Annotated in this window: 94 protein-coding genes, 2 tRNA genes and 3 pseudogenes (2 of these 99 cut by a window edge); 36 read left to right on the top strand and 63 right to left on the bottom strand. The window is 61.3% G+C overall.

What is annotated here, in order from left to right; all coding sequences use genetic code 11:
• The 8 genes from urtD to ureC form a co-directional block, all read left to right on the top strand.
• Positions 1-222, top strand: partial view of an urea ABC transporter ATP-binding protein UrtD gene (gene urtD, locus R1A29_RS02495; RefSeq protein ID WP_438300556.1) — the 3' portion only. Its footprint begins 651 nt before the window's first position; only the last 222 of its 873 coding nucleotides appear in the window; its start codon lies off the left edge, out of view; it ends in the stop codon at positions 220-222.
• Positions 223-339: 117 nt separating this feature from the next.
• Complete coding sequence (gene urtE / locus R1A29_RS02490) at positions 340-1,038, top strand: urea ABC transporter ATP-binding subunit UrtE (RefSeq protein ID WP_282474337.1); 699 nt, start codon at positions 340-342, stop codon at positions 1,036-1,038.
• A gap of 30 nt (positions 1,039-1,068) precedes the next feature.
• On the top strand, positions 1,069-1,908 hold the full coding sequence (locus R1A29_RS02485) for an urease accessory protein UreD (RefSeq protein ID WP_438300555.1): 840 nt from the start codon (positions 1,069-1,071) through the stop codon (positions 1,906-1,908).
• A gap of 225 nt (positions 1,909-2,133) precedes the next feature.
• Entirely contained in the window at positions 2,134-2,436 is a 303-nt protein-coding gene (gene ureA, locus R1A29_RS02480) for an urease subunit gamma (protein ID WP_039766748.1), read from the top strand.
• 9 nt (positions 2,437-2,445) lie between these two features.
• Positions 2,446-2,979: an N-acetyltransferase family protein gene (locus R1A29_RS02475; protein ID WP_438300554.1), complete on the top strand. Its 534-nt coding sequence runs from the start codon at positions 2,446-2,448 to the stop codon at positions 2,977-2,979.
• Between the two features lie 5 nt (positions 2,980-2,984).
• The gene (locus tag R1A29_RS02470; RefSeq protein ID WP_438300553.1) at positions 2,985-3,518 is read left to right on the top strand and encodes a GNAT family N-acetyltransferase; all 534 of its coding nucleotides are present in this window, start codon (positions 2,985-2,987) and stop codon (positions 3,516-3,518) included.
• Entirely contained in the window at positions 3,518-3,823 is a 306-nt protein-coding gene (locus R1A29_RS02465) for an urease subunit beta (protein WP_438300552.1), read from the top strand. Before R1A29_RS02470 ends, R1A29_RS02465 begins: the two co-directional genes overlap by 1 nt.
• Before the next feature lie 116 nt (positions 3,824-3,939).
• Positions 3,940-5,640, top strand: a complete 1,701-nt coding sequence (gene ureC / locus R1A29_RS02460; protein WP_438300551.1) for an urease subunit alpha — start codon at positions 3,940-3,942, stop codon at positions 5,638-5,640.
• 47 nt (positions 5,641-5,687) lie between these two features.
• Here the strand turns inward: ureC and R1A29_RS02455 are convergent, their stop codons facing one another.
• The gene (locus R1A29_RS02455) at positions 5,688-12,722 is read right to left on the bottom strand and encodes an NEL-type E3 ubiquitin ligase domain-containing protein (RefSeq protein WP_438300550.1); all 7,035 of its coding nucleotides are present in this window, start codon (positions 12,720-12,722) and stop codon (positions 5,688-5,690) included.
• A 178-nt stretch (positions 12,723-12,900) separates the two neighbouring features.
• Between R1A29_RS02455 and R1A29_RS02450 the strand changes: the two genes are divergently transcribed.
• Complete coding sequence (locus R1A29_RS02450) at positions 12,901-14,028, top strand: sensor histidine kinase (RefSeq protein WP_438300549.1); 1,128 nt, start codon at positions 12,901-12,903, stop codon at positions 14,026-14,028.
• A gap of 5 nt (positions 14,029-14,033) precedes the next feature.
• Here R1A29_RS02450 and R1A29_RS02445 read toward each other — a convergent pair whose 3' ends face one another.
• Entirely contained in the window at positions 14,034-14,339 is a 306-nt protein-coding gene (locus R1A29_RS02445) for a chaperone modulator CbpM (protein WP_085711194.1), read from the bottom strand.
• A 23-nt stretch (positions 14,340-14,362) separates the two neighbouring features.
• Positions 14,363-15,313 (bottom strand): DnaJ C-terminal domain-containing protein, encoded by a 951-nt coding sequence (locus tag R1A29_RS02440; protein WP_248738498.1) that lies wholly within the window; start codon positions 15,311-15,313, stop codon positions 14,363-14,365.
• A gap of 292 nt (positions 15,314-15,605) precedes the next feature.
• Between R1A29_RS02440 and R1A29_RS02435 the strand changes: the two genes are divergently transcribed.
• Positions 15,606-16,874 (top strand): Hsp70 family protein, encoded by a 1,269-nt coding sequence (locus tag R1A29_RS02435; protein WP_438300548.1) that lies wholly within the window; start codon positions 15,606-15,608, stop codon positions 16,872-16,874.
• Positions 16,875-16,982: 108 nt separating this feature from the next.
• Here the strand turns inward: R1A29_RS02435 and R1A29_RS02430 are convergent, their stop codons facing one another.
• The 3 genes from R1A29_RS02430 to R1A29_RS02420 all read right to left on the bottom strand — a co-directional run bounded on the left by R1A29_RS02430 (position 16,983) and on the right by R1A29_RS02420 (position 19,480).
• A complete protein-coding gene (locus tag R1A29_RS02430; protein ID WP_085711192.1) occupies positions 16,983-17,996 on the bottom strand; it encodes an AI-2E family transporter in 1,014 nt (337 codons plus the stop codon).
• A gap of 320 nt (positions 17,997-18,316) precedes the next feature.
• A complete protein-coding gene (locus R1A29_RS02425; protein ID WP_065258819.1) occupies positions 18,317-18,622 on the bottom strand; it encodes a PsiF family protein in 306 nt (101 codons plus the stop codon).
• Between the two features lie 63 nt (positions 18,623-18,685).
• A complete protein-coding gene (locus R1A29_RS02420; RefSeq protein ID WP_085711295.1) occupies positions 18,686-19,480 on the bottom strand; it encodes an AraC family transcriptional regulator in 795 nt (264 codons plus the stop codon).
• Between the two features lie 98 nt (positions 19,481-19,578).
• Between R1A29_RS02420 and R1A29_RS02415 the strand changes: the two genes are divergently transcribed.
• A complete protein-coding gene (locus tag R1A29_RS02415) occupies positions 19,579-20,472 on the top strand; it encodes a DMT family transporter (protein ID WP_438300547.1) in 894 nt (297 codons plus the stop codon).
• On the opposite strand, the gene R1A29_RS02410 is transcribed toward R1A29_RS02415, so the two are convergent.
• The 3 genes from R1A29_RS02410 to R1A29_RS02400 all read right to left on the bottom strand — a co-directional run bounded on the left by R1A29_RS02410 (position 20,469) and on the right by R1A29_RS02400 (position 22,395).
• Entirely contained in the window at positions 20,469-21,359 is an 891-nt protein-coding gene (locus R1A29_RS02410) for an esterase/lipase family protein (protein WP_438300546.1), read from the bottom strand. The two genes, R1A29_RS02415 and R1A29_RS02410, sit on opposite strands and share 4 nt — an antisense overlap.
• Before the next feature lie 91 nt (positions 21,360-21,450).
• A complete protein-coding gene (locus R1A29_RS02405; RefSeq protein ID WP_438300545.1) occupies positions 21,451-21,756 on the bottom strand; it encodes a DMT family transporter in 306 nt (101 codons plus the stop codon).
• Positions 21,757-22,395, bottom strand: coding sequence for an FMN-dependent NADH-azoreductase (locus R1A29_RS02400; RefSeq protein ID WP_438300544.1), 639 nt, complete (start codon positions 22,393-22,395; stop codon positions 21,757-21,759).
• 119 nt (positions 22,396-22,514) lie between these two features.
• Between R1A29_RS02400 and R1A29_RS02395 the strand changes: the two genes are divergently transcribed.
• Both R1A29_RS02395 and R1A29_RS02390 read left to right on the top strand, forming a co-directional pair.
• Positions 22,515-23,432 (top strand): LysR substrate-binding domain-containing protein, encoded by a 918-nt coding sequence (locus R1A29_RS02395; RefSeq protein ID WP_438300543.1) that lies wholly within the window; start codon positions 22,515-22,517, stop codon positions 23,430-23,432.
• A gap of 91 nt (positions 23,433-23,523) precedes the next feature.
• Entirely contained in the window at positions 23,524-24,054 is a 531-nt protein-coding gene (locus R1A29_RS02390) for a ferritin-like domain-containing protein (RefSeq protein ID WP_085711185.1), read from the top strand.
• 101 nt (positions 24,055-24,155) lie between these two features.
• On the opposite strand, the gene R1A29_RS02385 is transcribed toward R1A29_RS02390, so the two are convergent.
• Positions 24,156-26,231 (bottom strand): AsmA family protein, encoded by a 2,076-nt coding sequence (locus tag R1A29_RS02385; RefSeq protein WP_085711184.1) that lies wholly within the window; start codon positions 26,229-26,231, stop codon positions 24,156-24,158.
• Between the two features lie 375 nt (positions 26,232-26,606).
• Here R1A29_RS02385 and R1A29_RS02380 point away from each other — a divergent pair, with 375 nt between their 5' ends.
• The 7 genes from R1A29_RS02380 to R1A29_RS02350 all read left to right on the top strand — a co-directional run bounded on the left by R1A29_RS02380 (position 26,607) and on the right by R1A29_RS02350 (position 31,769).
• A complete protein-coding gene (locus tag R1A29_RS02380; protein WP_438300542.1) occupies positions 26,607-27,113 on the top strand; it encodes a hypothetical protein in 507 nt (168 codons plus the stop codon).
• A 176-nt stretch (positions 27,114-27,289) separates the two neighbouring features.
• A complete protein-coding gene (locus R1A29_RS02375; protein WP_007950628.1) occupies positions 27,290-27,922 on the top strand; it encodes a TetR family transcriptional regulator in 633 nt (210 codons plus the stop codon).
• 203 nt (positions 27,923-28,125) lie between these two features.
• Positions 28,126-28,626 carry an urease accessory protein UreE gene (gene ureE, locus R1A29_RS02370; RefSeq protein WP_085711182.1) on the top strand — a complete coding sequence of 167 codons (501 nt, stop codon included), beginning with the start codon at positions 28,126-28,128 and terminating at the stop codon, positions 28,624-28,626.
• The gene (locus tag R1A29_RS02365; protein ID WP_438300541.1) at positions 28,623-29,297 is read left to right on the top strand and encodes an urease accessory protein UreF; all 675 of its coding nucleotides are present in this window, start codon (positions 28,623-28,625) and stop codon (positions 29,295-29,297) included. Before ureE ends, R1A29_RS02365 begins: the two co-directional genes overlap by 4 nt.
• A 23-nt stretch (positions 29,298-29,320) precedes the next feature.
• On the top strand, positions 29,321-29,935 hold the full coding sequence (gene ureG / locus R1A29_RS02360) for an urease accessory protein UreG (protein ID WP_007950645.1): 615 nt from the start codon (positions 29,321-29,323) through the stop codon (positions 29,933-29,935).
• A 27-nt stretch (positions 29,936-29,962) separates the two neighbouring features.
• Complete coding sequence (locus tag R1A29_RS02355; protein WP_085732686.1) at positions 29,963-30,535, top strand: HupE/UreJ family protein; 573 nt, start codon at positions 29,963-29,965, stop codon at positions 30,533-30,535.
• Between the two features lie 100 nt (positions 30,536-30,635).
• Entirely contained in the window at positions 30,636-31,769 is a 1,134-nt protein-coding gene (locus tag R1A29_RS02350) for an AGE family epimerase/isomerase (RefSeq protein WP_438300540.1), read from the top strand.
• A gap of 39 nt (positions 31,770-31,808) precedes the next feature.
• Here R1A29_RS02350 and R1A29_RS02345 read toward each other — a convergent pair whose 3' ends face one another.
• The 10 genes from R1A29_RS02345 to R1A29_RS02300 form a co-directional block, all read right to left on the bottom strand.
• Positions 31,809-32,714 (bottom strand): cation diffusion facilitator family transporter, encoded by a 906-nt coding sequence (locus tag R1A29_RS02345; RefSeq protein WP_438300539.1) that lies wholly within the window; start codon positions 32,712-32,714, stop codon positions 31,809-31,811.
• Between the two features lie 130 nt (positions 32,715-32,844).
• On the bottom strand, positions 32,845-33,609 hold the full coding sequence (locus R1A29_RS02340; RefSeq protein ID WP_007950653.1) for an SDR family oxidoreductase: 765 nt from the start codon (positions 33,607-33,609) through the stop codon (positions 32,845-32,847).
• A gap of 746 nt (positions 33,610-34,355) precedes the next feature.
• A complete protein-coding gene (locus tag R1A29_RS02335) occupies positions 34,356-35,072 on the bottom strand; it encodes an ABC transporter ATP-binding protein (RefSeq protein ID WP_262193753.1) in 717 nt (238 codons plus the stop codon).
• On the bottom strand, positions 35,069-35,941 hold the full coding sequence (locus tag R1A29_RS02330; RefSeq protein WP_114881231.1) for an ATP-binding cassette domain-containing protein: 873 nt from the start codon (positions 35,939-35,941) through the stop codon (positions 35,069-35,071). Before R1A29_RS02330 ends, R1A29_RS02335 begins: the two co-directional genes overlap by 4 nt.
• Positions 35,938-37,239 carry a high-affinity branched-chain amino acid ABC transporter permease LivM gene (gene livM / locus R1A29_RS02325; protein ID WP_085711177.1) on the bottom strand — a complete coding sequence of 434 codons (1,302 nt, stop codon included), beginning with the start codon at positions 37,237-37,239 and terminating at the stop codon, positions 35,938-35,940. The genes R1A29_RS02330 and livM overlap by 4 nt, the downstream gene beginning before the upstream one ends.
• A 3-nt stretch (positions 37,240-37,242) precedes the next feature.
• Complete coding sequence (locus tag R1A29_RS02320) at positions 37,243-38,157, bottom strand: ABC transporter permease subunit (protein WP_007950661.1); 915 nt, start codon at positions 38,155-38,157, stop codon at positions 37,243-37,245.
• Positions 38,158-38,302: 145 nt separating this feature from the next.
• On the bottom strand, positions 38,303-39,436 hold the full coding sequence (locus R1A29_RS02315; RefSeq protein WP_438300538.1) for a branched-chain amino acid ABC transporter substrate-binding protein: 1,134 nt from the start codon (positions 39,434-39,436) through the stop codon (positions 38,303-38,305).
• A 364-nt stretch (positions 39,437-39,800) separates the two neighbouring features.
• Positions 39,801-41,084: an L-pipecolate oxidase gene (gene amaA, locus R1A29_RS02310; RefSeq protein ID WP_438300537.1), complete on the bottom strand. Its 1,284-nt coding sequence runs from the start codon at positions 41,082-41,084 to the stop codon at positions 39,801-39,803.
• A 90-nt stretch (positions 41,085-41,174) separates the two neighbouring features.
• Entirely contained in the window at positions 41,175-42,665 is a 1,491-nt protein-coding gene (gene amaB / locus R1A29_RS02305; protein WP_438300536.1) for an L-piperidine-6-carboxylate dehydrogenase, read from the bottom strand.
• A 10-nt stretch (positions 42,666-42,675) separates the two neighbouring features.
• Entirely contained in the window at positions 42,676-42,828 is a 153-nt protein-coding gene (locus R1A29_RS02300) for a hypothetical protein (protein ID WP_170931610.1), read from the bottom strand.
• On the opposite strand from R1A29_RS02300, the gene R1A29_RS02295 reads away from it, so the two are divergent.
• The 3 genes from R1A29_RS02295 to nadE all read left to right on the top strand — a co-directional run bounded on the left by R1A29_RS02295 (position 42,827) and on the right by nadE (position 45,895).
• Positions 42,827-43,732, top strand: coding sequence for a LysR family transcriptional regulator (locus tag R1A29_RS02295; RefSeq protein ID WP_011332203.1), 906 nt, complete (start codon positions 42,827-42,829; stop codon positions 43,730-43,732). The genes R1A29_RS02300 and R1A29_RS02295 overlap by 2 nt on opposite strands.
• 107 nt (positions 43,733-43,839) lie before the next feature.
• Entirely contained in the window at positions 43,840-45,063 is a 1,224-nt protein-coding gene (pncB, locus tag R1A29_RS02290) for a nicotinate phosphoribosyltransferase (protein WP_085685119.1), read from the top strand.
• 4 nt (positions 45,064-45,067) lie between these two features.
• Positions 45,068-45,895 carry an ammonia-dependent NAD(+) synthetase gene (nadE, locus tag R1A29_RS02285; RefSeq protein ID WP_007950678.1) on the top strand — a complete coding sequence of 276 codons (828 nt, stop codon included), beginning with the start codon at positions 45,068-45,070 and terminating at the stop codon, positions 45,893-45,895.
• Positions 45,896-45,950: 55 nt separating this feature from the next.
• On the opposite strand, the gene azu is transcribed toward nadE, so the two are convergent.
• Positions 45,951-46,397, bottom strand: coding sequence for an azurin (azu, locus tag R1A29_RS02280; protein ID WP_065258792.1), 447 nt, complete (start codon positions 46,395-46,397; stop codon positions 45,951-45,953).
• A gap of 339 nt (positions 46,398-46,736) precedes the next feature.
• Between azu and R1A29_RS02275 the strand changes: the two genes are divergently transcribed.
• Both R1A29_RS02275 and R1A29_RS02270 read left to right on the top strand, forming a co-directional pair.
• Positions 46,737-47,324: a TIGR00730 family Rossman fold protein gene (locus R1A29_RS02275; protein ID WP_085711171.1), complete on the top strand. Its 588-nt coding sequence runs from the start codon at positions 46,737-46,739 to the stop codon at positions 47,322-47,324.
• A 68-nt stretch (positions 47,325-47,392) separates the two neighbouring features.
• Positions 47,393-47,572, top strand: a complete 180-nt coding sequence (locus R1A29_RS02270; protein WP_085701299.1) for a hypothetical protein — start codon at positions 47,393-47,395, stop codon at positions 47,570-47,572.
• 69 nt (positions 47,573-47,641) lie between these two features.
• Here the strand turns inward: R1A29_RS02270 and R1A29_RS02265 are convergent.
• The 11 genes and pseudogenes from R1A29_RS02265 to rnr all read right to left on the bottom strand — a co-directional run bounded on the left by R1A29_RS02265 (position 47,642) and on the right by rnr (position 64,253).
• Positions 47,642-48,534: pseudogene (locus tag R1A29_RS02265) on the bottom strand (transglutaminase family protein).
• Positions 48,534-51,020, bottom strand: a complete 2,487-nt coding sequence (locus R1A29_RS02260) for a circularly permuted type 2 ATP-grasp protein (protein ID WP_438300535.1) — start codon at positions 51,018-51,020, stop codon at positions 48,534-48,536. The pseudogene R1A29_RS02265 and the gene R1A29_RS02260 overlap by 1 nt, the downstream one beginning before the upstream one ends.
• 88 nt (positions 51,021-51,108) lie before the next feature.
• A complete protein-coding gene (locus R1A29_RS02255) occupies positions 51,109-54,384 on the bottom strand; it encodes a DUF2126 domain-containing protein (RefSeq protein WP_438300534.1) in 3,276 nt (1,091 codons plus the stop codon).
• A 210-nt stretch (positions 54,385-54,594) separates the two neighbouring features.
• Positions 54,595-56,907 carry a YgiQ family radical SAM protein gene (locus tag R1A29_RS02250; protein ID WP_085711167.1) on the bottom strand — a complete coding sequence of 771 codons (2,313 nt, stop codon included), beginning with the start codon at positions 56,905-56,907 and terminating at the stop codon, positions 54,595-54,597.
• Between the two features lie 112 nt (positions 56,908-57,019).
• Positions 57,020-58,417 (bottom strand): replicative DNA helicase, encoded by a 1,398-nt coding sequence (dnaB, locus tag R1A29_RS02245; protein WP_085711165.1) that lies wholly within the window; start codon positions 58,415-58,417, stop codon positions 57,020-57,022.
• Positions 58,418-58,537: 120 nt separating this feature from the next.
• Positions 58,538-58,984, bottom strand: coding sequence for a 50S ribosomal protein L9 (rplI, locus tag R1A29_RS02240; RefSeq protein ID WP_003186385.1), 447 nt, complete (start codon positions 58,982-58,984; stop codon positions 58,538-58,540).
• 19 nt (positions 58,985-59,003) lie between these two features.
• Positions 59,004-59,894 carry a hypothetical protein gene (locus tag R1A29_RS02235; RefSeq protein ID WP_085711164.1) on the bottom strand — a complete coding sequence of 297 codons (891 nt, stop codon included), beginning with the start codon at positions 59,892-59,894 and terminating at the stop codon, positions 59,004-59,006.
• A gap of 37 nt (positions 59,895-59,931) precedes the next feature.
• Positions 59,932-60,162 (bottom strand): 30S ribosomal protein S18, encoded by a 231-nt coding sequence (gene rpsR / locus R1A29_RS02230; RefSeq protein ID WP_002551829.1) that lies wholly within the window; start codon positions 60,160-60,162, stop codon positions 59,932-59,934.
• Between the two features lie 28 nt (positions 60,163-60,190).
• The gene (rpsF, locus tag R1A29_RS02225) at positions 60,191-60,619 is read right to left on the bottom strand and encodes a 30S ribosomal protein S6 (RefSeq protein WP_007950702.1); all 429 of its coding nucleotides are present in this window, start codon (positions 60,617-60,619) and stop codon (positions 60,191-60,193) included.
• A 240-nt stretch (positions 60,620-60,859) separates the two neighbouring features.
• On the bottom strand, positions 60,860-61,627 hold the full coding sequence (gene rlmB, locus R1A29_RS02220) for a 23S rRNA (guanosine(2251)-2'-O)-methyltransferase RlmB (protein WP_438300533.1): 768 nt from the start codon (positions 61,625-61,627) through the stop codon (positions 60,860-60,862).
• A complete protein-coding gene (gene rnr / locus R1A29_RS02215; RefSeq protein WP_438300532.1) occupies positions 61,563-64,253 on the bottom strand; it encodes a ribonuclease R in 2,691 nt (896 codons plus the stop codon). Before rnr ends, rlmB begins: the two co-directional genes overlap by 65 nt.
• Before the next feature lie 225 nt (positions 64,254-64,478).
• On the opposite strand from rnr, the gene R1A29_RS02210 reads away from it, so the two are divergent.
• The 4 genes from R1A29_RS02210 to R1A29_RS02195 all read left to right on the top strand — a co-directional run bounded on the left by R1A29_RS02210 (position 64,479) and on the right by R1A29_RS02195 (position 67,597).
• Positions 64,479-64,565, top strand: a tRNA-Leu gene (locus tag R1A29_RS02210).
• A gap of 182 nt (positions 64,566-64,747) precedes the next feature.
• Positions 64,748-64,834, top strand: a tRNA-Leu gene (locus R1A29_RS02205).
• A 187-nt stretch (positions 64,835-65,021) separates the two neighbouring features.
• Entirely contained in the window at positions 65,022-66,032 is a 1,011-nt protein-coding gene (locus tag R1A29_RS02200) for an extracellular solute-binding protein (RefSeq protein WP_114881215.1), read from the top strand.
• Positions 66,032-67,597: an ABC transporter permease gene (locus tag R1A29_RS02195; RefSeq protein ID WP_085711161.1), complete on the top strand. Its 1,566-nt coding sequence runs from the start codon at positions 66,032-66,034 to the stop codon at positions 67,595-67,597. The genes R1A29_RS02200 and R1A29_RS02195 overlap by 1 nt, the downstream gene beginning before the upstream one ends.
• 40 nt (positions 67,598-67,637) lie before the next feature.
• Here the strand turns inward: R1A29_RS02195 and R1A29_RS02190 are convergent, their stop codons facing one another.
• The 12 genes and pseudogenes from R1A29_RS02190 to R1A29_RS02135 all read right to left on the bottom strand — a co-directional run bounded on the left by R1A29_RS02190 (position 67,638) and on the right by R1A29_RS02135 (position 82,632).
• Positions 67,638-69,572, bottom strand: coding sequence for a methyl-accepting chemotaxis protein (locus R1A29_RS02190; RefSeq protein ID WP_438300531.1), 1,935 nt, complete (start codon positions 69,570-69,572; stop codon positions 67,638-67,640).
• Positions 69,573-69,712: 140 nt separating this feature from the next.
• Entirely contained in the window at positions 69,713-71,002 is a 1,290-nt protein-coding gene (locus tag R1A29_RS02185) for an adenylosuccinate synthase (protein WP_085711159.1), read from the bottom strand.
• A gap of 54 nt (positions 71,003-71,056) precedes the next feature.
• A complete protein-coding gene (locus R1A29_RS02180) occupies positions 71,057-72,244 on the bottom strand; it encodes an ATP phosphoribosyltransferase regulatory subunit (RefSeq protein WP_085711158.1) in 1,188 nt (395 codons plus the stop codon).
• 313 nt (positions 72,245-72,557) lie between these two features.
• Positions 72,558-73,427 carry a protease modulator HflC gene (gene hflC / locus R1A29_RS02175; protein ID WP_027611416.1) on the bottom strand — a complete coding sequence of 290 codons (870 nt, stop codon included), beginning with the start codon at positions 73,425-73,427 and terminating at the stop codon, positions 72,558-72,560.
• Positions 73,427-74,599: an FtsH protease activity modulator HflK gene (gene hflK, locus R1A29_RS02170; protein ID WP_085711157.1), complete on the bottom strand. Its 1,173-nt coding sequence runs from the start codon at positions 74,597-74,599 to the stop codon at positions 73,427-73,429. The genes hflC and hflK overlap by 1 nt, the downstream gene beginning before the upstream one ends.
• A 96-nt stretch (positions 74,600-74,695) precedes the next feature.
• Complete coding sequence (gene hflX / locus R1A29_RS02165; protein WP_438300530.1) at positions 74,696-75,997, bottom strand: ribosome rescue GTPase HflX; 1,302 nt, start codon at positions 75,995-75,997, stop codon at positions 74,696-74,698.
• A gap of 12 nt (positions 75,998-76,009) precedes the next feature.
• Positions 76,010-76,270 (bottom strand): RNA chaperone Hfq, encoded by a 261-nt coding sequence (hfq, locus tag R1A29_RS02160; protein WP_007902656.1) that lies wholly within the window; start codon positions 76,268-76,270, stop codon positions 76,010-76,012.
• Positions 76,271-76,363: 93 nt separating this feature from the next.
• A complete protein-coding gene (miaA, locus tag R1A29_RS02155) occupies positions 76,364-77,335 on the bottom strand; it encodes a tRNA (adenosine(37)-N6)-dimethylallyltransferase MiaA (RefSeq protein ID WP_438302003.1) in 972 nt (323 codons plus the stop codon).
• Positions 77,335-79,242, bottom strand: a complete 1,908-nt coding sequence (mutL, locus tag R1A29_RS02150; RefSeq protein ID WP_438300529.1) for a DNA mismatch repair endonuclease MutL — start codon at positions 79,240-79,242, stop codon at positions 77,335-77,337. Before mutL ends, miaA begins: the two co-directional genes overlap by 1 nt.
• Entirely contained in the window at positions 79,239-80,624 is a 1,386-nt protein-coding gene (locus R1A29_RS02145; protein ID WP_371320912.1) for an N-acetylmuramoyl-L-alanine amidase, read from the bottom strand. Before R1A29_RS02145 ends, mutL begins: the two co-directional genes overlap by 4 nt.
• Positions 80,625-80,675: 51 nt before the next feature.
• Positions 80,676-81,146 (bottom strand): tRNA (adenosine(37)-N6)-threonylcarbamoyltransferase complex ATPase subunit type 1 TsaE, encoded by a 471-nt coding sequence (gene tsaE / locus R1A29_RS02140; protein WP_119429449.1) that lies wholly within the window; start codon positions 81,144-81,146, stop codon positions 80,676-80,678.
• Positions 81,134-82,632 (bottom strand): annotated as a pseudogene (locus R1A29_RS02135) (NAD(P)H-hydrate dehydratase). The gene tsaE and the pseudogene R1A29_RS02135 overlap by 13 nt, the downstream one beginning before the upstream one ends.
• Positions 82,633-82,695: 63 nt before the next feature.
• On the opposite strand from R1A29_RS02135, the gene queG reads away from it, so the two are divergent.
• Positions 82,696-83,778, top strand: a complete 1,083-nt coding sequence (gene queG / locus R1A29_RS02130; protein ID WP_438300528.1) for a tRNA epoxyqueuosine(34) reductase QueG — start codon at positions 82,696-82,698, stop codon at positions 83,776-83,778.
• A gap of 22 nt (positions 83,779-83,800) precedes the next feature.
• On the opposite strand, the gene R1A29_RS02125 is transcribed toward queG, so the two are convergent.
• From R1A29_RS02125 to orn, 6 genes are all read right to left on the bottom strand, one after another.
• Positions 83,801-88,519, bottom strand: coding sequence for an RHS repeat-associated core domain-containing protein (locus R1A29_RS02125; RefSeq protein ID WP_438300527.1), 4,719 nt, complete (start codon positions 88,517-88,519; stop codon positions 83,801-83,803).
• A 263-nt stretch (positions 88,520-88,782) separates the two neighbouring features.
• Positions 88,783-89,583, bottom strand: coding sequence for a hypothetical protein (locus R1A29_RS02120; RefSeq protein ID WP_438300526.1), 801 nt, complete (start codon positions 89,581-89,583; stop codon positions 88,783-88,785).
• A gap of 289 nt (positions 89,584-89,872) precedes the next feature.
• A complete protein-coding gene (locus R1A29_RS02115) occupies positions 89,873-91,243 on the bottom strand; it encodes a leucine-rich repeat domain-containing protein (protein WP_438300525.1) in 1,371 nt (456 codons plus the stop codon).
• Positions 91,244-91,606: 363 nt separating this feature from the next.
• Positions 91,607-92,638, bottom strand: a complete 1,032-nt coding sequence (locus R1A29_RS02110) for a hypothetical protein (protein ID WP_438300524.1) — start codon at positions 92,636-92,638, stop codon at positions 91,607-91,609.
• 124 nt (positions 92,639-92,762) lie between these two features.
• Positions 92,763-93,374 carry a trimeric intracellular cation channel family protein gene (locus R1A29_RS02105; protein WP_064379088.1) on the bottom strand — a complete coding sequence of 204 codons (612 nt, stop codon included), beginning with the start codon at positions 93,372-93,374 and terminating at the stop codon, positions 92,763-92,765.
• Between the two features lie 145 nt (positions 93,375-93,519).
• The gene (gene orn / locus R1A29_RS02100; RefSeq protein WP_065258764.1) at positions 93,520-94,062 is read right to left on the bottom strand and encodes an oligoribonuclease; all 543 of its coding nucleotides are present in this window, start codon (positions 94,060-94,062) and stop codon (positions 93,520-93,522) included.
• Between the two features lie 107 nt (positions 94,063-94,169).
• Between orn and rsgA the strand changes: the two genes are divergently transcribed.
• Positions 94,170-95,201, top strand: a complete 1,032-nt coding sequence (gene rsgA, locus R1A29_RS02095) for a small ribosomal subunit biogenesis GTPase RsgA (protein WP_438300523.1) — start codon at positions 94,170-94,172, stop codon at positions 95,199-95,201.
• A gap of 48 nt (positions 95,202-95,249) precedes the next feature.
• Here the strand turns inward: rsgA and motB are convergent, their stop codons facing one another.
• Entirely contained in the window at positions 95,250-96,326 is a 1,077-nt protein-coding gene (motB, locus tag R1A29_RS02090; RefSeq protein ID WP_438300522.1) for a flagellar motor protein MotB, read from the bottom strand.
• 3 nt (positions 96,327-96,329) lie between these two features.
• Positions 96,330-97,181, bottom strand: coding sequence for a flagellar motor stator protein MotA (gene motA, locus R1A29_RS02085; protein WP_085711149.1), 852 nt, complete (start codon positions 97,179-97,181; stop codon positions 96,330-96,332).
• A 166-nt stretch (positions 97,182-97,347) separates the two neighbouring features.
• Between motA and R1A29_RS02080 the strand changes: the two genes are divergently transcribed.
• From R1A29_RS02080 to asd, 3 genes are read left to right on the top strand one after another with little or no spacing between them, the layout of a single operon-like run.
• On the top strand, positions 97,348-98,886 hold the full coding sequence (locus R1A29_RS02080; protein ID WP_438300521.1) for an HDOD domain-containing protein: 1,539 nt from the start codon (positions 97,348-97,350) through the stop codon (positions 98,884-98,886).
• A gap of 39 nt (positions 98,887-98,925) precedes the next feature.
• The gene (locus R1A29_RS02075) at positions 98,926-99,741 is read left to right on the top strand and encodes a rhodanese-like domain-containing protein (protein WP_438300520.1); all 816 of its coding nucleotides are present in this window, start codon (positions 98,926-98,928) and stop codon (positions 99,739-99,741) included.
• Between the two features lie 18 nt (positions 99,742-99,759).
• Positions 99,760-100,620: an archaetidylserine decarboxylase gene (gene asd, locus R1A29_RS02070; protein WP_169428593.1), complete on the top strand. Its 861-nt coding sequence runs from the start codon at positions 99,760-99,762 to the stop codon at positions 100,618-100,620.
• A gap of 60 nt (positions 100,621-100,680) precedes the next feature.
• Here asd and R1A29_RS02065 read toward each other — a convergent pair whose 3' ends face one another.
• Positions 100,681-101,082 (bottom strand): lectin OAA family protein, encoded by a 402-nt coding sequence (locus R1A29_RS02065; protein ID WP_085732653.1) that lies wholly within the window; start codon positions 101,080-101,082, stop codon positions 100,681-100,683.
• Positions 101,083-101,304: 222 nt separating this feature from the next.
• Here R1A29_RS02065 and R1A29_RS02060 point away from each other — a divergent pair.
• Positions 101,305-103,053 (top strand): annotated as a pseudogene (locus R1A29_RS02060) (molecular chaperone); the annotation flags it as partial.
• Between the two features lie 45 nt (positions 103,054-103,098).
• Here R1A29_RS02060 and serB read toward each other — a convergent pair.
• The gene (serB, locus tag R1A29_RS02055; RefSeq protein WP_007952163.1) at positions 103,099-104,313 is read right to left on the bottom strand and encodes a phosphoserine phosphatase SerB; all 1,215 of its coding nucleotides are present in this window, start codon (positions 104,311-104,313) and stop codon (positions 103,099-103,101) included.
• A gap of 134 nt (positions 104,314-104,447) precedes the next feature.
• Here serB and R1A29_RS02050 point away from each other — a divergent pair, with 134 nt between their 5' ends.
• Positions 104,448-105,959, top strand: coding sequence for an AhpA/YtjB family protein (locus R1A29_RS02050; RefSeq protein ID WP_085711144.1), 1,512 nt, complete (start codon positions 104,448-104,450; stop codon positions 105,957-105,959).
• A gap of 340 nt (positions 105,960-106,299) precedes the next feature.
• Here R1A29_RS02050 and R1A29_RS02045 read toward each other — a convergent pair whose 3' ends face one another.
• The 9 genes from R1A29_RS02045 to R1A29_RS02005 form a co-directional block, all read right to left on the bottom strand.
• The gene (locus tag R1A29_RS02045; RefSeq protein WP_438300519.1) at positions 106,300-107,010 is read right to left on the bottom strand and encodes a PqiC family protein; all 711 of its coding nucleotides are present in this window, start codon (positions 107,008-107,010) and stop codon (positions 106,300-106,302) included.
• Positions 107,011-107,241: 231 nt separating this feature from the next.
• Complete coding sequence (parC, locus tag R1A29_RS02040; RefSeq protein ID WP_085732649.1) at positions 107,242-109,506, bottom strand: DNA topoisomerase IV subunit A; 2,265 nt, start codon at positions 109,504-109,506, stop codon at positions 107,242-107,244.
• A 7-nt stretch (positions 109,507-109,513) separates the two neighbouring features.
• Positions 109,514-110,038: a retropepsin-like aspartic protease family protein gene (locus R1A29_RS02035; RefSeq protein ID WP_134825277.1), complete on the bottom strand. Its 525-nt coding sequence runs from the start codon at positions 110,036-110,038 to the stop codon at positions 109,514-109,516.
• On the bottom strand, positions 110,035-111,024 hold the full coding sequence (locus tag R1A29_RS02030; RefSeq protein WP_438300518.1) for an esterase-like activity of phytase family protein: 990 nt from the start codon (positions 111,022-111,024) through the stop codon (positions 110,035-110,037). Before R1A29_RS02030 ends, R1A29_RS02035 begins: the two co-directional genes overlap by 4 nt.
• Positions 111,024-112,931: a DNA topoisomerase IV subunit B gene (parE, locus tag R1A29_RS02025; RefSeq protein ID WP_114881197.1), complete on the bottom strand. Its 1,908-nt coding sequence runs from the start codon at positions 112,929-112,931 to the stop codon at positions 111,024-111,026. Before parE ends, R1A29_RS02030 begins: the two co-directional genes overlap by 1 nt.
• A gap of 51 nt (positions 112,932-112,982) precedes the next feature.
• Positions 112,983-113,591, bottom strand: coding sequence for a YqiA/YcfP family alpha/beta fold hydrolase (locus tag R1A29_RS02020; protein WP_085711138.1), 609 nt, complete (start codon positions 113,589-113,591; stop codon positions 112,983-112,985).
• Positions 113,592-113,687: 96 nt separating this feature from the next.
• The gene (gene cpdA / locus R1A29_RS02015) at positions 113,688-114,503 is read right to left on the bottom strand and encodes a 3',5'-cyclic-AMP phosphodiesterase (protein ID WP_438300517.1); all 816 of its coding nucleotides are present in this window, start codon (positions 114,501-114,503) and stop codon (positions 113,688-113,690) included.
• A gap of 116 nt (positions 114,504-114,619) precedes the next feature.
• On the bottom strand, positions 114,620-115,072 hold the full coding sequence (locus tag R1A29_RS02010) for a DUF1249 domain-containing protein (RefSeq protein WP_085711136.1): 453 nt from the start codon (positions 115,070-115,072) through the stop codon (positions 114,620-114,622).
• Positions 115,063-115,343 carry the 3' end of an NUDIX domain-containing protein gene (locus R1A29_RS02005; protein WP_134825273.1) on the bottom strand. Its footprint extends 337 nt past the window's final position, so the window shows 281 of its 618 coding nt (coding positions 338-618); its start codon lies beyond the right edge, outside the window; it ends in the stop codon at positions 115,063-115,065. Before R1A29_RS02005 ends, R1A29_RS02010 begins: the two co-directional genes overlap by 10 nt.

The raw sequence follows: 115,343 nt of genomic DNA, 5'->3' as shown, positions 1-115,343 counted from the left end.
CCGGTGGCCGGCATGACCGACGCCGAAACCGAGTTCACCGCCGAGCTGTTCAAGTCGCTCGCCGGCAAGCATTCGCTGATGGTGGTGGAACACGACATGGGCTTCGTCGGCTCGATTGCCGATCACGTCACGGTGTTGCATCAGGGCAGCGTGCTGGCCGAAGGCGCGCTGGAACAGGTGCAGGCCGATGAGCGAGTTATTGAAGTCTATTTAGGGAGGTGAATCGGCCAGCTTCAAGCCGCAAGTTTCAAGCGGCAAGCCAAAAACAAAGCCATACACCCTCCCGCTTTAACTTGCAGCTTGAAGCTTGTCGCTTGAAGCCCAACTAACGGAGTTCCAATGCTACAGGTCCAAAAACTTCATCAGTACTACGGCGGTAGCCACATCCTGCGCGGTCTGAGCTTTGACGTGAAGGTCGGTGAAGTGACCTGCCTGCTCGGTCGCAACGGCGTGGGCAAGACCACGCTGCTCAAATGCCTGATGGGTCTGTTGCCGGCCAAGGAAGGCGCGGTGAACTGGGAAGGTCAACCGATCACCACGTACAAGCCGCATCAACGGGTACACGCCGGGATCGCCTACGTGCCCCAGGGCCGGGAGATCTTCGGCCGGCTGACCGTGGAAGAAAACCTGCTGATGGGCCTGTCGCGCTTCCCCGGCAGTGAAGCCAAGGAGGTTCCCGCGTTCATCTACGAACTGTTCCCGGTGCTGCTGCAAATGAAACAGCGGCGCGGTGGTGACTTGTCCGGTGGCCAGCAACAACAACTCGCGATTGGCCGCGCCCTGGCCAGCCGTCCACGGTTGCTGATCCTCGACGAACCCACCGAAGGCATCCAGCCATCGGTGATCAAGGAAATCGGCGCGGTAATCAAGAAGCTCGCGGCCCGGGGCGACATGGCGATTCTGCTGGTGGAACAGTTCTACGATTTCGCCGCCGAGCTGGCCGATCAGTATCTGGTGATGTCCCGGGGCGAGATCGTGCAGCAGGGCCGTGGAGAAAATATGGAAAGCGAGGGTGTGCGCGGGCTGGTTACGATCTAACCTGTAGCGTCCTAACGATAATCAGAAAATATGAATCTACCTTTAGCGACTGCCCTGTTTACCCCGAGCTGGCACGCCGAGCTGGAGCTGGCCTATGCCCGCTTCGGCGATTGCACGCGTCCTGTCCGTCGCCGACACCTCGGACCGCTGCGGGTGCAAAAGCATCTGTACGCCGAAGGGCCCGAGGTCTGCCAGCACATCATCGTCCACCCGCCGGGCGGCATTGCCGGCGGTGACCGGCTGAACATCAGCGCCCGCGTCGAACAAGACGCCTGGGCACAGATCACCAGCCCCGGCGCTGCCAAGTGGTATCGCGCGGCGGGCCCCGCTTATCAGTCGCTGAACCTGCATGTCGCCGCCGGCGCGACACTGGAGTGGCTGCCCCAGGAAACCATCGTCTACAGCGCCGCCCAGGCTGAACTCGCGACCTCGATCGAGCTTGAAGACGATGCGCGGCTGTTCTACTGGGACGTGGTGGCCCTCGGGCGCCCGGCCAGTGGCGAGCGCTTCGACCTCGGGCATTTCCAGGCGCATCTGGATATTCGCCGCGATGGCCGGTTGCTCTGGCATGAGCGCCAGCGCATCGTCGGCAACGATGGTTTGCTTGATTCGCCGATCGGACTGGACGGCCATCCGGTGTTTGCGACGTTGCTGGTGACCGGCGAAATCGATGCCGAACTGCTGGAGCGCTGCCGCTCGCTGGGGCATGAAGTGCGCGGGGATCTGACGCAATTGCCAGGGCTTTTGGTTGCGCGTTGTCTGGCCAGTGAAGCGTTGCTGGCGCGAGCGTGGCTTATTGAATTGTGGCGCTTGTTGCGGCCGAAATTGATGGGACGCGAGGCAGTACCGCCAAGAATATGGAACACCTGAAAACCAGCCCTCACCCCCCGCCCTCTCCCGGAGGGAGAGGGAGCCTGACCGAGGTGCCTGAAAAGAATTTGTTAACTCAAAAATGGTGCTGACTGAACTGGCCATAACAAACAACTGAGATCAGTCCCCTCTCCCTCGGGAGAGGGCTAGGGTGAGGGGGCGGTTCCAACTGACACCCCACTCACCGAAAGAACCACACAAATCTGCCCAAATGGATTTAAAACGATGGACCTGACCCCACGCGAAAAAGACAAGCTGCTGATCTTCACCGCCGGCCTCGTGGCCGAGCGGCGACTGGCCCGTGGCGTGAAGCTCAACTACCCGGAAGCCATGGCCTACATCTCGGCAGCGCTGCTCGAAGGCGCCCGGGACGGCCAGACTGTGGCCGAACTGATGCACTACGGCACCACCCTGCTGACCCGCGATCAAGTGATGGAAGGCATCCCGGAAATGATCCCGGAGATCCAGGTCGAAGCGACGTTTCCCGACGGCACCAAACTGGTCACCGTCCACCAACCGATCGTCTGAGGCCGCGCCATGACTTACACCATCCGCGATGCCCTGCACGCCGACCTGCCGGCGATCCGCGACATCTACAACGACGCCGTGCTCAACACCACGGCGATCTGGAATGAATCGGCCGTCGATCTGGGCAACCGTCAGGCGTGGTTCAGCGCCCGCCAGGCTCAGGGTTATCCGATCCTGGTGATCGTCGACGCCGACAACACCACCCTCGGCTACGCTTCGTTCGGTGACTGGCGGCCGTTCGACGGTTTCCGTCACACGGTCGAGCACTCGGTCTACGTGCGCAGCGACCAGCGCGGCAACGGCCTCGGCCCGCAACTGATGACCGCGTTGATTGATCGCGCCAAAACCTGCGGCAAGCACGTCATGGTCGCCGCCATCGAAAGCGGCAACGCGGCGTCGATCCGCCTGCACGAGCGCGCCGGTTTCATCACCACCGGACAGATGCCGCAGGTCGGTACCAAGTTCGGCCGCTGGCTCGACCTGACCTTCATGCAACTGACCCTCAATCCTGGCGCGGAGCCGCCGCCCGCCAACAAGGAGTGACACCGATGAACCCCGCCCAACTGCGACGCGTCAATGCTGAAAGTTTTGCGCACTATCGTCAGGGCCTGATCGAGCTGCTGCTGGACGCTGTGGGTTATGGCGCCAGCGTCGGCTTCATGGCCGACCTCGATGCCGCGCAGGCCCGCGTCTATTTCGATGAAGTGCAGGACAACCTGAACAAGGGCAACGTCTTGCTGTGGGTGGTGGTCAAGGACGAACAGGTGCAGGCCAGCGTGCAACTGGGCCTGTGCCAGAAGGCCAACGGCCTGAACCGCGCCGAAGTGCAGAAACTGCTGGTGCGCGAACAGGCCCGACGTCGCGGCCTCGGCCAACAGTTGATGGAAGCACTGGAACTGACCGCTCGCCAGTACAAGCGCGGCATGCTCTACCTCGACACCGAGGCCGGCTCCCCCGCCGAAGATTTCTACAAGGCCCTGGGTTACACCCGCGCCGGGGAAATCCCCGACTACGCCTGCGACCCGAACGGCACATACCGCCCGACGGCCCTCTATTACAAAGTCCTGCAAGGAGCGAACTGATGATTCCCGGCGAATACCGGATCCAGCCCGGCGATATCGAACTCAACGTCGGTCGCCGTACGATCAGCCTTAAAGTGGCGAACAGCGGCGACCGACCGATCCAGGTCGGCTCGCACTACCATTTTTTCGAGACCAACGACGCCCTGACCTTCGACCGCGCCGCCAGCCGTGGCATGCGCCTGAACATCCCGGCAGGCACGGCGGTGCGTTTCGAGCCGGGCCAGAGCCGGGAAGTCGAGCTTGTCGAACTGGCGGGGTTGCGTCGGGTTTTTGGGTTCGCGGGAAGGGTCATGGGCGACTTATAGGTCGACTTCAGCTGCGAGTTACAAGCTGCAAGAAAGAGCCTCTTGCGGCGCTCCTATCTGCTTTTTCTTGAGGCTTGCAGCTTAAAGCTTGCAGCTCAATTACGAGGAACGAGTGATTGAAGATTTCCCGTCAAGCCTACGCCGACATGTTCGGCCCCACCGTCGGCGACAAGGTGCGCCTGGCCGACACCGAGCTGTGGATCGAGGTCGAACAGGACTTCACCACCTACGGCGAAGAAGTGAAATTCGGCGGCGGCAAAGTGATCCGTGATGGCCAGGGCCAGAGCCAGTTGCTGGCGGCCGAAGTGGTCGATACCGTCATCACCAACGCGCTGATCATCGACCACTGGGGCATCGTCAAGGCCGACGTCGGCCTCAAGGACGGGCGCATCGCCGCCATCGGCAAGGCCGGCAACCCGGACGTGCAGCCCGGCGTGACCATCGCCATTGGCGCCAGCAGCGAAGTGATTGCCGGCGAAGGCATGATCCTCACCGCCGGCGGCATCGACACCCACATTCACTTCATCTGCCCGCAGCAGATCGAAGAAGCACTGATGAGCGGCGTCACCACCATGATCGGCGGCGGCACGGGACCGGCCACCGGCACCAATGCAACGACCTGCACTTCCGGGCCGTGGCACCTGGCGAGGATGCTTCAGGCGGCGGATGCGTTCCCGATGAACATCGGCCTCACCGGCAAGGGCAACGCCAGCCTGCCGGAGCCGCTGATCGAGCAGGTCAAGGCCGGCGCCATCGGTCTCAAACTGCACGAGGACTGGGGCACCACCCCGGCGAGCATCGACAACTGCCTGAGCGTCGCCGACCAGTACGACGTGCAGGTGGCGATCCACACCGACACCCTCAACGAGTCCGGTTTCGTCGAAACCACCCTCGGCGCGTTCAAGGGCCGGACCATCCACACCTACCACACTGAAGGTGCCGGTGGCGGCCATGCGCCGGACATCATCAAGGCTTGCGGCTTCGCCAACGTGCTGCCGAGTTCGACCAACCCGACCCGGCCGTTCACCCGCAACACCATCGACGAACACCTCGACATGCTGATGGTCTGCCACCACCTCGACCCGAGCATCGCAGAGGACGTGGCGTTCGCCGAAAGCCGCATCCGCCGCGAGACGATTGCCGCCGAAGACATCCTGCACGACCTCGGCGCGTTCTCGATGATCAGCTCCGACAGCCAGGCCATGGGCCGCGTCGGCGAAGTCATCACGCGCACCTGGCAGACCGCCGACAAAATGAAAAAGCAGCGCGGCCCGCTGCCACAGGACGGCGAAGAAAACGACAACTTCCGCGCCAAACGCTACATCGCCAAGTACACGATCAACCCGGCGATCACCCACGGCATCAGCCATGAAGTGGGTTCGGTGGAGGTCGGCAAATGGGCGGATCTGGTGCTCTGGCGCCCGGCCTTCTTCGGCGTCAAACCGACGCTGATCCTCAAGGGCGGCGCCATTGCCGCGAGCCTGATGGGCGACGCCAACGCCTCGATCCCGACTCCGCAACCGGTGCACTACCGCCCGATGTTCGCCAGTTACGGTGGCTCGTTGCACGCCACCAGCCTGACCTTCATCAGCCAGGCGGCGCAGGAATCCGGGCTGCCCGAAGCGTTGGGCTTGAAGAAAAAAATCGCCGTGGTCAAAGGTTGTCGCGACGTGCAGAAAACCGACCTGATCCACAACGATTACCTGCCGCAGATCGACGTCGACCCGCAGACCTATCAGGTCAAGGCCGACGGCGTGCTGCTCTGGTGCGAACCGGCCGAGACCCTGCCGATGGCCCAGCGTTACTTTCTGTTCTGAGACAAAACCCCGGTCGTCGATGCGATCGATGCCCGGGGTTTTGGCAGTCAGCGGGTCGACGTGTCCATCAGGTCCCGGGAAGTACTGCCGGTTCCGCTGGGCATCGGCTCGCCGGTCTCCAGGTGCGAGAGCTCGATCAGTTTCAGATTGCGCCCAATGCTCCGCTCGACCTCAAGCATCTGCACGGCCTCCCGATAGGCTGCGCTGCTCACGTCCTCGTGTTCACTTTCGAGCCGCTCGAGTTGTTCATCGGCATCGCGACCGAGCGCAGCAAACGCCTGCGGATATTTCTCGTTCAGGTACTGCACCCAGTATTCGCGGCTGATCAGGTCCTCATAGAACCGCTCGCTTTTCTCTGCCTTCACCACCGCCGCACGCGCGGCTGCCAGCTCATCGCCCCTGATCGGCCGGGCGAACCGCATATGGCTGGGCTGCCCCGGCAGTTGCAAACCATCCTCCCAGCCTGAGGTCAGGCCGATCCGATATTGCAGACGCACTTCCGCCGGATCGGCATGACGGCCCATGCTGCGGGCGGCGAGTTTTTCCACCTCGCCCAGACGGAACAGTTGCCGTGACAGGTCGAGCAAGGCGCGCCCCTTGTCTGCAAGACCGGACTGCAAAGGGTGCAAAGCGTTGTACTCGAACACCTTGACCTCGATTTCACTGAGCGCCAGGGTTCGCCCGTCGACGCAAGTGGTGTGCGTGGTGGCCATGGAAAACAGCGTTTCGCGCAATTCATGACTGCCGTCGGCCGCCTTGATGATGTCCCAGACGCGTCGCGTCAGATCGGCACGAAACACCCGGAACTCTTCGGTATCCGGCATGCGTGACAGCAGATGAAAAAACGCCGCGTTGTCGGGTTCCGCTGCCAGCCGGTTCCACATCGCTCGATGGGAGACGACGTCCTCGTGGGCAATGTTTTCAATCCACGGGGTGACCTGTTGGTCGAGGGCGCTTTCAGTCAGCGGCGCAAGCACCTCATCCATTTCCGTCTCACTCTCCGGGCCCGCACCTTCGTCATCACTTTCGGTGGTGCTGTCCAGGTCATCGATCATCCGGTCGATGTCGGCATAGGTCATGCCCAGTGCGTCGTGACGGCCATGGGCATCGGCGTACGCACGCAGCCGGACAAGACTCTGCTGTGATATTTCGTAATTCTCCGAAAGATTGCTGCCAGCGATCAGTGCGGCATGAGTGCCGTCATACAACTCGGAAGGAATCGACGCGATTTCGTTGTTGCTCAGATCGACCGCTTGCAAAGTCGGGGATTGCAGCGCCCCGTCCGGCCAGGCAGTGAGGAGATTGTCTTGCAGATTCAGTCGCTCGAGCCGGCCGAGACGGGTGATGTCGAACGTGCGCAGGCTGTTATGGCTCAGATCCAGCCAACGCAGTTGCTCCAGTCCCTCAAGGAGCGGATACAGCGTCGCGGATTGCACAAGGCCGGTGAACGACAGCTCAAGCCGTTCCAGTTGACGCATCTGCGCGACGGGGTCCGGAATTGCCGACAACTGGTTGCCGCTGAGACTGAGCCGACGCAGTTGCGTAAAAGCCTTGAGAAAACCGCTGGAACCATTCGTGGTGAGCTTGACCCCGGACAGATTCAGACTGCTGACCGCAGGCATTGCCTCGGCCAGCTCAGGCAGGTTGCCCACTTGCAGACCGTCCAGGCTCAACTCGCGATCAGTCACGCCGTTCCAGTCAATCGCACCTTCGCGCCAGCATTGGATGATGCGCTGCGCGGCGAGCTGGCGGCTGCGCGACGATACGACCCAATCCATGCCACGGGTTTCATGGGTGAACAGCCAGTCGTTCAGGCGCCGGGTCAGCGACTCGAACGACTGCTCCCAGTGCACGATCCGGGCGCTGATCTGCGTCTCGGCCAGCCCGGCGTCCTGCATCCGTTCGATGGCCGTCTGCGCGCGGGCAGCGTCGTAATCCGGGCGCAACCTCTGCACGCGCGCACCCCACGTCAACGGCCCCTCGTCCACCGGCACCGGCGGGAGCGGCAGCAGACGTCGGGCAATCACCGAGCCGCTTTCCGTGGGCGGCGCACGATGACGCGGCTCTTCCAGAGCAAAGCGTTGCAACGAACCGGCGATCAGCCCCCTGCCGTCCTCGATCCGCCGCCGGGCGACGGCCAGCTCGGCCTTTGTCTGCGGGGTCAACGGAGTACCGGTCAGGCTGGTGTCGAGCAGCAACCGGTCGTCGGCCAGCAACGCATCGGGCAACGTCGTCAAGCGGCTGTCGCTGAGATCGAGCCAGGTCAGCTCGGGCAATGCCTCGGCTCCGACCGGCCATTGATCGATGGCGGTCTTGCTCAGGTCGAGCGCCTTCAATCGGTTCATCCCGCGCAAATCAATACGGTCGAGCGGGTTGTCATGCAGGTTCAGGGTTTCGAGCGCCGGCAGATCGCCCGGCTCCAGCGGCAATGCCGAGAGTTTGCAATGGCTCAGGTCCAGGGTATCGATGCCACGGAAAGTGCGGATGAAACCACGCATGTGTTCCAGCGGAGCCTCCAGCCCTGCCAGGTGCAAACTTCGGACATGGTTGAACCCCTCGGCGGGCAAGGTCGGCAGGCTGTCCATGGGCGAACCGAGAATATCCAGCACCGAGGCATCGTTGGGCAAACTGACATAGAGGTTGAAAAACACGCTTTCGGTACGTGCACCAAAACGCTGAAACAACCCGCCACGCCAGTTGTTCTTCAGTACCTCGACCACCGCCGAACGCGCGGCACCGCCATTGAACACGGTCGGTCCGGGGCCGACCCACTCCTGCAACCGGTTCAGTTCGCCGAACTGCTCCCCCAGGGTTTCGATGGCCGCAAGCCGGCTGGTCGAGTCGGTGAATTGCGCTTTGAACCCATTGCTCAAGACATCGAACAGACTGGGTTCCATGCCGACAAAACGCTTGAGTTCGCCGCGACAGTAATCAGCGACCATTTCATCCAGATCGACCAGATGACGCGGCTGACTGCGGATGAACTCGTAGATCGGCTTGAATACCCGACGCGGAAACTTCGACCAGTCCAGAGACAGGCCGGACAACAGTCGCTGATGGCCTTCATAGATTTCCACCGGCAGGCTGCTGATCGCCGTCGAGCGCAGGTTCAGGCGCTCGAGCCGGGGCAGGTCCAGCACGCCGAGCGGCCATTGGTGCATTGCCGGGCTGGCGACTTCGAGCCTGCGTAACTGCCGCATGCCACTCATATCAAGTGTCGTCGGCACCACTGGATGCATCCCGCCACCGGTACAGTGCAACTCAAGCTCTTCAAGCCGGATCAACTCCCGAAGCCGCGCCGCCACTTTCGCGGTAACCGGTGTCGACAGTTTCAGGCGAGTCATGTGCCGCAGCGACCTCAGTGTCGTGAGTACCTTGTCGAACTCTGCAATGCTCGCACTCAGCGCCAGCTTCTCGACATTGGGAAATGCGGCGAGCGTATCGGCGACCGCCGGGGCACGCAGCGTGAGTTCGCGCACATGGGAGAAATCCGCCGATATCGACGGCAACCGGGCGCCGCTGACGATCGTGAGGCTCGCCGCCTGAGGATCGTGTTCGGCCAAGGGCGCGTTGCGCCAACTGTCCTTGATACCTTGCACACATCGCCTGAATTCATCTTCGGCGATGTGAAAGCGCGTGTCCTGCCCGGCAAGCCATCGGTCGAGCGTCGCTTCAAGCTCCCGCCACTCGCTCATGCGGTTGTTGAGCAGATGAAAGATCTGTTGGTCGGTCTTGCCCAGCCGCCATTGTTCAAGAATGAAACCCCGGGCCTGCGCGTCGCTCAATCGCGGATAGACATTCTGGACGTGGCCGGTCAACACCGGGTCCGGCCCCGGTCCATCGCCACTGGCCGGATACCCCAACAACCCGGAAGCAATACGACGAGGCGGTCTGAACCGCCGGCCGGCGGAAGAGGCGGATTGAAACACCCGCGCGCAATCAATGCGATGAGCACATGCGTAATCAATGATCGCGCGTTGCAACTCCCCGCTTTGCCCCACCCGTGGCAATCCGATCGAGCGCCGCGCCTCATCGGGCAGGGCATGCATCAGCGAAGCGTAAAAGTTGTCCCCTCTGGCGGGCATACTGTTGAGTGTTTCGGCGCGGTCATTGAAGGCCTGCCAGGATGTGCCGTTCCTGACCACGAATTTGCGGTGCGACGCCGTCTCGTTGCCGATGCCATCGATCAGCGGCCCGCCGCCACGGCCTTCGCGCAGCTCCAGACGTACGTCGTCGGGCCAGCCCGGAAGTCTGCTCAATGTGTGCAGCGCCAGTCGGGCGCTGTCGGTCGACGCCATGGTATCGCTGTGCAGCCCGGCCATGGCCCGGGTCAGGCGCCCTTCACCGGCATACCAGCGGCCGATTTCCTGTAAATGCAGCGGAACCCGCGACGAACTGTCCAGCCGTGCAAGCTCTTCGGCATCCGCCTGTCGCAACACGGCTTGCGCAGCCCGCGCTGTAAGGCCCGGCTGGACTCGTTGCAGCTTTGCGACACGGGGAGCAACAGGATCGCCGGTGCCTAAAAGGCTCTGGAACAGCGCCGGTTTGCGGGTCTCGGCAAAGTCGCCAAACTGCCTGGCCAGTTCCTGCGGTCTCAGGGCCGCTATCCGTGCGGGCTCACCACCGAGCAATCGCACCACTTCGGTTTCATCCAGCGAAGCCAGAATACGCGCCGGCAACTCACCGTTAAGCACCTCGGCCCGGCTGACCCGGATCGGCGCCTTGCCACCGCGCCGTGTTCCGTAACGGCGCGCAGGCCCCGAAAACTCGGGGGAGTCGTAGACCTTCAACTGCCTCCCCCACGGCCAGCGCGGCATCTCGGGCAGCAAGGGCAACACCTGCAGATAACGACCGTCGATGGGCTGCCGGCCAGCGATTTGTTCGACGATCAGTCCGGCCTCCCTTTCAGCGCGGAACAAACCCATGGCGTCCGCCAGCTCCGGGGGTGGCAAGGCATTGTCCAGGTGCATCTTGCGCAGGGCGTCATCGCTGACACCGGCGACGTCGGCAACCGTCAGCAACTGCTCGTCGGCAAAAGCGTCCGTGCTGTGGCCGATGCGCCGCAGCAGTGTCAAGCGATCCCAGTCCTGCGGCCGCTCGAGCGTATGCCGCCAGGCACCGGCCCCGTTGTGCGTCAACGTTGGCCGATACGCCGCGGGATCACGTGGATGTTCGATGCGCCATGCCTTGAGCGATTCGTCGTAAGTCTGCCGGTAGGTCTTGCCCTCAAGCCGAATGTAGCGGTGTTGCCCGATTTCGTACTGCCCCAGCGCATTGGGCACCGAGCGCGAATCCAGCGCGACAGGACTCTCGTAAGCCTTCAGGTCGGGCTTCCACAAACGGAGCGTGCCATCGGGCATCTGCACTTGCTGCAGGTTCTCTATGACGGGCACCGACCTGGCAGCCGTCAGCCGGGCGAGACCTTTGCCGGCGCCTGCCATCAGGGCAATCAGTGCAAGGTTCTGCGCCACGTCGAGCAAATGCGCCTTCGCGGCCTTGCGGTCGCCTTCACTCCATTCGATCGCCCCCTCAAAGGTTTCCTCGAACAGTTGCCCGGCCATCACCACCATCATCACTTCGCCCAGCACCGGCACGAACATCGAGACGCCCATCAATACCAGCATGCCAATGTTCGACAATGCAGCGAGTTTTGCTGAGCGCACGCGGGCGTCGACATCCGCCGTCGGCACAGCGTGGCTGCGGGCATCAGCGATCAACCGGTCGCGATGCTCATCGAACTGGTAACGCCAGAGGTCGATATTGTCCGACCAGATCCCGCCTCCCCGGTGGGGCAGGGAGTGCGGATCCAGATACGGATCGGCATTCGGCACCTGCCCGACCGGGCGCGCAGGCGGTAATTCGCGAATGCCGGTCAGGGCCATGTTGATCGGGCTCAGCGCCTTGAAAACCTCATTGGCCAGCGGAGCATAGGGCGCCAGCCGTTGAGCGAAGGTCCGGTCGGGTGTGTCGTCAGTGAACTGGCTGAAATAATGCGGCCGGTCGGCATACGCAACGAACCGACTGAAAAACCGCTGGTAGGCATTCGGCTCTGCAGGGTGAGTCTGTGTGCCGTCACGCGCGGTGAAGCGCTGCTTGAACATCGCCGCGATTTCCCGGCGCTTGTAACGCTTGAGCGGGTGAAAGGGATCGCCGGGGATATACAGGATCGAATCGTCGCTGTAGCGGTATTTCTCGCAGATCGTGAACATCACGCAACCGGTCATGCGCCTGCCCATCAGGCTCAGATCGCGGAACCAGATCTGCCGGTGCCCCTGACGTGGTGCCAGCTCGCCATTGAGGACCGAGCGAATCGAGGCATAGTCTTCGCGCCCGATGTCGCCGTTGAGCAGCGCCAGTTCGGCAGCTGCACGCAATGCCGTCTTGTGGGCGTCGATAAACTTGTCGCGCAGCACATGCCCGGCCACCGCGTCCCCGGGATACAGGAACGCCTTGAGGTAATCCTGATAGTTCGCCCCGATGTCGAGTGATCGGCACAGCCCTGTGAATTGCTCGACCGTCAGACGGGTATTCAACGGTTCCAGGGTTCCCGCAGTCGAGGTTTCGATGCGCAATCCCGAAGTTCGATGAAAGGCCCCGCTTTCACATTCCCGGGCTTCGAAGTTATGCAGCGCCGCTTGCAGCAGAGGCAGTTTCAGGAATTCGAAGTAATCGATTTCGATGGAAAAAATCCCCATTTCCACCGGTTTGTTCAGCACCAGCCAGGTCTTGTTGACGTCGAGCGTCACGTTGAACTGGTCTTTGAGGGCCTTGCTCAGCAACGGCGCTGCAAACTGATCGATGTCCTGGAAACCCGACATGGCCTTGTCCAGGGTTGCCTGGGCGGCAAGGCTGGCGGTCATGGCGTCGCCGAGGATTTGGCGTTGATCGCGGGATGCGTGCCTGTACCAGTCCGGTGTGGCGGAATCGGCATGTTTCAAAGCCTCACGCTGAAGCGGCGCAGCGTTGATCAGCCACCCGGGACTGGACTGCTGCAGCAGGTCGGCGTGCAGACTTTGCGTCACAACCGGGCCCGGTGGCGCAACGGCGTCCAGAGAGGGTGAGGCGGCGGGGATGTCGGACATGGGTTCACTCCTTGAAATGGAGCGAAAGCAGACCATGGAGAACCGCCGTGGCCGAGGTACATATGTCTTGTCGCACGGCGTCTTGTCAGCGCAAATTTCAGGCCCCGGCGGCGCTTTCATTCCCGCACAAAGGGGCTAATATTCGAACGCCCCGCCTTGAATTTCCAGGAACCCGGACATGCGATTATCCGAATTCATCCGGCAACACGCGGATCACATCGTCGAGGAATGGGAACAGTTCGCCAGGACCATCACTCCGGCGGCCGACACCCTGGACCAGGCGGCGCTGCGCGACCATGCCCGGGCGATTCTGCTGGCCGCCGCTCGCGATATGGACACCGCCCAGACCGCAAGCGAGCAGATGGCCAAGGCCAAGGGCGAAGGCCCGGAGAAAACCCCGAGCCTGGACGAGGCCGGCGCCAGCCACGGTGAGCTGCGCCATACCGTAGGCTTCGACCTGGTGCAAATGACTTCGGAATTCCGCCACCTGCGCGCCTGCGTGATCCGCCTGTGGGTCGGCACGTTGCAGTCGCCGGACATGGCGTACTTCCAGGACATGATCCGTTTCAACGAAGCCATCGATGAAGCCCTGGCCGAATCCACGGCGGCCTACGCCGAACAGGTGAATCGTTCGCGCGACATCTTCCTCGCGATCCTCGGCCACGACCTGCGCGCACCGCTGCAAGCGGTCAGCATGTCGACCGAGCTGCTGATGGGTAAAACCACTCTGGAAGGCGATGCGCTGACCTGCGCATTGAATATCAAACACGGCGCGCGGCACATGGCGGCCATGGTCAGCGATCTGCTGGAACTGGTACGCAGCCGCTTGGGCAAGAGCCTGCCCATCGAACCGGCGCCGATGGATCTGGCCGACACGGTGCGGGCGGCCATCGCCGAAGCCTGCGCCGGCAATCCCGAATGCGATCCGACCCTGAAGATCGACGGCGATACCCGAGGTGTCTGGGATGCCGGACGGCTGGATCAGCTGCTGCAGAATCTGATCGGCAACGCCCTGCAACATGGTTCGAATCCGCGGGAATTGATCGTGACCCTGCGCGGCGAGAACGACGCAGTGCATTTGTCGGTGCACAACTATGGCGAGCCGATCCCGGATGAAGCCATCGGCACGATTTTCGATCCGCTGGTACGCAGCGCCGATGAAGAGCTTGGCCAACCATCGACCAGCCTCGGTCTGGGCCTGTTCATCGTCAAGGAAGTGGTGACCGCCCACGGCGGGACGATCGAAGTCAGCTCAAGCGAAACCGAAGGGACGCTGTTCAGCGTGATGCTGCCAAGAAAGACCTGAAGCGGTCACTCGACCACCAGCCGCCCCAACCGCTGACGCAACATGCGGTTCTCGGCCCGCAGCTCCTTCACCTCTTCCAGCAGGTCCAGCGCCAGGGCGACGCCTTCCCACTCCAGCTCCAGGTCGCGCCGCAGCTTGGCGGCGCGTTTGGCCAGGGCCAGTTCGTAGTCGGTGAAACGCCATTCCCGGGGCTGCGCGCCCTGAGGTTCGAGGATGCCGTGTTCGACGATTTCGATCACGTAGACGTCCGACAGATCGGCCGCCTCACAGAATTCTGCCATGTCCAGTTGAACGATCAGGGGGCTGCTCATGATGGGCTACTCCGTCGTCAGTATCAGAAGTTCTCTCGCGGATTGAAGGCGGCTTTCTTCGCCAGTTCCTGCCACAGCGCCTTGACGTCATCGCCGGCGGCCTTTGGCATCACGGCCTTGAGCTGGACGAACAGGTAACCGCGTTCGCCGGCCTTGTTCTGCAGACCGTGGCCCTTGGCGCGCATGCGTTGGCCGTTCTGGCTGCCGGCCGGCACCTTGAGGTTGATCTTGCCGGTCAGGGTCGGCACCGCCACTTCGGTGCCCAGCGCCAGTTCCCACGGTGCCAGCGGCAAGGTGATGATCAGGTTTTCGCCTTCGACGTCGAATTTCGGGTGCGGCGCGAAACGAATCGTCAGGTACAGATCGCCATTGGCACCGCCACCGATGCCCGGTGCGCCCTGGCCCTTGAGGCGGATGCGCTCGCCATCGGTCACGCCCGCCGGGATCTTCACGTTCAGGCTCTTGCTGGTGTTGCTGACGTGCTGGCCGCTGGCGTTGTATTGCGGCACCTGGAAGCTGATCTTTTTCGATTCGTTCGACAGGGTTTCTTCCAGGAAAATCGGCAGTTCCAGTTCCACGTCTTGCCCTCGGCGCCCGGCGCTGCGGGATTGCCGGCCAGCGCCGCCACCGAAACCGGGGCCGCGATTGCCAAAGATCGAACTGAAGAAGTCCGAGAAATCACCCGTTTCGCCACCACCGCCACCGAAGCCGCCACGGCTCTGCCAGCCCGGCGGGCCCTGGAACGGCTGACCGTGCTGGCCGTAGCGACGCAGGTCGTCGTATTCGGCGCGCTTGTCGGCGCTTTTCAGCGCTTCATAGGCTTCCGAGGCGTCCTTGAACTTGGCCTCGGCGTCTTTTTCCTTGCTGACATCGGGGTGGTATTTGCGCGCCAGCTTGCGATAGGCAGCCTTGATTGCCTTGTCGTCAGCCGTCGGCTCCACGCCGAGTATCTTGTAATAGTCTTTGAAGTCCATCGAAGGAATCACCATCCGTTATCGATTTCGCGCCGTTGCCAGCATGCGCCGATTCGCGCAAGGCCGGTTGACCGATCTCAAGGTTGTGACCGGGTGGCGCAGCAGAAGTTTATCGGCAGTGGACGGCGGTTCTTGCGACCGCCGGTGTGTCTGCCGGCCCATGCCAGCAAGTTTGGGGCAAAGCGCCGACTTTCAAGCAAGCTTAGACGCGAAATAGCGGATGACCGGCCTTCGAATCTGTCGCGCACTGACATACACTGCGCGGCCGTTTTTTTGACCGGAACCGAAAGACATGAAAGACGCCTCTCCAGCCCGTGCCTGCGGCATCGACTTTGGCACGTCCAACTCCACCGTCGGCTGGCTGCGCCCCGGCATGGAAACGATGATCGCGCTGGAAGACGACAAGATCACCCTGCCGTCGGTGGTCTTCTTCAACATCGAGGAGCGCCGCCCGGTTTACGGTCGCCTGGCGCTGCACGAGTACCTGGAAGGCTACGAAGGCCGACTGATGCGCTCGCTCAAGAGCCTGCTCGGTTCCAAGCTGATCAAGCACGACACCAGCGTCCTCGGCACCGCGATGCCGTTCAAGGACCTGCTGGGGCTGTTCATCGGCCAGCTCAAGAGCCGTGCCGAATCCGCCGCCGGCCGTGAGTTCGAGCAGGTGGTGCTGGGCCGTCCGGTGTTCTTCGTCGACGACGATCCGCTGGCCGACCAGGAAGCCGAAGACACCTTGGTGGAAGTGGCGCGCAAGCTCGGTTTCAAAGACGTGTCGTTCCAGTACGAGCCGATCGCTGCGGCCTTCGACTACGAGTCGACCATCGAAAAGGAAGAGCTGGTACTGATCGTCGACATCGGCGGTGGTACGTCGGACTTCTCGCTGGTGCGCCTGTCGCCCGAGCGTCGGGGCATGGATAACCGTCACGACGACATCCTCGCCACCGGCGGCGTGCACATCGGCGGGACCGACTTCGACAAACAGTTGAGCCTGCAAGGCCTGATGCCGCTGTTCGGCTACGGCAGCCGCATGAAGAGCGGCGCGCTCATGCCGACCAGCCACCACATGAACCTGGCGACCTGGCACACCATCAACTCGGTGTATTCGCAGAAATCCACCCTGGCCCTGGGCAGCATGCGTTACGACATCGAGGACACCGGCGGCATCGACCGTCTGTTCAAGCTGATCGAACAGCGCGCCGGGCACTGGCTGGCGATGGAAGTGGAAGAAACCAAGATCCACCTGACCCACAACGACAGCCGCCACGTGCCGCTGGACCGGATCGAATCCGGGCTGAACGTCGAGTTGACCCGCGCCCTGTTCGAATCGGCCATCGATGCGCAGCTTGAGCGGGTACGCGGCAGCGTCACGCAATTGCTGGCGGACGCCAATGTGGCGGTGGGTCAGGTCGATACGGTGTTCTTCACCGGCGGTTCCAGCGGCATCCCGGCGCTGCGCAACAGCGTCTCGGCCATGCTGCCGAATGCGCGGCATGTGGAAGGGAACATCTTTGGCAGCATTGGCAGCGGTCTGGCAATTGAAGCCATGAAACGCTACGGCGTTTAACGGCAGCCTCAAGTTGCAAGCTTCAAGCTACAAGTAAAAGCAAAGGCAAGAGCGGCCACCGCTCTTGCCTTTTTCTTGCAGCTCGCCGCTCGAAACTCGCAGCTGCTTTTAAACCATCCCGCCCAGCTTCAACTCACTCTTCAGATACGCGTAATAAATCGGTCCCGCCACCACCCCAGGCAGGCCGAACGCGGCCTCGAACACCAGCATCGCCAGCAGCAACTCCCAGGACTTGGCACTGATCTGCCCGCCGACGATGCGTGCGTTGAGGAAGTATTCGAGCTTGTGGATAAAGATCAGGTAGCCCAGCGCGGCAACCGCCACCCAGATCGACAGCGACAGGCCGACGATGGTGATCAGCGTGTTCGACATCAGATTGCCGATCACCGGCAACAGCCCGAGCAGGAACGTCAGCACGATCAGGGTCTTGGTCAGCGGCAGCTTGATCCCGAATAGCGGCAGGATCACCGCCAGGAAGATCCCGGTGAAGAAGGTGTTGAGCAGGGAAATCTTGATCTGCGCGAAGACAATGTTGCGGAACGCCTGAACCAGCAGGTGCAGACGGTCGAACAGTGCCGCCGCCAGCGGCTTGCGCTTGGTGACATCCGGCACGCGCTGCAGGGCGATGATTGCGCCGAGCACCATACCGATCAGCAGGGTCACGAACATGTGCGCCGCGTCCTTGCCCACCAGTTGCAGCTCGGACAGATGCTTGCTCGCCCATTCACCGATGGCCACACGGAATTCGGCGGCGCTGGCGGGCAGATAGCTGTCGAGGAACGGCGGCAGTTGCCCGCGCGCACGGTCAACCACACCCATGAATTTGTCGAGGGAAGCTCCGGGATTTTCCGCCTCGTGCAGCAGGAAACTGATGGCCCCGGCAAAGATCAGCGCCAGCACACTCACCACCAGCGTGCCCAGCAATGCCACCGCCAGCCAGCGCGCGCGGCGGCCTTCGATCAGCCGTTGCAGTTGCGGAGTGAGCATGTTGACCAGCTCGAACACCAACAACCCGGCCAACAGACTGGGCAACAAGCGCAGCGGCAGTACCAGCAGCAAACCGCCGAAAATGATGATGCAACTGACCCAGAACACAACATGACGCTCAGAAAACGTTGGCATACAGCCTCAAAACGAACGGCGTAAAAGGATTGGCAGTCTGCCAGCGATCCTTGGGGAGCACTAGGGATATGCGGTGTTTGTGGGTTTGGGGCTTGGCTTGATAACCAGCCCTCACCCTAGCCCTCTCCCGGAGGGAGAGGGAACCAATTGCGGGATGCTCGGAAAATCCGGCGACCTGAAAGTACTGTATCGAATCCATAATCGACCGGATGTTTCAGGTCGAAGAATGTCTGGAGACAACGCGGTCAGTCCCCTCTCCCCCTGGGAGAGGGTTAGGGTGAGGGCCGGTTCTCAAGTCGAACCCATCCCGCCGAACCGCCTCATTTTTTCTTCAGGCAATCACTCATGAACGCCTTGCGCGCATCACCGGTCAGGGCTTTGGTCTTGGCATCGGCATTGCAGGTCTTCATCTTTTCCTGCTGCGGGGTCAGGGTCTTGGCGTCATTGGCCGCCGGCGCTGCCTTCAGGCAAGTACTCATGAAGGCCTTGCGCTCGTCGCCCTTGAGGCTCTTGGCCGTGGCGTCGGCGTTGCAGGTGGTCATCTTGTTCTGTTGCGCCGTGGCGGCGAAACCCTGGGAACACAGCAGCAGACCGATCATCAACAAAGGGACACGCAGCATCTTCATGGAGTTTTCTCCTTGTCGCCGCATCGATGGATACGGCCTCCGGCTGAGTGTAGTCAAAGCTTGTTACACCTTCCTGCTCTCCAGGTGACTGCGTCGGTATTGCTCCGGCGTGCACCCGGCCTGACGGGCGAACATGGCGATGAACGCCGAGCCGCTGCTGTAGCCGAGATCGAAGGCGATTTCCTGCACGCTGCGCGAACTCTCCAGTGCTTCGATCGCCGCGAGATAGCGCAAACGCTGGCGCCACTCGCCGAAACTCATCCCCAACTCACGCACGAATTGCCGGGCCAGGGTGCGCTCGCTGACATGCACCTGCGCCGCCCAGTGTGCCAGCGGCTCGTTGTTGCCGGGCTCGGCCTGCAGGGTTTCGAGGATGGTCAGCAGCCCGGGGCTGCTGGCGTACGGCAGATAACACTGATGAACCGGCGCCTGGCGCAGTTGATCCACCAGCACCTGGGCCAGACGCTGGTCGGCGTCGAACGCGGGGATCTTCACATCCCGGGCGGCGAAGTCCTTGAGGATGGCCTTGAGAATGTCACTGATCGCCAGGGTGCAAGCCTGCGCCGGCAAGTCCGCGCAGACCTCGGGCGCCAGGCACACCGCCCGATAATTCACCGGCTGATGGCTGTAGAAACTGTGCTCGACCTGCGGCGGCACCCACACCGCGTATTGCGGCGGCGACATGAAGCGGCTGCCGTCGACATCCATGTGCAGCACGCCGTGGGCCGCGTACTCCAGAGTGCCCCACGGGTGACGGTGCGGCGCGGCGTATTCGTGGGCGTTGAAGTCGGCATAGCGGAAATACACCGCCGACGGCAATTCGCTGAAATCCAGCAGATCGATGTGTTTACTGTTCATGCTGTCCGGAATCAGGGGCGGGTTGTCCGGTTCGCAGTATAGGCCTGCATCCAGACAGGGGATAATCACCGTTCATCAACGTACTGGTTTCTCTTCCCATGCAATACGCGTTTCCCCTGCTGGCGATTTTCATCTGGGCCGGCAACACCGTGATCAACAAGCTGGCTGTCGGCGCGATCTTCCCTGCCGAGATCGGCTTCTACCGCTGGCTGCTCGCCGGCCTGCTGTTCACCCCGTTCATGCTCAAAAAGGTGATTGCACACTGGCCGCAAATCCGCCCGAACCTGGGCAAGATCTTCATCCTCGGCGTGCTGGGCATGGCGGTCTATCAGAGCCTGGCCTACTTCGCCGCGACCCTGACCAGTGCCACCAACATGGGCATCATCCTGTCGTTAATGCCGCTGATGTCGCTGGCCATGGCAATCATCAGCCTCGGCCAGCGCCTGACCGCCGGCGCGCTGGTCGGTGCGGTGCTGTCATTCGCCGGGGTGCTGGTGGTGGTGTCGTCCGGCAGCCTCGGCGCGCTGCTGCAACACGGGGTGAATCTGGGTGACGCGATGATGCTGATCGCCACCCTCGCCTACGCGATCTACAGCACCCTGCTGAAAAAATGGCAGCTGCGCCTGCCGCCGCTGGTGTTGCTGTACCTGCAGGTGCTGGTGGCGGTGGTGGTGCTTTTCCCGCTGTACGCCATGTCGCCGAAGACAGGCCTGACCCTGCAGAACATTCCGCTGGTGCTGTACGCGTGCCTGCTGGCCTCGATGCTCGCGCCGCTGGCGTGGATGCAGGCCGTGCAGCGTCTGGGGCCGAGCCGGACCACGCTGTTCTTCAACCTGCTGCCGCTGATCACCGCGCTGATTGCCGCGGTGGTGCTGAAGGAACAACTGGCGATGTATCACCTGGTCGGTGGCTTGCTGACGCTGGGCGGGGTGATTCTTTCCGAGCGCTGGACCACCGTCCTCGGCCGCTCCCGCACTCCGAGCGCGGCCTAAATTCCGGCGGCTTTCAACCGCGCCGCATGCTCGACGAACAGCCGCACCGGATCTGCCCCTTTGCCGACCAGTCCCAGTGACTGGTTGACGATGTCGAAGTGATCCATCGGGTAGTCATCGCCGATGACCGTACCGAGGTGCGAGCTGAAGCGTCCGACCATGCCGTCGCACTGCCCCGGCTCGCGCACGAAGGTTTTGGCGAACAACCGACAGCTGCGGTTGGTGCCGTCGAACAGGTTGCCGCCACGGTCGGTCTTGCCCGGCTGCAAGGTGCCGGACCACGAGTAATAACGCACCCCGTTGACCTCCTCCGGCCCCTGCCCACCCCACGTTTCCGGCAAGCCCTGTGGATAACGCTGGTTGAACAGCGCCACGCCTTCAGTGGTCAGGGAGTTGTGCGAGGCGTGGATATCCACCGGCAGTTTCGGTCCGTGGTAACCGGTTTCCAGCAGCGCCATCAACCAGCCGACAAACCGCAACAGCGCCTCGAGGATACGACCCCGGGCGCTGTCCGCCGGATAGTGTTTCGCCAGATAGTCGGCCAGTTCCGAACCGTGATTGGGCCCGGCCACCGACGTCACCGACGCCACCAGATCCGGGCGCTTGGCCGCCGCGTAACGCGCCGTCAGCGAGCCTTGGCTATGGCCGAAGAGATTGACCTTGGCCGCGCCGGTCTCACGCAGGATTTCATCGATGCGCGTCAGCAACTGCTCGCCGCGCACTTCGGTGGAGTTGAGCGGCGACACCTGCACCGCAATCACCGTCGCACCACCCCGGCGCAACGCTTTGATGATCCCGTACCAGTACGGGTACAGCACCAGACGGATGAAACCGAGCATTCCCGGCACCAGCACCAGTGGATAACGTGTGGCCGATTCCTGCGACATGGGCAGACATCCCTGTGGTCGGTGGGTGGATGCATGACGTGCAAAACGCCCGCCAAGCATCCTCCTCGATGATGACAAGTCCACGACCAGCCTACTTCAGCCCCACCACCCCCGCCACAATCAGCCCTACCGACAACAATTTCACCAGCGTCAGGCTCTCGCCCAGCAGCGCGAAACCAAGAAACACCGTGCCGAGCGAGCCGATGGCGGTCCAGATCGGGTAGGCAATACTCACCGGCAGCTCGCGCATGGCCAGGGTCAGGAAATAAATCCCGCCGACCGCCGCGATCACGGTAATCAGCGACGGCCACAGCCGGGTGAAACCTTCGGTGTATTTCATGCCCATGGCGAAGGTGACCTCGAACCCGGCGGCGATCAGCAGAAACAGCCAGGCCACCTAGAACTCCCGGGCCAGGTCGAGCAAACGCTGCTCGGCCTCGGCCACCGACACCGCAAAGGTGCGTTCGGCGGATTCTTCGCCCTCGGCCGCGACCACCGTGACGTCGTTGATGCCGATGAACCCCAGCGCCGTGCGCAACCACGGATCAGCGTGGTTCAGCGCCTCCAGCTCACCGCCCGGGCCGAAACCGAAACCGCCGCGCGTGGTGACGATCAGCGCCTTCTTGCCGCGCAACAGCGGCGTGTACTGGGCGACGCCGTTGTCCAGGGTGTGGTCGAAGGTCAGGCCCAGACGCACGATCTGATCGACCCAGGCCTTGAGGCCGCTGGGCACGTTGAAGTTGTACATCGGCGTGGAAATCAGCAGCAGGTCGTGATCGAACAACTCGCCCACCAGTTGATCGCTAAGGGCCAGATCGGCCTGCATCGACAGCGGCCGCGCTTCGGGCTCCGGGTAAAACGCTGCCGCGACAAACGCTTCATTCACGGCCGGAATCAACGCCCGTCCGACTTCACGACGAGTGACCTGAGCCTGTGGATGGCGGACTTGCCAGGCACTGAGAAAGCTTTCCGCCAGACGCCGTGAATGGGAACGTTCACCGCGAGGGCTGGCATGGATCGCAAGAATCTTGCTCATCTGAAACTCCTAGGGGCTAGACTTGAGTGACTGTGTGGCGCCAGATTGCAGGCATCACTTCTTCGCCTCAAATGAGCAAAAATCAGTCTGGATGAATTGATTTCATCCATGGAGTTTTCATGTTCGCTTCACTGCCGCTGACCGCCCTGCGCGCCTTTGAATCCGCCTCACGGCTATTGAGCTTCAAGGCGGCCGCCGAAGAACTGGCGGTGACGCCGACGGCGATTTCCCACCAGATCCGTTCGCTGGAAGACTGGCTCGGCGTGGCGCTGTTCGAACGCCTGCCACGTCAGGTGCGTCTGACCGAGGGCGGCGAGCGGCTGTTTCGCAGCCTGCACGGCGCATTGCTGGAAGTGGCACAAAGCGTCGACACCCTGCGCCCGCAACGCAGCGGCAGCAGCCTGACGCTGTCGACCACCGCCGCGTTCGCCGCGCTATGGCTGGTGCCGCGACTGGGGCGGTTTTATGCGAAACACCCGAACATCAATGTGCGGCTGGACACCCATTGCGAAGTGATCGACCTGCATCAGGACGCCAGCGTCGACCTGGTGTTGCGCTACAGCCTCGACGATTACCCGAACCTCTACGGACTGTGCCTGTTCGATGAATCGTTCGGCGTTTACGGCTCGCCGGAACAAGTGGCGCTGGCCTCTCGCCGCACGCCATCGCTGATCAGCGTGCACTGGCACAACTCGAAGCTGTACGCCCATGGCTGGGAAGCGTGGTGCGGCAAGTCCGGCGAGAACTGGATGAATCAGCATCCGGTGATCCGTGAATACGACGAAGAACACTACGCCCTGCAAGCCGCCATCGCCGGGCAAGGGCTGGTGCTGGCGAGCAATATTCTGGTGTCGGAGAGCGTCGCCAGCGGTTTGCTGGTGCCTTACAAGGCCGAGGTGCAGGTCGATGGCGCGGGCTACAGCGCACTGTGCGTGCCGGGGCGCGAGCGGCATCCGCCGGTGCGGGCGTTCTTCGCCTGGCTGCAGGAAGAGGCGCAACTGTCCGGACTGACGCCGAGATCCGCGAAAAATACATAAAACTTTTTGCAGCGCGCATCACTCACAACCTGGGTAGCGATCACGTCGGCAGAACGTGGCGCCAAATCGGATTAGCCTCCAGGAGACTGAAATGAGTGACCTGCATTTGTCTGATGTTCAAACCCTGCGCGAGCGCGCACGACAACACGTCGAAAACGGCGCGGTGACCGAAAGCTACAGCGCCAATCGAGAAGAAGTGCTGCGTCTGCTCAATGAATCGCTGGCCACGGAGCTGGTCTGCGTCTTGCGTTACAAGCGCCACTACTTCATGGCCAACGGCTTGAAGGCCAACGTCGCCGCCGATGAATTTCTCGAGCACGCCACTCAGGAAGCGGCTCACGCCGACCGCCTCGCCGAGCGCATCGTGCAACTAGGCGGCGAGCCCGAGTTCAACCCGGATCTGCTGTCGAAGATGTCCCACGCGCAATACGTGGCGGGCAAAACCCTGAAGGAAATGGTTTACGAAGACCTGGTGGCCGAACGGATCGCCATCGACAGCTATCGAGAAATCATCCAGTACATTGGCGAAAAGGATCCGACCACGCGCCGGATCTTCGAAGACATCCTGGCTCAGGAAGAAGAGCATGCCGATGACATGGCGGACATCCTGAAAGACCTCTGATTCTCCAGATCCAATCGCGGGCAAGCCCGCTCCCACAGGGCTTTCACTGAACCTGTGGGAGCGGGCTTGCCCGCGATAGCTTTCTGATAAACGCTAAAGCATCATTTGGTGGGTTTGACGGTTACTGGCGCCTTGCCCGCCTTCATCTGCTCCAGCAACGGCGCGCACTGGTTCGGCTCGCCACCACTCGGCGCCACCAGTGCCAGCAACCCCGCCGCCGGTGCGGCAATCACACCCAGCGCCACCATCCCGGCACCGCGCAGCATCAGCGGCACCGCTTTCACACCGGCATCCGGCTTGATGAACTTGCCACGCACATACAGCGGCGAGCGCAGGGAGATCAGACGCCAGCCCTTGGATTCCGGCGTCACGGTCAGGTCCAGTTGCTCGGTGGCCATGTTCGCGGTGCCGTCGATGTAGATGATCGCGTTCTCGGTATCGAACACGAACAGCCGCGTGGTCGCCAGGCCGGTCTTGATGTCGAAGTCCGCCGCCGCGCAGTTGATCTTCACTTCCTTGTCGCCAAAGACCTTGCCGACCACGTAGTTGCCGACGTTGAGCCCCGCCAGTTCCATCAACTCACGACTGATGGCGCCATCGTTGATCAACATCTTCAGGTTGCCGTTGGCGCCGCCCAGCAGCTTGGCCACCGAGTTGCCGCGACCGCTGATGTCGGCATCGCCGTTGAGCTCGCCGAAGCTGGTTTTCATCGGTTCGAAGGTCGGGAACAGCTGCTTGAGCTTGAACTTGCGCGCAGTCAGTTTCGCCCGGCCTTCCAGCGGTTCGGTGCGGCCATTGAGGCGGATCTGCGCATCGAGGTTGCCGCCGGCCACGCCGAAGCGCAGCGGTTCCAGGCTCAGTTCGCCGTCGTTGAGTTTGAGGTGGGTATAGAGGTCAGTGAACGGCAGCTTCTCACTGTGGACGATGCGTTTGCCGGTGAATTCGACGTCGGCGTCCATCGCCCGCCAACGATCGGTCTTGAACTCCTCCACCGGCAGAACCTTGTCCGCCGGTTGCTTGCTCTCGCCACCACGGGCCTTTTGCTTGTCGTTGGAATCCGCGCCAATCAGCGGCGCGAGGTCGGCAAACAGCAGTTGATTGGACAGCAACGCCCCGCTGAGTTTGGGCCGTGGCTGGCTGGCAACGTAGGCCAGGTCGCCGTGAATGTCGCTGCCGCCGATCTTGCCGTTGAACTGCTCGTAGCGGAACTGCGCGCCGTCCGGCTCATGCAGCTTGGCGATCAGATGACCGTCGGTGGAATACGGCGGTGTGTCCGGCAGGGTCACGCCGGTCAGCGGATAGAGATTGCCGAGGCTGGCGCCCGCCAGTTTCAGGCGCAGGTCGAGGGCGCCGAGGTTGAGCGGATCGGTCAGGGTGCCAGCGAGCTCGATGCTGGTGTCGCCGATTTTCGCCTGGGCCTGCAGCGGGAACGGTTTGGCCGCATCCTGCAGGGCCAGCAGGCCGCCGACCTTGCCTTGTCCGGTGAGTTTCTGACCGTGGTACTGGCCGGTGACTTTCAGTGCAAAAGCGTAATCCTGCGGCGCGCCGCCCTTTTCCAGCGCGGTTTTCGCCGCTTTGTCACCGACGATTTCGCTGAAGGGAATCGGTTTGCCCAGCGGATCGATCAGCAAATCGAGGTTGGTCTTTAGGGTCTGGTCATCCAGGGTGACGTGCCCCTTGTCGAAACCGATGGCGCCGATGTCCACCACCCAGTTCGACGGTTCCGCATTCGGGTCCTTGGGATCGAATTTGAACGTCCAGTTGGCGCGACCATCCGCCAGGCGCTGCAATTGGGCGTTGGGTTCGGTCAGGTCGATGCGCGGGATCGTCACCCGTTGCGCCAGCAAGGCCAGCGGCGAAATGCGCAACTCGACCTTTTTGAGGGTGACCATCTGCGGCTGCTTGGACCAGTCCGGGTTACCCAGGGTCAGGTCTTCGGCCACCACATGCGGCCAAGGCACCCAGGCGCGCCAGCCGCCCTCGTCCGGCTCGCGCTGCCAGACCACGGCGAGGTTGCCGTTGATGGCGAACGCTCGGTGCAATTCTTCCGAGACTTTGGCGTTGAGCGGCGGTTTGATCCGGTTCCAGTCGAAGAACACGATGATCAGGACCAGCACCGCCAGCAGCAGCACGAGGGTGGCGAAGGTCCAGGCGAAGATTTTACGGGTGCGCGTCATGCACAAAGCTCCTGAAAACGACTGCGGATCGACGCCGCTGATACAACGGGCCTTGCAAGGCCCTCATGAAGTCTACGACTGACAAACCGTCCGCAGGTTTAATCGAAAGCCCCATCGGGGCCAAAAAACGGTGGCCATTCTGACCGATCGGTCGAATCGGCGTTACCGGCCCCGCACTTTTGCGGGGCGCAAGTGGGTGGAAAATACCCACCGCAGTGCAAAACCGCCCGCCTGAAACGCCCGAGCTAGAGCCTCCCAAGCGAACAATCAATTCTGTTGATTATTACCATTGTGTTTATGAACTTTTATATCGACTTATCGAGAGTAGCATTGGCTTCGTACCCACTTTATCGCCCTCCCAAGGAGCAACCCATCATGAAACGCCAACTTCTGTTCAGTCTTACCCTCTCGATGCTGGCCAGCACCGCTTTCGCTCTGCCAGCTGCCGATCAGGCTACCCCGCAAGTGAAGTCCAGCCACTCGGTGTTCAGCCAGACTGTTGCCGCTGACGGTTCGGACCGCACTCCACAAGGCCAGACCCTGGCTGAAAACGGTCGTAACCGTCTGGAAGAAAAAGGTCTGGTTCAAGATGGCTATGACAAAACCCCTCAAGGTCAAACCTTAGCCGAAGGTGGCCGTGATCGTCTGGAAGAGAAAGGTCTGGTTCAGGACGGTTACGACAAGACTCCACAAGGTCAAACTCTGGCCTCCGATGGCTACGACAAGACCCCACAAGGTCAAACCCTCGCTTCCGACGGCTACGACAAGACCCCACAAGGTCAAACCCTGGCTGCCGATGGCTACGACAAAACCCCACAAGGTCAAACCCTGGCCGAAGGTGGTGGTGACCGCGTGATCGAACGCAACAGCGCTTTGAGCTAAGCCCGTGGCGGCCTGGAAAAAAAAGCCCAATCCCCGGATTGGGCTTTTGACTTTTCAGAGGCCGGCATAAAAAAAGTCGAGATTTCCCTGCTCCCTCTCCCCCGCTGCCGTTCGACGCCGACAAAGCCGATTTGCTAGAGTGCGGCGCTTGTCTTGCCTAAGAACACACCCTTGCGATGCTGCCCCGCGCCGAACAGAAACAACAGACCCGCAACGCCCTGATGGACGCTGCCCGCCACTTGATGGAAAGCGGCCGAGGATTCGGCAGCCTGAGCCTGCGTGAAGTGACGAAAACCGCCGGCATCGTGCCCACCGGTTTCTACCGGCATTTCGCCGACATGGACGAACTCGGTCTGGTACTGGTCAGCGAAGTCGGCCAGACATTCCGCGAAACCATCCGCCTGGTGCGTCACAACGAATTCGTCATGGGCGGCATCATCGATGCCTCGGTGCGGATTTTCCTCGACGTGGTCAGTGCCAACCGTTCGCAATTCCTGTTTCTGGCCCGCGAGCAGTACGGTGGATCGTTGCCGGTGCGTCAGGCCATCGGCCGTTTGCGGGAGGACATCAGTTCCGACCTGGCGGCGGATCTGGCCCTGATGCCCAAGCTCCAGCACCTCAATCGCGAGGGACTGAGCGTGATGGCCGACCTGATCGTCAAATCGGTGTTCGCCACCCTGCCGGACATCATCGACCCGCCCGCCGAAGCCCTGCCCGAGCATCTGACGCCCCAGGCGAAGATCACCCAGCAGTTGCGCTTCATCTTCATCGGGTTGAAGCACTGGCAAGGGCTCGGCAGTACCGAGTGAGTCAGCAAAAAATCGCAGCCAACGCTGCGATTTTTTTTGCGCCGCAAATTGGTGCATGTAAAAAACTTCATGCACCAAAACACCTCACAATCCTGCAACATCTTGAAACATCCGCTAGTCTCCGACAGGGTTTTCCTACGTCTCGTCCGATTGGCAAGCCCCTTGCTCTAGCCTGAGCATTGTTCTTAGCAGGAAGCTTTCCGATGCTGGTGATTCATCGCAGAATCGACCCCCAACCCGTCTGGGCCGCCGAGTTGCACCTGACCTTCGAGGCCAGGAGCAAAAGCCGTCTGCGCTGTTTCAGTGCCGACGGCGAAGACGTCGGACTGTTTCTGGAGCGCGGCCAGCCGCCGCTGCATGATGGCGAATGCCTGCAGGCCGAAGATGGCCGGATCGTCCGGGTCTGCGCCCGCCCCGAACAACTGTTGCACGTCACCTGCGCCAACGCCTTCGAACTGACCCGCGCGGCCTATCACCTGGGCAATCGCCATGTAGCGCTGCAAGTCGGCGATGGCTGGTTGCGCCTGCTCGACGATTACGTACTCAAAGCCATGCTTGAGCAACTGGGTGCGCAGGTGGAATCCATCGAAGCCCCGTTCCAGCCGGAACACGGCGCCTACGGTGGTGGCCACCACCATTCGCGGCACGGTGAAGAAGACTTCAACTACGCGCCGAAACTTCACCAGTTCGGCGTCCGTTTGTGAACCCGGCCTGGGCGCTGCTGCGCCTGGCCAGTCCGCAACTGCCGATTGGCGGCTACAGCTATTCCCAGGGCCTGGAGATGGCTGTGGATAACGGCCGCGTCGACAGCCCGGACAGCGCCCGGTGCTGGATCAGCGATCAATTGCTGCTCAATCTCGCACGATTCGAAGCGCCGCTACTGCTCGCCCATTGCCAGGCCGCTGCGGACGAAAACTGGGATGAGCTGCTGCGTATCTGCGAAAGCCACCGCGCCAGCCGCGAAACCCGCGAGCTGCATCTGGAGAGCCGGCAGATGGGCTACTCGTTGCAGCAATTGCTCAACGGCTTGCCCGAACTCGATCAGGCCGCGCGGGACTTTCTCGAACACTGCGCCGAACCGCATCTTGCCCTGTGCTGGGCACTGGCGGCCCGCGCCTGGCAGATAACTCCGCAGGACGCCCTCGCCGCCTGGCTGTGGAGCTGGCTGGAAAACCAGCTCGCGGTGCTGATGAAAACCCTGCCGCTGGGCCAGCAAGCCGCCCAGCGCCTGACCAGCGAACTGCTGCCGCTGTTGCAACAAGCCCAGCAGGACGCCACCCGAATCAATCCCGAACACCTCGGCAGCGCCGCGTTCGGTCTGTCCCTGGCGTGCATGGCCCATGAGCGCCAGTACAGCCGCCTGTTCCGTTCCTAGGGCCTTTCAGTCTGGAGAATCACATGAACACACAACCCCTGCGTGTCGGCATCGGCGGCCCGGTCGGTTCCGGCAAAACCGCGTTGACCCTGGCCCTGTGCCTGGCGCTGCGCGAGCGCTACAACCTGGCGGTGGTCACCAACGACATCTACACCCGCGAAGACGCCGACTTTCTGGTGCGCAACGAAGCCCTGGCGCCGGAACGCATCATCGGCGTGGAAACCGGCGGCTGCCCGCACACCGCGATCCGCGAAGACGCGTCGATCAACCTCGAAGCGGTGGATCAACTGAACCGGCGCTTTCCGGGGCTGGACCTGATTCTGGTGGAGTCCGGTGGCGACAATCTTTCCGCGACCTTCAGCCCGGAACTGTCCGACCTGACCATCTACGTGATCGACGTGTCGGCCGGCGACAAGCTGCCGCGCAAGGGCGGGCCCGGCATCTGCAAATCCGACCTGCTGGTGATCAACAAGATCGACCTCGCGCCGCTGGTCGGCGCCTCGCTGGAGATGATGAACAGCGACACCCAACGCATGCGCAACGGCAAGCCGTTCGTGTTCAGCAACCAGAAAACCGGTCAGGGCCTGGAAGACATCATCGCCTTCATCGAACGCCAGGGCCTGCTGACTGCAGCCTGATTCACTGATCAACAAGGAAGCTTTTCCATGACACTCAAACGCATTCTCGGCGCCGTCGCACTCCTGCTGACACCGGCACTGGCCTTCGCCCACCCCGGCCACGGCGACTCTGGTCTGGTGGCTGGTATCAGTCACCCGATCGGCGGCCTCGACCATTTGCTGGCGATGGTGGCCGTCGGCTTGTGGGCGGCGCAGCAGCAAGGCGCGGCACGTTGGGCGCTGCCGTGCACCTTCGTCGGCACCATGCTGATCGGCGGCTTGCTCGGGTTTGAAGGGCTGGAGCTGCCGGCGCTGGAAAGCGGGATTGCCGCTTCGGTTCTGGCGCTGGGCCTGGCGGTGGCGCTGGCGGTGCGTCCGCCGCTGGTGATGGCCGTGGCGGCGACGGCGCTGTTTGCACTGTTCCATGGCGTGGCCCATGGCCTGGAGCTGCCGGACATGTCGAGCCCGTGGGCGTATGCCACCGGTTTCGTGGTCGCGACAGCGGCATTGCATGCGGCGGGTTATGCGGTCGTGCGTTTTCTGCCTCAGGCTGCCGCGCCGCTGGTGCGACTGGCCGGAGCCGCTTCGGCGGTAACCGGCGCGTGGTTGCTGGCCGGCTGAATTGCACCTCTGATCGTTCCCGGGCATGGCGCGGGAACGATCGATCGCCACTCTCTGCTACCATGTCGCGCAATCGCCCCTGCCGTGACGACGTCCGCCCATGCCCCACGCTTCCCGCTCCGCCTCCCTGCCTGAATTGACCACCCTGTTCGGTGAAGTGCAAAAGCACTTTCTGGACGTGATCGTGCCCCTTTGGCAAGGACCGGGCTGGAACGCCGACATGGCGTTGCCTTACGAGGCGCTCGACGCCGCGCATCAGCCGCTGCCACCGCAGCGCTATCGGGCCATGGCCTGCGCACGGCAGCTGTACCTGTTTTCCAGCCTGATCGGAGTTGTGGATAACGCCGAAGTCCGGGCGGCCGCGTTGTTCCGCTCCCTGCAACGGCACTTCCATGATGCCGAGCATGGCGGCTGGTTCTACAGCATCGATCCCCAAGGCAAACCGCTGGATCAGCGCAAGGATCTCTACACCCACGCCTTCATCCTGTTCGCCTGCGCCCACTATTGGGACAAGTCTCGTGAGCCGTTGGTGGAATCAACCCTGAACGCTGCGCTGGAAGTCATCGGCCGGCGGTTCGCCACTGGTGACGGTCTCTACGAAGCCTGCCTCGACCGCGACTGGATCACGCTGCAAACCGGCCCGCTGCAAAATCCGCTGATGCACCTGGCCGAAGCCTTCCTGGCCACGTTGGCCGTGCGTGAAGATCCCCAGACCCAGCAGGCGCTGAGCGAGTTATGCACAGCCATGCACAAGCACTTCGTCGATCCGCAGGCCGGTGTGCTGATGGAGAAACCGCTGAGGGCTGTGGATAACTGGTATGAGCCGGGCCATCAGTTCGAGTGGTATTTCCTGCTGGAATCATCGACCCTGCTGCGCGGCTCGAAACTGCATGCCGCCCTGGACCGGGCCTTTGCCTTCACCGAACAGTACGGCGTGGTGCAATCGTCCGGCGCGGTACGGGCCATGCTCGATCTGAATATGGACGGACGGCCGAAAGATTCGACCCAGCGCATCTGGGCCCAGGCCGAATACCTGCGCGCCCTGACCTTGCGCCCGGACAGCGAAGCCGCCGTGCTGCGCCAGTTGCAGGCATTGCAGCAGCGCTTCCTGCATGCCGGTGGCTGGCATGAATGCCGCGACGAACAGGGCGAGGTCAGCCGCAAGGACATGCCGTCGACCACGCCGTATCACTTGGCGACCTGCTATCGCGGCCTCGCCGACTATCTGAGCTGACAGCAGTGGCGAGAGAGCAAACTCCCTCGCCACACAACATCAGGCAATCCACTTCCTGTCGCCGGTGAAGCTGATGGTCAGCCAGCGCGCCGCGTCCGGTTTGCCCAGCTTCGCGGAAATCTCCTCACGCAGCACATCCAACTGGCCGACGCTCTGCAGCCGGTAATCCGCCGGCAACACCACATGAATCTCGATGAACCGCGCCCGTCCGTGCTTCTGCACGTAGGACACGTAATCGTCGAAACCATGCTCGGCCTTCGCCGCCTCCATCACCTCGCGCACCTGCTCATCCAGGGTATCCGGCGCAATGCCGAGCACGTCACGCAGCGCCGGACCGAGGATCTTGAACGCCGGTGGCAACATGGTCAGGGCCAGCACGATGAGGATCAGCGGGTCGACGAACTTCGCCCATTCGCCATAGCCCTGGGACTTGAGCAGCAGCGCCGCGAGGAAACTGATCAACAGGCCTACGGACAGCATCGCGTCCACCAGCCAGCTGATGTTGTCGAACTGGATCAGGCTCGACTTGAGCTTGCGATTGCGGTGGCGCACGTAGAAGAAGTAGGCGAACTCGACAACGGTAAACACCGCCGCGTAGAAGATCACCAGCCCCAGCTCGATTTCACGACCGCCATTGATGATGCCGAACACACCGTTGAGAAACGCGTAGATCGCAATCAGCAGCAGGAAACTGCCCTCGATCAGCAGCACCATCGGCTCCAGGTGCCAGAAACCGAACTGGAAGCGCTGGTTGCTTTGCTTGGCGATCAGCTTCGCGGTGATCAGCATCAGGACTTTGATGAACGTGGCAATCAGGGAAAAAAAGCCATCGAACAGGATGGACTGGGAACCCGAAACAAAACCGGTGGCGATCCCGGCGATCGACACGGCGAACATCAGAAGGGTCGATTGTTTGAGCAGCGACTGCTCACCTCGGTTACTCACTTTGACTCCTCGAAAAACCTTGATAACCGCAGGGTGCGGTTGGGTTGTTGAGGGATGAGTCTACCTTACTGCCAAATTCTGGCCGATTTGCCCTCTTCGCCAGCGGGCTGGCGAAGAGGGCAAACCCCTATCAAGCCTTGTTGCGCTCGATGGCAAAACCCGCCCAGGTCTGGCTCACCGGCATCAGTTCCAGGCTGTTGATGTTGATGTGCGCCGGGGCATTCAGCACCCAGAAAATCGTCTCGGCGATGTCCTGCGGCTGGATCGGCTCGGCACCGGCGTAGGTCGCGTCGTAACGCGCCTGGTCACCAGCGAAACGCACCAGCGAGAACTCGCTCTCGCACAGGCCCGGCTCGATGTTGCTGACGCGAACGCCAGTGCCCTGCAAGTCGCAACGCAGGTTCAGCGAGAACTGTTTGACGAACGCCTTGGTCGCGCCATAAACGTGGCTGCCCGGGTACGGGTAGTTACCGGCGATGGAACCCAGATTGACGATGCCGGCGCCGCGACCGTGGGCGATCAGGCGTGGCAGCAACAGGCGAGTGCTGTACATCAGGCCTTTGACGTTGGTGTCGACCATGGTGTCCCAATCGTCGAGGTCGCACTTGGGTGCAGGGTCCACGCCCAGCGCGAGACCTGCGTTATTGATCAGGCCGCGCAGTTTGGCGAAGGACGGCGGCAGGTTGGCAATCGCCTCCTCCATCGCCTTGCGATCACGCACGTCCAGCACCAGGCCATGCACTTCGGTCTGCTTCGACAGCTCGGCGCACAGCGCGTTGAGGCGTTCTTCACGACGACCGGTCAGCACCAGTTTCCAGCCGGCCTCGGCAAAACGACGGGCACAGGCTTCACCAAAACCGGACGTCGCGCCGGTGATAAACAGGGTGTTGGACATCGTGTTCTCCTTGCTTCGGCCACCCGGGGCAGCCATTGGAATAGAAAATCAGCAGGCAGCATGCCCGGCCCTGCTTTAACCGGCAACCACCGAGCTCTGCTCATTAATTGATCAATGGCCGCTATGCCATACGCACCGTGGCCTGTAGCCATGTGCACGCACGTTATCCACAAGCCCTTCCACAGTTTCCGGGGGCAAGTGGAAATGCGCAAAGCCGCGCCACATAAGGCTTTGCGCCGCAAAAGCAAAGTTTTTCGCTTGACCCTGATCCGCCGATTGTGCCGGGCAAGGCATTCTGCACGACCGGCCGGCCACCGCCGTGATTGCGCAGGGCCAGTAATCACGGCCCTCAGCGCAGTCTTTCCAGAGTTTAATCACAGACTTATCCACAGGCTTGCCCACATGCATTCGCCTGATTTGCCATGGCCATAAAAGGGTTGACAAACGGGTCTCCAGCAATCGGTAAAAACCCTGATCAAAAAACAATCACACGCCTGTAAGCCACGGATTTAAAGGCTCTCAGCCAGCTACTCCCACGTTATTCACAGCCGGTTCCACAGCAAACGGGGACAAGTCAAAACTGTGGAAAAACAGCGATTTGCAGCGTCTATATGTCGCGCTTTGGCAGGTTGGGGATTTTGTTTTCCACAATTTCGGGAATGGCGTGGATCGTGATCGATTCTGGATACAAAAAAGCCCCGGGACTGGCGTCTCGGGGCTTTTATCGCTGTGGAAAACCCGAAAATTCAGTGCCCGCCGAGATAGGCGTTACGCACCTCCTCGTTCACCAGCAATTCCTTGCCGGTGCCCGTCAGGCGGATCTCGCCGTTAACCATCACGTAGGCCCGGTCGGACAGTTTCAACGCATGGTTGGCGTTCTGCTCGACGAGGAAAATGGTCATGCCGGTTTTCGCCAGTTCCCGCAGGGTGGCGAAGATCTGTTTCACCACGATCGGCGCCAGCCCCAGACTCGGTTCATCCAGCAGCAACAGCTTGGGCCGGCTCATCAGCGCCCGGGCGATGGCGAGCATCTGCTGTTCGCCGCCGGACATGGTCATCGCGCGCTGGGTGCGGCGCTCTTCGAGCCGCGGGAACAGCTCGAACATGCGCTGCATGTCTTCCTTGGCGTACTTGTCGCCGATCGGAATGGTGCCCATCAGCAGGTTTTCCTCGACGGTCATGTCGGGGAACACCCGCCGTCCTTCCGGCGACTGTGCGATGCCGTTGGAGGCGATGTAGTGCGATGATTTGTGGGTAATGTCCACGCCCTGATAGAGGATCTGCCCGCCCGCCGCCCGTGGCTGGCCGAAGATCGACATCAGCAGCGTCGACTTGCCGGCACCGTTGGAGCCGATCAGGCTGACGGTTTCCCCTTCGTTGATCTGCAGCGAAACGCCTTTGAGGGCCTGGATCGGGCCATAGAACACGTCCAGTTCCTTGAGTTCGAGGATGGGTTGCGTCATACGACTTCCTCTTCGTCGGCGCCCAGATAAGCCGCAATCACCTTCGGATCGTGGCGGATATCGTCCGGACCGCCTTCGGCGATGACGATGCCGTGGTCCAGCACCACGATGTGATCGGAAATGCTCATTACCATGCCCATGTCGTGTTCGATCAGCACCACGGTCAGATCGTGCTCGTCGCGCAGCAGCCGGATCATCGCGCTCAGCGCTTCGGTTTCCTGAGGGTTGAGGCCGGCGGCCGGTTCGTCGAGGCAGATGATCTGCGGCCGCGTGCACATGGCCCGGGCGATCTCCAGACGGCGTTGCTGGCCGTAGGAAAGCTCACCGGCCAGACGGTTGGCGCAGTCCACCAGATCCACCACTTCCAGCCAGTAGAACGCGCAGTCCAACGCATCGCTTTCGGCCTTGCGGTAGCCCTTGGTGTTGAGGATGCCGGCCAGCATGTTGCGGTTGACCCACATGTGCTGGGCCACGAGCAGGTTTTCCAGCACCGACATTTCCTTGAACAGGCGAATGTTCTGGAACGTCCGGGCCAGGCCCGCGCGGTTGACCAGATGGGTGCCGCCGAACATCTTGTAATACAGGCGACTGGCAAAGCTTTTCGGCGAGACGAAGTCGGTCGGCTTGAACGACTCGCCCAGCAACTTGATGACGTTGGTCTGCTGGCCGCGCACGTTGAGTTCGATCTTGCCGCCGGAGGCCTTGTAGAACCCGGTCAGGCAGTTGAACACCGTGGTCTTGCCGGCGCCGTTGGGGCCGATCAGGGCGAAGATCGAGTTGCGTTTGACCTTCAGGCTGACGTCGCTCAAGGCCTTGATGCCACCGAAGTGCATCATCAGTTTTTCAACAGAGAGTACGACTTCACTCATGGCGCAGTCCTCTCATAGTGAATGGCACCTTTGCGTGGAGTGACCCCGGTACGGCTGATGCGGATCAGCCCGCGCGGTCGCCAGATCATCATCAATACCATCAGGATCCCGAACAGCAGCACGCGGTATTCGGCGAAGCCGCGCAGCAGTTCCGGGGCGACGGTCAGCACGAACGCTGCGATCACCACGCCGATGGTCGAGCCCATGCCGCCGAGCACGACGATGGCGAGGATCAACGCCGACTCGAAGAAGGTGAACGAGGTCGGGTTGACGAAGCCTTGATAAGTGGCGAAGAACACACCCGCCAGACCCGCCGTGGACGCACCGATGGTGAACGCCGAGAGCTTGACCAGCACATGGTTGAGGCCCATCGAGCGGCAGGCGATCTCGTCTTCACGCAGGGCTTCCCAGGCGCGGCCGACCGGCATCTTCACCAGACGATGCTTGATGTACAGCACGGCAAGCACCACCAGGAACAGCACCGCATAGATGAAGTAATACTTCACGTCCGGGTTGTAGGCGATGCCGAAGAACTCGTGGAACGGCACCCCGCCATCCTTCGCCCGCTTGCCGAACTCCAGGCCGAAGAAAGTCGGCAGTGGTGCCGGCATGCCGTTCGGACCGCCGGTCAGGGACAGCCAGTTGTTGAGGATCAGACGGATGATTTCACCGAAGCCCAGCGTCACGATCGCCAGGTAGTCACCGTGCAGTCGCAGCACCGGGAAACCGAGGATGCAACCGGCAAGGCCAGCCGTAATCGCCGCCAGCGGCAGCACGGTCCAGAAACCCAGCCCGAGGTACTGATAACCGAGCGCCAGACCGTAGGCGCCGATGGCGTAGAACGCCACGTAACCCAGGTCGAGCAGGCCGGCCAGACCGACCACGATGTTCAGCCCCAGCCCCAACAGCACGTAGATCAATCCGAGGATGACCACGCCCAGCAGGTAGGAGTTGGAAACGAACGGCACGATCACCGCCAGCACGATCAGCAGCGGGATGATCCAGCGCAGCCTGGATTTGTGATCGGCGGGCAGCACATGCACGCCGGAACCGGTACTCTCGAATCCTTCGAGGATTTTCAGACCCTTGGGGGTTTGCAGGAACAGGCTCAGGGCAAACCGGCCAGCCATGACAATGGCAATGATCCACGCCACGCGGGTCGCTTCGAGGTTGAAGCTGTAGCCGTCGAGTACCACGCCGACAATCGGCCCGAACACGATCAGGGCGATCAGACCGGCGAGAATCGCCTCAACCAGGCTTTTTTTGACATCAATGGATTTTGTAGTGGTTGAAGACATCGCTTACACCTTCGACACAAGAGGACGGCCCAGCAGGCCCTGAGGCCGGAAGACCAGAACAAGTACGAGCAGCGAGAAGCTGAACACGTCTTTGTAGTCGGAGTTGACCAGGCCCGAGAACAGCGACTCGGAGATCCCGAGGATGATCCCGCCCAACATGGCGCCAGGCAGCGAGCCGATCCCGCCGAGCACCGCAGCGGTGAACGCCTTGATGCCGATGACGAAGCCTGCGTAGAAGTCGAACGTGCCGTAGTTCATGGTGATCAGCACGCCGGCCAGGGCCGCCATCGCTGCACCGATGATGAACACGTAGGAAATCACCCGGTCGGTATTGATCCCCAGGATCGAGGCCATCTTGCGGTCTTGCTGGGTCGCGCGGCACATGCGGCCGAGCTTGGTGTACTTGATCACGTAGGTCAGCAGGCCCATCCCGACGAACGCCGCGACGAGAATGAAGATCTTGGTGTAGGTCAGCTGGACGAAGCCCGAGCCGACATCGATGCGCCAGGCACCAGTGAGCAGCGTCGGAACACCCTGTTGACGGGCGCCCTGGCTGATCTGGGCATAGTTTTGCAGGATCAGGGAGATACCGATGGCGCTGATCAGCGGAGCCAGTCGGGTGGAGTTGCGCAGTGGTTTGTAGGCGATGCGTTCGATGACCCAGCCATACACCCCCGTGACGACGATGGTGAAGACCAGTGTGCCGAGCATCAGCAGCGGGAAGGATTCGATACCGAAGTAAGCCAGCAGAGCCAGACTGATTGCCGCGAGGTAAGCGGAAATCATGTAAACCTCGCCGTGGGCGAAGTTGATCATGCCGATGATGCCGTAGACCATTGTGTAGCCGATGGCGATCAGGCCATAGACCGACCCGAGGGTCAGGCCGTTGACCAGTTGCTGCAGGAAAATACCATCCATAACGCAATCTCACGCAGTGAGAACCTACACACCCGGGGGCGCGCGGTTCTTCTAGGAAAAATACAGATTTACGTCGGAGCAGTGTCAGCCACGACCGGACTGCCCCCACAGAAGTTCTGTGGAGGTCAGCCGATCGCGTCAGCCCTTACTTCTGTTTTTCCAGCTGGTGATATTTGCCGGTCGCATCCCACTGGTAGACCACGTAGTCGGAGACTTTCAGGTCGCCCTTGGCGTCCCAGGTCTTCTCGCCCATCACGGTTTTCACAGGGTTGGCTTTCAGCCATTTGGCAGCATCTTCGCCCTTGTTCGACTTGGCGCCGTTGAAGCCGGCGGCCAGGGCCTGGATCGAGGCGTAGGCGTACAGGGTGTAGCCTTCAGGCTCGGTGCCGGTTTTGCGGAACTGCTCGACCACAGTCTTGCTTTCCGGCAGCAGGCGCGGGTCGGCGCCGAAGGTCATCAGCACGCCGTCGACATATTGCGGGCCGCCGGCGGTGGTCACCAGTTCGTCGGTCACGATGCCGTCGTCAGACATGAACTTCACGTCTTTCAGGCCTTCGGTACGCAGTTGCTTGACCAGTGGACCGGCTTCCGGGTGCAGGCCGCCGAAGTAGACCACGTCGGCACCGGCCGCGCGGATCTTGGTGACCACGGCGCTGAAGTCTTTCTCGCCACGGGTCAGGCCTTCGTACAGCACCGGCTTCACGCCGCGTTTTTCCAGCTGTGCCTTGGTCGCGTCGGCCAGGCCCTGACCGTAGGTGTCCTTGTCGTGCAGCACGGCCACTTTCTTGCCCTTGAGCACGTCGACGATGTAGTCGCCGGCGACGATGCCCTGCTGGTCGTCACGCCCGCACATACGGAACATGGCGCTCAGGCCGCGCTCGGTCACCTGCGGGTTGGTGGAACCCGGGGTGATCGCGATGATGCCGGCTTCGTCGTAGATCTCCGACGCAGGAATGGTGGAGGAAGAGCAGAAGTGGCCGACCACACCGGCGACTTTCTGGTTGGTGAGGTCCTTGGCGACCGTCACCGCCTGTTTCGGTTCGCAGGCGTCATCGCCTTTGACCAGGACGATTTTCTCCCCGTTGACGCCGCCCGCCGCGTTGACCGCATCGGCCGCCGCTTGTGCCCCCTTCATGTACTGCTCGCCAAATGCCGCGTTGGCGCCAGTCATGGGGCCCGCCACACCGATTTTCACATCAGCTTGTGCAAACGCAGAAACACCCAGCGCAGTAGCCACTGCGAGGGCCAGAAAGCCTTTCTTGTAAAACGTCTGGGACATGAGGTGGTGCTCCAAGGTTTTTTTTAGTTGGCACTGCGACTTCACTGGATTGCTCAGAGCAAGGGCCGTGCCATCGGTTTTTTATTCTTCAAAAAGTCGCTGCTTTCTTGTTATTTCGACTGTTTCGTTCCCATTTTCATTGGGCGTGCAACCGTCTAAACCGCGGAAGGTGAAACCATTTGTTTTTTCAGGCGCAACCCGCACGCGCCATCATTGCAACCGCGGTGCCAAACGACGTGCAACCAGCCTGTAACAGCCCGCGTCACCGAACTGCACACTGCTGGTGCGGGACTGCTACAACCCGCACCATTACAGGCTAGTCGCTACGCCGAAAAGCGCCGCTTCACGCAACATATTTCAACATTCAAATGACGATGCGCAGGCACTGGCCCGCGTGATACAGCGAGAACCCGGCCTCGTACAGGCAACTGCGCAAGCCCACGCCCGCCAGGGGCTGCATCGGTGCGAAGGGAATCGGCAAGGCCTGAGGATTTCCGTTACACAGGTAGTCGGCGAAGGCTTTGCCGACCACGGTGCCGGTGGTCACGCCACGGCCGTTGTAACCGGTGACGGCCACCAATCCGGGTGCTGGCTCGAACAGGCGCATCAAGTGATCGGGAGTGAAAGCGATGCGCCCGGTCCAGGTGCATTCCCATTCGACAGGCTTGAGGTTGGGGAAGTAATGCTGCTGCACCCGGTCGGCCCAGGCCTTGAGGAACCAGGTCGGTTTCTGATTGCCGTTACCGAGGCTGCCCAGCAACAGACGCCCGTCCTTGTCGCGGCGGATGCTGCTCAACACCTGGCGGGTATCCCACGAGCCCTGCCCGCCCGGGAGGATTTCATGGGCTGCGTCTTCGGTGAGCGGCACCGAAGCGACCTGATAGTAGTAACCGGGAAAGAAATTGCGTTTGAGTTCGGTCCAGTCGCCTTCGGTGTAGGCGTTGGAGGCAATGACCACTTGTTCGGCTAGCACCGAGCCCTGAGCGGTCTGCACCGACCATTGCTGGCCCTGACGTTCAAGGCGGGTGACCGGGGAGTGATCGAACATCTGCCCGCCGAGCCCCGTCACGGCTTTCGCCAGCCCGGTGACATACGCCATCGGATTGAGCGTGCCGGCGCGTCGGTCGAGCAACGCGGCGGCAATCTTTTGCGTACCGGTCGCCTGTTCACAGGCCTTGCCGGTCAGCAGTTCGACCGGCGCACCGCGGCGTTTCCACTGTTCTTCACGACTGCGCAGATCCGCCTCACCCTTGGCGTTGTGCGCCATATGCAGGGTGCCTTCGCGGCGCAACTGGCAATCGATGTTGTACTTATCCACAAGGCTGAACACCAGCGCCGGCGCCGCACCGAGCATGCGGTTGAGCTGGCTGCCGACGGCCTCGCCAAACCCGGCCTCGATCTCGTCCGGCGGGATCCACATCCCGGCGTTGACCAGCCCGACATTGCGCCCGGAGCCACCCTGCCCGGCGCGATGGGCTTCGAGCACGCAGACGCTTTTGCCTTTCTCCAACAGATGCAGCGCCGCCGACAACCCGGTAAACCCGGCGCCGATCACGCAGACATCGACTTTGACTTCGCCCCTGAGCGCCGAGTTATCCGGTCGTTGCGGCGTGAGTTTTTCCCACAGACATTCTTCGCGTAACGGCATTGCCAAGCTCCTGTCGGAGCAGTTGCAAGTTGCAAGCTACAAGCTGCAAGCCAGTTCGCTTGTAGCTCGTAGCTTGTCGCTTGCCGCTGCTTAATCGAACGTAATGCCCTGCGCCAGCGGCAACTCCAGCGAGTAGTTCACGGTGTTGGTCTGCCGGCGCATGTACGCGCGCCACGCATCCGAGCCCGACTCGCGACCGCCACCGGTTTCTTTTTCACCACCAAACGCGCCGCCGATTTCCGCGCCGCTCGGGCCGATGTTGACGTTGGCGATGCCGCAGTCGCTGCCGACCGCCGACATGAATTTCTCGGCCTCGCGCACATCGGTGGTGAAAATGCACGACGACAGGCCTTGCGGCACGGCGTTGTTCAGGCGCAGCGCCTCATCGAAATCGGTGTAGCCGACCACGTACAGGATCGGTGCGAAGGTTTCGCTGCACACCACGTCGCTTTGTTCCGGCATTTCAACGATGGCCGGCGATACGTAATAGGCATTCGGGAACTGGTCTTCCAGTTGACGCTTGCCACCGAACACCCGGCCGCCCTCGCTCAGCGCCTGCTCCAGCGCATCCTGCATGTTTTCGAAGCTGTGCTTGTCGATCAGCGGGCCGATCAGGTTGCCTTCCAGCGGGTGGCCGATGCGCACCTTGGAATAGGCAGCCTTGAGGCGGATGACGATTTCTTCTTTCACCGACTCATGGGCGATCAGGCGACGCAGCGTGGTGCAACGCTGACCGGCAGTGCCGACGGCGCTGAACAGAATGGCGCGCACGGCCATGTCCAGATCGGCGCTCGGGCCGAGGATCATCGCGTTGTTGCCGCCCAGTTCAAGAATGCTGCGAGCGAAGCGTGCGGCGACTTTCGGCGCTACTTCGCGGCCCATGCGGGTGCTGCCGGTGGCGCTGATCAGTGCGACACGCGGGTCATCCACCAGCGCTTCGCCGGCATCGCGGCCGCCGATGATCACTTGGCTCAGATGCGCCGGGGCATCGCTGAAATTCTTCAGTACGCGCTCGAACAGCGCCTGGCAGGCCAGTGCGGTCAACGGCGTTTTTTCCGACGGTTTCCACACCACCGGGTTGCCGCAGACCAGCGCCAGCGTGGTGTTCCACGCCCACACCGCGACCGGGAAGTTGAACGCACTGATCACGCCGACCACGCCCAGCGGGTGCCAGGTTTCACGCATGTGGTGGCCCGGGCGCTCGGAGGCGATGGTCAAACCGTACAACTGGCGGGACAGACCGACGGCGAAATCGCAGATGTCGATCATCTCCTGCACTTCACCGAGGCCTTCCTGAGTGATCTTGCCCGCTTCCCACGACACCAGCTCGCCGAGGTCGGCTTTGTATTCCCGCAGGACTTCGCCGAACTGACGCACCAGCTCGCCACGACGCGGGGCCGGCACCTTGCGCCATTGTTCGAACGCATGATCTGCGCGACTGATGTGCTGCTCGACTTCGGCCGGGCCTTCCCAGTTCACGGCGCCGATGCAGCTGCCGTCGATGGGCGAATGCACCGGCACTTTGCCGTTCTGGTACAGGGCCGGGTTCACACCAAGACGATCAAGCAATGCGGCAACCATGGGTCACTCCTCAAGCAAAAAACTGAATGTGTGCGGTCGCGTTTTCACGACCGGGCAGGCCTTTAGTTGTAGCTTCAGGAAGGCCATGCAACAAACGACCTTTACGCGAGATATCATTCCGTTTATTCATGCTGCGCAGAAAGACAAGAAAAGGATCGCCCATGCTGAACAAACGCCACTTGCCGTCGATCACCGCGCTGCAGTGCTTCGAGGCCGTGACCCGGCACCTGAGTTTCACCCGGGCCGCCGAGGAACTGAACCTGACCCAGAGCGCTGTCAGCAAACAGGTGGCGCAGCTTGAGGAATTGTTACAGCACTTGTTGTTCCGTCGGGTCCGCCGCCGTTTGCAGATGACCCCGGCCGGCGATCTGTATCTGGTGGAAGTCAGAAAAATCCTGACCCAGGTCGAGATGTCGACCCATTACCTGCGTTCCTACGGCGGCGAAACCGAAGTCCTGCGGGTCTCGACACCCTCGACCTTCGGCGCCCGCTGGCTGGTGCCGCGCCTCAAGGGCTGGCGTCTGCGCCACCCATCGATTCATCTGGACCTGTGCAACGAACAGGAAGCCGATGACTTGCTGCAAGGGCGCAGCGACCTGGCGTTCTATTTCGGCCAGGGTTCACGCCCCGGCACCGAATGCCTGAAGCTGTTCGGCGAAGAGCTGGTTCCAGTTTGCGCTCCCGGCAGCCTGCCGGACACGCCGTTGACTGATCCAACGCAACTCACCGATCTGGTGCTGCTGCAGAATGCTTCGCGCCCGCAAGCGTGGCACGACTGGTTCGACAGCCAGGGCTACCAGACCGAGCACAGCTACCACGGCCCGCGCTTCGAAACCTTTTATATGTGCATCCGCGCGGCGCAGGTCGGCTGCGGCGTCGCCCTGTTGCCGAGGTTTCTGGTGGAAGAGGAATTGGCCGACGGCAAACTGGTCATTCCCTGGCAGCATGCAATGCCCAGTACCGACGCGTATTACCTGGCCTACCCGGAACACGCGGCGGAAGTGCCCAAGGTGCGGGATTTCGTGAAGTGGATGCTGGAGCAGATCGACAGTCCTGACGCGGTCTGAGGGGCGGCGCCGGGATAAAAATCGCTGGCAATCCACACCCCGGATATGCGCCACTAGCGCCATTGATTGATACCGCGCCAACGCGCGGCCCGCCTGGAGACCCCGTTATGAGCGAGAGTGTGTTTGCCGATCGCATCGTGCAGAACCTGCTCGACACCGACTTCTACAAACTGACGATGATGCAGGCGGTGCTGCACAACTACCCCAACGTCGAAGTCGAATGGGAGTTCCGTTGCCGTAACAGTGAAGATCTGCGCCCGTATCTGGCGGAGATCCGCTTCCAGGTCGAGCGTCTGGCCGAGTTGAGCCTGAGCGCCGATCAGTTGAGCTTCCTCGAGCGCATCAGCTTCCTCAAACCTGACTTTCTGCGATTCCTCGGTTTGTTCCGATTCAACCTGCGTTATCTGCACACCGGCATCGAGAACGGCGAGCTGTTCATCCGCCTGCGCGGGCCGTGGCTGCATGTGATTCTGTTCGAAGTGCCGCTGCTGGCGATCGTCAGCGAAGTGCGCAACCGCTATCGCTACCGCGAAACCGTGCTGGAACAGGCCCGCGAGCAGCTGTACCGCAAGTTCGACTGGCTGACCGCCAACGCCTCGGCCGAAGAGTTGTCGCAGTTGCAGGTCGCCGATTTCGGCACGCGCCGCAGGTTTTCCTACCGCGTGCAGGAAGAAGTGGTGAACGTGCTCAAGCACGATTTCCCCGGACGTTTCGTCGGCACCAGCAACGTGCACCTGTCCCGCGAACTGGACATGAAACCCCTGGGCACCATGGCCCACGAGTGGATCATGGCTCACCAGCAACTCGGCCCGCGGCTGATTGACAGCCAGATCGCCGCCCTCGATTGCTGGGTCCGCGAGTACCGCGGTTTGTTGGGGATCGCCCTGACCGACTGCATCACCACCGACGCGTTCCTCGGCGATTTCGATCTGTTCTTCGCCAAGCTGTTCGACGGTTTGCGCCATGACTCCGGGGATCCGGTGCAGTGGGGCGAAAAATGCATCGCTCACTATCACAAGCTCGGCATCGACCCGATGAGCAAGACCCTGGTGTTCTCCGACAGCCTGACGCTGCCCAAGTCGCTGGAGATCTTCCGGGCGCTGCGCGGTCGGATCAATGTCAGCTTCGGCATCGGCACCAACCTGACCTGTGACATTCCGGGTGTCGAACCGATGAGCATCGTGCTTAAAATGACCGCCTGCAACGGCCAACCGGTGGCGAAGATCTCCGACGAGCCGGGCAAGACCCACTGCAAAGACCCGAATTTCGTCGCCTATTTGCGACACGTTTTCCAGGTTCCTGCCGTTTCCAGCCTTTCTAGCAAGGAGTGAATTCATGCAAGCCGTACAGCGTGAGATTGCTGAACAGCTCAACGTTCAGCCGCCGTTCGCCGATTACCAGGCCCTCGAAGCGGAAGTCGCCCGACGCATCACCTTCATCCAGGATTGCCTGACCAGTTCCGGGCTCAAGACCCTGGTGCTGGGCATCAGCGGCGGCGTCGACTCGCTGACCGCAGGCCTGCTGGCCCAGCGCGCCATGCGTGAACTGCGCGAGCGCACCGGAGACGAGGCCTACAAGTTCATCGCCGTGCGCCTGCCGTACGACGTGCAGTTCGATGAACACGACGCCCAGGCCTCGGTGGACTTCATCGCCCCGGACGAGCGCCACACCGTCAACATCGGCCCGGCAGTGAAATCCCTGGCCAGCGAAGTCGCAGCCTTCGAAGGCAAGCACGCGGTGTCGGTGGATTTCGTGCTCGGCAACACCAAGGCGCGGATGCGCATGGTCGCCCAGTACACCATCGCCGGCGCGGCCCATGGCCTGGTGATCGGCACTGACCACGCGGCGGAAGCGGTGATGGGTTTCTTCACCAAGTTCGGTGACGGCGCCTGCGATCTGGCACCACTGAGCGGTCTGGTGAAAAACCAGGTCCGGGCCATCGCCCGCAGCTTCGGCGCACCGGAATCGCTGGTGGAAAAAGTGCCGACGGCGGATCTGGAAGACTTGTCGCCGGGCAAGCCGGACGAAGCGTCCCACGGCGTGACCTATGCCGAGATCGACGCCTTCCTGCACGGCGAGCCGGTGCGTCAGGAAGCCTTCGACATCATCGTCAACACCTACAAAAAGACCCATCACAAGCGGGTCATGCCGTTTGCGCCTTGAATGCAGGGCATAAAAAAAGCGTCCCTCGGGACGCTTTTTTTGGACTGCGGTTTTCTTACTTCACAACCACTGTGCCTTTCATCATCGAGATGTGGCCAGGGAACGAGCAGAAGAAGCCGTAATCGGTGCCGGCAGCCAGTTTCGATACATCGATGGTCAGCGAGTCTTTTTCGCCGGCGCCGATGATCTTGGTGTGGGCGATAACGCGCTCGTCACCGTCCTTCAGGTAGTTTTTGTCGATGCCGGCGGCCAGGCCGTCGGTGGCGATCGGCTGCATGTCAGCAGTCTTGCTGACTACAAGGTTATGGCCCATGACGTTTTTCGGCAGGCTGCCGGAGTGGGTCAGTTCGACGGTGAAGGTCTTGCAGCTCTTGTCGATCACGATCTCCTTGGTGTTGAAGGACATCTGGTCGGTGGAGTCAACGGTGGTTTTGCACTCGGCAGCCATCAATTGGCTGCTGGCCAGCGCCAGCAGGGATACCGCAACAACTTTGGAAAACATGGTGAATCTCCAAGGCAGGGTTAACAAAAACACGAATGGTGGAAAGACTGCCTGAAATCTTCGCAAGTTCCTATGACTTGAGTCAAAAATTGTATACAACTTTCAGGCTATGACACTCATCGAAACAATCTAACAGCCAGACGTTTGGCCGGGACGTATCTTCAGGGCTCAACTCAACTGGAGCATCAGTCATGTCCTTCAACAGCCTGTTGTGCAGTCTGCTCGCCGCTTACGCCTGTGGCGCCAGCGGCACCTATGAAACCCCGAAACGCGAAGTCTAGCCCTTGGATCAAGGCGTGCCAGCCATTACCCTGTGACGGATTGACCCAGGAGGAAGGCATGTCTCTCACATCCGTTTGTGTATTTTGCGGTGCCAACGCCGGCACCACCCCGGCGTACACCGAAGCCGCCATCGCCCTCGGCACCGCCATTGCCGAGCGCAAGCTGAAGCTGGTTTACGGCGGTGGCGCCGTGGGTTTGATGGGGATTGTCGCGGACGCCGCACTGGCCGCCGGCGGTGAAGTGATCGGCATCATTCCGCAGAGCCTGATGGACAAGGAAATCGGTCACAAAAGCCTGACCCGCCTGGAAGTAGTCGACGGCATGCACGCCCGCAAGGCACGCATGGCCGAACTCAGCGATGCGTTCATCGCCCTGCCCGGTGGCCTCGGCACCCTGGAAGAACTGTTCGAAGTGTGGACCTGGGGCCAGCTCGGTTACCACGGCAAGCCGCTGGGCCTGCTGGAAGTGAATGGTTTCTACAGCAAACTCACGGCATTTCTCGATCACATCGTCGGCGAAGGCTTCGTTCGCGCACCGCACCGTGACATGCTGCAAGTGAGTGAATCGCCGCAATCGCTGCTCGATGCCCTCGACCAGTGGCAGCCGACCGTCACGCCAAAGTGGGTCGACCAGAAACCCGGTTAACCCCCGGGCACCGATACAGGGCAGAATACGCGCCGCTCAACCTCACCTTCGACCCCAGAGGATCGCCCATGGCCAAACCCAATTACTCCTTCGCCAAGCGTCAACGTGACCTGGCCAAGGAACAGAAGAAAGAGGAAAAGCTTCAGCGCAAGAAACAGATGGCTGAAGAAGCGGCACTGAACCCTGACGGTGAAGTGGCGACCGATGATGATGTTGAGGCACCGAAAGACCAGGCACCCGAGGCCTGAGCAATACCGCAGGACCACTGAACGCAAAACCGGCAGGAACGGGCTCGCCCGCCCCTGCCGTGTGCTTCGTCACTCATTCAGTGGCATCACCGTGACCCGCACCTCCGGATCATGGCTCCCCCTCCCAGAATCACCCCGCGCAACGGCGACACATCGGAGAAATCCCGGCCCCAGGCCAGCGTGATGTGCTCCAGTGCCGGTTGGATATTGTTGGTCGGATCGAAATCCACCCAGCCCAGCACCGGACAAAACACCGAAACCCAGGCATGGGACGCATCGGCGCCGATCAATCGCGGTTGCCCCGGTGGCGGCCGTGTCAGCAGATAGCCGCTGATGTAGCGCGCCGCCAATCCTCGGGAACGCACGCAGGCCAGCATCAGGTGGGCGAAGTCCTGACAGACCCCGCGCCGCCGCTCCAGCACTTCCACTAACGGCGTCGCGACTTGCGTCGCCTCGGCATCGAAGGTGAATTCGTCGAAGATCTTTTCCATCAACGCCTGCACGCCCAGCAGCAGCGGTCGCCCGGGTGGAAAACAACTTTCGGAGAACTCGACGAAGCTGCGCTTCAAGTGGACGTAGGGTGACTGAAACCGGTAACGGCAGGCCTCCAGCAATCCGGCGGACAACGGCTGGCTGCTGTAGGTCAGCGCATTTCGCGTCTGCTCCCAGGCCGGGGACAGATTGAAATCCAGCGCCGGCCGCGCCAGCACCTCGACCGTCAGCCGTGCGTTGACCTGCAATTCATCATGAGGCCGCTCAAACGCCAGCCGCGTCAGCGGATTGCCGAACACGTCCTGCTCGTCACGACGCGTGGTCGGATCCGGGCTGATCAGCAATTGCTGTTCAGTGCAGCGCTGCCAGGCGCATTCGCGAGGCCACAGATGCGCAAGCTGCTGTGCCAGGGAGACCGGGCTGTCGTAGTGATAGCAGGTGTCGTGAAGGATCTGGTAATGGGCATTCATCAGACGGACACCGTGCGCTGGCTGACATCATCGACATGGGCGAAATGGCGCAGGGCCAGACGATCGGAGACCTGGCCGCTGGCGTCGGCGATGTCTTGCAGCAGATCCGCCAGCCCGTCGAGCGCGGCACGCACACTGGATTCGCCGAACAATGGATTTTCCAGACACCCCAGATCGAAGCGCGCCAGACGCTCGACCAGTTCTGGCAACCCGGCCTCCCTCGGCACACCAAAATCATCGTTCAGACGCTTGAGGGTGCGCGTCACCAGTTTCAACTGGAACAGCACCGCATGGGGGTTCTGCTCGTCCAGCAACAACAGGTCGAGCACCGGGATCAACTGCGCCACCGCCAGATAACGCGAGCGATAGGTGATGCTGCTGTTGCCCAGTTCCAGCAACCACTCCAGTCCCGCTTGATCGAACGCCCCGGCGCCCCGCAGGAAACCGGCGAGACTGCTGCTGAGAAACTGCAGGCGTTCGATCCGCCGGCCGATCATCAGGAAGCGCCAGCCTTCGTCGCGGGTCATGTCGTCGAGGGCAAACCCGGACAGCGCCGCCAGCGACATCACCAGCCGGTTGAGAAAATCCAGCAACTCGCCGAAATCCGGCTCGTCGGTGTCCAGCTCTGTCGCCTCGCGCTGCAATTCCACCAGCGCCTGCCAGTTCTCCCGCGAGAGCTTGCCGCGCACCTGCGACGCCGCCCACTGCAAGCGTTGCAGGTTGGAGCGCAGGCTGAACGACCAGTCCTCACCGAGCAGGGCCGCGAGCAAGCGCTCTGGCAGTTCGCCTTCGTCCGGCAGCAGCATCAACCGCTCGCCGAGCGCCACAGCCGCCTGCAGGGCCTGAGGGTCATCACCATCGACGTAGCGCGCCAGCATGATCCGCAACAGCCGCGCGCTGTCGTCGCAGCGCTCGCAGTAACGACCGAACCAGAACAGGTTTTCCACCACCCGCGACGGCAGGTACGGATCGCGGCGTACCAGATCGTGCACGCCAATATTGCGCTGGGTCTTCCATTGCTCGCCGCTTGGCGGCCGGTCGCCAAGCACCCAGGTGTCCTTGCTCGCGCCACCGCGCTGCATCGACACCACTTCGGCATCGGCCTCGGCCGCCACGCGGGTCAGGCCGCCGGGCAAGACCCGATAACCGTCGTGACTGGCCACCGCATACATGCGCATGCCGATGGCACGAGGTTGCAACTGACCGTCCTCGGGTTGCCAGATCGGTGCGTGGGACAGTTGCGCAAGTTCTTGCGCGACATAGGCATAAGGCCGGGCCTGCATGCGCTCGGCGAGACTCTGGCGCTGCTTTTCGCTCAGATCACGCCCGAAAACAGGTGCAAAACTCTGGGACGGAAAGGCCGGTTTGATCAGCAACTCCGGCAGTTTCTCCAACGCCTGAGCCAGCACCGGCGCCTCTCCGCACCACCAGGTAGCGATGGAAGGCAGGATCAGTTCCTCGCCGAACAGGTACTGATTGATCTTCGGCAAAAAGCCCAACAGTCCCGGCGACTCCAGCACGCCACTGCCCAGCGCATTGGCCACCAGCACCCGGCCCTGACGCACGGCCTCAAGCAATCCGGGAACACCCAGCGCCGAGTCCGTGCGCAGCTCCAGCGGATCGCAAAAGTCATCGTCGAGCCGACGCATGATCGCGTGAACCCGACGCAGGCCGCTGAGGGTTTTCAGGTAGACCGTGGCATCGCGCACCGTCAGGTCGCCGCCTTCAACCAGTGGATAACCGAGCTGGCGAGCGAGATAGAGATGTTCGAAATAGCTTTCGTTGAAACGTCCCGGGGTCAGCAATACCACCAGCGGCGCGTCATCGTCGCAGGGGGCCTGACGGGCCAGGGTTTCCTGCAAGGTGCGGAAGAATCCGGCCAGATGCTGCACTTTCAAGTCCCGGTACAGCTCGGGGAAGGCCCGGGACACGATGGTGCGGTTTTCCAACGCATAACCGGCACCCGACGGTGCCTGGGTACGATCCGCCGTCACCCACCAGCGGCCGTCCGGCGTGCGCGCCAGATCCACGGCATACAGATGCAGAAAGGCCCCGTCCGGGGGCGCAATGCCCTGACAGGGCCAAAGAAAGTTGTTGTGACCGAACACCAGCTCCGCCGGCAGCAGCCCTTCGCTGATCAGCCGCTGCGGCCCGTACAGATCCGCCAGCACCGCATTGAGCAGGCGCGCGCGCTGGGCGATCCCGGCCGACAGTTGTTGCCACTCGTCAGCGGCGATCACATGGGGCAGCAGATCCAGCTCCCACGGACGATCCGCGCCTTTGGGGTCGGCATACACGTTGTAGGTGACACCGTTTTCCTGAATCTGCCGGGTCAGCAGCGCCTGACGCTGCACCAGTTGCGCCGGGGTGCTGCGCTGCAATTGGTCGAACAGTCGCTGCCAGTGCGGACGCACCGCCCCGCCGGCGTCGAGCAGTTCGTGGTAAGTGCCCGCCGTCAGCGGGTAGCGGTCAAGCAGGTCAGGCATGGAAAGCTCGGCAGCCGGCAAGGAACGGTCAGACTAACGCAGGCACATGACGCCCGGATATACGAAAAATCCGGGGGTCGTGTACGAATCAAAAGCGTCGTAAATCGAGTGTCATCGGGAACTCGTCGGAGATTGTCAGGTTCGGTATAGGAAGTTTCCCCGGCGTGTGTCCGATGCGGAAGAAACGCGCCATTCGCCGGCTCTCCGCTTCATTGGCATTGACCGGCAACGTCTCGTAATTACGCCCGCCCGGATGGGCGACGTGGTACTGGCAGCCGCCCAGCGAGCGCTGCATCCAGGTGTCGAGCAAGTCGAACACCAGCGGCGCGTGCACCGGGATCGTCGGTTGCAGGCAGTTGGCCGGTTGCCAGGCACGGAAACGCACGCCGGCGACAAATTCGCCGACCCGCCCGGTCGATTGCAGCGGCACCGGAATGCCGTTGCAGGTCAGCAGATAACGCTGCGGCGGTAACCCTGTGAGTTTGACCTGCAAACGCTCCAGCGAGGAGTCGACGTAACGCACCGTACCGCCCGCCGCGCCCTCCTCGCCCAGCACATGCCAGGGCTCAAGGGCCTGACGCAATTCCAGCTCGATGCCGTTGACGGAATAATCGCCGACCTTGGGAAAGCGAAACTCCAGATGCGCCGCAAACCATTCGGCACGCAGCGGATAACCGGCATTGTTGAGTTCGACGATGACGTCGGCAAAATCCTGTTCGATGAAGTGCGGCAGCAGGAAACGGTCATGCAGTTCGGTGCCCCAGCGCGCCAGCTTCGGTGGCGCGTAAGGCTCGCGCCAGAACCGAGCGACCAGCGCCCGCAGCAACAACTGCTGGGCCAGGCTCATGCGCGCATGGGGCGGCATTTCGAACGCTCGCAACTCCAGCAGACCGAGACGCCCGGTGGCGCCATCCGGTGAATACAACTTGTCGATGCAGAACTCGGCGCGATGGGTGTTGCCGGTGACATCGATCAGCAGATTGCGCAGCAAACGGTCGACCAACCACGGCGCACACTCTTCTCCCGGCGCCGGCATTTGCGCGAAGGCGATTTCCAGCTCGTACAGCGCATCGTTACGCGCTTCATCGACTCGCGGCGCCTGAGAAGTCGGGCCGATGAACAGACCGGAAAACAGATAGGACAGCGACGGATGGTTGTGCCAGTAGCTGATCAGACTGCGCAGCAAATCCGGGCGGCGCAGGAACGGGGAGTCCGCCGGCGTCGCCCCGCCGAGCACGAAATGGTTGCCGCCACCGGTGCCGGTGTGGCGTCCGTCGATCATGAACTTTTCGGTGGACAGTCGGGTCTGGCGCGCCTCTTCATAAAGAAACTCAGTGCGTTCGACCAATTCGTCCCATGTCGCGGAAGGCTGGACGTTGACCTCGATCACGCCGGGATCCGGGGTGATGCGGAAGTTGCTCAGGCGCGGATCGCTCGGCGGCTCGTAGCCTTCCAGCAGCACCGGACAATGCAGTTCCTCGGCGGTGGCTTCGATGGCGGCCACCAGCTCCAGATAATCTTCGACCCGCTCCAGCGGCGGCATGAACAGATACAACCGGCCTTCTCGTGCCTCGGCGCAGAACGCGGTGCGGGTCAGCCAGTCGGCGGACTCGTCGATCTTCGGTACACGTTCGTCCGCCGCAGCCGGCGAATCGTGTCGATTGAGTTGCGCGGTGTCGGGCAGTTCGGGGAAGTCCTGATTCGGATCGTTCGGGTGAATGAACGGATACTCCGCCGCTTTCACCCAGGGCTGCGAACCCAATGGCAGGCGATAGCCCAGCGGTGAGTCTCCCGGCACCAGCCGGCAATGTTCATCGCGTAGATACCAGCGCCCGCTCTGCCATTGATCACCCTTGGCGGTGCGCGCCAGTGGCAGCACCTGACCGATGACCTTGTCCAGGCCCTGACTGAATACCTTGCGCAGTCGCGCACGTTCCAGCGGTTCCTCCAGACGCGAATCTTCGGCGCTGACGTTGCTCGGCAACGCGCCTTCGCGCCAGAGGTAGTAGAAATTGTCCTCGTAGGCCGGGAACACAAAGCGTGTCGGCAGTTTCAGGCGTTCGGCGACGCTGGCCAGAAAACGGCCGGCCAGTTCACCCGTGGCGCCGTAATCCTGCTGCTCGTCGGCGATCAATGCGTTGTTGTGCCAGATCGGCACACCGTCGCGGCGCCAGTAACAATTCAGCGACCAGCGCGGCAGCTGCTCGCCCGGATACCACTTGCCCTGACCGAAATGCACCAAACCCTTGGGCGCGTAGTGTTTACGCATGCGCTGGAACAGTTCGGCGGAGAGCCGGCGCTTGTCCGGGCCCAGCGCAGCGGTGTTCCATTCGGCGCCATCCGGGTCATCGATGGACACGAAGGTCGGTTCGCCGCCCATGGTCAGCCGCACGTCACCTTCCAGCAGGTCGGCATCGATCTGCCGGCCCAGCGCCTGGATCGCCAGCCACTGCTCATCGGTGTAGGGCTTGGTCACCCGTGGCGCTTCCCAGACCCGCTCCACGGACATTTCGTGGCTGAACTCACACTCGCAAGGCTCCACCAGACCACTGATCGGCGCCGCCGAGGACGGATCAGGGCTACAGGCCAACGGAATATGCCCTTCACCGGCGAACAGCCCGGACGTGGCATCGAGACCGATCCAGCCGGCGCCGGGCAGATACACCTCGCACCAGGCATGCAGATCGGTGAAGTCCACTTCGGTGCCGGAGGGGCCGTCGAGGCTTTTCACATCGGCGGTCAGTTGAATCAGGTAACCGGAGACGAAACGCGCCGCCAGCCCGAGATTGCGCAGCAGTTGCACCAGCAGCCATGCCGAATCGCGGCAGGAGCCGGAGGCGTGCTCCAGCGTGTGTTCCGGGGTCTGTACGCCCGGTTCCATGCGAATCAGGTAATTGATGTCCTCGCTCAGGCGTTGGTTGAGCGCCACGAGGAAGTCCACTGCCGGCAGCGGCGTGCGGTCGATGGCGTCCAGATAGGCCTTGAATTTCGGCGTCAGCGGCAGGGTTTCGAGGTACGGCGCCAGTTCCTTGCGTTCATCGGCGGCGTAGGCGAAGGGGATTTTCTCGGCGTAGGGCTCGAGGAAAAAATCGAACGGGTTGAACACCGCCATCTCGGCCAGCAGGTCGACCTCGATCCGCAGTTCGGCGGTTTTCTCGGGGAACACCAGCCGTGCGAGGTAGTTGCCCTGGGGATCCTGCTGCCAGTTGATAAAGTGCTGCTCGGGCGAGACTTTCAGCGAATAGGACAGAATCCGCGTGCGGCTGTGGGCAGCCGGGCGCAGGCGCACGATCTGCGGGCCGAGTTCGACAGCGCGGTCGTAGCGGTAATGCGTGACGTGATGCAATGCGACATGAATCGACACGGCGTGCCTCCTGCGAGCCCAAGCGTAATCGAAAGCGCGCAAGACTTATGCCATGCAGAGGCCTGGGCGCTTTCCCGGAATGCTCAGGGCAGTACAGCACCAAAATCGGGCGATGCGGTGAATTGGTTTGGCACAGTTGCACGCAAATGTTGCGAGGCACAACGCAAAACGCCAACCCGAAGGTTGGCGTTCTGTTCACTCAAGTGCGTTTCAGCGCGGTACGACCGGCTTGCGAGCCGGCTTCGGCCCTTTGCCTTTCGCCGCTTCCTTGCGCTCCTTGGCGGCCTGCTGGTTGCGGGCGAATGCCGCGGCCTTGGCCTGTTCACGCTTGTCCCACGGATTGCCGCCGTCGCTGGCGCGCGGTGGCAGACCGTTGTGCTGGGTGAGGATTTTGGTGGTCTTCTCTTTTACGTCCTTCGCCACTTTATGGCTGCCGGCCGGCGTCGAGTTCTTGCGACGGGCGCTCTGATAGCTGTCGGTGGCCGGCTGATGCGTCGGGATCAACTGGTGCTTGCCCGGCCCGATCAGGTCGGCGCGGCCCATGCGGATCAGCGCTTCACGCAGCATCGGCCAGCCTTTCGGGTCGTGATAACGCAGGAACGCCTTGTGCAGACGACGCTGCTCCTCGCTCTTGACGATGGTCACGCCGTCGCTCTTGTAGGTGACCTTGCGCAGCGGGTTCTTGCCCGAGTGGTACATCGCGGTGGCGGTGGCCATCGGCGACGGATAGAACGCCTGCACCTGGTCGGCGCGGAAACCGTTGCCCTTGAGCCACAGGGCCAGGTTCATCATGTCTTCGTCGGTGGTGCCCGGGTGCGCGGCGATGAAGTACGGAATCAGGTACTGCTCTTTCCCCGCTTCCTTGGTGTACTTCTCGAACATGCGCTTGAAGCGATCGTAGGTGCCGATCCCCGGTTTCATCATCTGGTTGAGCGGACCTTCCTCGGTATGCTCAGGGGCGATCTTCAGGTAACCACCGACGTGGTGGGTCACCAGCTCCTTGACGTACTCCGGCGACTCGACCGCGAGGTCGTAACGCAGGCCGGAGGCGATCAGGATCTTCTTCACACCCGGCAACGCACGGGCGCTGCGGTACAGCTGAATCAGCGACGAGTGGTCGGTGTTCAGGTTCGGGCAGATGCCCGGGAACACGCAGGACGGCTTGCGGCACGCGGATTCGATTTCCGGGCTCTTGCAGGCGATGCGGTACATGTTCGCGGTCGGGCCGCCGAGGTCGGAAATGACGCCGGTGAAACCCGGCACCTTGTCGCGGATCTCTTCGATTTCGCGAATGATCGACTCTTCGGAACGGTTCTGGATGATCCGGCCTTCGTGCTCGGTGATCGAGCAGAAGGTGCAGCCGCCGAAGCAGCCACGCATGATGTTCACCGAGAAGCGGATCATGTCGTAGGCCGGGATCTTTTCCTTGCCGTACGCAGGATGCGGAACACGTGCGTAAGGCATGCCGAACACGTAGTCCATTTCTTCAGTGGTCATCGGAATCGGCGGCGGGTTGAACCAGACGTCGATCTCGCCGTGCTTCTGCACCAGCGCACGGGCGTTGCCCGGGTTGGTTTCCAGGTGCAGCACGCGGTTGGCGTGGGCGTACAGAACCGGGTCGTTACGCACCTTTTCCATCGACGGCAGGCGGATCACGGTCTTGTCGCGGGTCATTTTCGGGCTGGCCAGAATCTGTACGACCTTGGCTTCTTCCGGATCGTCAACCGGGCCCTTCTCCTGCTCGATTGCGCAAGCCTGAGTGTCCTGGGTGTTGACGTACGGGTTGATGATCTTGTCGATCTTGCCCGGACGGTCGATGCGCGTGGAATCGACTTCGTACCAGCCTGCCGGCGTGTCGCGACGGATGAACGCGGTGCCGCGCACATCGGTGATGTCTTCGATCTTGTGACCGTAGGACAGACGCTGGGCGACTTCGACGATCGCCCGCTCGGCGTTGCCGTACAGCAGAATGTCGGCGCTGGCGTCGATCAGGATCGAATTGCGCACACGATCCTGCCAGTAGTCGTAGTGGGCGATGCGGCGCAGGGACGCTTCGATGCCGCCGAGCACGATCGGCACATGCTTGTAGGCTTCCTTGCAGCGCTGGCTGTAGACCAGGCTCGCGCGGTCCGGACGCTTGCCGGCCATGCCGCCCGGGGTGTAGGCGTCGTCGGAACGGATTTTCTTGTCCGCGGTGTAGCGGTTGATCATCGAGTCCATGTTGCCGGCCGCGACGCCGAAGAACAGGTTCGGCTCGCCGAGCTTCATGAAGTCGTCTTTGGACTGCCAGTTCGGCTGGGCAATGATCCCGACGCGGAAGCCCTGGGACTCCAGCAGCCGGCCGATGATCGCCATGCCGAACGACGGGTGATCGACGTAGGCATCACCCGTGACAATGATGATGTCGCAGGAATCCCAGCCGAGCTGATCCATCTCCTCCCTGCTCATCGGCAGGAATGGTGCCGGTCCGAAACATTCGGCCCAGTATTTTGGATAGTCAAATAACGGCTTGGCTGCTTGCATGTCGATGACCGGTGTTGAGGTGCAAAATCGCGGGCGCGGAATATAGCACAAAAAATGACCAATTCCGACGGCTGTGGTCGGAAATATCAGGGACTGTCAGACGAGGACGGACTTACTCGTCGTCGTCGAAGTTATAGCTGCCCGGCGCGAGGTTTTCGAAGCGCGTGTACTTGCCGATGAAGGCCAGGCGGATAAAGCCGATCGGGCCGTTCCGCTGTTTGCCGATGATGATTTCGGCGATGCCCTTGTGCTCGGTTTCCGGGTGATACACCTCGTCCCGGTACACGAACATGATCACGTCGGCGTCCTGCTCGATCGCTCCGGATTCCCGCAAGTCGGAGTTCACCGGACGCTTGTTGGGACGTTGTTCCAGGGAGCGGTTGAGCTGCGACAGTGCAACCACCGGGCAGTTGAATTCCTTGGCCAGGGCTTTCAGGGATCGGGAGATCTCGGAAATCTCGTTGGTCCGGTTGTCACCGCTGGAGCCCGGGATCTGCATCAACTGCAGGTAGTCGATCATGATCAGACCGATATCGCCGTGTTCGCGTACCAGGCGCCGGGTCCGGGCACGCATTTCCGACGGGCTGATGCCGGCGGTGTCATCGATGAACAGCTTGCGGTCGTTGAGCAGGTTGACCGCCGAAGTCAGGCGCGGCCAGTCGTCGTCTTCGAGCTGACCGGAACGCACCTTGGTCTGGTCGATGCGGCCGAGGGACGACAGCATACGCATGATCAGCGATTCGCCTGGCATCTCGAGGGAGTACACCAGCACCACCTTGTCGCTGCGCAACACGGCGTTTTCCACCAGGTTCATCGCGAAAGTCGTCTTACCCATGGACGGACGACCGGCGACGATGATCAGGTCGGCCGGTTGCAGGCCGCTGGTCTTCTCGTCGAGGTCGGTATAGCCGGTGGACAGGCCGGTGATCGAGTCGGCGGTGTTGAACAAGGTGTCGATGCGGTCGATGGCTTTGGTCAACAGGTCATTCACACCCACCGGGCCGCCGGTTTTTGGCCGGGCCTCGGCAATCGCGAAGATCTGCCGTTCGGCTTCGTCGAGGATTTCCTCGGCGGTGCGACCTTCAGGGTTGAAGGCGCTGTCGGCAATTTCGGTGCTGATGCCGATCAACTGACGCAACGTCGCACGCTGGCGAACGATCTGCGCATAGGCCTTGATGTTGGCGACGGACGGCGTGTTTTTCGCCAGTTCACCGAGGTAGCCGAGGCCGCCGACTTGCGAAGTCTGACCTTCCTTGTCCAGTTGCTCGGCAAGGGTCACAACGTCGATCGGCGAGTTCTGATCGGCCAGTTTGGCGATCGCGCGGAAAATCAGACGGTGGTCATGCCGGTAGAAATCGCCGTCGGAGACTTGATCGAGCACGCGTTCCCAGGCGTTGTTGTCCAGCATCAGACCACCGAGCACGGCCTGTTCGGCCTCGATGGAATGCGGCGGCACCTTCAGCGCGGCGGTTTGCAGATCGTATTGCTCGGGAGCGGAGATTTCGTTCATGGCCACTTTTTATTCAGGAAAAGCAGGGATTGCAGAAAGACAAAGGGCACGACCTGTAGACAGGATCGTGCCCGATGTTAACCGCCTGGCGAACAAGCCGCCAGTCGATCAGGGTGTTGCTTAAGCTGCTACCACGACAACGCGTACGGTGGCTTCAACTTCGGCGTGCAGGTGCACAGCCACGTCGAATTCACCCACGTTGCGGATGGTGCCGTTCGGCAGACGAACTTCGCTTTTCGCAACTTCAACGCCGGAGGCGGTCAGTGCGTCAGCGATGTCGTGAGTACCGATCGAACCGAACAGCTTGCCTTCGTCGCCGGCGGTGGCAGTGATGGTCACTTCCAGCTCGGCCAGTTGGGCAGCACGGCTTTCAGCCGATGCTTTACGGTCGGCAGCGGCTTTTTCCAGCTCAGCGCGACGCTCTTCGAACGCAGCCAGGTTGGCAGCGGTCGCAGCGGTAGCTTTGCCGAAAGGCAGCAGGTAGTTACGGCCGTAACCGGCCTTAACGTTTACTTTGTCGCCCAGGTTGCCCAGGTTGGCGATTTTTTCCAGAAGGATCAGTTGCATGTGGAAATCCTCTTAACTTTTAACCTTCACCGTTCGCGTTATCGGTGTCTTTCGACACGTGACGACCGCGAAAATCAATCAGGCTGTCGACAATGGCCAAGACCACAAGCAACGGACCGAGCAAGTGCATGAAAGGCACGAGCGTGACGTATATCCCCACCAGCCAGAAACCGGCCAGCCGTTTCTGCGCCACCAGCCCGTGAACCAGGGCCAGACCGGCGAAGAACAGCGGCACGCTGCACAACGGCAACAGAACCAGTGCGTGCAGACCGAAGAACGGTGCCACACACATGACGGCCAGAAGCGACAGCGCAACGCCTTTCGGCAGTCGGATGGCGCGAAACTCGCGACCGAAACCGCCGGGGTTATACAACAACGCCTGCCAGTAGCGCCCAAGAATCAGGCACAGCACGCTAAAGACCTGCAACGACACCGCTGTCGATATGATCGACAGTGGAACCGCCAATCCCGTGAGAATCGCCTTCTGGTCTGCCGAGAATTTCTCGTAGACCTCACCCATCGCCAGCGGCAAGACTTGTTCAAACGTCTGCGCCAGCGCTTCGGTGAAGGAACCGAAAACGGTCCCCAGGCTCACGGCAATCAACAATCCCACGGCCACGCTGACCAGCAGCACGCGATTCCAGGTGTGTTCGGCGCGTAAAACCAGCGCCAGACCACAAGCCCCGAGCAGCACTATCAGTGCCGTCGGGTCTTTGAGGTAGTGCCAGCTCACCAACGCTGACAGCACTCCCACACCCAGGACGCTCAAGGCGTCCGAACCGCGCCGCAGGAGCACAAGGCAACCTGCAGCGGCACTCAACCAGAACAACAGCGGCAATGCCGCAGATCCGGCCACGACCAGCGTGGCCTGCATACGCCCCCGCATGATGAATTCAGCCAAGGCACGCATGCATTCGATCCCTTACTTACTTGTCGACTACCCGGTCTCAGCGGCCGTGGCTGTCGGTGTAGGCCAGCAGGGCCAGGAAGCGGGCGCGCTTGATAGCGGTGGCCAGCTGACGCTGATAACGAGCTTTGGTACCGGTGATGCGGCTTGGAACGATTTTGCCGGTCTCGGATACGTAGGCTTTCAGAGTGTTGAGATCTTTGTAGTCGATCTCCTTCACGTCTTCAGCGGTGAAGCGGCAGAATTTACGACGACGGAAGAAACGTGCCATTTGATAGGCTCCTTAAAAGGTCCGTGGATTACTCGTCAGCGTTATCGCTGTTGTCGCTGTCGCTATCGCTGTCATCGCCATCGGCGCTGCCATCGTGCTCAGGACGTTCGCGACGCTCACGGCGCTCACTGCGGTTTTCTTCAGCCTTTAGCATCTCGGACTGGCCGGTAACGGCTTCGTCGCGACGGATGACCAGGTTACGGATCACTGCATCGTTGTAGCGGAAGTTGTCTTCCAGCTCGGCCAGGGCCTTGCCGGTGCACTCAACGTTCAGCATCACGTAGTGAGCCTTGTGAACATTGTTGATTGCGTAGGCCAGTTGACGACGGCCCCAGTCTTCCAGACGGTGGATTTTGCCGCCGTCTTCTTCGATCAGCTTGGTGTAACGCTCAACCATGCCGCCGACTTGCTCGCTCTGGTCAGGGTGGACCAGAAAGATGATTTCGTAATGACGCATGAATGCTCCTTACGGGTTGTAGCCTGCCGCTCAAAAACGGTCAGACAAGGAGTGAATGACACTTATGGACTTGCCGGCGCGGGGCACATGGGTGCCTGCCGTCACAGCAAGGGGCGCAATTGTAGAGAAGGGACAGAAGAGGTGCAAGGCAATTGGTGATTATTTGAACAGCAGCTGCAAGCATTGAGCCTCAAGCTGCAAGCGAGGACCGCTTTTAGCTTGAGGCTCGCAGCTCGGCGCTTACGACTTGCGCGAAGCGGCCTTGGCCTTGGCCCCGCGCTGGCGCTGGGCCTCGAACAGACACACGCCGGTCGCAACCGACACGTTGAGACTGCTGACGCTACCGGCCATCGGCAGGTTCACCAGGTAGTCGCAATGTTCACGGGTCAGGCGACGCATGCCTTTGCCTTCGGCGCCCATGATCAGGATGGTCGGGCCGGTCAGGTCCTGGTCGTAGATGCTGACCTCGGCCTCACCCGCCGTGCCGACGATCCACAGACCGCGCTGCTGAAGCTTTTCCAGGGTACGCGCGAGGTTGGTCACGGCCACCAGCGGAATTACTTCCGCCGCGCCGCAGGCCACTTTCCGCACGACAGGCGTCAGCGTGGCCGACTTGTCTTTCGGCACGATGACCGCCAGCGCACCGGCAGCATCCGCCGAACGCAGGCAGGCGCCGAGGTTGTGCGGATCGGTCACGCCGTCGAGCACCAGCAGCAACGGCGCGCCTTCGGTGCGGTCGAGCAGCTCGTCGAGCATCGCTTCGCCCCAGACCTGGCTCGGACTGACGTCCGCCACCACGCCCTGGTGCACGCCTTCGACCCAGGCGTCCATTTCGCGGCGCTCGGCCTGACCGATCTGAACGCGGTTTTCGTTGGCCAGCTCGATCAGCGTCTGCACCCGCGGATCGTTGCGGCTTTCAGCCAGCCAGATCTGCTTGACGCGTTTAGGGTGGTGACGCAGCAACGCTTCTACCGCGTGAACGCCGTAGATTTTTTCCAACTGACTCATGACTTCGCCTTCGGTTTACGTGCCCCGCCGCTTTTGGCCGGAGCGGAACCCGCTTTTGGCGGGCCCTTGCGGTGTTTGCTCGGTTTGCCTGGCTTGCTGCCGGAGGCCTTTTCAGGCGCCGACCGTCCGGTCTTTCCCCCGACGCCGCTTTACCACCGTTTTTGGCGTCGGCCAGCAAGGCCTTCTTCATTTCACGGCTTTTGCGCAGCTCGGCGTTTTTCGCCACGGCATCGCTCGGGCGATAAGCCTCGGCCACCTTTTCCTTGGCCGGACGACGACTGGCGGTTTTGGCCGGAGCCTTTTCTTCCACAGCCTTGGCCGCTGGAGCAGCGGTTTCGGTGCCACGCTTCTTGCGACCGATTGGCGCGCTGATGGTCTTTTCCGCCATCTCGAAGTCGATCTTGCGCTCGTCGAGATCGACGCGCATGACGCGCACTTCAACGGTATCGCCAAGTCGGAAGCTGCGGCCAGTGCGCTCGCCCGCCAGGCGGTGATGCACAGGGTCGAAGTGGTAGTAGTCGCCCGGCAGCGCCGTCACGTGCACCAGACCTTCGACGTAGATATCGGTCAGTTCGACGAACAAACCGAAACCGGTCACGGCAGTGATCACGCCAGGGAACGATTCGCCCACGCGGTCCTTCATGAACTCGCACTTGAGCCAGTTCACCACGTCGCGGGTCGCTTCGTCGGCACGGCGCTCGCTCATCGAGCACTGCTCGCCGAGTTGCTCCAGCGCCGCCTCGTCGTACGGATAGATGCGCGCCTTCGGAATGGTCATCGCGCCGGCACGGCGAACGTGCGGGGTGTCCTGTTTCGAATGGATCACGCTGCGGATCGCCCGGTGCGTGAGCAGGTCCGGGTAACGTCGGATCGGCGAGGTGAAGTGGGTATAGGCTTCGTAATTCAGGCCGAAGTGGCCTTCGTTCTGGGCGCTGTACACCGCCTGGCTCAGGGAGCGCAACATCACGGTCTGGATCAGGTGGAAATCCGGACGATCCTTGATGCTGGCCAGCAGGGCCTGATAGTCCTTCGGCGTCGGGCCGTCCTTGCCTTTATGCAGGGACAGGCCGAGCTCGCCGAGGAACGCGCGCAGTTTTTCCAGACGCTCCGGCGGCGGACCATCGTGGACACGGTACAGCGCAGGGATTTCGTGCTTTTTCAGGAATTCGGCGGTGGCCACGTTGGCCGCCAGCATGCATTCCTCGATCAGCTTGTGGGCGTCGTTACGGGTGGTCGGACGGATTTCGGCAATCTTGCGCTCGGAACCGAAGATGATCCGGGTTTCCTGCGTTTCGAAATCGATCGCGCCACGCACGTGACGGGCCGCCAGCAACACTTTGTACAGCGCGTAGAGCTGTTTCAGGTGCGGCAGGACGTCGGTGTATTCGCCGCGAAGCTTGCGACCTTCAGTCGCTTTCGGCGTTTCCAGCATCGCGCTGACCTTGTTGTAGGTCAGACGGGCGTGGGAGTGGATCACTGCTTCATAGAAGCAGTAGTCGGTCATTTCGCCGGATTTGGAGATGGTCATCTCGCAAACCATGGCCAGACGATCGACGTGAGGGTTCAGCGAGCACAGGCCGTTGGAGAGCTGCTCCGGCAGCATCGGCACCACGCGCTCGGGGAAGTACACCGAGTTGCCACGTACCTGGGCTTCGTTGTCCAGGGCCGAGCCGATCTTCACGTAGCTGGAAACGTCGGCAATCGCCACGTACAACTTCCAGCCGCCGGAGAACAGGCGCAGCTTGCCTGGCTTGGATTCGCAGTAGACCGCGTCGTCGAAATCGCGGGCATCTTCACCGTCGATGGTGACGAACGGCAGATGGCGCAGGTCGACGCGCTTCTCTTTGTCTTTCTCTTCGACTTCCGGCTTGAGCTTGCCGGCTTCCTTCAGAACGGCTTCAGGCCAGACGTGCGGAATGTCGTAGGTGCGCAGGGCGACATCGATTTCCATGCCCGGCGCCATGTAGTTGCCGACGACTTCGATCACATCGCCTTGCGGCTGGAAGCGCGGAGTCGGCCAGTGGGTGATTTTCACCTCGACGAACTGACCGATCTGGGCGTTGGCGTTGCGGCCCGGGGTCACCAGCACTTCCTGCTGGATCTTCGGGTTGTCCGCGACCACGAAGCCGATGCCGCCTTCTTCGAAGTAACGGCCGACGATGCTTTCGTGGGCACGGGACACCACTTCGACGATCACGCCTTCGCGGCGACCGCGACGGTCCAGGCCGGAAACACGAGCCAGGGCCCGGTCACCGTCGAACACCAGTCGCATTTGCGCCGGGCTCATGAACAGATCGTCGGAGCCGTCGTCCGGCACCAGGAAGCCGAAGCCGTCGCGGTGACCGCTGATGCGGCCGAGGATCAGGTCGAGCTTGTCCACCGGCGCATAAGTGCCACGGCGGGTGTAGATCAGTTGAGCGTCGCGCTCCATGGCGCGCAGGCGGCGGCGCAGGGCTTCGATCTGGTCTTCTGTGGTCAGACCAAACTCTTCGACCAGTTGCTCGCGGGCAGCAGGCGAACCCCGATCAGCAAGGTGCTGAAGGATCAGTTCGCGGCTGGGAATAGGGTTTTCATATTTTTCCGCTTCACGAGCGGCCTCGGGATCGAGGGACTGCCAATCGGCCATTAGAGAGTTTTCACCTTGTCTATATGCGGGTTAGTTTGGCATAGGCGCCATCAAACGGGAAATTTCCGACTCTATAAGGCGCGTCTGGAGCCTTGTATCGACGTCTGAAAGGCGTTTTGAACACCGCTGGTAAAAAAAACCATTTTTTTTGCTGGCAGGGGTTTACAGTTAAAAAGACGCTCCGTATAGTGCGCGCCATCGACGACGTACAGACGCTGTCGAGATGCCCAGGTGGTGAAATTGGTAGACACGCCAGCTTCAGGTGCTGGTGACCTTACGGTCGTGGAAGTTCGAGTCTTCTCCTGGGCACCAATTTCGAGTTTGAGACTAGATCAGCTTCAAGACTCACACAAAAACCCGCGAAAGCGGGTTTTTTGCATTCTGCGTCCCGACTTTTTTCTGAAATTGATTTATTAAAATCAAATCAGGGGTTTACAGATCAAAAGGCGCTCCGTATAGTGCGCCACATCAACAGCGGCAACGCTGAAGATGAAGCCCAGATGGTGAAATTGGTAGACACGCCAGCTTCAGGTGCTGGTGACCTTACGGTCGTGGAAGTTCGAGTCTTCTTCTGGGCACCAATTCAAATTCAAGGTCACGATCTTGAATCTCACAAAAACCCGCGAAAGCGGGTTTTTGCGTTTCTGGCGTCCTGAAATTCCTAACCTCCGTACCAGACCCTCACTCCGCTCGCAAGGAGCATTTGAGAAACGATATCGTTTATCATTGTTGCAAGTTTTTGCAATGCGACAGTGAGGAACCCTGCGAATGATGTTTCGAAATACCCTGCGCCGCGGCTTGACCTTCACCCTGCTCGGCCTGGCACTCGCCACTCCCCTCACCCAGGCTGCCGATACGGTTTCCCTGACTCTCTACAACGGTCAACACAAGGAAGTCGGCGACGCGATCGCCAAGGCTTTCGAAGCCAAGACCGGTATTCACGTCAATGTGCGCAAGGGCAGCAGCAACCAGCTCGCCAGCCAGATTATCGAAGAAGGCGACCGCTCTCCCGCCGACGTCATCTACACCGAAGAATCCCCGCCACTGAACAACCTCGGCGAACTCGGCCTGCTGGCCAAGACCGACGATGCCACTCTGGCCGTCCTGCCGAAAAAATACGTCGCCGGCAATGGCACCTGGATCGGCGTTACCGCCCGGGTTCGCGTAGTTGCCTTCAACCCGAAGCTGGTGGATGAGAAAGACCTGCCCAAGTCGGTGCTGGACTTCGCCGATCCGCAGTGGCAAGGCAAGGTCGGTTTCGTGCCCACCAGCGGCGCCTTCCAGGAACAGGCCGTCGCCATCATCAAAAAACACGGTCGTGAAGCCGCCGAAGAATGGCTGACCGGCCTGCGCGCCTTCGGCAAGACCTACAGCAACAACATGGTCGCCCTCAAGGCTGTGGAAAACGGCGAAGTCGCCACCGTGCTGGTGAACAACTACTACTGGTTCGCCCTGCAACGGGAAAAAGGCAAGCTCGACTCCAAGCTGCACTACTTCACCGGTGGCGACGTGGGCGGCTTGATCACTGTCTCCAGCGCCGCGGTGCTGAAGTCCAGCAAACATCCAAAAGAAGCCCAGCAATTTCTCGCCTACATGGCCAGCGAAGAAGGCCAGCGCGTGATCACCCAGACCACCGCCGAGTATCCGCTGCACAACGGCATGGAATCGGATCGCGGCCTCAAGCCTTTCAGTGAGCTGGAAGCACCGGACGTTACCCCGGCCGATCTGGGCAATGCCGAGGAAGCACTGGATCTGGAACGCGAAGTTGGCCTGAACTGATGAGCGCCTCGTTATCCGCCCCCGCCACGCGCGGGGGTTACGTGCCACGGCGCAAGCGGCCGTCGATCTGGCTGGTGCTGCCGGTGTTGTTGCTGGTGGTGATGAGCCTGCTGCCGCTGGCCTACGTCGGGCTCAAAGCCTGGCAAGCGGGCTGGTCCGAGGCGCTGCATTTGCTGTGGCGCCCTTACGTGTTCGGCCTGCTGCGCAACACACTGGCGCTGATGGTCGGCGTAACCGTGACTTGCGGCGTGATCGGCCTGTCGCTGGCATGGTTGCTGGAGCGCAGCAATCTGCCGGGCCGGCGTTTGTGGGGCGTGATTCTGTGTTTGCCGTTTGCGGTACCGGCATTCGTCAGCAGTTTTACCTGGGTATCGCTCAGCGCGCAGTTCGAAGGACTCGGCGGGGCGATCCTGGTGATGAGTCTGTCGAAATACCCCCTGATCTTTCTTCCGGTAGCAGCCACCCTGCGCAATCTCGATCCGTCCCTTGAAGAGTCGGCAAGGACGTTGGGGCAGAATCGCTGGGGCGTGTTTTTCCGCGTCACCCTGCCGCTGCTCTGGCCTTCGCTGCTGGCCGGCTCCTTGCTGATTGCGCTGCACATGCTGGTGGAATTCGGCGCACTGTCGATTATCGGCCTGCAAACTTTCACCACGGCGATCTATCAGCAATTCGAATTGGAATTCAGCAATGCCAATGCGGCGATGCTGTCGGCCGTGCTGCTGGCGCTGTGCTTGATGCTGCTGTGGCTGGAACTGCGGGTGCGTGGCAAGGGACGTCATGTGCGAACCGGCCAGGGTGCGGCGCGGCGCGCTGAACAAGTGCAACTGGGACCCTGGGCAATGGCCGGCCAGCTGTATTGCCTGATGCTGGCGATTGTCGGCAGCGGGATTCCGTTGGGAATGCTGGCTTACTGGCTAGCGGTCGGATCGTCAGCAGCCTTCCCGGTGGCGGCAATCACCGAAGCACTGCTGTCTTCGCTAGCGCTGTCGCTGGGTGGCGCGGGATTGTGTCTGCTACTGGCGGTACCGGTCGGATTGCTGGTGGTGCGCTACAAAGGCCAACTGGCGATCTGGGCCGAGCGTCTGCCCTATCTGCTGCACGCCCTGCCAGGGCTGGTGATCGCTCTGACGCTGGTGTATTTCGCCCTGCATTACGTGCCGGCGCTGTATCAGACTTCCCTGTTGTTGCTGATCGCATATGCACTGCTGTTCCTGCCACTGGCTCAGGCGCCGATCCGCACGGCACTGAACAAGGCTGCACCACAACTGGAAGAAGCCGCCCGCACACTGGGCGCATCGTCGTTCACGGCGTTCTGCCGAGTGACCCTGCCGATCATTTTCCCGGCACTGGGTGCGGCGTTTGCGCTGGTGTTTCTGGATGCCATGAAGGAACTGACGGCGACACTGCTGCTGAGTCCGACCGGGCTCAACACCTTGGCGACCGAAGTCTGGGCACACACCGCGAATGTCGAGTTCGCAGCGGCGGCGCCTTATGCGGCGTTGTTGATCGTGGTGTCCGGGTTGCCCGTCTACCTGCTGACAACCCGGATGTATTTGAGCCGATAAAAAAATCGCAGCCGAAGCTGCGGTTTTTTTGCCCGTACTATCAGGCCCGGAACTGCCCCAGGCTGGCCTTGAGCTGCGCCGCCAGACCGTCCAGCACCTTGCCGCTGGCCGTGGTCTCGACCACCGCTTGAGCGGCTTTCTCCGCCTGGGCATGAATCGTCTCGACCCGACCGCGCACGGCCTGCGCCCCCTGAGCCTGATGCGCCGCCGCCTGAGTCGCCAGACCAATCGCCGCATGCACCTGCTCGACCGAAGCCTGCACCGACTGCTGCAACCGCGCGCTGTCACGCAGCACCAGCAAACCTTCGCTGGCCTGGCGCCCGGCCTGACCAATCGCCTCAACCGCCTCACGGGCACCCTGCTGCAAGGCCACGATGTGCGCTTGAATGTCACCGGTGGAGCTTTGAGTCTTGCTCGCCAGGGCCCGGACTTCGTCTGCCACCACCGCAAAGCCGCGACCGGTCTCACCGGCCCGGGCCGCCTCGATGGCGGCGTTGAGCGCCAGCAGATTGGTCTGTTCGGCGATGCCGTGAATCACGGTCAGCACCACTTCGATCTGTTCGCTCTGTTGCGCCAGCCGCTCGATGACTTTCGCCCCGGTATCGACCTGCCCCGCCAGCGCCTCGATCAGGCTGCCGACCCTGGCCGACGTGCGGGTGTTCTCGTCGGTGGCCTGACGAATATCCACCACCTGCTTCAGCGCCGCCTGCATCGCATGGCTTTCCGACTGCGCCTCATCAGCCATTTGCGACAGCGCGCGCAGACTTTCGGCAACCTCATCGCGCTGCATCCCGGCCGCCGCATCGGCACCCGCATTGCGCAGGGTCATGGCGCCGATTTCCAGGCCCGTGCGTTGAGCCACATCCCCGGCCTCGCGCACGATCGGCTGCAACTTATCCACAAAGCGGTTGACCGCCGACGCCATGTCGCCGATCTCGTCCTTGCTGTTGATCTGCACCCGCTTGGTCAGGTCGCCCTCGCCCGCCGCGAGATCATCCATGGCAGCGTTGAGCATCTTCAAGCGATTGACCACACGGTGGCCGAGCACCACCGCCAACAGCAACAGCACGCCGGCGCCGACCAGCGCCAGCCCCATGCCAATGCGCCAGCGCAACGTGGCTGCGGCGTCCTGTACGGTGTTGGTCGTGTTGGCTTTCATCTCCGCAGCCGTGGACTGCGCCGACTGCAGGCGCGCGCGCATGGCCGTGGCGCTGTCGGCGGCGGCGCCCTTGAGGCTGTCGCCGACCAGTTGATCACTGCTGGCGATCAGTGCCGAGAAGCGCTGATCGAGTGCCGCCAGATCGGTGTCCACCGAGGCCGTCGAGACGCCCATCAGCACTTTGCCGATCTCCACGCCGTTGGGATTGATCGAAGCTTCGAGGTAATAGACCGAGGGATCATGCTTCGCCGCATCCAGAACCTTATCCAGCGCCCGCTCGCCCTGGCCTTTTTCCAGAAGGGCCTTGTTGATCGGGTTTTCACGGTTGAGGTAACGGGTCAGATGCTGGCCGGTGGCGTCGTCGTAAACCACGAACAGCACGTTGGGATTGCGCTGGGCCCGGCGGGCGAATTCGGACAGGGTCGGCACGTCGCTGTCCCACATGGCGCGAGGCGCTACAGAGGCCAGCAACTGGGCCATGTCGTTGGCCGAGTCCTTCAAGTCTTTTTCCAGAGTCGTACGCAGCTGCGCCTGCTCTTCCTTCAGACGCGAGGACAGGCCGGCAGTCAAACGCTGGCGAGTATTAGTGGATAAGGTATCGAGGCTCGAGGTGACTTCACGCCCGGCCTGCTCCAGCTCAGCGGAGAGCTTCTGGCTATCGGCGCCCAGGCGAGTGCCGAGGTCGGCTTCCAGCGCGGTGACGGTGCTCCGCGTCAGGGCAACGGCCACCAACACCTGCACCAAAAGGGCGATACCAAGGGTAACGAATACGGGCCGCAACAAACGGCTTTGTAACAGTGAGAGAACGGCCGACACTGTGAATCCCTCTACTTCTGACGCCATTAATTTGATGGCACTCTTGTAGACAGATTCACAGCAAAGGTCATGCCGTCCAACAGGCATAAACGACAAAGGCCCCGATGAAGGGGCCTTTGTGTTTTTACATCAACGACTTATCAAGCGAACGGATGACGCAGAACGATGGTTTCGTTGCGGTCCGGGCCCGTCGAAATAATGTCGATCGGCGCGCCGATCAACTCTTCAACGCGTTTGATGTAGGCGCGAGCGTTGGCTGGCAGCTCTTCCAGGGTCTTGGCGCCCACGGTCGATTCGGTCCAGCCCGGCACTTCTTCGTACACAGGCTGCAGGCCCACATAGCTGTCAGCGTCAGTCGGCGCAACAGCGTTGCCTTGCGCGTCTTTGTAGCCGGTGCAGATGTTGATGGTCTCCAGGCCGTCGAGTACGTCCAGCTTGGTCAGGCAGATGCCCGAGATGCTGTTCACATCGATAGCACGACGCAGGATAACGGCGTCGAACCAGCCGCAACGACGGGCACGGCCGGTGGTCGCACCGAACTCGTGACCCTGCTTGGCCAGGTGCGCGCCGACTTCGTCGAACAGCTCGGTCGGGAACGGGCCCGAACCTACGCGAGTGGTGTAAGCCTTGGTGATGCCCAGGATGTAGTCCAGGAACATCGGGCCAACACCCGAACCGGTCGCCACGCCACCGGCGGTGGTGTTGGAGCTGGTCACGTACGGGTAGGTACCGTGGTCGATGTCGAGCAACGAACCCTGGGCGCCTTCGAACATGATGTCTTTGCCGGCGCGACGCAGGTCGTGCAGCTCGGCAGTGACGTCCAGCATCAGCGGCTTGAGCAGCTCGGCGTATTCCTTGCACTCGGCCAGAGTCTTTTCGAACTCGATGGCCGGCTCTTTGTAGTAACCAACCAGCATGAAGTTGTGGTAGTCCACCAGCTCACGCAGCTTGTCTTCAAAGCGCGGCATGTTGAGCAGGTCGCCCACACGCAGGCCACGACGTGCGACCTTGTCTTCGTAAGCCGGGCCGATGCCGCGACCGGTGGTGCCGATCTTCAGCTCGCCACGGGCCTTTTCACGGGCCTGGTCCAGCGCCACGTGGAAGGACAGGATCAGCGGGCAGGACGGGCTTATACGCAGACGCTCGCGCACCGGTACGCCTTTCTCTTCCAGCTTGGTGATCTCGCGCAGCAGGGCGTCAGGTGCAACCACCACGCCGTTGCCGATCAGGCACTGCACGCCTTCGCGCAGCACGCCCGACGGGATCAGGTGCAGGACGGTTTTTTCACCGTCGATCACCAGTGTGTGGCCAGCGTTGTGGCCACCTTGGTAGCGCACTACGGCGGCAGCATGTTCGGTCAGCAGATCAACGATCTTGCCTTTGCCCTCATCACCCCACTGGGTGCCCAGGACTACGACATTCTTACCCATAACACTTGTCCTCATTCGCGCAAACTTGGTGCCGGCGTTGGCCGGCAGGAAAACTCAAGAAGCCAGTGGCGATACTTGCCAAAGCCCGTTCTGCTGGATCAATTGCCGGTCGCAGTCCGCATCACGGGCGGCGGCCAAAGGTTGTCCAGGCAATGCCTGAACGACACGCTGACCCTCACTGCGCAACTGGCAAACCTGCTGCCAGAGTGCCGCATCCGTACTGTCAGGCATCCAGATACCGCCAGACGGTAGCTCGACTTCAGCACGCCCCAGGGTCACCAGGGTTTTCAAATCGGTGGAAAAGCCGGTTGCCGGACGGGCGCGACCGAAGTCGGCGCCGATGTCGTCATAGCGACCGCCCTGAGCGATGGACTGGCCAACACCCGGCACGAACACCGCGAACACTACACCGGTGTGGTAGTGGTAACCGCGCAACTCGCCCAGATCGAAGTACAGCGGCAGCTCCGGGAAGCGCGCCGACAGTCTTTCGGCGATCGCCAGCAAATCTTCCAGCGCCGCCAGTACCGGCGCCGGCGCATTGGCCAGGCGCTCACGGGCAGCGCTCAACACTTCACGGCCGCCGCACAGGTCGACCAACGCACGCAGCATGCCGGACAGATCGGTCGGCAGGCCTTCGGTCAGGGTAATGACCTCGTCGATGGCCTTGCGTTGCAATGCATCGAACAGCTGTTGCTCGACTTCACCCGACAGACCGGCCGCCTGGGCCAGACCACGATAGATGCCGACATGCCCCAGATCCATGTGCACATCCGGCACGTCGGCCAGTTGCAGCATGGCCAGCATCAGGCTGATGACTTCAACGTCGCTGCTCGGGCTCGCATCGCCGTACAACTCGGCGCCCAACTGGATCGGGCTGCGCGAGGACGACAAGGCACGTGGCTGGGCATGCAGCACGCTGCCGGCGTAGCACAGACGGCTCGGGCCTTCGCGACGCAGGGTGTGCGCATCGATGCGCGCCACTTGCGGCGTGATGTCGGCACGGAAACCCATCTGCCGGCCCGATTGCGGGTCGATGACCTTGAAGGTACGCAGATCCAGGTCCTGGCCCGCGCCGGTCAGCAGGGATTCCAGGTACTCGATATGGGGAGTCACGACAAACTCGTAACCCCAGCTCTGGAACAGATCCAACACCTGACGACGCGCGACTTCAATGCGCGCCGCTTCCGGTGGCAGTACTTCTTCGATGCCATCTGGCAGCAGCCAGCGGTCTACCGTTGCCATTACGCCATTCCCCTTAGATCCGGGCGGCCAGCCCGAGGGCGAGCCTTGAGTGAAGCAGAAAATGACCGGCCCGTTCAAAACGCACGCGCATGAACGACGCGGCGAAAGGCCTGTTACCGGCTTCGCCCATCACTTTCCTCGAAAAACGCTCGGGCCATTCAACCCGATCTTCTGCAACAAAAACAGCAATCAAACGTGCAGACGCAAAAAAGCCGGGAATTTCCCGGCTGCCGCATCATACACACGTTTTCCGAAAGGATCACCCCGCCCGAGGTTTTAGCCGCCGGGCGGAATGATTCAGGTCAACGTCGCATCAAGGCTTGGACTTTTCCAGGTAACGGAAGAAGTCGCTGCTTGGGTCGAGGACCATGACGTCGGATTTGTTCGCGAAGCTTTCACGGTAGGCGCGCAGGCTGCGGTAGAAACCGTAGAACTCCTGATCCTGACCGTAGGCCTTGGAGTAGATCGCAGCGGCCTGGGCGTCACCGTCACCGCGAATCTCTTCGGATTCACGATAGGCTTCAGCCAGCAGCACGCGGCGTTGACGATCGGCGTCGGCACGGATGCCCTCGGCCAGCTCGTTACCCTTGGCGCGGTGCTCGCGAGCTTCACGCTCACGCTCGGTGCTCATACGTTCGAACACGCTGCGGTTCACTTCTTTCGGCAGATCGATGGCCTTGACCCGGACATCGACGACTTCGATACCCAGCTCTTTTTCCGCCATCTTGTTCAGCGACGCCGTGATGTCGGCCATCAGCGCATCGCGCTCACCGGACACCACTTCGTGCAGGGTACGTTTACCGAACTGGTCACGCAGGCCCGATTCCAGACGACGGGACAGACGCTCGTCGGCGATCTGCTTGAGGCCGGAGGTCGCGGTGTAGAAGCGCTCGGCATCCTTCACGCGCCACTTGGCGTAGGCATCGACCATCACGGCTTTCTTTTCCAGCGTCAGGAAGCGTTGCGTCGGTGCATCCAGCGTCATCAGACGTGCGTCGAATTTACGCACCTGGTTAACGTAAGGCACCTTCACATGCAGACCCGGCTGAACATCGGCCTGAACCACGCGACCGAACTGCAGCAGCACCGCACGCTCGGTCTGAGCCACGATGTAGAAGCAGTTCCAGCCAACCAATACCACAACAACGCCAACGATCAGGGCGATCAGCGATTTATTGCTCATCAGCGGGTCTCCCTTGTACGTGTCTGCGGCAGGTCAGTGACATGCGGCACGACATCCGTGTTGTTGCTGGCGGCGGCTGAACCGGTGACCGGTGCACTGCTGCCCGAGCTGTTCTGAATCATCTTGTCCAGCGGCAGGTAAAGCAGGTTGCTCTGGCCATTCTTGTTGCCGGTCACGAGAACCTTGCTGGTGCTGCTGAAGACTTCCTGCATGGTGTCCAGGTACAGACGCTGACGAGTGACCTCGGGCGCCTTGCGATACTCGGCAACCAGCTTGGTGAAGCGATCGGCCTCACCCTTGGCGCGGGAGACCGTTTCATCACGGTAGCCATTGGCATCTTCGAGGATGCGCTGGGCCTGACCACGGGCTTCCGGCACCACGCCGTTGGCGTAGGTTTCAGCCTGGTTGCGCGAACGCTGCTCGTCTTCACGGGCGCGGATCACGTCATCGAAGGCTTCCTGCACTTCACGCGGTGCAGCTGCGCTCTGTACGTTGACCTGGGTAACGGTGATACCGGTGCGATAGGTATCGAGGAAACGTTGCAGACGCTCCTTGATTTCGCTGGCCATCAACTCACGACCTTCGGTCAGCACCTGGTCCATCGCGGTGGAACCCACCACATGGCGCAGCGCACTGTCGGTCGCGTGTTGCAGGCTGATTTCCGGCTGGTCGACGTTCAGCACGAAGTCCTGCAGGTTGCTGATCTTGTACTGCACGGTCAGCGGCACTTCGACGATGTTCTCGTCTTCGGTCAGCATCTGGCCCTGCTTGGTGTAGGCACGCTCGCGCGTGACGTTTTCCATGTACTTCTTGTCGATCGGAGGGAAGTAGATGTTCAGGCCCGGGCCGACAGTCTCGTAGTACTTGCCGAAGCGCAGCACCACGGCCTGCTCCTGCTCGTCCACCACGTAAACCGCACTGTACAGCCACACGGCCGCCAGCACGACGAGGCCGATGCCGAGCAGGCCGCCGAAGCCGCCACTCTTGCCCGAACCGCCACCGTCATCACCACCCCGTTTCTTGCCACCACCGAACAACCCGTTCAGGCTTTCCTGCAGCTTTCGGAAGGCCTCGTCGAGATCTGGTGGTCCCTTGCGGTCGCCGTTATTGCGGCGCTTGCCACCCCAAGGATCCTGATTGTTCGAGTTGCCACCCGGCTCATTCCAAGCCATAGCGCTCTCCATCTGATAAAGCAAAGACGCACCCACGGCGCGCCGACCAATGCTACAGAATGCCTGCCGTTGCGGCACAACCGCTTTTTCAGGCTTTTATTGCAAAGTGTGTTGCTCGATGAACTCCGTCGGCACAACGCCTTCACGACTGACCAGTCGATTGAGCTCCGAGCGCGGCAATCGAATGGCCAGCAAGCTGACACCTTCTTCGTCGTATTCTTCTTTCTGTACCGCGCCCAGTTCGAAGAACTGTGCACGCAGACGCGCAAACCGCTGGGGCAGACGCAAGGTTCCGACAAACAAATCACTGCCCAGCAATTCGGCAATGGCTTGCTCAAGCAATTCCAGACCAGTGCCATCACGCGCCGACAACCAGACCCGTTGAGGCTTGCCGTTTTCGTCGCGCTGGATTTGTGGCTCAACGCCTTCAAGCAAATCGAGTTTGTTATAGACCTCGAGGATCGGCAAGTCCTGGGCACCAATCTCGCCCAGCACCACCATCACCTGCTCGATCTGCAACATGCGATCCGGTTCGGCCGCATCGATCACGTGCAACAGCAGGTCGGAATTGCTCGACTCTTCGAGCGTAGACCGAAATGCCTCGACCAGCTTGTGCGGCAAGTGACGAATGAAACCCACGGTGTCGGCCAGAACGATCGGCCCCAGGTCGTCCAGTTCCAGACGGCGCAGGGTCGGATCCAGCGTGGCGAACAACTGGTCGGCCGCATAGACCTCGGACTTCGTCACGTTATTGAACAGCGTGGATTTGCCGGCGTTGGTATATCCCACCAGAGACACGGTAGGGATATCCGCACGTGAACGGCCGCGACGCGACTGTTCGCGCTGACTGCGCACTTTTTCCAGTCGCCCCTTGATCTGGCGCAGGCGAACCCGCAGCAGGCGTCGGTCGGTTTCGAGCTGGGTTTCACCCGGGCCGCGCATGCCGATACCGCCACCCTGACGCTCAAGGTGAGTCCAGCCGCGGACCAGCCGGGTGCTCATGTGGTCAAGCTGGGCCAGTTCTACCTGGAGCTTGCCCTCATGGGTACGGGCGCGTTGGGCAAAAATATCGAGAATCAGACCGGTACGGTCGATCACGCGACACTCGAACACACGTTCGAGGTTACGTTCCTGACTGGGCGTGAGGACGTGATTGAAGATCACCAGATCGGCTTCTTCGGCTTTCACCAGATCGCGAAGTTCCTCGACCTTGCCGCTGCCGATCAGGTATTTGGCGGTTGGCCGATGACGCGGTACGTTAAAAAACGCAACGGTCTCGGCGCCTGCCGAATTTGCCAGCTCCTGAAACTCCTGCGGATCTTCGCGCGCCTCAGGGTCCTGTCCATCCAAGTGAACGAGGATGACTCGCTCACCACCACCGTGGCGCTCAAAGAACAAAGGAGACTCCTATCAGGCGTTACCTGGCTCAGCGTCACCTGCTTCGGATTCGGTTGCGCTTGGCAGACGAATTGGACGAACCGGCACGACTGTAGAGATAGCGTGTTTGTAAACCATCTGGCTGACGGTGTTCTTCAGCAGGATAACGAACTGGTCGAACGATTCGATCGTGCCTTGCAGTTTGATACCGTTGACCAGGTAGATGGAAACCCCAACTTTCTCTTTACGTAAAGTATTCAAGTAAGGGTCTTGTAGCGAATGCCCTTTTGACATGTGCCGCACTCCTTTAAGGATTCAATATAAAAAATAGGTAATCAGATGGCTTTTGCCGCCACACCCCCAAGGATAGACGGCAATTGCAAGGACTCAGCTCAATATGGAGATGGTCCCAAGGTATTTCAAGGTGCGTGGCAGATTGTCGCAATCCAGACTGTCGAGCCAGTGCAAATCGTCCCAGCTGCGCAGCCAGGTAAACTGGCGTTTGGCCAATTGGCGCGTGGCGATGATGCCCCGCTCCTGCATTTCGGCCGCCGTCAGCTTGCCATCCAGGTAATCCCAGACTTGGCGGTAGCCTACCGCACGTATAGACGGCAACCCGGCATGCAGGTCACTTCTATTACGCAGGGCTACGACCTCGTCGATGAATCCCTGTTCCAGCATATTTGTGAATCTTTGTTTAATGCGGTCATGCAGCACCTGACGATTTGCCGGAGCAATGGCCAAGTTCGCGACAGTATAGGGCAATTGTTGCCGTCCCGATGCCGCGGCTTCGGTACTTTGTACAGATTGTTTCAGCCGCAGTTCAGTCATGTTCTGACCGCTGACCCGATAAACTTCCAGCGCACGACTCAGGCGTTGTGGATCGTTCGGGTGAATACGCGCCGCCGATTCCGGATCGATTGCTGCCAGTTGATCGTGCAGGGCTTGCCAGCCAAGGCGTGCAGCCTCTTCTTCAATCTGCGCACGAACCTCGGGATCCGCCGCTGGCATGTCCGCCAGACCTTCGACCAAAGCCTTGTAATAGAGCATCGTGCCGCCCACCAGCAGCGGAATTTTTCCGCGCGCGGTGATTTCGGCCATCGCCTGCAAGGCGTCACGGCGAAAATCCGCAGCCGAATAAGCCTCGGCGGGGTCGAGAATGTCGATCAGGCGATGTGGATACTCGGCCAGCAGCTCTTTTGATGGCTTGGCCGTGCCGATGTCCATGCCGCGATAGACCAGCGCCGAATCGACGCTGATCAACTCGCACGGCAGCACCTTGGTCAGTTCGATGGCCAGGTCGGTCTTGCCCGCAGCGGTCGGGCCCATCAGGAAAATCGCTGGAGGAAGCTGGCTCATCAACGACCGCGCAGGAACAGTTTGTCCAGATCGTCCAGGCCCAGCTGGGTCCAGGTCGGTCGGCCATGGTTGCATTGACCGCTGCGCTCGGTGTTTTCCATATCGCGCAGCAGGCCGTTCATTTCCGGCAAGGCCAGGCGGCGGTTGGCGCGGATCGCGCCGTGGCAGGCCATGGTGCCGAGCAGTTCATTCAGATGTGCCTGGATCCGGTCGCTGGTGCCGTACTCCATCAGGTCCGACAGCACGTCGCCCACCAGACGGTTGGCCTCGGCCTGCTTGAGCAAGGCAGGAATCTGCCGGATCGCCAGGGTTTCCGGGCCCAGACGCTGCAATTCGAATCCGAGACGCTGGAACCACGCCGCATGCTCTTCGGCACAATCGGCCTCGCGCTGACTGACCGCCAGCGACTCCGGCACCAGCAACGGCTGGCCGCTCAAACCTTCGCTGGCCATGGCGATCTTCAAACGCTCATACATGATCCGCTCGTGTGCGGCGTGCATGTCCACCAAAACCAGGCCATGGGCGTTCTCGGACAGAATGTAGATGCCCTTGAGCTGCGCCAGTGCGTAGCCCAGCGGCGGAATGTCTTCCTGACCGGTCGGCAGCGCGTTGGCATTTGCCTCGGGCAGCGGCGCGAAAAACTCGCGGTACGCGGCCTGGGCCTCGGCAGCCGGGACGGCAGGTTGCGGACGTGGTGTGTATTGATACTGATAGGCGCCGCCAGTGCTCGCGCCCGACGAGGTATTGAACGCCGGTTGCGCTTGCGGCTGCTCCAGCAACGCATTGGCCGCCAGGCGCATTTCGCCCTGCGGGCCGAATTCGCCGGCCTCGAGGCCGGTTGGCCGCACGACCGCGGTGGTTACCGAGCCGGCAAGCTGATCTTCCGGGCGCACATCGCCCAGCGCACGGTGCAGGGTGCCATAAAGGAAGTCATGCACCATGCGCCCGTCACGGAAGCGCACTTCGTGCTTGGTCGGGTGCACGTTGACGTCGACCGCTGCCGGGTCGACTTCGAAAAACAGTGCGAACGTCGGATGCCGGCCGTTGAACAGCACATCGCGATAAGCCTGGCGCACCGCGTGGGCTACCAGTTTGTCGCGCACTGCACGGCCGTTGACGAAGAAATACTGCAAATCCGCCTGACTGCGGTTAAAGGTCGGCAGACCGACCCAACCCCACAGGTGCAGGCCGTTGCGCTCGATCTCGATCGGCAGTGCCTGCTCCAGGAAACCCGAACCGCAGATCGCCGCCACACGCCGGGCGCGGGCCGCATCATCGTGGGCCTCGTGCAGACTGAGGATGGTCTTGCCGTTGTGGCGCAAATGGAAAGCCACATCGAAACGCGCCAGCGCCAGACGCTTGATCACTTCCTGCAGGTGATCGAATTCGGTTTTTTCGGTCTTGAGGAATTTGCGCCGAGCCGGAGTGTTGAAGAACAGGTCGCGAACTTCCACCGAGGTGCCGACCGGATGCGCTGCCGGCTGCACGCGGGGCGCCATGTCGCGGCCTTCGGTCTCGACCTGCCAGGCCTGATCGGCGTCGCGGGTGCGGGAAGTCAGGGTCAGGCGCGCTACGGAGCTGATGGACGCCAGAGCCTCGCCCCGGAAGCCCAGGCTCATCACCTGTTCGAGGTCTTCGAGGTTGCGGATCTTGCTGGTGGCGTGACGGGCCAGCGCCAGCGGCAGGTCATCGGCGGAAATGCCGCTGCCATCGTCGCGCACCCGCAGCAGCTTGACGCCGCCCTGCTCGACATCGACGTCGATTCGTTTGGCGCCGGAGTCGAGGCTGTTTTCCAGCAACTCCTTGATCACCGAAGCCGGGCGCTCAACCACCTCGCCGGCGGCGATCTGGTTCGCCAGCCGTGGGCTGAGCAGTTCGATGCGCGCTGCGTTCAGAACCTGATTCATTCTTTGGACGCCAGTTCGGTGCCCGGAATGGTCAGGTGCTGACCGACCTTCAGCTCATCGCTGCTGAGGTTGTTGGCACTGCGCAACGTGGCGGCCGACACCTGATAACGCACCGCAATCATCGCCAGGGTCTCACCCGGGCTGACCCGATGATCACGCGGGCCCTGAGCGATCTTGCCCGAATCACGCAGCCACGCAATGTAAGTGCCCGGTGGCGGGTTCTGCTGGAAGAACTGACGCACGCCGCTGCTGATCGAACGCGCCAGCGCCTGCTGGTGGCTCGACGCCGAAAGCTTGTTCGCTTCGTTGGCGTTGGAGATAAAGCCGGTTTCCACCAGGATCGACGGGATGTCCGGCGACTTCAGCACCATGAACCCGGCCTGTTCCACGCGTTGCTTGTGCAGCGGCGTGACGCGGCCGATGTTGGTCAGGACCTTCTGGCCGACGTTGAGGCTGGAGGTCAGGGAGGCGGTCATCGACAGGTCGAGCAGAACGCCGGCGAGCATGCGGTCCTTGTCATCGAGGCTGACGTTGCCGGCACCACCGATCAGGTCGGAACGGTTTTCGCTGTCGGCCAGCCAACGGGCGGTTTCCGAGGTGGCACCGCGATCAGACAGGGCAAACACCGAAGCCCCGAAGGCCGCCGCCGATGGCGCCGCGTCGGCGTGGATCGAGACGAACAGGTCGGCGCCTTTCTTGCGGGCGATTTCGGTACGGCCGCGCAGCGGGATGAAGTAGTCACCGGTACGAGTCAGTTCGGCGCGGAAGCCTTTCATACCATTGACCTGACGCTGCAACTCACGGGCGATCTGCAGCACCACGTCTTTCTCGCGCTGACCGCGTGAGCCGGACGCACCCGGGTCTTCACCACCGTGACCGGCGTCGATCACCACAATGATGTCGCGTTTGCCGGCCGGGGCCGGAGGCAGTTTGATCGCAGGCTCGGCCGGGGTTACCGGAACGGCCGGAACAGTGGCGACCGTCGGTGCCGGCGCAGGTGTTGGCGGCGGGGCGGCATCGGCCGGGTTATCGAACAGGTCGACCACCAGACGGTTGCCATATTGCGCGTTCGGCGCCAGCGAGAAGCTTTTCGGGGTGACGGCTTTCTTCAGGTCGATGACCACCCGCAGGTCGGTCGGCGTACGCTGGGCCGAGCGCATGGCGGTAATCGGTGTGTTGGCGGTGGAGACTTTCAACGGCGCGCCAAGGGTGGCGCCATTGATGTCGATCACCAGTCGATCCGGTGCCGTGAGGGTGAAGACGCTGTGCTGCACCGGACCGGTCAGGTCGAACACCAGGCGCGTGTTGTCCGGCGCCCGCCACAGGCGCACGCTGTTGACCTTCGTCTCGGCCACAGCGTTGACGGTTACTGCCATCAACATCAGTCCAGCGGCAGCCACCAACGCGCGAAAGCGCATACCTAACCCCATCATTTATTTGGATTCCAACGCCAAAGCGGCACACCAGGCCTCGCCACGCGAGCCCTGGGACAAAATAGTCAGCGAACGCCCGCTGTCTTGCGGGCTAATGGTAATGGTCAGGTCAGGCTTTGGCAAAAAGCCTGCACCTTTATCGGGCCACTCGATCAGGCACAGAGCGTCGTCTTCGAAATAGTCGCGGATGCCGAGAAACTCCAGCTCCTCCGGATCCACCAGGCGATACAGATCGAAGTGGAAGGCGCGGACGTCACCGATCTCGTAGGGTTCGACCAGCGTGAAGGTCGGACTTTTCACCGCACCAACGTGCCCCAGCCCGCGAATGATGCCCCGCGACAGCGTGGTTTTGCCCATGCCGAGGTTGCCTTCGAGAAAAATCAGACCATGGCCGCCGGTCACCCGGGCGATCCGTGCGCCAAAGTCGCTCATTGCCTGTTCATCGGCCAGGTACAGGGTTACTTCAGACACGGTGCATGCTCCTCCAACAACTGACGAATGGCTGGAATCAGATCACTGGCCGCCAGCCCACGGCCGAATTTACCTTGTTGCGCCCCGGCGTTGGCGTGCAGCCAGACTGCCAGGCACGCCGCGTCGAACGCATTCATGCCCTGCGCCAGCAACGCACCGACCAGACCGGCCAGCACATCGCCGAGGCCCGCAGTGGCCATGGCCGGATGGCCTTGATGACACAACGACAGACGTCCGTCGGGATGGGCGATCAGACTGCCGGCGCCCTTGAGCACCACAACCGCTGTGTATTTTTTGCTCAACGCCAGCGCTGCCGCCGGCCGATCCGCCTGCACCTCGGCAGTGCTGATCCCCAACAGTCGCGCCGCCTCCCCGGATGCGGCGTGATCACACAACCCTTGGGCAAACTGACGAAACCGAAGGCCAACAGATTCAACGCATCGGCATCCCACACCTGCGGCAGCGGCGCATTGGCAGCGGCCGACAACAGCGCCCTGCCCCAACTTGCCTGTCCAAGTCCCGGGCCGACCACCAATACGGAGACCTTTTCCAGCAGCCCCATCAGCTGATTGGCTGACGAAGTACCCAGCGCCATGGCTTCCGGCACCCGGCTCAGCGCCGCCGGGACATGTTCCGGCCGGGTCGCCAGAGACACCATCCCCGCCCCGCAGCGCAAGGCGCTTTCGGTACTGAGCAGAATCGCCCCGCCAAAACCGTGATCGCCACCGATCAGCAGGACATGGCCAAAACGCCCCTTGTGCGCAGCCAGTGCCCGTGCCGGCAGACGCGGCAGATTAGCGGCGTTGAGCCGGCGGGCGGCGACGGCAATGTCACTGCAGGTTTCGGCCGGCGCTTGCAGATCGTTGAACAACAGGTTGCCGACGTGATCCGCCGCGTCCCCGGTAAACAGGCCAAGCTTGAGACCGATGAAGGTCACCGTGAGATCGGCACACACCGCCCGACCCAGCGCATGGCCGGTGTCGGCACACAGGCCGGAAGGGATATCGACCGCCACCACCGGCAGGCCGCTGGCATTGATTGCCTCAATCGCAGGCAAGTACGGCTCGCGCACCTCACCGTTCAAACCGGTGCCAAGCAGCGCATCGACAAGAATTCCGCGCAATTCACCAGAAGCAGTCCACGCAGCAATCGCAACGCCTTCGGCCACCGCCTCGGCATGCGCCAGGGCCGCATCACCCTGCAATCGTTGCGGATCGCCGACGGCCAGCACCTGCACCGCCCAGCCCGCACGGCGGGCCAGCGCAGCGATCAGATAACCATCGCCGGCGTTGTTGCCGTGGCCGGCCAGCACCGTCAGTTCGTTCGCCGAAGGCCATTGGCGTACCAGTGCGCGCCAGGTGGCATGGGCGGCACGCTGCATCAATTCGAAGCCCGGCGTACCGGCGGCAATCAGCCGTGCGTCGAGTGCCCGCACTTGCGCGGCGCGGTACAGCGCGTCGGGTAATTGATCTTTAGTGTGCGGCATGCGTCTTCGGGCTCCGATGTCTGGCAGAATTATACGCACCTCAGCTCCGGTTTCTCTCGCCTCATGTCCGCCATCACCACAGATCTTCCCGCCCTCGCCCAATCCATCAAGGACTGGGGCCGCGAGCTGGGCTTCCAGCAAGTCGGCATCAGCGGTCTGGACCTGGCCGAGCATGAGCAGCACCTGCAACGCTGGCTCGAGGCCGGCTACCACGGCGAAATGGATTACATGGGCGCCCACGGCAGCAAACGCTCGCACCCGGAAGAACTGGTGCCGGGCACCTTGCGCGTGGTGTCGCTGCGCATGGACTACCTGCCGGGCGATACGCAAATGGCGCAAATGCTGGCGAAACCGGAAAAAGCCTACATCTCGCGTTATGCCTTGGGCCGCGACTATCACAAGTTGATCCGTAAACGCGTGCAACAACTGGCGGACAAGATTCAATCCGAAATCGGCCCGTTCGGCTTCCGCGCCTTCGTCGACAGTGCCCCGGTGCTGGAAAAAGCCATCGCCGAGCAGGCGGGACTGGGCTGGATCGGCAAAAACACCCTGGTCCTGAACCGCAAGGCCGGCAGTTATTTCTTTCTCAGCGAACTGTTCGTCGACTTGCCGTTGCCGGTGGATGAACCCCATAGCACCGAACATTGCGGGCGCTGCACCGCGTGCCTCGACATCTGCCCGACCAACGCCTTCGTCGGCCCGTATGTGCTGGACGCGCGACGCTGCATTTCCTACCTGACCATCGAACTGAAGAACGCCATCCCCGAAGACCTGCGACCGCTGATCGGCAACCGGGTGTTCGGCTGCGACGATTGCCAGATCTGCTGCCCGTGGAACCGCTTCGCCCGCCCGTCCGGCGAAAGCGATTTCAAGCCACGGCACAATCTGGATAACGCCGAGCTGGCCGAGCTGTTCTTGTGGGATGAAGACAAATTCCTCAGCAGTACCGAAGGTTCACCGTTGCGCCGCGCCGGCTATGAGCGCTGGCTGCGTAATCTGGCAGTCGGACTGGGAAATGCGCCTTCAACGATTCCGGTGCTGGAAGCGTTGAAGGCGCGACGGGATTATCCGTCGGAGCTGGTTCGTGAACATGTGGAATGGGCACTCAGGCAACACTCGGAACGCGACCTCCGGACTCACGAATAGCCCGACGAATGGGTGTTATCCGCTACCAGGCAGGGTCATGACTACCCACCTGTTTGATGATGACGTGCCGGGTGTCATTGTTGGTCAGGAAAAACACCCGGTCCGCTTGCGAGAGACGGGTATGTGCATGCTCATAACCTGCATAAGGCTTCGCCGGCGCATAGTTGGGATAAGGATCGAATTTACTGCCGGGGTAACTCTTGGCAGCGTCATAAGGCGATTTGTTGTTGACCGCAATCTCATCTCTGAACTCCGCGTATTTGGCCCGCGCAACGTTGCCCGGTTTGCCGTTGGGCAGGTAATCGTGTGCAACAAAGTCCTCAGTCAACGTCCACTTCGGAGGGGGTTCCGCAGGGCCTCCCGCCTTGCCTTTGGCCATCTCCTTGGCAGCCTTTTTTGCCCCTTTGCCAGCCAGTCCCGGTCGGAATGCCGACTCGAGCTTTCTGCCTGTCTGAATGGCTGCTTTTGCCCCGGCTGCCAGCCCGGCGCCCAGTGACGCGACCCCCAGCCCAAGACTCACCCAGCCAAGAATTGATCCCACCTCCGATTCCGGTGACAGTTCACTGACCAGTTCCCCGGCAATGCCCGCCAGCCCGGAAGCCAGTCCCAGGCCTAGCCCCACGAAAGCCAGCGTGCCGACACCGAGGGTCGCAAAACTGAGTGCAATCCCCGCAATCCCAAGTGCAATCCCCAGAATCGACTGCCAGGAAAAATGCCCCGTAGGGTCGACACGGTTGACCGGATCACCCAGGCAATACGCATAGGCATTCACCCCTCCTGCCCCGAACGGACTCATGCTGTCGGGTGACAGGAAGCGCATCAGGGTCGGGCTGTAGGCCCGATAGCCATTGCCCAGCAGATACAGACCGGTGACGGGATCGAACTGCTCGCCATTGAAACCCGGCAGACTGAAAAAACCGCCTTCAGCCTCCCGATGCCCATACGGGCTGTAGGCGATATCGGTAAGCCGGCCATTCTGCAGTTGTGTCAAAACGCTTTGTTGCTGATCGGTGCCGAACATCCGTACACCCGCATCCACTCCGACCTGGTACTGCCCCAGCAACAGGCCTTCGTGGCGCACGACACTGTACGAATCGCTGCCACGCACATCGTTGATGACCTGTCCACCGCGATAGTAACGCCGAGTGTCCGCGCTCCCCGGCTGCGACAGCGCCATCAACCGGTCAAAGCCGTCGTACTGATAGCCCCGCACCCTCTGCCCTTGCGCATCGCTGACACCTGTCAGTCGCCCAAGCGGGTCGTACGTCAGCGTACGGCCCTGGTCATCCTTGATCATCCGGCCATTGGCGTCGTATTGCAGAGTGACCGGTTGCGGGTAATCAGCGTGGGAATGACTGATGTCCGTGAGCTGGGTGAAGTCGACCTTGCTATAGCTGAAAGTCGTCAGGTTGACGCCCTGGGGGAAACGGGTTTGCAGCGTGAGGAGGTTGTCCAGCGCATCGAAGGTGAATGTCTGTTCGACGATTTCCTTGCCATAGGGATCCCGTGGCCGTTGGGTGCCCTCACAGGTGTAATGGCTCAGTCGCCCACGCACGTCATAGGTAAAGCGTTCATCGCGCAGTACTTGAGTCCCGCGTTTCAAGACTTTCTGCGCCAGCTTGCCGGAGGGGGTGTAACTCGAGGTCAGCGTCTGACTTGCCTGACCCTCGACTTCAAACCGGCGGGTCGTTTCACGCCCGATATCGTCGTAGCCCAGATGCGTCTTCATGCGCAGGGCGGTCGATGTATCCCGGGCATCGATCAGCGCCAGCAAGCCTGCGGTGTCATAGGTGTATTCGAACCGCAAACTGCCCTGGGTGAAAGCGGATTTGCGTCCCCAACTGTCATATTCAGACTTGTGTTCGTTGCCAAGTCCATCGGTGAAAGTCAGCGGCCGCCCAGCCAACGACCAGGTGTGGGATGTTGTCTGGCGATGTTCACCGTATACGGTTGCTTCGGACTTCAAGCGTCCGGAAGGATAGTAGGCGAAACGATGCTCGCGCCCCTGCTCGATGCAGGTTTCAGGCTTGCCATGCAAGGCGTCGTAGGTGAAGCGCGCAAGCAATCCGTCAGCCTTGCGCTCAGCCAGCCTGTTCACGCCCTGCGACCAGGTGAATTCGACTTTTTTACCGTCAGCCCCCATTTGCCATCCGGCCTGGCTGGAGCCCGACACATACCCCGTTGTGGATGTGCGCCCGCCTACCGTACTTTCAGTCAGGCGATCCAGCCCGTCGAATACCTGTCGGCCCAACTCCAGCGTGTCGACCTTGATCCTTGTCGGCAATGCTTCGGCGCTGTGATCGGCATATTCAGTCTCGACCGCATGGCCGTCCGGCAATTCGCTGCGCACCAATCGATCAAAGACGTCGTAGTGGTAGAGCGTCTTGTTGCCTTCCTGATCGGTCTGGCTGCGGGTTCTGCCGTAACCGTCATACTCAAGGACCGACTTGCCCAGGCTTTCCCCCTTCTGATCGAGCATCTCAACACTTTTCGGCTTGCCGAAAGCGTTGAAGACCGAGACCGTCTTGCCCATTCCCTCCTGCCAGAGGGTTTCCCGGAGAGCGACCGGATCGAATTCTCGATGCTCTACGCGCCCGTCAGCATGATGCGTCTGTTTCACTTGCCCCCAACTGTCATAAACCAGCCGGGTAATGGCCGGACGAGCAATGCCATCCCACCAGTCTGTGCGGGTCTGTTCCACCAGATGCCCCGCCTTGTCGTGAAGTGCGGAGTACACCGTGCGCATAAGACTTTGTTGCGACACGCCCTCATCGAGGTTGTCGCAATCAAGCTCCTTGATGCCGATCACGCGCCCCAAACCGTCATGAGTGATCGTTTGCACACCTCCCGCCGGATCCGTGACGGTCACTGTCGCGGGCGAAGTGCTGTTTGCCTCCTGATAACCCCAAGTCGTCGAAGCAGCATGGGCAGTGTCCGGGGAAAGAGTCTTGCGCACGCATCGACCAATGGCGTCGTACTCATACTCGATCCGGCCACCGTCCTTGTCGGTCTCCGACAAGGTCAATCCGCTGTATGACGACAGGACTTGCGTCGTGCTTTGCGAAGTACCATCGAAACCGTGAGCAGTGTGGGTCAGATGAAGGCGAGCACCTTCCAGCCGAGAGGAAAACGCCGTTCGGGTGGTGCGACCGTTCCGGGTAATGCGCTGCTCCTGCAATGCACCATGTCGGAGCCGGTCCGCCGGTGTATCGAAATAACTGTGCTCGACCTTTGAACGAAGAACCTCCTTGTCTTCCACCTTTTCGAAGAACTGTTCTTCGATGACCACGACGCTGGCCAGCGTCGAGCCTTGCAATGCCGGGTGCAAGGCATGGCGAAAACGGGTGCAGGTCGAGGCCCCGCCGCCGGGTGCGGCGATGACCGTCCTTTGCTTCTCGAAACGGACAAAACCGAGCGGATCCACCGGACAGTCCGGCGACTCGACGGCCGGATAGAACTCGGACAGCGTCGTGACACCGTCGGGCCCCACATGCCTGAGCAGGTTGCCCACCGCATCGAACTCGGTGACCGTCGTCTCCTCGCGTTGCTTTTTGCCGAGGCGGTTTTCGAACTTCAGTCTCTGCACCCGGGGCAGACGAAAGTTTGCCGGTTGCTCGTTGAAAGGCTTTCCTGTTGCGAGGTGATACTCGGTGAACTGCGAAGTGACCGCCTCCCCGCACGTCGTCACCTGCGCAACCAGCAAATGGAATTTGTTGTACGTCCGTTTAATGTGACTGTGCACCTTGCCATCGACCACCAGGCGCTCCTCGGACGCATACTGGTAACTCCAGGGTGCGGAGTAGAGCGGGTCACCGTCGTCGGATGGCTCCACCGACAATCCATGTCCAAGGAAATTACGGTCTGAAAACGTGTAGGTTCTGCTCGTTTTCGGCTGACCGTGCCCCGGATAAATGTCATGGGCCATGGCATGAGGCAGCGTCGCCGTCGCACCGGCGTCGCTGGCGGGCAGCAGATGCCCCTGCTCCTTGTAGCGAATGATTTCGACGGCCCCCAAGGGTGTCACGACCCGTTTCAGGTAGCCGACTTCATCGATGAGCGAATATTCGAGATCCCAGCCACGGCCCTCTGGCAAACCGATCTCCACGACCCGGTCGTTGCTATCGAGCTTCATTGTGAAGTCAGCCCTGGATACCGTATCCGGGTTCTGGCTCAACGTAACCAGAGTGCCCTTGCGGGAGATTTTCAGCAGCGTCCGCTGGTCATCCCTGACTTCGATCAGTTCCGGATATTGATTGACCACTTTGTACATCAGCGTGATGCCTGCGCCGTTGGCCGCGACGATTCGCGTCGGGACTGCGACCAGGCTGCCGCCCTGCACCGTCAACTCTTCCCGATGCCCATCCTTGTAACGAACATCAAAACGTCCGGCACCGGTTTTCACGACCTTGACGCTTTCCAGCTTCATTTCTCTGAACTGCAGGCCCGCGACCGTTTCGACGGCCTTGTAACGCTCACCGCTGAACAGGGTCATCATTTTGCTGCGCATGTCGTAACGGGTCGTGGCCAACGACCAACCCAACCCGAATCCGGTGTTTCGAGTATCAAGCGGGTTGAAACCCAGGGCGAGTCCGAACAAAGGCCCGTTGAGATCCGCAGATCGAACAGCCCCCAAAGACAAGGAACAGGTATACAAGCCTGTCCGAGGATCAACACCGCCCGTTACAAACTCACCAAAATTGAATGCATTGGAATGCACGGAGACCGGAGATTTGTTCTCCATATATAAATTCCTTATTCACCACACAGGAACCAACCCACCCGATGAACTTCGAAGTTCAATCCGGCTGTGCTGAAATCGAACGAAAGAAGCTCGCGACAATCTGCTAAAAATCGCTGCTCAAACCAACTTGAACGCGCGTGCGGAAAAATCCGGTTTTATACGAAGCCAGTGTGCCGTACCGAACTCATCGAATACCGTCAGTTCAAAAATCTGATCCTGAACCACCTGAGTCTGATAGTCGGGAGAGAGATAGCTCAATAGCGTCAGATTACCCGGCTGCTGATTGACTGGCGTCCCGACATACCCTTTCGGACCGCGAATGGTCGCAAGGGCACCATAGACCGGCGCCATGTAACCGCAATAAGTTCTACCCCCGGGTGGGAGTCATCAATATTTCGGGAAGCAAAGAACAACGTCGCGTATTCGTCATCTTTTTGTACTTGCGTGCTGGTCCAGTCCAGAAGATGAACGGAACGACGTTCAGCATAAAGACTCAGGCTATATCGATGAATCGCGTCGAAACGATTAACGACGCTTTCACTGACCTTTTCCAGGGAAAAGTTGCTCACTGGATACTTGACCGGCGATATCGCCTCCAACGTCACGCTGCTGTCGCCTCCCAGCTGCCCGTTGCTTCGAACCACCTCATCGCCCAGGGTGATTTCGGCGGCGATTTGCAGCGAGCCCGGCTTGGTGCTGGTGACCCAGAACTCATAGACCTGAACGGGCTCGGCAGGGTCGGTAATGCGGTTATGCGCAGCCGGAACCAGTGGAACGGCCCGGGCGATGCCGCCTGCCATGTCATGGGCGTAGCGATTTTCCCGGGTCTCGACGTTCCAGTCCCCCGAGAGCGGCCGCGCGCCGTTGTAAGAGATCAGGCGAAGGGTCTGCATGGCCGGATGCCCATGCAGAGATACTTCGTTGGCCTGCGCATCGCCACCCGAAATCAAGACCAGCACCCGTACTTGCATCCGACCGTTGGCATAGAGTTGCTTATGGCGAAGTGTGGGTGCCGAATCAAACTTGACTTCGAGCCTCTGAATACTGACGACTTCTTCAAACATCAATAACTTCCTGTATAAATATTCAATTGACCCATCTCCAGAAAAATCCGGGCGCAATCAAATATTAAACACACCACCAAAACCTATAACAGCAGCAATAGCTGACAACATGTAAACAGAGCAGCCATAACCCCCCACCTGAAACACAAACTATAAAAACAGCCAATCAAAATATAAAAATACAATAAAAAACCCACTTCCTCAGCGCCAAAAAAGACAAAGAAGAAAGTGGGTTGCCTACTTTTTTCATAACCAGACCTTGTCGCTAGACAAGGGCAGTTAAGTTTTATCAGGTATCGGACTCCACCCCGCTATCAGAACTGTCGCTTGATTCGGAGGAGTCATCGACATCAAGACCGTCCTCATCCGAGCGAATCTGCACCTTACGATCGAGACTGGCATTTTCCAGATAGTGGGTGATTCGCTGCCGCGCCACCACACCGAGCGGGTTGTCCCTCAAATCAAGGTGAAGATTCTGGGTATCCGGAATGTCGAACAACTCATCGCCGATGACGGAAATGTTGTTCTCTCGCAAATCCACGCGAGTCAGTGCCGGCAACCGCTCCATCCCGGAAGGAAGTTCGTCGATCGCACAATCGCGCAGAAACAGCTCTCGCAACCCCTGCATGAATCCCACAGGCGGGGCGATACCCAAGGGGTTTTCCCTCAAATCCAGTAACGTGAGGGTGTCGATCCGGGACAGGCCCTCGGCACCGCTCTCGGAAAGACGAAGTGAATTTCCGTTCAATATAAGGTGCTGCAAATCCCGCATCTGGAAGATCGCCGGAGAAAATTCCTCCATTCGCACAGACTCCAGAATCAGGTAGCGAACGTTGGGAAAGCTGTCTAAAAACCTACCCAACGAGACTTCGGTATTGCGCGCGGTCAGCACCAGCTCTGTCACCCATTCAAACCGGACGGACAAGTGTGGCAATTCTCCGGAGAAATCGATGAACGTCGAAAAGCTGTGATCGGCAGAAGCCTGGTCCGGCACCGACTCACGCTGCCAGATCGCCAGAAGATCCTGACTGAATTTTTTTCGTTTCTGCCGGTGGCTGGCGAGGACTTCATCACGCAATCGGGATTCAAGGTCGGGATGAGCTGAGCGCTCACTCCCCAGCCAGTCCTTCAGTTCCTCACGCAATGCCACCGACTCTTTTTCCAGTCGCACAAGAATGGAGTGGGGATCACTGTGTAAACGATCTCCGATGAAAGCAATCACTTCGTCATCCGCAAGCCCGGGAAACAGCGCTCGCACTCGACGCTCGACAGATGCTTGTGAAATCAGGCGGCCTGACAGTGCCGGGGAGTGTCCCGGCGCGAAAGTTTCAACATCGTCTTCGCCCACTCCGGTAAGCTTTTGCACCCCGTTGCTGTCTTTCGGGTGCCAGTAACGGCGGTGTTGATCAGGCAACAGAAACGGCCCGGAAGGAATGAGTTCACTGGCCCGCATTGCTCGCCAGTCTCCCGTAACGGGATCCCTGGCGACCTGGACAAAATGCCCGTCGGTCAATTCAATGTACCGGCGCTGCTTGATGATTCTGAACCCCTGAGCATCGGCTGCGGGCAGTGCAGCTGCGGCGCTGATCCAGAAATCGGCCAGCACCGGAGGCATCGGTGCCGTTGCAGTCACCAGGGATGCAGATTCGGACACAATCATGCTGTTCTCGACAACAGACAACGGGGGAGCATCCTGCCTGCCTGAATGGCCTGGGCCTGTTGTCACAGGTGGCAATGCAACGTGGCGTGACACACCTGGCACGTCGACATGCGCTCGCGGTGGTGTTTCATGATTTGGAGTACGGGGAGTCGGTGGTTTCGGGAAGCGTGCAGGAGCAAGACCCTTTGGCGGCTTGTTGACCATCAATTCTCATCCTTGAGCGAAATTGAGTCAGCCCCTATACGGTGAGGAACTGACGGACAATAGTGCCCCTGCCGAAATGCCGGCAGGGATCATCGATATCGCAGCTTACTGATTTATTTTTTTACAGCGAGCTTATATATCTATTGCCCGTATACAAATTTAGCCCCGTTCAAGAATGAACAAACTTTTCGTAGCGTCGGTTCGAATGGCCAGCTTATGTTCCGACCCGTATTGATCGATCGCGGAAAAATGAAACACCTCGTCCACCGTATACTTGGTATAGCTGTACGTATACTCGGAAATGGCCTGCACAATAGTCAACTCACCGTGACGATCGTTTACCCGTACAAGATACTCCTGACTCACCTCTGAAGAGACACTGGCAGGCCCTGAAAATATGACGTCTAAAAAAGTGTTGTCATTGACAGGTAGCTTTACAGTGACATCAGCCTGATCAGGACTTGCCAGAACACCTTTCAGATAATTGGTCGCAGGTGCTCCCAGCCAATTACCGTGAGCAAAAATCAAGTTGCCTGTACCCCGCGACGCCACCCAGTCCACCAGTTTTATTTGCTGTCCCTGATGATTGAGTCCGAGGTAGTAATTCGAGATCCGGTTACCGGGCGCTTCATTCCCGCGCCGTACGCTTTTCAAGTGAAACTGTTCAAGCGAGTAGCTGATCGGCAATTGCGCATCCAGCGTGATACTGCTGTCCTGACGACCGAGCAGACCAGTACCGTTGCTTTGAATAACGGTTCCGTTGAGCAAAACACGCGCTGCGATCTGTGTGGTACCGACCCCCGCCGATGAAACCCAGAAGGTGCGCACATGAGGATGGGCATGGTATTGCGACTCATCGCCCGATGCGTCCAGCAAATCTGCAGAGACAGGAGCCTCCAGCGTATATCGTCCCTGTTCGGCACTGGCTTTCCAGCCGTCCCGCAATGTCTTCCCCGTGTTGTAATGAATAAGTTCTACTGTATTCAGTACATCAGCCGGTACCGAAGTATGTTGACCGTTTTCATCGAAACCGGAGACCAACACCTGCACTTTAACTTGCATACGTCCGTTGCCAAACAACACCTTGCTTCGCGTTGCGCCCCCTGAATCGAACTTCACCTCCAATTCAATACTTTCAAGAGAAGCCGAATTGTTCGAGCGCTCTGCGGACAGCTCATTAACCTCACTCATGCTTTCACTCCTGTGACCGATATCAGTTCCGATGCACCCGCACTTTATTGGGCGGAGCCGGATATCAATATCACGCCATTCAAAAGCGAACTAAAAGTCAAGTGTAAGAAGCTGTAGCCAGTCTTCAATGCTCGTCGTTATAAACGAACTTCGGCATTTCCCAATGGAAGCGAATCGCCAACAACCGCAGCAGAAAACCACCGAACAGGGTGATCAGAATTGCCTGTTCACTCGGCACATTCAGATACAGACAAAGCATGTAACACCACGCGGCGGCGAACGAGACACTGGCGTACAACTCACGGCGGAAGATCAGCGGGATGTCGTTGCAAAAGATGTCGCGCAAGATACCGCCGAACACCCCGGTGATCACGCCGCTGACCGAAGCCACCAGCATGCCGTGGCCCATTTCCAGGGCGGTCATGCAACCGATCAGGGTGAAGGCCACCAGACCGACGGCATCGAGTACCAGAAACAGCGAGCGCAGATGGCGCATCCAGCGTGCCGTGAACACGGTGATCATCGCCGCGACCGTGGTCAGCACCAGGTATTCCGGGTGTTTGACCCAGGTCAGCGGGTAGTGCCCGAGCAGCACGTCGCGCACCGAACCGCCGCCCAATGCCGTGACGCAGGCGATCAGCACCACGCCGAACCAGTCCATGCCGCGACGGCCCGCAGACAGGGCGCCGGTCATGGCTTCGGCAGTAATGGCGACGAGGTAGAGCATCAGCAACATGGTGGCGATCCTGGCAGGAAGGCGCGCAGTCTAGCCATTTCAGGGCGGCACCAGAAGTGCGTTTTGCTGAACGTCTGTGACGAAGGGATCTGGCTGCTGCGCAGACAGGCGGGAGCAAGCTCCCTCGCCACAAAGGTCGCCGATCTCAGAACTTGATGAAATGCTTGCGGTAGTGCTGCAGCTCGGCAATGGACTCGCGGATGTCATCCAGCGCCAGGTGAGTACTGCCCTTCTTGAAGCTGTCGCGCACGTCCGGCGCCCAGCGCGCGGCCAGTTCCTTGAGGGTGGAAACGTCGAGGTTGCGGTAGTGGAAGTAGCTTTCCAGCGACTTCATGTGGGTATAAAGGAAGCGGCGATCCTGGCAGATGCTGTTGCCGCAGATCGGCGACTTGCCCTTCGGCACCCACTTTTCGAGGAAGGCGATGGTTTCGGCTTCAGCTTCGGCCATGCTCACGCGGCTTTCGCGCACACGCTGGGTCAGGCCGGAGTTGCCATGGGTGCGGGTGTTCCACTCGTCCATGCGGGCGAGGACTTCGTCGCTGTGATGGATGGCGATCACCGGGCCTTCGGCCAGGGTGTTCAGGTCACTGTCGGTGACGATGGTGGCCATTTCGATGATGACGTCGTTTTCCGGATCCAGACCGGTCATTTCCAGGTCGATCCAGATCAGGTTCTGCGGGTTTTGCATATTTCGGCTCCTAGGCAATGCTGCGCAGTTTAGCCTAGGGCGATGCCCGGGCGTGCTAAACTCGCGGCCGTTTTACCTAATCGCTGCATTCTTCAGACGGAACACCCATGGCCAAACGCCAACTCAATCGTCGTCAAAACTGGCGCATCGAAAAGATTCAGGGCGAGCGCGCCGCCCGCGCCGCCAAACGCGAGTCCTCGGCTGTCGAGGCGCTCGAAGGCGGCGACCTGGGCCCCGAACAGCACGGCCTGGTGATCGCCCACTTCGGTGTGCAGGTCGAGGTCGAGGCCGTTGACGGCGAACTGGCCGGCCAGGTCTTCCGTTGCCACTTGCGGGCCAACCTGCCCGCACTGGTGACCGGTGACCGTGTGGTCTGGCGTGCCGGCAACCAGGGCATCGGTGTGATCGTCGCGCAACTGCCGCGCACCACCGAACTGTGCCGCCCGGACAGCCGAGGCCAGCTCAAACCGGTGGCCGCCAACGTCGACATGATCGTCATCGTCTTCGCCCCGCTGCCCGAACCCCATGCGAACCTGATCGACCGCTATCTGGTCGCAGCCGAACACGCCGGCATCCGTCCCTTGCTGCTGCTGAACAAATTCGACCTGATCGACGAACAGAACGCCCCGGCGCTGAACGCGTTGCTGGCGGTATACCGCACCCTGGGTTATCCGGTGCTGGAAGTGTCGGCGCACCACGGCAACGGCATGGAGCAATTGCAAGCGCTGCTCGACGGACGCATCAGCGTGTTCGTCGGTCAGTCGGGTGTCGGCAAGTCGTCGCTGGTCAACAGCCTGCTGCCGGACGTCGAAACCCGTGTCGGCCCGCTGTCCGAATGGTCGGGCCAGGGCACTCACACCACGACCACTGCGCGACTGTTCCACTTCCCCGGTGGCGGTGAACTGATCGACTCTCCGGGTATCCGCGAATTCGGCCTGGGCCACGTCAGCCGTGCCGATGTCGAAGCCGGTTTCATCGAGTTCGACGACCTGCTCGGCACCTGCCGCTTCCGCGACTGCAAGCACGATCGCGAACCGGGCTGCGCCTTGCTCAAGGCCCTTGAAGACGGACGCATCCAGCAACAGCGGATGAACAGCTACCGCTCGATCATCGCCAGCTTGCCGGAAAACGGTTACTAAGTAGCCAGACACAAAAAAGCCGCGATCATCTCGCGGCTTTTTTGTGGGTCACTGCTTCGGCACGGGCGCCGGTGCAGGGGCCGGTGCAGCAGGCGCCGGGGCTGGCGCTGCGCCGCCCGGCTCGGCCGGTTTCGGCAGCGGGTCGTCGAACAGGTTCAGCCGTTCGCGCAACTCGTGGGCCGGCACCGGTTGCTGATCCGCCGGCAAGGCGTTCGGGTCGACCGGTTTGGCCGGATCCGCGCCGTTCTGCCCTTCGGCCGGTTTCGCCGGCTCAGCGCCTTGCGAACCTTCGATGGCGGCCTGGGCCTTCTTGGTCAGCACCACGATGTCGATACGGCGGTTGACCGGGTTGAACGGGTTCTCCTTGTCGAACAGTGCCGACGAGGCGTAACCCACCACCCGAGCCACTTGCCCGTCCGGATAGCTGCCCGCCACCAGCGCACGCCGGGCGGCGTTGGCACGGTTGGCCGAAAGCTCCCAGTTACCGAAATCGCCGGTGCCGGTGTACGGCTTGGCATCGGTGTGACCACTGATGCTGATCTTGTTCGGCACCGCTTTGATGGTGTCGGCCATGGCCAGCAGGATGTCTTCGAAGTACGGTTTCAGGCGGGCGGAACCTGAGTCGAACATCGGCCGGTTCTCGGCGTCCATGATCTGGATGCGCAAGCCGTTCGGCGTGATCTCGAACAGGATCTGGTCCTTGAACTTCTGCAGTTGCGGGTTCTCGTCGACCTTGTTCTGCAGTTCCTGCAGCAACAGTTCCAGGCGCTCTTTCTCGACCTGCTCGGCCATGCCTTCAACCTGATCGGTGTCGACCGTGACCTTGTCCGGTTGCGGCTGAGACTTCACTTCAGGGTTGAGGGTATTTTCCGGCGCCAGTGTCGGCGTACCGCCCAGATCGATGATGTACGGCGTGCCACTCTCGGAGAAGCCGACCGGGTCCTTGAAGTAGCCGGCAATGGCGATCTTCTGTTCCGGTGTTGCGGTGGACAGCAGCCACAGCACCAGGAAGAACGCCATCATCGCCGTCGCGAAGTCGGCGAAGGCGATCTTCCACGCTCCGCCGTGATGCCCGCCACCGTAGCGCTTGACGCGCTTGATGATTATCGGCTGGTTATTTTCCATGACTTAGCGACCGCGAACCGCTTGTTCCAGCTCGGCGAAGCTAGGACGGTGAGCCGGGTACAGAACCTTGCGCCCGAATTCCACGGCCAGCGACGGCGGCATGCCGGAAGCCGAAGCCACCAGCGAGGCCTTGATGGCTTCGTAGACGTTGAGTTCTTCCTTGGCATCGTGGGCCAGGGAATGCGCCAGCGGGCCAAAGAAGCCGTAGGCCGCCAGAATACCGAAGAAGGTACCGACCAGTGCCGCACCTACGTGCAGACCGATGGACTTCTGGTCGCCATCGCCCAGGGACGCCATGGTCACCACGATACCCAGTACCGCCGCGACGATACCGAAACCGGGCATGCCATCGGCAATACCGTTGACCGCGTGGGAAGGATGCTCCAGTTCTTCCTTGAGGCTGTAAAGCTCCATGTCGAACAGGCCTTCGAGTTCGTGCGGCGCCATGTTGCCGGAAGACATGATGCGCAGGTAATCGCAGATGAACGCGGTCATGCGTTCGTCTTTCAGCACCGCCGGGTACTTGGCGAAGATCGGGCTCGCAGCGGCATCTTCGATGTCGCCTTCGATGGCCATCATGCCTTCACGACGGCTCTTGTTGAGGATTTCGTAGATCAGGCCAAGCACTTCCAGATAGAACGTGTGGCTGAAACGCGAGCTGAACATGCCCAGGGATTTCTTGAGCACGTGCATGGTCATGTAGCCGGGGTTGGCCTGGAGGAATGCTCCGAGTGCCGCACCGCCGATGATCATCACCTCGAAGGGCTGGATCAGGGCGGCAATCTTGCCGTGGGAGAGCACGTATCCGCCGAGCACGCTCGCGAATACGACGATGATGCCGATAATTTTAGCCATAGGTAGAAAGTACTTACTTAAGTCGGGTTCAAGGTCATATTCGGAAGTTAAAAAATCTCTTCTTCTACTTATCGGCAAAACTGCGCCAGACTATAGCCAGTTCAGGCGAAAAGCCAATTTAGCCCGTGCCGGGCGCGTCTACAGCAGATCAAGATCCCGTCCAGACATGGCTAATGAAACGAACGTCCCACACGCAAGACCGACCACTCTCGATGGCTGGGTGAAGCTGCTCGACGGCGTGCGCCTGCCGGTGCCGCAAGAGGCCCACGACAAGGTCTGCCGGGCGATCCGCGACAATCGCAGCTCGCTGCGCGACATCGCCGACCTGATGCAGGACAGCCCGGCGCTGGCCCTGAGCATCATCCGCGAAGCCAACCGCCATACCCAGGGCAGCCTGACCGCACCGGCGGAAAACCTCGAGGTGGCGATCAATCGCCTTGGCCTGGCCCGCACCGAAGAACTGCTGGCACGCCTGCCCGCCGAGCCGCAGGCGCAAATTCCCCAGGCCCTGCGCCAGATACAGATGATCAGTCAGCACGCCACGCAGCAGGCCAACGGTTTTTTTGCCAGTCGCCTGGCGCGGCTGTGGCAGGACATTCACTGGGGCAGCCTGTTGTTTCTGTCGCCGTTGTGGCCGTTGGCGCTGACCTTTCCCAAACTGCTCGAAGAGTGGGAAGTACGAGTCATCCACAAGGGCGAATCGGCCCGCGACGTGGAAAAACAATTGTTCGGCGTGCGTCTGCTGAAGATCGGTGCGGCACTGGTGGAAGCCTGGCGCCTGCCGATCTGGGTGCAGCAGGGTTACCGCCTGTTACTTACCGAACAACGCGAACTGATCAAGGTTCTGCGCATCGCACGCGACGTTGATCATCCGTTGCGCCAACAGAACCGCCTCGATGACGACCCGACCCTGCGCAACTGGCTCAATCAGCCGGCCAATACCGTGCTGCTGGCCAATGGTCTGGCGCTGTCGGCGCAACAGGCCTGGGACAGTCCGCACAGCGAGCGCTGGCAGTACCTGACCAGCCTCTATCTGCAAATCCCGATGGAAGAAGTGCAGCAACAGCTGCACCAGCAGGCCGCCAACAGTGCGCGCCGGCATTCGATGCCGGATCTGTGGCACCCGGCGGTTTCGCTGCTGTGGCCATGGGACAACCGTCGTTTGCCGGCCGGCATGCTGCCCGCCGCCACGCCGAGTACCGAAGACCTGGCCAAATGGCGCCGGCAATGCGCTGAGCTGCTGGCGGAGCCAAGCCGTTTCACCAACGCCATGCACCTGACCATTGCCGCCCGTGACGCGCTGGTGGCCAGCGGCATGCGCCGGGTGATGATCCTGATGGCCGACCGCACCCAGTCCAGTCTGCGGGTGCATCAGATTTCCGGTCTGCCGAAGGAAGCCGCTGCACTCAACTTCGTCGTCAGCCAAAGCACCGTACTGCAACGCTTGCTCGCGCAGCAGGCACAGGTGCGGATCACTCCGGAGAACAACGCCCAGTTTTCCGCCCTGCTGCCGCCGTCCCTGCGTACGCTGTTCCGTGGCGAACATCTGTTTCTGCGCTCGCTGGTCCATAACGGCCGGGTGATCATGATCGTGGTCGCCGACCAGGGTGGCGGCCCGTTCGCCGACATCACCGTGCAAGCCTTCGGCAAAACCGCGCAGTGCATCGAGAAAGCCCTGCACAGCTTTAGCCAGCGCGGCCAATGACAGCTACAATCCTTCCCCTTTGTGCTCTGGAGACCTCACATGTCTGACTTCTCTGGCCTGGCGCTGGTGATCGAGCCGAGCGATCTGCTCCCGCGCCTCGACGCCCGCAATCTGATTCTGGTGGATCTGACCAGCGCCGCCCGCTATGCCGAGGGTCATATTCCCGGCGCACGCTTCGTCGATCCGAAGCGCACCCAGCTGGGCCAGGCACCGGCTCCGGGCCTGCTGCCGACAAAAGAAAAACTCGAGGAACTGTTCGGCGAGCTGGGCCACAACAAAGACGCGGTCTACGTGGTCTATGACGACGAAGGCGGCGGCTGGGCCGGACGCTTCATCTGGCTGCTCGACGTGATCGGTCACGACCAGTACCACTACCTCGACGGCGGTCTGCCGGCGTGGCTGGCGGAAGGTTCGCCAATGTCGATCCAGGTTCCTCCAGCGGTCGGCGGCCCGGTGGCCCTGACCCTGCACGACGAACCGACCGCCACCCGCGAATACCTGCAAAGCCGACTCGGTGCCGCCGACCTGGCGATCTGGGATGCTCGCGGTCCATTGGAATATTCCGGCGAGAAAGTGCTGGCAGCCAAAGGTGGACACATCCCCGGCGCAGTCAATTTTGAATGGACGGCCGGCATGGATCAGACGCGTCAGCTGCGCATCCGTACCGACATGCCGCAGATTCTCGAAAACCTCGGGATCACCAGGGACAAAGAAATCATCACTCACTGCCAGACCCACCACCGGTCCGGTTTCACTTATCTGGTGGCCAAGGCTCTCGGTTATCCGCGAGTCAAGGGCTACGCCGGTTCCTGGGGCGAATGGGGCAACCACCCCGACACCCCCGTCGAGCTTTAAGGATTTTTAAGGACAGTCATGAAAGAGCGTTTGTTTATCATCAGCCAGTACCTGCTGCCTCACCATTTGCTGTCGCGCCTGGCCGGCTGCATCGCCGAGTGCCGCGTGCGCTGGTTCAAGAATGCCTTCACCACCTGGTTCGCCAAGCGTTATCAGGTGGACATGTCGCAAGCGCTGGTTGAAGACGTCACCGCTTACGAGCACTTCAACGCCTTCTTCACCCGTGCGCTGAAAGACGGCGCACGTCCGCTGGACCCGACACCAGGCGCGATCCTCAGCCCGGCCGACGGCGCGATCAGCCAGCTCGGTCCGATCGAGCACGGCCGCATCTTCCAGGCCAAGGGCCACAGCTTCAGCGTGCTGGAACTGCTGGGCGGCGATGCAGCCAATGCTGCGCCGTTCATGGGCGGCGAGTTCGCCACCGTTTACCTGTCGCCGAAGGATTACCACCGCGTACACATGCCGCTGGCCGGCACCCTGCGCGAAATGGTCTACATCCCGGGCCGGATCTTCTCGGTCAACCAGACCACCGCGGAAAACGTCCCTGAGCTGTTCGCCCGCAACGAACGTGTAGCGTGCATTTTCGACACCGAGCGCGGGCCGATGGCCGTAGTGCTGGTGGGCGCGATGATCGTGGCTTCGATCGAAACCGTGTGGGCCGGGCTGGTGACGCCGCCCAAGCGTGAGCTGAAAACCTTCCGCTACGACGAAGCCGCCCGTGCGCCGATCCACCTGGAAAAAGGTGCGGAACTGGGTCGCTTCAAGCTGGGTTCGACCGCGATCGTGCTGTTCGGGCCGGATCAAGTGAAATGGGTTGAAGAACTGAAAGCCGGCTCGCCGGTACAGATGGGTCAGGCCCTGGCTCTGTCGAACGCCTGAACCTGCTGATCCGCCCCTGCGCACGTCTGCGAAGGGGCGGACACGACCTGAACGGCGCCGTTACTCTATTTGCCCACGGAAGCCGATCGGCCCTTCGTTGGCGTAGGTATTGGTGCCGCTGAGGTTTTTCCCGCCGTCACTCGACGTGACATTCAACGCGATAACGTTCTGGTTATCCCGACCGCCGATCACCCATTTGCCACCCGGGTGCCATGGGGCATCGTTGCCACCCCACTGGTTCTCGACGTTGTACTGGTTCTGACCAGTGCGCTGAGCCTTGAAACCAATAGGACCTTCGCCGGCGTAGGTCATGGTGCCGGTGAAACTTTTGCCGCCGTCGCCGGACTTGATGTCGATGGCGACGACTTTCTGGTTGTCCCGCGCGCCCAGAACCCAGGTTCCACCCGGATGCCAAGGTGCCGAACTACCGCCCCATTGGTTTGCCACTGCGTATTTAGACATGAACCTCATCTCCTTGAAGTTTTTCAGAGACCTGCCCGACGTTGGCGGCAAGCCGTGCAACCGTGCGTTTCCGATCGCACGCCAGAGAGCCTAGTAGCGCCTGCCGAAATGGCACCAAGCCAGCAGACCAACGGTAAAAAAGCCCGACAAACGCCTGCGAAACGGACCACAACTGCTAGAGTTTTTGGCATTGCCCTATTCGCCGCCGGAGCTGGTCACGGCATGAGTGAGCCTCGATTCCAACCATCACTGAGCGCACCGACGCCGACGCAGTTGCGCCTGTCCTTCTGTGAAGCGACCCCGCGCGATCTCAAGCGCTGGATCGCCGGCCTGCCGAAAGCCAACATCGGCGAAACCGCGCGCCAGCTCTATCAGGGCCTCGGCGAACTCAATCAATTGCTGACGCCCAGCGACAACCGCCTGCACCTGCTGGAGCTGCTGCGACCCGAGGTGTACTTCGTCTGCCAGCACCTTGAGCGGCACTTTCTGCATCAGGCGATCATGCTCGACGAGCGCTCGCGCAAGATCAGCAACCTGTGCCAGGCCCTGCAAAGTCATCTGGCCATCGGTTACAAGCAAATCGTTCTGCGCATCGCCCCCAAATACTCGAAAGACCGGGCCGCCCTGCTGAGCGAGGCGCTGCAACGCGCCGTTCATGCACTGAAAGGGCAACTGGTGCGCGCCACGCAGTTGTACAGCCCGGCGCCGGAGCAGCTGTGGTTTGAGCTGCACCAGTTGTTTCGCTGTGCCTGCGACTTGCAGTTGCAACACCGTCGGGTCCGTGACGATCTGGCCAGCCTGGCCGGTGAATTGAGCGTCGAACAGACCTATATCGCCGCTCTGCTGCTGGGCAGCGCCCGCTGCAATCAGCTGCGGCAGAATCCGATCGCCCAACTCGCACAAGTGCTTGAACCCTGGAGCGCCTGGCTGAAACTGCATCCCGGTGCCTCGGGCGAAGGGCTGTTCGCGATTTCTGCGGAGATCGACGCCGGTCCGCGCTATCGCAGCAAATTTCGCAGCGAACAACAGTCGGGGCTGCTCGGCTTCGATCCGCAACCGCTTGTGAATGCCATCGAGGCCCACCTGCTGCATCAGGACACGTCGACACCGCTGCCGGTGCCGGCCGGCCTGACCCTCGACACCCTGCAACATCTGCACGCCACCTGGGGCGAGGCCGCCGAACGCAGCTTTCAGCGCACTGTTGGCCAGGGCAACCTGACCGTGTGCGTCGGCATGAGCGCCCTGCACTTCTATCTCGGCGGTGAACGCACATTCAGCGAATTGCTCAAGCACCCGGGTTCACGCGCCGCAAACTTCAGCCGCGCAGTGGTCCAAGGCGAAAAGGACAGCTGGAGCCAGGCCTTCGACGCTGCTCCACAGAGCAAGGCCGACGAATTCCTGCCCTACGAGGAAATCCGCTACGAACCACTGGCCGATGACGAAGGCGACGCCGACAGCCCGCCGCATTACCCGACTTATGCCTTGCCGGTCATCAATCACAGTCCGGGCGGTTACTGCCTGGCGTGGCCAAAAGAAGTGCCTGCCGAATTGCAGACCGGGGAAATGGTCGGCATCCAGGACACCACGAATCAGGGCTGGAGCATTGCCGTGGTGCGCTGGATCCGTCAGGTGCGCGGTGCCGGGACACAAATGGGCATCGAACTGGTGGCGCCACACGCCCAGCCCTGCGGCCTGCAACTGGTGCGCACCCGGGACGATCACAGCCATTACCTGCGAGGTTTACTGTTGCCGGAAATCAGCGCCATCGACTTGCCCGCGACGCTATTGGCGCCGCGACTGCCGTTTCAGGAAGGCAACAAAGTGCTGATCAACACCCAGGGCGAAGAGCACCGCGCCGGGCTGGATCGGCGGGTGGCGAGCACACACAGTTTCAATCAGTTTGCCTATCGCTCGCTGGAAGCCGCGCAGAATGGCGGGAGCGAGGAGGATTTCGATTCGTTGTGGAAGTCCTTTGAACAAGGATCGCAGCACAAGGCTGCGATCCTGAACGAGGGTTCAGAGCTGCCCGTCGCGGTCCCGGAAGCCCAGCAGATAAAGCACGCCATCCAGACCGAGAGTCGAGATCGCCTGCTTCGCCGACTGTTTGACCAGCGGTTTGGCGCGGAACGCCACGCCCAGACCGGCAATCGCCAGCATTGGCAAATCGTTGGCGCCGTCGCCCACAGCAATGGTCTGCTCCAGACGCAAACCTTCTTTTTCAGCCAGTTGCTTCAGCAGATCGGCCTTGCGCTGGGCATCGACGATCGGCTCGATCGCAACGCCAGTGCACTTGCCATCGACCACTTCCAGTTCGTTGGCGAATACGTAGTCGATGCCGAGCTTGGCCTGCAGTTGCTTGGCGAAGTAAGTGAAGCCGCCGGACAGGATGGCGGTCTTGTAGCCCAGACGCTTGAGTTCGGCGAACAGGGTTTCGGCGCCTTCGGTCAGGCGCAGAGAGGCGCCGATCGAATCCAGCACGCTGACGTCCAGGCCCTTGAGCAATGCCAGGCGTTCCTTGAAGCTGGCGCGGAAATCCAGCTCGCCGGCCATCGCCCGCTCGGTGATTTCCGAAACCTGGTCGCCGACGCCGGCTGCTTTGGCCAGTTCGTCGATGACTTCGGCTTCGATCAGGGTCGAGTCCATGTCGAACACCGCCAGGCGACGGTTGCGACGAAACAGCGAGTCTTCCTGAAAGGCGATGTCGACATTCAGTTCCTGGGCCACGCTGAGGAATTCAGCGCGCAGGGCCTGCGGATCGGCCGCTTCGCCTCGTACGGAGAACTCGATGCAGCCCTTGCCCTTGTCGGCCGGCGTGTCCAGCGGCATGCGACCCGACAGACGGTCGATATGGTCGATGTTCAGGCCATATTTGGCGGTGATCGAGCTCACGGCCTGCAACTGGCCGGCGGTGACCTTGCGGGTCAGCAGGGTGACGATGTGGCGTTTCTTGCCCTGATTGCCCACCCATTGCTGGTAATCCTCTTCGGATACCGGGGTGAAACGCACCTGCTGGTCGAGCTCGTAGCCCTTGAACAGGATGTCCTTGAGCACCGACTTGCCTTGCTCGGAGTCGGGAATTTCCACGAGGATGCCGAACGACAGCATGTCGTGGATCACCGCCTGACCGATGTCGAGGATATTCACACCACCCTGGGCCAGAACACCGGTAATGGCCGCCGTCAGACCCGGACGGTCGACTCCCGTGATGTTAATCAGGACGATTTCGCGCAACGCGCACCCCCGCAACTGGAAAAAAACCGCATTCTACCCACTTTCAGTGACCATCGGGCACCGCCAGCGCTTTGCCGGTCTAGGGCCTGTCGCTATACTGCGCGTCAACTTCACGGACAAAAGAGCCGAGCTCAGTGAACCGGCCCACGCCAGTTAAAACCGATAACTTCTTCCTGCTGATCTTCCGTGCACTGCGCCACCGCCGTGTACCGATTGCATTGCGCATTGCCAGCCATAACGTGATCCTGGTCGCTCTGGCCCTGGTGATCTATGCCTGCGTGATGGGTTTGCAGTTCAAGCAGGCCATGCACGAGCAGGCCGATGCGCTGGGCGAAAGCCTGACCACGCAGACCGCCACCTCCGCGACCGAGCTGCTGGTGTCCAACGACATCCTTAGCCTCAACGTGCTGCTCAACAACCTGACCAAGAACAAGCTGGTGGCCCACGCCGCCATCTACAGCGTGGACAACCGCATCCTCGCCGAGTCCGGTCAGCGCCCCAAGCACAGCCTGCTGGGCGAAGCCGAGGGCATGTACGAGAGCAAGATCACCTTCCAGGACGTGACTGCCGGGCAACTGCGCATCAGCCTGGACATGGACCAGTTCCAGCAGCCGATGACCATCAGCCTGCAAAGCATGGGCATTCTGAGTGCGATCCTGCTGGCACTGTCGCTGGCCCTGAGCCTGCGTCTTGGTCGTCACATCTCCACGCCGCTGCTGCAACTGCGGGTATGGCTGCGCCGGATCGACGAATACACGCCGGGGACCGAGCGTCAGGACGAGATCGGTGATCTTGCCCGTCAACTGCACGCCAACTTTGCTCCGGAGCCAGCCCCTAAGCCTGAGCCGGAACCCGAATTCGAGGACGATGACGTCGAGCCGGAATTCGAAGTGCGCAACCTGCGTGATCCGAGCTTTGACGAAACCCGCCCGATGGCCGCGCAGAAGCCTGCGCCACGCCATGTGGTCAGTACCGTTGAGGACGACGATGACGAAGATCCGTTTGCCGATCTGCGTGACGAGTCGCTGAACGAACCTGCGCAACCTGCCGTTCGCCAGCCAACCCCGAGCGTACCGCAACATACCGCAGTGCTGGCCGTGCAACTGGGCTCGCAAGAGCAATTGCGCCGTTTGCCACGGGCACGCCTGGAAGAATTGCAGGAGCGCTATCGCGACTGTCTGGAACAGGCCGCTTCACTGTATCAGGGCGAAATTGAAACCCTGAACGACGGCAGCACGCTGATGCTGTTCCACACCGAGGACAGCGGCGACGATTACCTGACCAACGCCATCTGTTGCGGCGAACTGCTGCGGGCGCTGGGCCATCAGTTGCAGATCGAAGTCGCCGACAGCGGCATCACCCTGCAACTGCAGTTGGGTCTGACTCTCGGTGATGAGCTGTTCGGCCTGAGCCAGATCGACCTGCTGCTGACCGACTCCGCCCAGGATGCCCTGGCGCTGTCGCAACACAGCCGCAACCTGCTGCTGGTGGAGCGCAAGATCGGTGACGACGCACTGATTCGCCAGCGTGCGCGGATCCGGCCGATTGCCAGCCCTGAGGGGGCGTGCTGCGTGGAGCGCTTGATGGAGCCTTATCCGTCGATGCTTGAGCGGCAACTGGCGCGGATGCATGAGCGCCGGGCCTGAGGCCTTGATGTGAAGAAGCCCGCAGATGAGTGATTGTCTGCGGGCTTTTTTGTGTGTGGCGTTTTCGTGATTTCCCTAGCCCTGAAGAGCCCCCTCACCCTAGCCCTCTCCCCGAGGGAGAGGGAACCGATCCGTGAATATTGAAGAGCTGCAGCGACTTGAACGCCCAGCTTTGAATCCATAATCGCCAAGATCTTTCAGGTCGATGTATGACGCCAGACACCTCGGTCGGCTCCCTCTCCCTCCGGGAGAGGGCTGGGGTGAGGGTAGCTTTTGATCTTCCAATCCCAGACACAACAAAGCCCGCACTAGGCGGGCTCTGTCCTGACTCGTTCCCGCCTCAGAAGCGGAACACTTCCATATCCGTACGAATCGGCGAAGCCATCGGGATCTTCGGCTGCTTCTCGGCTTCCGCCGCCGGCGCGGCCGGTTTTGGTGCCGGTTTGCGCGGTGCTTCGGCAACCGGTGGCTGGTTGGCCAGCGGCTTCAGTGCGACCGACAGCTGCTCGGCCAGGCGCTGCAACAGGATGCCTTGCGCCTGAACCTGCGAAGCCGTGCCGCCACTGTGCAGTTCTTGCAGGTGAACGATGCGGTTGTCACGCACCTGGCCACGACGGTCGATCAAGCGCCACTGCGCGTCGAGAATCGCCGGTTGCTTGGCACCGGAGTCCAGGCGGGTGATGGTCAACAACACCTGCACATCAGGAGTAAAACCTGCTGTGGCCGGTGCCAGCACTACGCGCTGACTGTCCAGACGACCAGCGACCTGACGCAGCAGCAACTGATCGATATCCGACGAAAGGCTGCCGGCCCAGCGGCCATCGACCGCAGCCTGCAGGCTGCCGTCCGGCTGACGCTGCAACAGGGTTTCACGTTGCAGGTAATCGGCAACGGTCACAGGGCCCAGCAAAACTGCCATGCCCGCGCTTTGCGCAGGCTGAGCCGGACTTCCGCTGTCCAGCTGATACAGCGACACCGGCTGGTGGACGCTGCAACCCGCCAGGCCAAGAACGCCGGCGAGCAGGAAAATAAGGGGGCGCAGAGAAGTCATCATCCCGTCCAGGTGGCCGCCACAAGGCTGACCACAGTGAAAATACTCAAAAAATATGAAGAACGCTCGGCCACGCCGGCGCTTGGAAAGGCCATATCATCCGTGAATATGCGTTCCGACTCCAGCGCCAAAGCGCCGATCTACGGGTTAAATCGAAGATCGGGCGCTCTAGAGAGGCGTTCTCACTCATTTTCTCCGTCGGAGAAATCAGTGCGAATGCCCCCTGGCCGCTTAATTGAGGTTTTCGACGAGCAGCGCGTCCACTCGCTGGAAGCCCCGTGGCAGTTTATTGCCACGACGACCACGCTCACCCTTGTAGTGTTCGAGGTCATCGGCTTTCAGCGACAGGGTACGTTTTCCGGCCTGCAGCACCAGCGTGGCGCCTTCCGGCAGAACGGCGATGTCCGTGACATATTCTTCGCGACTGGCCACACGTTCACCGGAAATACCGATGATCTTGTTGCCTTTGCCCTTCCCTAATTGTGGCAGATCGCTGATTTTGAAGATCAGCAGGCGACCCTCGGTCGTGACCGAGGCCAGCCAGTTCTGCTCGCGGTCGGCCACCGGACGCGGCGCGATCACCTTGGCGTTGTTCGGCAGGCTCAACAGGGCCTTGCCGGCCTTGTTCTTGGCTTGCAGGTCTTCGCCTTTCACCACGAAACCGTAGCCGGCGTCAGAGGCGATCACGTACAGCGCGTCGTCCTCCGGCATCAGCACGCATTCGAACGTGGCGCCGGGCGGTGGCGTCAGACGTCCGGTCAGCGGCTCGCCCTGGCCCCGTGCAGAAGGCAAGGTGTGGGCGGCCACCGAGTAACTGCGGCCCGTGGAGTCGATGACCACGGCAGACTGGTTGGAACGCCCCGCCGCCGAGGTCTTGAAGCCGTCGCCGGCCTTGTACGACAGGCCGGTGGCGTCGATCTCGTGGCCCTTGGCCGAACGAATCCAGCCTTTTTCCGACAGCACTACAGTCACTTTCTCGTTCGGCAGCAGATCGTGCTCGGTCAGTGCCTTGGCTTCAGCGCGTTCGACGATTGGCGACCGACGGTCATCGCCGTAGGTTTCGGCGTCTTTCAACAGCTCGCTGCGAACCAGCTTCTTCAGCTTGGCTTCACTGCTGAGCAGCGCTTGCAGCTTGGCTTGTTCCTTGAGCAGTTCGTCCTGTTCGTCGCGCAGCTTCATCTCTTCCAGTCGCGCCAACTGACGCAGACGGGTATCGAGGATGTAATCGGCCTGGATCTCGCTGAGGGCGAAGCGCTCGATCAGCTTGGCTTTCGGCTGATCCTCGGTGCGGATGATGTGAATGACTTCATCCAGGTTGAGGTAAGCGATCAGCAAACCGTCCAACAGATGCAGGCGACGCTCGACCTTGTCGAGACGGAATTGCAGGCGGCGACGCACGGTCAGCACGCGGAATTCCAGCCACTCCACCAGCAGCGCCCGGAGGTTTTTCAGCTGCGGCTTGCCGTCCAGACCGATGATGTTGACGTTGACCCGGTAGGTCGACTCCAGCTCGGTGCTGGCGAACAGGTGCTGCATCAGCGCTTCGTGATCGACGCGGCTGTTGACCGGGATGATCACGATGCGGCACGGATTTTCGTGGTCGGACTCGTCACGCAGGTCAGCGATCTGTGGCGCTTTCGACGGCTTGGCCTGCATCAGTGCGGCGATCTGCTCCAGCACCTTGGCCCCGGAGACCTGGTGCGGCAGCGCGGTGACGATGATGTCGCCGTCCTCGACGTGATACACGGCGCGCATGCGCACCGAGCCCTTGCCGGTTTCGTACATTTTCAGCAGGTCGGCGCGCGGGGTGATGATTTCCGCTTCGGTCGGATAGTCCGGGCCCTGAATGTGTTCGCAGAGCTGTTCGACCGTGGCTTTCGGCTCATCGAGCAGGCGCACGCAGGCGGTGGCGACTTCCCGCAGGTTGTGCGGCGGCACGTCGGTGGCCATGCCCACGGCGATACCGGTGGTGCCGTTGAGCAGGATGTTCGGCAAACGTGCCGGCAACACCAGCGGTTCCTGCAAAGTGCCGTCGAAGTTCGGGCCCCAGTCTGCGGTGCCCTGGCCCAGTTCGCTGAGCAGTACTTCGGAATAACGCGACAGCCGCGCTTCGGTGTAACGCATGGCGGCGAAGGATTTCGGATCGTCCGGCGCACCCCAGTTACCCTGGCCGTCCACCAGCGTGTAGCGATAGCTGAACGGCTGGGCCATCAGCACCATCGCTTCGTAGCACGCCGAGTCGCCGTGGGGGTGGAACTTGCCGAGCACGTCGCCGACGGTACGCGCCGACTTCTTGTGCTTGGAATCGGCGTCCAGCCCCAGCTCGCTCATGGCGTAGACGATACGCCGCTGTACCGGTTTCAGACCGTCGCCGATATGCGGCAGGGCACGGTCCATGATCACGTACATTGAGTAGTTGAGGTAGGCATTTTCGGTGAAGTCAGCCAGCGACCGGCGTTCTACACCGTCCAGGCTGAGATCAAGGGAGTCGCTCATGCGGGCCTCATCGGTTCGTTGTCTGGCGCAGCAGCATGGTGCCACCGCGCTGGGTAAATTCAAGTTTGTTCAGGGCGCTCATGCCGAGCAGCACCTGATCGCCATGCAGGCCGGGCGCCACCAGTGCGCGGACATCCCGCAGCACGATGTCACCCAGTTGCAGGCGGTCGATACGGGTGCGATAGCCCTGGCTCAGGCCGTTGGCCGTGCTCAGGGTCACACCGAAACCTTCTTCCAGCCGCAGGTCTTTCGCGACCTCGGCCGGGATTGCCACGTCGGTCGCGCCGGTGTCGAGCATGAACTCCACCGGCCGGCCGTTGATCAGTCCGCTGGCGACGAAATGTCCCTGGGCGTTACCCGCCAGTTTCACTTCGATCACGCCGCCCACCTGCTCCGAACTGACCACCACGTTGGGATTGCGCTGGCGCTCTTCCCACTGGCCGAAAAAACGCGTGGCCAGAAACAGCGCCGCGCACCAGGCCAGAATCATCAACACCCGACCGGCGCGTTTGCCAGGCGGTTGCTGACTCATGGCTTGGCACTCCAGCCACCTTCAGGTGCGGCGAAACGCCAGACGATCGGGCGGACTTCGCCATCGGCGCGAGGGCCGAAGTTGTTGTCGACGCCGATCCAGGCACCGTCCGCATCAATCACCAACGCCTCTTCGAGCCCGAAGTTCTGGGCGTAGCGACGGTTGCCCTGCAACAGTTCGTCGGCATACGACCAGCAGCGTTCGACCTTGGCCGTCTGCGGATCGCGGCGGCAGATCTGATAGGCGTTGCGCTCAAGGGTGAACAGCTTGCCGTTGAACAATGACAGGTCGGAAAAGTCCCTGTTGACCGGTCTGGCTTTTGGAAACTGCAGCGGCTGCATTTCCATGCCGCCCTCGCTGAGCAATACGCAGCGACCGTCACAATCCCACACCGTCTGCTGGCGCTTGATCAGCAACAAGCCACGATTTTGCCGTTCAGCGGCCAGCCACATCTGATCCCCTGCCGGGTTGATCGCCAGGCCTTCGAAGATCGCGTTGAATTGCAGCAGCATGCCGCTGGCCCGCGCCTCGCGAACCATCATCGGCGAGATTTTCAGCCACGATGAAGGCCCCTGTGGCGGCACTTGTAATACGGCGGCGTGGCCTTCGCTGACAATGTAGCGATTGCCCGCGCTGTCGCAGGTGATCCCTTCGAAATCCAGATCGCCGCCCCGGACGAACGATGCCGCCCAGGTCCGCGACTTGATGCCCCACGGCAAGCCGCTGTCGGGCACCGGCGGGGGATCGATGCGCACGGCCGTGGCCTGCCAGACCGGATCGCGGGTATCGAGACGATAGATCTGATCATCGTCGCGGTCCGAGACCGTCCACAGCTCGTTGCCGCACATTGCCAGCCCCGAGAGGTTGCCGCCGCGCATGCCTTCGACCGGATGTTCGGAGAGCACGCGCAGTTCCTGCACGGGCTCGGCCGACACCGTCATCGAGCCCAGCAGCAACGCACCCGCCAGGGCCCAGCCGAAGCGCATCAGGCCAGGACCTCGGCCAGGTTGCCCTTGGATTCGAGCCAGGACTTGCGGTCGCCGGCGCGCTTCTTCGCCAGCAGCATGTCCATCATTTCCGAGGTCTGGGCGAAGTCTTCGCCGAGGGTCAACTGCACCAGGCGTCGGGTGTTCGGGTCCATGGTGGTTTCACGCAGCTGCGGCGGGTTCATTTCACCCAGGCCTTTGAATCGGGTGACCTGCGGTTTGCCACGTTTCTTCTCGGCCACCAGACGGTCGAGGATCCCGTCGCGCTCGGCTTCGTCGAGGGCGTAGTAGATCTCTTTGCCCAAATCGATGCGATACAGCGGCGGCATCGCCACGTAGACGTGACCGGCATCCACCAGCGGGCGGAAATGCTGGACGAACAGGGCGCAGAGCAAAGTGGCGATGTGCAGACCATCGGAGTCGGCGTCGGCGAGGATGCAGATCTTGCCGTAGCGCAGCTGGCTCATGTCCTCGGCGCCCGGATCAACACCGATGGCGACCGCAATGTTGTGCACTTCCTGGCTGGCCAGCACTTCGCTGCCGTCGACTTCCCAAGTGTTGAGGATCTTGCCGCGCAACGGCAGGATCGCCTGGAACTCTTTGTCCCGCGCCTGCTTGGCCGAACCGCCGGCGGAATCACCTTCCACCAGGAACAGCTCGGAACGCATCGGGTCCTGCCCGGCGCAGTCCGCCAGTTTGCCCGGCAACGCCGGCCCCTGGGTGATGCGCTTGCGCTCGACTTTCTTGCTCGCTTTCAGGCGGCGGCCAGCGTTGCTGATCGCCAGCTCCGCCAGCGCCAGACCGGTTTCCGGGTTGGCGTTGAGCCACAGACTGAACGCGTCCTTGACCACACCGGAGACAAACGCTGCCGCTTCACGAGACGACAGACGCTCCTTGGTCTGGCCGGAGAATTGCGGCTCCTGCATCTTCATCGACAGCACGAAGGCGATGCGTTCCCAGACGTCTTCCGGCGCCAGCTTCACGCCGCGCGGCAGCAGGCTGCGGAATTCGCAGAACTCGCGCATCGCATCGAGCAGGCCCTGACGCAGACCGTTGACGTGGGTGCCGCCCTGCTCCGTCGGGATCAGGTTGACGTAGCTTTCGGTGACCGAGGTGCCGCCTTCCGGCAGCCACAGCAGCGCCCATTCGACCGCCTCTTTGGTCCCGGCCAGGTTGCCGCAGAACGGCGCGTCCGGCAGGCGTTCGAATTCGCTGACCGCGTCTACCAGATAGGAGCGCAGGCCATCTTCGTAATGCCACTCGACCTTTTCGCCGGTGCCTTTGTCTTCGAAGCTGATCAGCAGCCCCGGGCACAAAACGGCCTTGGCCTTGAGCACGTGCTTGAGGCGGCTGATGGAGAATTTCGGCGAATCGAAGTATTTCGGGTCCGGCGCAAAGAACACGCTGGTCCCGGTATTGCGCTTGCCGACGGTGCCGATCACTTGCAGATCGGTGGCCTTGAAGCCGTCGGCGAAGGTCATTTCGTATTCGTTGCCGTCACGCTTGACCCGTACCCGCACCTGGGTCGACAAGGCGTTGACCACGGAAATACCCACCCCGTGCAGACCGCCGGAGAACTGGTAGTTCTTGTTGGAAAACTTGCCGCCCGCATGGAGCTTGGTGAGGATCAGCTCAACGCCCGACACACCCTCTTCCGGGTGGATGTCGACGGGCATGCCACGGCCGTCGTCGCAGACTTCCAGCGAGTGGTCGGCGTGGAGGATGACCTGGATCGATTTGGCGTGGCCGGCCAGGGCTTCGTCGACGCTGTTGTCGATGACTTCCTGGGCGAGGTGGTTCGGCCGACTGGTGTCGGTGTACATGCCGGGGCGTTTGCGCACCGGGTCGAGGCCCGAGAGGACTTCGATGGCGTCGGCGTTATAGGAGCTAGCGCTGGGAGTGGCCATAAGGTCTCGTCGTCAGTGTTCGGTGAATAAGAAAATTAAGAGGGCAACCGCTCACAGCGCGGTGAAATCGATTGCCTGAAACAAATCGGCGCCAATGCCGGCAAAACTCAGCAACGCCGGCAACTGCCCGGCAAATCCCTGAAAACTGTGGTCGCCGCCGGCCTGAATGCGCAAGGCACAGGCCCGGTAATACTGCTGGGCGTGGCGATAGTCCAGGGTTTCGTCCCCGGTCTGCAACCACACCTGATAACGCTGCGAATCCTGCGGCGCCGGCACTTCCAGTTCGGCCAGGGCCGTCACGTGGTCGTGGGTCAATTCCCAGGTTTCGTCGGTGTACAGGTTTTTTTGCGTCCCCAGGTATCCGTCGAACATCCGGTGCGGACTGACGGCCGGGTTGACCAGCAGGGCTTTGAGGCCATGGCGTTCGGCCAGATGAGTCGCATAGTAGCCGCCGAGCGAGCTTCCCACCAGTAACGGCCGGCCCAGCTCGGCAATTGCCTGTTCCAGCTGACCGATGGCCTCGCGCGGGTGGTGATGCAACGCCGGGACACGCAGTTGATCGCTCAAACCCAGACGCTCCATCACCTCGACCAGCTGACAGGCCTTCTTCGAGGCGGGCGCGCTGTTGAAACCGTGGATATAGAGGATCGAACCGGACATTTGAGCTCCCTGGGTGTCGGCTAAAGAAAGCGGAGTTTACAGGGAGTCGAGGGTCGTTGGGCCAGCACCCGAGGAAATCAGCGCTGAGCCCCTGAATCAGTAACCGTTGGAGCCGTAATCCACCGTGAAACGGAAATCGGTGACACGCTCCACACCCGTCTCGATCCGCCCGTCCGGCAGCAAGCGCAACCAGCGATAGCCCGGCGCCTGCTCGCCGACCTTGAAGTCGACACTGCCCGGCTCGAACTGAATGCAGGTCGACGGTGAGGCGATCAGCCGCACGCCGTTGCGCTCACGATCGATCTCCTGATGCACATGCCCCCACAACACGGCCCGGGCCTGGGGGAAACGGTCGAGCACCTCGAAAAAGGCTTCGGGATTGCGCAAGCCGATCGGCTCCATCCAGGTACAATCGATCGACACCGGGTGATGATGGAAGCACACCAGATGATGCCGCTCCGGCGCTTCGCTCAATGCGCGGGCCAGCAGTTGCAATTGGTCATCCTGCAAATACCCCGGCACCGAACCCGGCACCGCCGAATCGAGCAGGGTCACGCGCCAGTTGCCGACATCCACCACCGGCTCCAGCAGCGCACTTTGCACCGCGGCCATTTGCATGATCTGCGGCTCGTCGTGGTTGCCGGGGATCCAGCGGGCGGGTGCATCGATCTGCGCCGTCAACTGACGAAACTGCTGGTAGGACTCCAGCGTGCCGTCCTGGGACAGGTCGCCCGTGGCAATCATCAAATCGATCTGCGGTTGCTGTTCGAGCACCAGCTCGATGACTTTTTGCAGGCTCTCACGAGTTTTCATACCCAGCAGCGCGCCGTCCGCCTCGGCGAACAGATGACTGTCGGACAGTTGCACCAGCAACGCCGCATCGGCAGTGGTCAGAGTCGATACGCTCGGCAAGGCGTTCTCCCAGGGCTGGACGCCGGGTCGGAAAGGTTCGCAATTATGCTGGGGGAAGGCCCCGGGAAGAAACCGCCGAACCGGACACAGTTCACAACTTGCCGCTGTAATAGAAACTATCGAACGGCGGCGTACTCGTGACCGCAGGCCAGGCAATGACTCAGCCACTCTCCGAGGAACAGATTGAGCTGGGCCTTTTCGTCCGGCTGATGCATGGCCGCATTGGGGTAAGGATAGACGCCGCGAAAGCGCCGCGCATGCTCGGCGCTGATGACTTCGGCCATGCGCGCGTCGTGATAGACCTGCACTTCCAACTGCGGTACCGGCAGCCACGGCAGGCTGTGTTCCTGACGCACTTGCAGGGTCGTGGTGTACGGGCAGGTCTGCAACACTTCGATGGCCAGCACACCGAGCATCTGGTCGCCCTGGGTCACGGCGATGCGCCGCGCTTCAGGTTCGCGGCGCATGTCCGGCAACAGTCGCATCAGGCGCGCGTAGTTGGCCTCGCAGGCGGCTTGCAGGCCCACGAGGTCGACACGATAACGATCGCGCAGTTTGTTTACGACCATAACCCCCTCACTTCGGCGCGATTGAGCGCCAGCCACTGCAAGGCGATGATGCTCGCCGCATTGGCAATCCGGCCGTCGCGTACGGCCTGCAGCGCATCCTCGAATGCCCAGACCGTGACGCGGATATCTTCTGCTTCTTCCTCCAGCCCATGCAGGCCGCCAACGCCTTCGGTGCTGCAACGCCCCAGAAACAGATGCACGAACTCGTTGCTGCCCCCCGGCGATGGGAAATATTGCATCATCGGCCACAACGCCTTGATGTCGAGTCCAG

The sequence above is a fragment of the Pseudomonas sp. NMS19W genome (assembly GCF_051554255.1).
Taxonomy (GTDB): domain Bacteria; phylum Pseudomonadota; class Gammaproteobacteria; order Pseudomonadales; family Pseudomonadaceae; genus Aquipseudomonas; species Aquipseudomonas kribbensis.
Note: the sequence above shows the minus strand (reverse complement) of the source record. Positions and strands in the feature narration are given on the sequence as shown.

Bases quoted from the DNA above. Each gene is read 5' to 3' on its own strand.
- urtE (WP_282474337.1), top strand. From the start codon at position 340: ATGCTACAGGTCCAAAAACTTCATCAGTACTACGGCGGTAGCCACATC.
- R1A29_RS02485 (WP_438300555.1), top strand. From the start codon at position 1,069: ATGAATCTACCTTTAGCGACTGCCCTGTTTACCCCGAGCTGGCACGCC.
- ureA (WP_039766748.1), top strand. From the start codon at position 2,134: ATGGACCTGACCCCACGCGAAAAAGACAAGCTGCTGATCTTCACCGCC.
- R1A29_RS02475 (WP_438300554.1), top strand. From the start codon at position 2,446: ATGACTTACACCATCCGCGATGCCCTGCACGCCGACCTGCCGGCGATC.
- R1A29_RS02470 (WP_438300553.1), top strand. From the start codon at position 2,985: ATGAACCCCGCCCAACTGCGACGCGTCAATGCTGAAAGTTTTGCGCAC.
- R1A29_RS02465 (WP_438300552.1), top strand. From the start codon at position 3,518: ATGATTCCCGGCGAATACCGGATCCAGCCCGGCGATATCGAACTCAAC.
- R1A29_RS02455 (WP_438300550.1), bottom strand. From the start codon at position 12,722: ATGTCCGACATCCCCGCCGCCTCACCCTCTCTGGACGCCGTTGCGCCA.
- R1A29_RS02450 (WP_438300549.1), top strand. From the start codon at position 12,901: ATGCGATTATCCGAATTCATCCGGCAACACGCGGATCACATCGTCGAG.
- R1A29_RS02445 (WP_085711194.1), bottom strand. From the start codon at position 14,339: ATGAGCAGCCCCCTGATCGTTCAACTGGACATGGCAGAATTCTGTGAG.
- R1A29_RS02440 (WP_248738498.1), bottom strand. From the start codon at position 15,313: ATGGACTTCAAAGACTATTACAAGATACTCGGCGTGGAGCCGACGGCT.
- R1A29_RS02435 (WP_438300548.1), top strand. From the start codon at position 15,606: ATGAAAGACGCCTCTCCAGCCCGTGCCTGCGGCATCGACTTTGGCACG.
- R1A29_RS02430 (WP_085711192.1), bottom strand. From the start codon at position 17,996: ATGCCAACGTTTTCTGAGCGTCATGTTGTGTTCTGGGTCAGTTGCATC.
- R1A29_RS02425 (WP_065258819.1), bottom strand. From the start codon at position 18,622: ATGAAGATGCTGCGTGTCCCTTTGTTGATGATCGGTCTGCTGCTGTGT.
- R1A29_RS02420 (WP_085711295.1), bottom strand. From the start codon at position 19,480: ATGAACAGTAAACACATCGATCTGCTGGATTTCAGCGAATTGCCGTCG.
- R1A29_RS02415 (WP_438300547.1), top strand. From the start codon at position 19,579: ATGCAATACGCGTTTCCCCTGCTGGCGATTTTCATCTGGGCCGGCAAC.
- R1A29_RS02410 (WP_438300546.1), bottom strand. From the start codon at position 21,359: ATGTCGCAGGAATCGGCCACACGTTATCCACTGGTGCTGGTGCCGGGA.
- R1A29_RS02400 (WP_438300544.1), bottom strand. From the start codon at position 22,395: ATGAGCAAGATTCTTGCGATCCATGCCAGCCCTCGCGGTGAACGTTCC.
- R1A29_RS02395 (WP_438300543.1), top strand. From the start codon at position 22,515: ATGTTCGCTTCACTGCCGCTGACCGCCCTGCGCGCCTTTGAATCCGCC.
- R1A29_RS02390 (WP_085711185.1), top strand. From the start codon at position 23,524: ATGAGTGACCTGCATTTGTCTGATGTTCAAACCCTGCGCGAGCGCGCA.
- R1A29_RS02385 (WP_085711184.1), bottom strand. From the start codon at position 26,231: ATGACGCGCACCCGTAAAATCTTCGCCTGGACCTTCGCCACCCTCGTG.
- R1A29_RS02380 (WP_438300542.1), top strand. From the start codon at position 26,607: ATGAAACGCCAACTTCTGTTCAGTCTTACCCTCTCGATGCTGGCCAGC.
- R1A29_RS02375 (WP_007950628.1), top strand. From the start codon at position 27,290: ATGCTGCCCCGCGCCGAACAGAAACAACAGACCCGCAACGCCCTGATG.
- ureE (WP_085711182.1), top strand. From the start codon at position 28,126: ATGCTGGTGATTCATCGCAGAATCGACCCCCAACCCGTCTGGGCCGCC.
- ureG (WP_007950645.1), top strand. From the start codon at position 29,321: ATGAACACACAACCCCTGCGTGTCGGCATCGGCGGCCCGGTCGGTTCC.
- R1A29_RS02355 (WP_085732686.1), top strand. From the start codon at position 29,963: ATGACACTCAAACGCATTCTCGGCGCCGTCGCACTCCTGCTGACACCG.
- R1A29_RS02350 (WP_438300540.1), top strand. From the start codon at position 30,636: ATGCCCCACGCTTCCCGCTCCGCCTCCCTGCCTGAATTGACCACCCTG.
- R1A29_RS02340 (WP_007950653.1), bottom strand. From the start codon at position 33,609: ATGTCCAACACCCTGTTTATCACCGGCGCGACGTCCGGTTTTGGTGAA.
- R1A29_RS02335 (WP_262193753.1), bottom strand. From the start codon at position 35,072: ATGACGCAACCCATCCTCGAACTCAAGGAACTGGACGTGTTCTATGGC.
- R1A29_RS02330 (WP_114881231.1), bottom strand. From the start codon at position 35,941: ATGAGTGAAGTCGTACTCTCTGTTGAAAAACTGATGATGCACTTCGGT.
- livM (WP_085711177.1), bottom strand. From the start codon at position 37,239: ATGTCTTCAACCACTACAAAATCCATTGATGTCAAAAAAAGCCTGGTT.
- R1A29_RS02320 (WP_007950661.1), bottom strand. From the start codon at position 38,157: ATGGATGGTATTTTCCTGCAGCAACTGGTCAACGGCCTGACCCTCGGG.
- R1A29_RS02315 (WP_438300538.1), bottom strand. From the start codon at position 39,436: ATGTCCCAGACGTTTTACAAGAAAGGCTTTCTGGCCCTCGCAGTGGCT.
- amaA (WP_438300537.1), bottom strand. From the start codon at position 41,084: ATGCCGTTACGCGAAGAATGTCTGTGGGAAAAACTCACGCCGCAACGA.
- amaB (WP_438300536.1), bottom strand. From the start codon at position 42,665: ATGGTTGCCGCATTGCTTGATCGTCTTGGTGTGAACCCGGCCCTGTAC.
- R1A29_RS02295 (WP_011332203.1), top strand. From the start codon at position 42,827: ATGCTGAACAAACGCCACTTGCCGTCGATCACCGCGCTGCAGTGCTTC.
- R1A29_RS02300 (WP_170931610.1), bottom strand. From the start codon at position 42,828: ATGGGCGATCCTTTTCTTGTCTTTCTGCGCAGCATGAATAAACGGAAT.
- pncB (WP_085685119.1), top strand. From the start codon at position 43,840: ATGAGCGAGAGTGTGTTTGCCGATCGCATCGTGCAGAACCTGCTCGAC.
- nadE (WP_007950678.1), top strand. From the start codon at position 45,068: ATGCAAGCCGTACAGCGTGAGATTGCTGAACAGCTCAACGTTCAGCCG.
- azu (WP_065258792.1), bottom strand. From the start codon at position 46,397: ATGTTTTCCAAAGTTGTTGCGGTATCCCTGCTGGCGCTGGCCAGCAGC.
- R1A29_RS02275 (WP_085711171.1), top strand. From the start codon at position 46,737: ATGTCTCTCACATCCGTTTGTGTATTTTGCGGTGCCAACGCCGGCACC.
- R1A29_RS02270 (WP_085701299.1), top strand. From the start codon at position 47,393: ATGGCCAAACCCAATTACTCCTTCGCCAAGCGTCAACGTGACCTGGCC.
- R1A29_RS02260 (WP_438300535.1), bottom strand. From the start codon at position 51,020: ATGCCTGACCTGCTTGACCGCTACCCGCTGACGGCGGGCACTTACCAC.
- R1A29_RS02250 (WP_085711167.1), bottom strand. From the start codon at position 56,907: ATGCAAGCAGCCAAGCCGTTATTTGACTATCCAAAATACTGGGCCGAA.
- dnaB (WP_085711165.1), bottom strand. From the start codon at position 58,417: ATGAACGAAATCTCCGCTCCCGAGCAATACGATCTGCAAACCGCCGCG.
- rplI (WP_003186385.1), bottom strand. From the start codon at position 58,984: ATGCAACTGATCCTTCTGGAAAAAATCGCCAACCTGGGCAACCTGGGC.
- R1A29_RS02235 (WP_085711164.1), bottom strand. From the start codon at position 59,894: ATGCGTGCCTTGGCTGAATTCATCATGCGGGGGCGTATGCAGGCCACG.
- rpsR (WP_002551829.1), bottom strand. From the start codon at position 60,162: ATGGCACGTTTCTTCCGTCGTCGTAAATTCTGCCGCTTCACCGCTGAA.
- rpsF (WP_007950702.1), bottom strand. From the start codon at position 60,619: ATGCGTCATTACGAAATCATCTTTCTGGTCCACCCTGACCAGAGCGAG.
- rlmB (WP_438300533.1), bottom strand. From the start codon at position 61,627: ATGAGTCAGTTGGAAAAAATCTACGGCGTTCACGCGGTAGAAGCGTTG.
- rnr (WP_438300532.1), bottom strand. From the start codon at position 64,253: ATGGCCGATTGGCAGTCCCTCGATCCCGAGGCCGCTCGTGAAGCGGAA.
- R1A29_RS02200 (WP_114881215.1), top strand. From the start codon at position 65,022: ATGATGTTTCGAAATACCCTGCGCCGCGGCTTGACCTTCACCCTGCTC.
- R1A29_RS02195 (WP_085711161.1), top strand. From the start codon at position 66,032: ATGAGCGCCTCGTTATCCGCCCCCGCCACGCGCGGGGGTTACGTGCCA.
- R1A29_RS02185 (WP_085711159.1), bottom strand. From the start codon at position 71,002: ATGGGTAAGAATGTCGTAGTCCTGGGCACCCAGTGGGGTGATGAGGGC.
- R1A29_RS02180 (WP_085711158.1), bottom strand. From the start codon at position 72,244: ATGGCAACGGTAGACCGCTGGCTGCTGCCAGATGGCATCGAAGAAGTA.
- hflC (WP_027611416.1), bottom strand. From the start codon at position 73,427: ATGAGCAATAAATCGCTGATCGCCCTGATCGTTGGCGTTGTTGTGGTA.
- hflK (WP_085711157.1), bottom strand. From the start codon at position 74,599: ATGGCTTGGAATGAGCCGGGTGGCAACTCGAACAATCAGGATCCTTGG.
- hfq (WP_007902656.1), bottom strand. From the start codon at position 76,270: ATGTCAAAAGGGCATTCGCTACAAGACCCTTACTTGAATACTTTACGT.
- miaA (WP_438302003.1), bottom strand. From the start codon at position 77,335: ATGAGCCAGCTTCCTCCAGCGATTTTCCTGATGGGCCCGACCGCTGCG.
- mutL (WP_438300529.1), bottom strand. From the start codon at position 79,242: ATGAATCAGGTTCTGAACGCAGCGCGCATCGAACTGCTCAGCCCACGG.
- R1A29_RS02145 (WP_371320912.1), bottom strand. From the start codon at position 80,624: ATGTTGATGGCAGTAACCGTCAACGCTGTGGCCGAGACGAAGGTCAAC.
- queG (WP_438300528.1), top strand. From the start codon at position 82,696: ATGTCCGCCATCACCACAGATCTTCCCGCCCTCGCCCAATCCATCAAG.
- R1A29_RS02125 (WP_438300527.1), bottom strand. From the start codon at position 88,519: ATGGAGAACAAATCTCCGGTCTCCGTGCATTCCAATGCATTCAATTTT.
- R1A29_RS02120 (WP_438300526.1), bottom strand. From the start codon at position 89,583: ATGTTTGAAGAAGTCGTCAGTATTCAGAGGCTCGAAGTCAAGTTTGAT.
- R1A29_RS02115 (WP_438300525.1), bottom strand. From the start codon at position 91,243: ATGATTGTGTCCGAATCTGCATCCCTGGTGACTGCAACGGCACCGATG.
- R1A29_RS02110 (WP_438300524.1), bottom strand. From the start codon at position 92,638: ATGAGTGAGGTTAATGAGCTGTCCGCAGAGCGCTCGAACAATTCGGCT.
- R1A29_RS02105 (WP_064379088.1), bottom strand. From the start codon at position 93,374: ATGTTGCTGATGCTCTACCTCGTCGCCATTACTGCCGAAGCCATGACC.
- orn (WP_065258764.1), bottom strand. From the start codon at position 94,062: ATGCAAAACCCGCAGAACCTGATCTGGATCGACCTGGAAATGACCGGT.
- rsgA (WP_438300523.1), top strand. From the start codon at position 94,170: ATGGCCAAACGCCAACTCAATCGTCGTCAAAACTGGCGCATCGAAAAG.
- motB (WP_438300522.1), bottom strand. From the start codon at position 96,326: ATGGAAAATAACCAGCCGATAATCATCAAGCGCGTCAAGCGCTACGGT.
- motA (WP_085711149.1), bottom strand. From the start codon at position 97,181: ATGGCTAAAATTATCGGCATCATCGTCGTATTCGCGAGCGTGCTCGGC.
- R1A29_RS02080 (WP_438300521.1), top strand. From the start codon at position 97,348: ATGGCTAATGAAACGAACGTCCCACACGCAAGACCGACCACTCTCGAT.
- R1A29_RS02075 (WP_438300520.1), top strand. From the start codon at position 98,926: ATGTCTGACTTCTCTGGCCTGGCGCTGGTGATCGAGCCGAGCGATCTG.
- asd (WP_169428593.1), top strand. From the start codon at position 99,760: ATGAAAGAGCGTTTGTTTATCATCAGCCAGTACCTGCTGCCTCACCAT.
- R1A29_RS02065 (WP_085732653.1), bottom strand. From the start codon at position 101,082: ATGTCTAAATACGCAGTGGCAAACCAATGGGGCGGTAGTTCGGCACCT.
- R1A29_RS02045 (WP_438300519.1), bottom strand. From the start codon at position 107,010: ATGACTTCTCTGCGCCCCCTTATTTTCCTGCTCGCCGGCGTTCTTGGC.
- parC (WP_085732649.1), bottom strand. From the start codon at position 109,506: ATGAGCGACTCCCTTGATCTCAGCCTGGACGGTGTAGAACGCCGGTCG.
- R1A29_RS02035 (WP_134825277.1), bottom strand. From the start codon at position 110,038: ATGAGTCAGCAACCGCCTGGCAAACGCGCCGGTCGGGTGTTGATGATT.
- R1A29_RS02030 (WP_438300518.1), bottom strand. From the start codon at position 111,024: ATGCGCTTCGGCTGGGCCCTGGCGGGTGCGTTGCTGCTGGGCTCGATG.
- parE (WP_114881197.1), bottom strand. From the start codon at position 112,931: ATGGCCACTCCCAGCGCTAGCTCCTATAACGCCGACGCCATCGAAGTC.
- R1A29_RS02020 (WP_085711138.1), bottom strand. From the start codon at position 113,591: ATGTCCGGTTCGATCCTCTATATCCACGGTTTCAACAGCGCGCCCGCC.
- R1A29_RS02010 (WP_085711136.1), bottom strand. From the start codon at position 115,072: ATGGTCGTAAACAAACTGCGCGATCGTTATCGTGTCGACCTCGTGGGC.